This window comes from Centipeda flueggei ATCC 43531 (assembly GCF_000160695.1).
Lineage (GTDB): Bacteria > Bacillota > Negativicutes > Selenomonadales > Selenomonadaceae > Centipeda > Centipeda flueggei.
Map to the genome: position 1 here is coordinate 234,245 of NZ_GG694008.1, position 114,640 is coordinate 348,884.

The 114,640-nt window shown below is 58.0% G+C and carries 115 protein-coding genes and 2 tRNA genes (2 of these 117 cut by a window edge); 15 read left to right on the forward strand and 102 right to left on the reverse strand.

The annotated features are described in order from the left end of the window. On the forward strand, positions 1 to 229 hold the 3' end of the coding sequence (locus tag HMPREF0908_RS08620; RefSeq protein WP_006691109.1) for a hypothetical protein. Its footprint begins 374 nt before the window's first position; only the last 229 of its 603 coding nucleotides appear in the window; the start codon falls outside the window, past its left edge; its stop codon occupies positions 227 to 229. 67 nt (positions 230 to 296) lie between these two features. Here the strand turns inward: HMPREF0908_RS08620 and HMPREF0908_RS08625 are convergent, their stop codons facing one another. The 17 genes from HMPREF0908_RS08625 to ilvB form a co-directional block, all read right to left on the reverse strand. Further along, positions 297 to 1,922, reverse strand: a complete 1,626-nt coding sequence (locus HMPREF0908_RS08625) for a peptide chain release factor 3 (RefSeq protein ID WP_006691110.1) — start codon at positions 1,920 to 1,922, stop codon at positions 297 to 299. Between the two features lie 9 nt (positions 1,923 to 1,931). Continuing rightward, positions 1,932 to 2,684: an exodeoxyribonuclease III gene (locus HMPREF0908_RS08630; RefSeq protein ID WP_006691111.1), complete on the reverse strand. Its 753-nt coding sequence runs from the start codon at positions 2,682 to 2,684 to the stop codon at positions 1,932 to 1,934. Between the two features lie 14 nt (positions 2,685 to 2,698). Next, on the reverse strand, positions 2,699 to 3,226 hold the full coding sequence (gene lepB / locus HMPREF0908_RS08635; RefSeq protein WP_006691112.1) for a signal peptidase I: 528 nt from the start codon (positions 3,224 to 3,226) through the stop codon (positions 2,699 to 2,701). Positions 3,227 to 3,312: 86 nt separating this feature from the next. Continuing rightward, positions 3,313 to 3,654, reverse strand: coding sequence for a 50S ribosomal protein L19 (gene rplS / locus HMPREF0908_RS08640; RefSeq protein ID WP_006691113.1), 342 nt, complete (start codon positions 3,652 to 3,654; stop codon positions 3,313 to 3,315). Between the two features lie 112 nt (positions 3,655 to 3,766). Beyond that, positions 3,767 to 5,569 (reverse strand): GGDEF domain-containing protein, encoded by a 1,803-nt coding sequence (locus HMPREF0908_RS08645; RefSeq protein ID WP_006691114.1) that lies wholly within the window; start codon positions 5,567 to 5,569, stop codon positions 3,767 to 3,769. Positions 5,570 to 5,624: 55 nt separating this feature from the next. Next, a complete protein-coding gene (gene aroB, locus HMPREF0908_RS08650) occupies positions 5,625 to 6,713 on the reverse strand; it encodes a 3-dehydroquinate synthase (RefSeq protein WP_006691115.1) in 1,089 nt (362 codons plus the stop codon). A gap of 1 nt (position 6,714) precedes the next feature. Next, positions 6,715 to 7,236, reverse strand: coding sequence for a shikimate kinase (locus tag HMPREF0908_RS08655; RefSeq protein WP_006691116.1), 522 nt, complete (start codon positions 7,234 to 7,236; stop codon positions 6,715 to 6,717). Further along, positions 7,233 to 8,402, reverse strand: a complete 1,170-nt coding sequence (gene aroC / locus HMPREF0908_RS08660) for a chorismate synthase (protein WP_006691117.1) — start codon at positions 8,400 to 8,402, stop codon at positions 7,233 to 7,235. Before aroC ends, HMPREF0908_RS08655 begins: the two co-directional genes overlap by 4 nt. A gap of 220 nt (positions 8,403 to 8,622) precedes the next feature. Beyond that, positions 8,623 to 9,162 (reverse strand): type 4a pilus biogenesis protein PilO, encoded by a 540-nt coding sequence (gene pilO / locus HMPREF0908_RS08665; protein ID WP_006691118.1) that lies wholly within the window; start codon positions 9,160 to 9,162, stop codon positions 8,623 to 8,625. After that, the gene (locus HMPREF0908_RS08670; protein ID WP_040572697.1) at positions 9,159 to 10,316 is read right to left on the reverse strand and encodes a PilN domain-containing protein; all 1,158 of its coding nucleotides are present in this window, start codon (positions 10,314 to 10,316) and stop codon (positions 9,159 to 9,161) included. The genes pilO and HMPREF0908_RS08670 overlap by 4 nt, the downstream gene beginning before the upstream one ends. Positions 10,317 to 10,329: 13 nt before the next feature. Then, positions 10,330 to 10,794, reverse strand: coding sequence for a hypothetical protein (locus tag HMPREF0908_RS08675; protein ID WP_006691120.1), 465 nt, complete (start codon positions 10,792 to 10,794; stop codon positions 10,330 to 10,332). After that, positions 10,784 to 11,305: a PulJ/GspJ family protein gene (locus HMPREF0908_RS08680; RefSeq protein WP_006691121.1), complete on the reverse strand. Its 522-nt coding sequence runs from the start codon at positions 11,303 to 11,305 to the stop codon at positions 10,784 to 10,786. The genes HMPREF0908_RS08675 and HMPREF0908_RS08680 overlap by 11 nt, the downstream gene beginning before the upstream one ends. Further along, positions 11,283 to 11,663: a hypothetical protein gene (locus tag HMPREF0908_RS08685; protein WP_006691122.1), complete on the reverse strand. Its 381-nt coding sequence runs from the start codon at positions 11,661 to 11,663 to the stop codon at positions 11,283 to 11,285. The genes HMPREF0908_RS08680 and HMPREF0908_RS08685 overlap by 23 nt, the downstream gene beginning before the upstream one ends. Further along, complete coding sequence (locus HMPREF0908_RS08690) at positions 11,653 to 12,153, reverse strand: hypothetical protein (protein ID WP_006691123.1); 501 nt, start codon at positions 12,151 to 12,153, stop codon at positions 11,653 to 11,655. The genes HMPREF0908_RS08685 and HMPREF0908_RS08690 overlap by 11 nt, the downstream gene beginning before the upstream one ends. After that, on the reverse strand, positions 12,153 to 12,713 hold the full coding sequence (locus HMPREF0908_RS08695; RefSeq protein ID WP_040572660.1) for a prepilin peptidase: 561 nt from the start codon (positions 12,711 to 12,713) through the stop codon (positions 12,153 to 12,155). Before HMPREF0908_RS08695 ends, HMPREF0908_RS08690 begins: the two co-directional genes overlap by 1 nt. Positions 12,714 to 12,756: 43 nt before the next feature. Then, positions 12,757 to 13,167, reverse strand: coding sequence for a competence type IV pilus major pilin ComGC (locus HMPREF0908_RS08700; protein WP_006691125.1), 411 nt, complete (start codon positions 13,165 to 13,167; stop codon positions 12,757 to 12,759). A 26-nt stretch (positions 13,168 to 13,193) separates the two neighbouring features. Next, complete coding sequence (gene ilvB / locus HMPREF0908_RS08705) at positions 13,194 to 14,807, reverse strand: biosynthetic-type acetolactate synthase large subunit (RefSeq protein WP_006691126.1); 1,614 nt, start codon at positions 14,805 to 14,807, stop codon at positions 13,194 to 13,196. A 375-nt stretch (positions 14,808 to 15,182) separates the two neighbouring features. Between ilvB and HMPREF0908_RS08710 the strand changes: the two genes are divergently transcribed. Beyond that, positions 15,183 to 17,345: a PTS sugar transporter subunit IIABC gene (locus tag HMPREF0908_RS08710; RefSeq protein ID WP_040572698.1), complete on the forward strand. Its 2,163-nt coding sequence runs from the start codon at positions 15,183 to 15,185 to the stop codon at positions 17,343 to 17,345. 137 nt (positions 17,346 to 17,482) lie between these two features. Continuing rightward, on the forward strand, positions 17,483 to 18,601 hold the full coding sequence (locus HMPREF0908_RS08715) for a 5-methyltetrahydropteroyltriglutamate--homocysteine S-methyltransferase (protein WP_040572661.1): 1,119 nt from the start codon (positions 17,483 to 17,485) through the stop codon (positions 18,599 to 18,601). A gap of 69 nt (positions 18,602 to 18,670) precedes the next feature. Here HMPREF0908_RS08715 and ttdB read toward each other — a convergent pair whose 3' ends face one another. The 3 genes from ttdB to HMPREF0908_RS08730 are packed head-to-tail and all read right to left on the reverse strand — an operon-like array spanning position 18,671 to position 21,617. Next, positions 18,671 to 19,282 carry a L(+)-tartrate dehydratase subunit beta gene (ttdB, locus tag HMPREF0908_RS08720; protein WP_006691129.1) on the reverse strand — a complete coding sequence of 204 codons (612 nt, stop codon included), beginning with the start codon at positions 19,280 to 19,282 and terminating at the stop codon, positions 18,671 to 18,673. Continuing rightward, entirely contained in the window at positions 19,282 to 20,181 is a 900-nt protein-coding gene (gene ttdA, locus HMPREF0908_RS08725; RefSeq protein ID WP_006691130.1) for a L(+)-tartrate dehydratase subunit alpha, read from the reverse strand. Before ttdA ends, ttdB begins: the two co-directional genes overlap by 1 nt. Before the next feature lie 35 nt (positions 20,182 to 20,216). Next, positions 20,217 to 21,617 carry an anion permease gene (locus HMPREF0908_RS08730; protein WP_040572662.1) on the reverse strand — a complete coding sequence of 467 codons (1,401 nt, stop codon included), beginning with the start codon at positions 21,615 to 21,617 and terminating at the stop codon, positions 20,217 to 20,219. 175 nt (positions 21,618 to 21,792) lie between these two features. Here HMPREF0908_RS08730 and HMPREF0908_RS08735 point away from each other — a divergent pair, with 175 nt between their 5' ends. Beyond that, a complete protein-coding gene (locus HMPREF0908_RS08735; RefSeq protein ID WP_006691132.1) occupies positions 21,793 to 22,710 on the forward strand; it encodes a LysR family transcriptional regulator in 918 nt (305 codons plus the stop codon). A 227-nt stretch (positions 22,711 to 22,937) separates the two neighbouring features. On the opposite strand, the gene HMPREF0908_RS08740 is transcribed toward HMPREF0908_RS08735, so the two are convergent. Beyond that, on the reverse strand, positions 22,938 to 23,357 hold the full coding sequence (locus HMPREF0908_RS08740; RefSeq protein ID WP_006691133.1) for a rhodanese-like domain-containing protein: 420 nt from the start codon (positions 23,355 to 23,357) through the stop codon (positions 22,938 to 22,940). Positions 23,358 to 23,616: 259 nt separating this feature from the next. Between HMPREF0908_RS08740 and HMPREF0908_RS11340 the strand changes: the two genes are divergently transcribed. Together HMPREF0908_RS11340 and HMPREF0908_RS08745 are read left to right on the forward strand one after the other, a co-directional pair. After that, entirely contained in the window at positions 23,617 to 23,712 is a 96-nt protein-coding gene (locus HMPREF0908_RS11340) for a type II toxin-antitoxin system HicA family toxin (RefSeq protein WP_245522945.1), read from the forward strand. Between the two features lie 16 nt (positions 23,713 to 23,728). Further along, positions 23,729 to 24,082, forward strand: coding sequence for a type II toxin-antitoxin system HicB family antitoxin (locus tag HMPREF0908_RS08745; RefSeq protein ID WP_006691134.1), 354 nt, complete (start codon positions 23,729 to 23,731; stop codon positions 24,080 to 24,082). 127 nt (positions 24,083 to 24,209) lie between these two features. Here HMPREF0908_RS08745 and HMPREF0908_RS08750 read toward each other — a convergent pair whose 3' ends face one another. The 5 genes from HMPREF0908_RS08750 to dhaL form a co-directional block, all read right to left on the reverse strand. Then, the gene (locus HMPREF0908_RS08750; RefSeq protein ID WP_006691135.1) at positions 24,210 to 24,968 is read right to left on the reverse strand and encodes a sulfite exporter TauE/SafE family protein; all 759 of its coding nucleotides are present in this window, start codon (positions 24,966 to 24,968) and stop codon (positions 24,210 to 24,212) included. 74 nt (positions 24,969 to 25,042) lie between these two features. After that, a tRNA-Glu gene (locus tag HMPREF0908_RS08755) sits at positions 25,043 to 25,117 on the reverse strand. 5 nt (positions 25,118 to 25,122) lie between these two features. Next, positions 25,123 to 25,197 (reverse strand) — tRNA-Glu (locus HMPREF0908_RS08760). 57 nt (positions 25,198 to 25,254) lie between these two features. Further along, positions 25,255 to 26,781 carry a glutamate--tRNA ligase gene (gltX, locus tag HMPREF0908_RS08765; RefSeq protein WP_006691136.1) on the reverse strand — a complete coding sequence of 509 codons (1,527 nt, stop codon included), beginning with the start codon at positions 26,779 to 26,781 and terminating at the stop codon, positions 25,255 to 25,257. 239 nt (positions 26,782 to 27,020) lie between these two features. Continuing rightward, positions 27,021 to 27,644 carry a dihydroxyacetone kinase subunit DhaL gene (gene dhaL, locus HMPREF0908_RS08770; protein WP_050755869.1) on the reverse strand — a complete coding sequence of 208 codons (624 nt, stop codon included), beginning with the start codon at positions 27,642 to 27,644 and terminating at the stop codon, positions 27,021 to 27,023. 559 nt (positions 27,645 to 28,203) lie between these two features. Here dhaL and HMPREF0908_RS08775 point away from each other — a divergent pair. Then, entirely contained in the window at positions 28,204 to 30,723 is a 2,520-nt protein-coding gene (locus tag HMPREF0908_RS08775) for a cell division FtsA domain-containing protein (RefSeq protein WP_040572665.1), read from the forward strand. Between the two features lie 58 nt (positions 30,724 to 30,781). On the opposite strand, the gene HMPREF0908_RS08780 is transcribed toward HMPREF0908_RS08775, so the two are convergent. The 52 genes from HMPREF0908_RS08780 to HMPREF0908_RS09035 form a co-directional block, all read right to left on the reverse strand. Next, a complete protein-coding gene (locus tag HMPREF0908_RS08780; RefSeq protein WP_040572666.1) occupies positions 30,782 to 31,648 on the reverse strand; it encodes a lysophospholipid acyltransferase family protein in 867 nt (288 codons plus the stop codon). Between the two features lies 1 nt (position 31,649). Then, on the reverse strand, positions 31,650 to 32,672 hold the full coding sequence (gene lpxD, locus HMPREF0908_RS08785; protein WP_006691141.1) for a UDP-3-O-(3-hydroxymyristoyl)glucosamine N-acyltransferase: 1,023 nt from the start codon (positions 32,670 to 32,672) through the stop codon (positions 31,650 to 31,652). Between the two features lie 12 nt (positions 32,673 to 32,684). After that, on the reverse strand, positions 32,685 to 33,116 hold the full coding sequence (locus tag HMPREF0908_RS08790) for an OmpH family outer membrane protein (RefSeq protein ID WP_006691142.1): 432 nt from the start codon (positions 33,114 to 33,116) through the stop codon (positions 32,685 to 32,687). 192 nt (positions 33,117 to 33,308) lie between these two features. Next, positions 33,309 to 34,349 (reverse strand): hypothetical protein, encoded by a 1,041-nt coding sequence (locus tag HMPREF0908_RS08795; protein ID WP_006691143.1) that lies wholly within the window; start codon positions 34,347 to 34,349, stop codon positions 33,309 to 33,311. 249 nt (positions 34,350 to 34,598) lie between these two features. Continuing rightward, a complete protein-coding gene (locus HMPREF0908_RS08800) occupies positions 34,599 to 35,069 on the reverse strand; it encodes an OmpH/Skp family outer membrane protein (RefSeq protein WP_006691144.1) in 471 nt (156 codons plus the stop codon). A 126-nt stretch (positions 35,070 to 35,195) separates the two neighbouring features. Then, complete coding sequence (locus HMPREF0908_RS08805; protein ID WP_040572667.1) at positions 35,196 to 35,906, reverse strand: hypothetical protein; 711 nt, start codon at positions 35,904 to 35,906, stop codon at positions 35,196 to 35,198. An 80-nt stretch (positions 35,907 to 35,986) separates the two neighbouring features. Next, the gene (locus HMPREF0908_RS08810; RefSeq protein WP_006691146.1) at positions 35,987 to 37,438 is read right to left on the reverse strand and encodes an ArnT family glycosyltransferase; all 1,452 of its coding nucleotides are present in this window, start codon (positions 37,436 to 37,438) and stop codon (positions 35,987 to 35,989) included. Continuing rightward, positions 37,431 to 38,384, reverse strand: a complete 954-nt coding sequence (locus HMPREF0908_RS08815; RefSeq protein ID WP_006691147.1) for a glycosyltransferase family 2 protein — start codon at positions 38,382 to 38,384, stop codon at positions 37,431 to 37,433. Before HMPREF0908_RS08815 ends, HMPREF0908_RS08810 begins: the two co-directional genes overlap by 8 nt. 43 nt (positions 38,385 to 38,427) lie before the next feature. Further along, positions 38,428 to 39,747 carry a hypothetical protein gene (locus HMPREF0908_RS08820; RefSeq protein ID WP_006691148.1) on the reverse strand — a complete coding sequence of 440 codons (1,320 nt, stop codon included), beginning with the start codon at positions 39,745 to 39,747 and terminating at the stop codon, positions 38,428 to 38,430. Further along, entirely contained in the window at positions 39,747 to 41,690 is a 1,944-nt protein-coding gene (locus HMPREF0908_RS08825; RefSeq protein WP_006691149.1) for a BamA/OMP85 family outer membrane protein, read from the reverse strand. Before HMPREF0908_RS08825 ends, HMPREF0908_RS08820 begins: the two co-directional genes overlap by 1 nt. An 84-nt stretch (positions 41,691 to 41,774) precedes the next feature. Then, a complete protein-coding gene (locus HMPREF0908_RS08830) occupies positions 41,775 to 42,326 on the reverse strand; it encodes a flagellar biosynthesis protein FlhF (RefSeq protein ID WP_006691150.1) in 552 nt (183 codons plus the stop codon). A gap of 134 nt (positions 42,327 to 42,460) precedes the next feature. Further along, positions 42,461 to 43,087 carry a sigma-70 family RNA polymerase sigma factor gene (locus HMPREF0908_RS08835; protein ID WP_006691151.1) on the reverse strand — a complete coding sequence of 209 codons (627 nt, stop codon included), beginning with the start codon at positions 43,085 to 43,087 and terminating at the stop codon, positions 42,461 to 42,463. 48 nt (positions 43,088 to 43,135) lie between these two features. Beyond that, the gene (locus HMPREF0908_RS08840; RefSeq protein WP_006691152.1) at positions 43,136 to 47,470 is read right to left on the reverse strand and encodes a translocation/assembly module TamB domain-containing protein; all 4,335 of its coding nucleotides are present in this window, start codon (positions 47,468 to 47,470) and stop codon (positions 43,136 to 43,138) included. Positions 47,471 to 47,507: 37 nt separating this feature from the next. Then, a complete protein-coding gene (locus HMPREF0908_RS08845) occupies positions 47,508 to 49,034 on the reverse strand; it encodes a TolC family protein (protein ID WP_006691153.1) in 1,527 nt (508 codons plus the stop codon). 229 nt (positions 49,035 to 49,263) lie between these two features. Further along, positions 49,264 to 49,596, reverse strand: a complete 333-nt coding sequence (gene rplQ / locus HMPREF0908_RS08850; protein ID WP_006691154.1) for a 50S ribosomal protein L17 — start codon at positions 49,594 to 49,596, stop codon at positions 49,264 to 49,266. Between the two features lie 19 nt (positions 49,597 to 49,615). Further along, positions 49,616 to 50,575, reverse strand: coding sequence for a DNA-directed RNA polymerase subunit alpha (locus HMPREF0908_RS08855; RefSeq protein ID WP_006691155.1), 960 nt, complete (start codon positions 50,573 to 50,575; stop codon positions 49,616 to 49,618). A gap of 50 nt (positions 50,576 to 50,625) precedes the next feature. Beyond that, a complete protein-coding gene (rpsD, locus tag HMPREF0908_RS08860; protein ID WP_006691156.1) occupies positions 50,626 to 51,219 on the reverse strand; it encodes a 30S ribosomal protein S4 in 594 nt (197 codons plus the stop codon). Between the two features lie 20 nt (positions 51,220 to 51,239). Further along, a complete protein-coding gene (gene rpsK / locus HMPREF0908_RS08865; RefSeq protein WP_006307536.1) occupies positions 51,240 to 51,632 on the reverse strand; it encodes a 30S ribosomal protein S11 in 393 nt (130 codons plus the stop codon). Between the two features lie 15 nt (positions 51,633 to 51,647). Further along, a complete protein-coding gene (gene rpsM, locus HMPREF0908_RS08870; RefSeq protein ID WP_006691157.1) occupies positions 51,648 to 52,016 on the reverse strand; it encodes a 30S ribosomal protein S13 in 369 nt (122 codons plus the stop codon). A gap of 14 nt (positions 52,017 to 52,030) precedes the next feature. Further along, on the reverse strand, positions 52,031 to 52,144 hold the full coding sequence (rpmJ, locus tag HMPREF0908_RS08875) for a 50S ribosomal protein L36 (RefSeq protein ID WP_006307538.1): 114 nt from the start codon (positions 52,142 to 52,144) through the stop codon (positions 52,031 to 52,033). 160 nt (positions 52,145 to 52,304) lie between these two features. After that, positions 52,305 to 52,523: a translation initiation factor IF-1 gene (gene infA, locus HMPREF0908_RS08880; protein ID WP_006307539.1), complete on the reverse strand. Its 219-nt coding sequence runs from the start codon at positions 52,521 to 52,523 to the stop codon at positions 52,305 to 52,307. Positions 52,524 to 52,540: 17 nt separating this feature from the next. After that, positions 52,541 to 53,188 (reverse strand): adenylate kinase, encoded by a 648-nt coding sequence (locus HMPREF0908_RS08885; RefSeq protein WP_006691158.1) that lies wholly within the window; start codon positions 53,186 to 53,188, stop codon positions 52,541 to 52,543. Between the two features lie 18 nt (positions 53,189 to 53,206). After that, positions 53,207 to 54,463 carry a preprotein translocase subunit SecY gene (gene secY, locus HMPREF0908_RS08890; protein ID WP_006691159.1) on the reverse strand — a complete coding sequence of 419 codons (1,257 nt, stop codon included), beginning with the start codon at positions 54,461 to 54,463 and terminating at the stop codon, positions 53,207 to 53,209. Between the two features lies 1 nt (position 54,464). Continuing rightward, positions 54,465 to 54,908, reverse strand: a complete 444-nt coding sequence (gene rplO / locus HMPREF0908_RS08895; RefSeq protein WP_006691160.1) for a 50S ribosomal protein L15 — start codon at positions 54,906 to 54,908, stop codon at positions 54,465 to 54,467. 19 nt (positions 54,909 to 54,927) lie between these two features. Beyond that, a complete protein-coding gene (gene rpmD / locus HMPREF0908_RS08900) occupies positions 54,928 to 55,113 on the reverse strand; it encodes a 50S ribosomal protein L30 (protein WP_006691161.1) in 186 nt (61 codons plus the stop codon). Positions 55,114 to 55,128: 15 nt separating this feature from the next. Then, a complete protein-coding gene (gene rpsE / locus HMPREF0908_RS08905) occupies positions 55,129 to 55,635 on the reverse strand; it encodes a 30S ribosomal protein S5 (protein ID WP_006691162.1) in 507 nt (168 codons plus the stop codon). Between the two features lie 12 nt (positions 55,636 to 55,647). Beyond that, positions 55,648 to 56,007: a 50S ribosomal protein L18 gene (rplR, locus tag HMPREF0908_RS08910; protein WP_006691163.1), complete on the reverse strand. Its 360-nt coding sequence runs from the start codon at positions 56,005 to 56,007 to the stop codon at positions 55,648 to 55,650. 21 nt (positions 56,008 to 56,028) lie between these two features. Continuing rightward, positions 56,029 to 56,580: a 50S ribosomal protein L6 gene (gene rplF, locus HMPREF0908_RS08915; protein ID WP_006691164.1), complete on the reverse strand. Its 552-nt coding sequence runs from the start codon at positions 56,578 to 56,580 to the stop codon at positions 56,029 to 56,031. Between the two features lie 22 nt (positions 56,581 to 56,602). Further along, positions 56,603 to 57,001 carry a 30S ribosomal protein S8 gene (rpsH, locus tag HMPREF0908_RS08920; RefSeq protein ID WP_006691165.1) on the reverse strand — a complete coding sequence of 133 codons (399 nt, stop codon included), beginning with the start codon at positions 56,999 to 57,001 and terminating at the stop codon, positions 56,603 to 56,605. A gap of 20 nt (positions 57,002 to 57,021) precedes the next feature. Further along, complete coding sequence (locus HMPREF0908_RS08925; protein ID WP_040572668.1) at positions 57,022 to 57,207, reverse strand: type Z 30S ribosomal protein S14; 186 nt, start codon at positions 57,205 to 57,207, stop codon at positions 57,022 to 57,024. Positions 57,208 to 57,226: 19 nt separating this feature from the next. Further along, the gene (gene rplE / locus HMPREF0908_RS08930) at positions 57,227 to 57,766 is read right to left on the reverse strand and encodes a 50S ribosomal protein L5 (protein ID WP_006691167.1); all 540 of its coding nucleotides are present in this window, start codon (positions 57,764 to 57,766) and stop codon (positions 57,227 to 57,229) included. Between the two features lie 27 nt (positions 57,767 to 57,793). Further along, a complete protein-coding gene (gene rplX / locus HMPREF0908_RS08935) occupies positions 57,794 to 58,120 on the reverse strand; it encodes a 50S ribosomal protein L24 (protein ID WP_006691168.1) in 327 nt (108 codons plus the stop codon). A 15-nt stretch (positions 58,121 to 58,135) separates the two neighbouring features. Continuing rightward, the gene (rplN, locus tag HMPREF0908_RS08940) at positions 58,136 to 58,504 is read right to left on the reverse strand and encodes a 50S ribosomal protein L14 (protein ID WP_006691169.1); all 369 of its coding nucleotides are present in this window, start codon (positions 58,502 to 58,504) and stop codon (positions 58,136 to 58,138) included. A gap of 15 nt (positions 58,505 to 58,519) precedes the next feature. Next, positions 58,520 to 58,777, reverse strand: a complete 258-nt coding sequence (rpsQ, locus tag HMPREF0908_RS08945) for a 30S ribosomal protein S17 (RefSeq protein ID WP_006691170.1) — start codon at positions 58,775 to 58,777, stop codon at positions 58,520 to 58,522. A gap of 50 nt (positions 58,778 to 58,827) precedes the next feature. Beyond that, positions 58,828 to 59,019, reverse strand: a complete 192-nt coding sequence (gene rpmC / locus HMPREF0908_RS08950; protein ID WP_006691171.1) for a 50S ribosomal protein L29 — start codon at positions 59,017 to 59,019, stop codon at positions 58,828 to 58,830. Then, complete coding sequence (rplP, locus tag HMPREF0908_RS08955) at positions 59,009 to 59,446, reverse strand: 50S ribosomal protein L16 (RefSeq protein WP_006691172.1); 438 nt, start codon at positions 59,444 to 59,446, stop codon at positions 59,009 to 59,011. Before rplP ends, rpmC begins: the two co-directional genes overlap by 11 nt. Then, entirely contained in the window at positions 59,446 to 60,117 is a 672-nt protein-coding gene (rpsC, locus tag HMPREF0908_RS08960; protein WP_006691173.1) for a 30S ribosomal protein S3, read from the reverse strand. The genes rplP and rpsC overlap by 1 nt, the downstream gene beginning before the upstream one ends. 13 nt (positions 60,118 to 60,130) lie before the next feature. Continuing rightward, on the reverse strand, positions 60,131 to 60,472 hold the full coding sequence (gene rplV / locus HMPREF0908_RS08965; RefSeq protein ID WP_006691174.1) for a 50S ribosomal protein L22: 342 nt from the start codon (positions 60,470 to 60,472) through the stop codon (positions 60,131 to 60,133). 18 nt (positions 60,473 to 60,490) lie between these two features. After that, the gene (gene rpsS / locus HMPREF0908_RS08970; protein ID WP_006695832.1) at positions 60,491 to 60,772 is read right to left on the reverse strand and encodes a 30S ribosomal protein S19; all 282 of its coding nucleotides are present in this window, start codon (positions 60,770 to 60,772) and stop codon (positions 60,491 to 60,493) included. A gap of 118 nt (positions 60,773 to 60,890) precedes the next feature. Then, on the reverse strand, positions 60,891 to 61,718 hold the full coding sequence (rplB, locus tag HMPREF0908_RS08975) for a 50S ribosomal protein L2 (RefSeq protein ID WP_040572669.1): 828 nt from the start codon (positions 61,716 to 61,718) through the stop codon (positions 60,891 to 60,893). Positions 61,719 to 61,738: 20 nt separating this feature from the next. After that, a complete protein-coding gene (gene rplW / locus HMPREF0908_RS08980) occupies positions 61,739 to 62,020 on the reverse strand; it encodes a 50S ribosomal protein L23 (RefSeq protein ID WP_006691177.1) in 282 nt (93 codons plus the stop codon). After that, positions 62,020 to 62,643 (reverse strand): 50S ribosomal protein L4, encoded by a 624-nt coding sequence (gene rplD / locus HMPREF0908_RS08985; RefSeq protein ID WP_006691178.1) that lies wholly within the window; start codon positions 62,641 to 62,643, stop codon positions 62,020 to 62,022. The genes rplW and rplD overlap by 1 nt, the downstream gene beginning before the upstream one ends. Positions 62,644 to 62,661: 18 nt before the next feature. Further along, on the reverse strand, positions 62,662 to 63,315 hold the full coding sequence (gene rplC / locus HMPREF0908_RS08990) for a 50S ribosomal protein L3 (RefSeq protein ID WP_040572670.1): 654 nt from the start codon (positions 63,313 to 63,315) through the stop codon (positions 62,662 to 62,664). Positions 63,316 to 63,330: 15 nt separating this feature from the next. Beyond that, entirely contained in the window at positions 63,331 to 63,642 is a 312-nt protein-coding gene (rpsJ, locus tag HMPREF0908_RS08995) for a 30S ribosomal protein S10 (protein ID WP_006695835.1), read from the reverse strand. A gap of 261 nt (positions 63,643 to 63,903) precedes the next feature. Continuing rightward, positions 63,904 to 65,091 (reverse strand): elongation factor Tu, encoded by a 1,188-nt coding sequence (gene tuf, locus HMPREF0908_RS09000; protein ID WP_006691181.1) that lies wholly within the window; start codon positions 65,089 to 65,091, stop codon positions 63,904 to 63,906. Positions 65,092 to 65,106: 15 nt separating this feature from the next. Beyond that, positions 65,107 to 67,185, reverse strand: a complete 2,079-nt coding sequence (gene fusA / locus HMPREF0908_RS09005; protein ID WP_009753871.1) for an elongation factor G — start codon at positions 67,183 to 67,185, stop codon at positions 65,107 to 65,109. Positions 67,186 to 67,374: 189 nt separating this feature from the next. After that, positions 67,375 to 67,845, reverse strand: a complete 471-nt coding sequence (gene rpsG / locus HMPREF0908_RS09010; protein ID WP_006691183.1) for a 30S ribosomal protein S7 — start codon at positions 67,843 to 67,845, stop codon at positions 67,375 to 67,377. Between the two features lie 27 nt (positions 67,846 to 67,872). Continuing rightward, positions 67,873 to 68,250 carry a 30S ribosomal protein S12 gene (gene rpsL, locus HMPREF0908_RS09015; protein WP_006691184.1) on the reverse strand — a complete coding sequence of 126 codons (378 nt, stop codon included), beginning with the start codon at positions 68,248 to 68,250 and terminating at the stop codon, positions 67,873 to 67,875. A gap of 106 nt (positions 68,251 to 68,356) precedes the next feature. Then, complete coding sequence (locus tag HMPREF0908_RS09020) at positions 68,357 to 68,608, reverse strand: ribosomal L7Ae/L30e/S12e/Gadd45 family protein (protein WP_006691185.1); 252 nt, start codon at positions 68,606 to 68,608, stop codon at positions 68,357 to 68,359. Positions 68,609 to 68,802: 194 nt separating this feature from the next. Continuing rightward, positions 68,803 to 69,987: an FtsW/RodA/SpoVE family cell cycle protein gene (locus HMPREF0908_RS09025; protein ID WP_006691186.1), complete on the reverse strand. Its 1,185-nt coding sequence runs from the start codon at positions 69,985 to 69,987 to the stop codon at positions 68,803 to 68,805. Next, complete coding sequence (gene trmB / locus HMPREF0908_RS09030; protein WP_006691187.1) at positions 69,987 to 70,646, reverse strand: tRNA (guanosine(46)-N7)-methyltransferase TrmB; 660 nt, start codon at positions 70,644 to 70,646, stop codon at positions 69,987 to 69,989. Before trmB ends, HMPREF0908_RS09025 begins: the two co-directional genes overlap by 1 nt. Before the next feature lie 100 nt (positions 70,647 to 70,746). Then, a complete protein-coding gene (locus HMPREF0908_RS09035) occupies positions 70,747 to 72,408 on the reverse strand; it encodes a ShlB/FhaC/HecB family hemolysin secretion/activation protein (RefSeq protein ID WP_006691188.1) in 1,662 nt (553 codons plus the stop codon). Between the two features lie 294 nt (positions 72,409 to 72,702). Between HMPREF0908_RS09035 and HMPREF0908_RS09040 the strand changes: the two genes are divergently transcribed. Next, positions 72,703 to 73,161, forward strand: a complete 459-nt coding sequence (locus tag HMPREF0908_RS09040) for a low molecular weight protein-tyrosine-phosphatase (protein ID WP_040572671.1) — start codon at positions 72,703 to 72,705, stop codon at positions 73,159 to 73,161. Positions 73,162 to 73,229: 68 nt separating this feature from the next. On the opposite strand, the gene HMPREF0908_RS09045 is transcribed toward HMPREF0908_RS09040, so the two are convergent. The 10 genes from HMPREF0908_RS09045 to serS form a co-directional block, all read right to left on the reverse strand. Continuing rightward, positions 73,230 to 84,677, reverse strand: a complete 11,448-nt coding sequence (locus HMPREF0908_RS09045; protein ID WP_040572672.1) for a beta strand repeat-containing protein — start codon at positions 84,675 to 84,677, stop codon at positions 73,230 to 73,232. Between the two features lie 147 nt (positions 84,678 to 84,824). Then, on the reverse strand, positions 84,825 to 86,228 hold the full coding sequence (locus tag HMPREF0908_RS09050; protein WP_006691192.1) for a flagellin N-terminal helical domain-containing protein: 1,404 nt from the start codon (positions 86,226 to 86,228) through the stop codon (positions 84,825 to 84,827). 143 nt (positions 86,229 to 86,371) lie between these two features. Next, a complete protein-coding gene (locus HMPREF0908_RS10765; protein ID WP_006691193.1) occupies positions 86,372 to 86,581 on the reverse strand; it encodes a hypothetical protein in 210 nt (69 codons plus the stop codon). A 44-nt stretch (positions 86,582 to 86,625) separates the two neighbouring features. Beyond that, positions 86,626 to 87,906 carry an MlaD family protein gene (locus HMPREF0908_RS09055; protein WP_006691194.1) on the reverse strand — a complete coding sequence of 427 codons (1,281 nt, stop codon included), beginning with the start codon at positions 87,904 to 87,906 and terminating at the stop codon, positions 86,626 to 86,628. Continuing rightward, positions 87,903 to 88,649 (reverse strand): ABC transporter ATP-binding protein, encoded by a 747-nt coding sequence (locus tag HMPREF0908_RS09060; RefSeq protein ID WP_006691195.1) that lies wholly within the window; start codon positions 88,647 to 88,649, stop codon positions 87,903 to 87,905. Before HMPREF0908_RS09060 ends, HMPREF0908_RS09055 begins: the two co-directional genes overlap by 4 nt. Before the next feature lie 13 nt (positions 88,650 to 88,662). Then, positions 88,663 to 89,430: an MlaE family ABC transporter permease gene (locus tag HMPREF0908_RS09065; protein WP_006691196.1), complete on the reverse strand. Its 768-nt coding sequence runs from the start codon at positions 89,428 to 89,430 to the stop codon at positions 88,663 to 88,665. 163 nt (positions 89,431 to 89,593) lie between these two features. Continuing rightward, positions 89,594 to 90,247: a ribonuclease HI gene (gene rnhA / locus HMPREF0908_RS09070; protein ID WP_006691197.1), complete on the reverse strand. Its 654-nt coding sequence runs from the start codon at positions 90,245 to 90,247 to the stop codon at positions 89,594 to 89,596. Beyond that, positions 90,247 to 90,882, reverse strand: coding sequence for an acyloxyacyl hydrolase (locus HMPREF0908_RS09075; RefSeq protein ID WP_006691198.1), 636 nt, complete (start codon positions 90,880 to 90,882; stop codon positions 90,247 to 90,249). The genes rnhA and HMPREF0908_RS09075 overlap by 1 nt, the downstream gene beginning before the upstream one ends. A 4-nt stretch (positions 90,883 to 90,886) precedes the next feature. Continuing rightward, the gene (locus HMPREF0908_RS09080) at positions 90,887 to 91,441 is read right to left on the reverse strand and encodes a UbiX family flavin prenyltransferase (RefSeq protein WP_006691199.1); all 555 of its coding nucleotides are present in this window, start codon (positions 91,439 to 91,441) and stop codon (positions 90,887 to 90,889) included. Continuing rightward, entirely contained in the window at positions 91,438 to 92,709 is a 1,272-nt protein-coding gene (gene serS, locus HMPREF0908_RS09085; RefSeq protein ID WP_006691200.1) for a serine--tRNA ligase, read from the reverse strand. Before serS ends, HMPREF0908_RS09080 begins: the two co-directional genes overlap by 4 nt. A 225-nt stretch (positions 92,710 to 92,934) precedes the next feature. On the opposite strand from serS, the gene mutY reads away from it, so the two are divergent. Further along, the gene (gene mutY, locus HMPREF0908_RS09090) at positions 92,935 to 94,044 is read left to right on the forward strand and encodes an A/G-specific adenine glycosylase (RefSeq protein ID WP_006691201.1); all 1,110 of its coding nucleotides are present in this window, start codon (positions 92,935 to 92,937) and stop codon (positions 94,042 to 94,044) included. Between the two features lie 50 nt (positions 94,045 to 94,094). Here mutY and hutW read toward each other — a convergent pair whose 3' ends face one another. Together hutW and HMPREF0908_RS09100 are read right to left on the reverse strand one after the other, a co-directional pair. Beyond that, the gene (gene hutW, locus HMPREF0908_RS09095; RefSeq protein ID WP_006691202.1) at positions 94,095 to 95,744 is read right to left on the reverse strand and encodes a heme anaerobic degradation radical SAM methyltransferase ChuW/HutW; all 1,650 of its coding nucleotides are present in this window, start codon (positions 95,742 to 95,744) and stop codon (positions 94,095 to 94,097) included. Next, the gene (locus HMPREF0908_RS09100; RefSeq protein ID WP_006691203.1) at positions 95,741 to 96,241 is read right to left on the reverse strand and encodes a flavodoxin family protein; all 501 of its coding nucleotides are present in this window, start codon (positions 96,239 to 96,241) and stop codon (positions 95,741 to 95,743) included. Before HMPREF0908_RS09100 ends, hutW begins: the two co-directional genes overlap by 4 nt. Positions 96,242 to 96,593: 352 nt before the next feature. On the opposite strand from HMPREF0908_RS09100, the gene HMPREF0908_RS09105 reads away from it, so the two are divergent. Next, a complete protein-coding gene (locus tag HMPREF0908_RS09105; protein WP_040572673.1) occupies positions 96,594 to 96,830 on the forward strand; it encodes a hypothetical protein in 237 nt (78 codons plus the stop codon). A gap of 84 nt (positions 96,831 to 96,914) precedes the next feature. Here HMPREF0908_RS09105 and HMPREF0908_RS09110 read toward each other — a convergent pair whose 3' ends face one another. Beyond that, positions 96,915 to 98,156: a class I SAM-dependent methyltransferase gene (locus HMPREF0908_RS09110; protein ID WP_040572674.1), complete on the reverse strand. Its 1,242-nt coding sequence runs from the start codon at positions 98,154 to 98,156 to the stop codon at positions 96,915 to 96,917. A 166-nt stretch (positions 98,157 to 98,322) separates the two neighbouring features. On the opposite strand from HMPREF0908_RS09110, the gene HMPREF0908_RS09115 reads away from it, so the two are divergent. Genes HMPREF0908_RS09115 through HMPREF0908_RS09125 form a run of 3 tightly spaced genes read left to right on the forward strand, consistent with a single transcriptional unit; the run spans position 98,323 to position 99,982 of the window. Beyond that, positions 98,323 to 99,174 carry a hypothetical protein gene (locus HMPREF0908_RS09115; RefSeq protein WP_245522940.1) on the forward strand — a complete coding sequence of 284 codons (852 nt, stop codon included), beginning with the start codon at positions 98,323 to 98,325 and terminating at the stop codon, positions 99,172 to 99,174. Next, a complete protein-coding gene (locus HMPREF0908_RS09120; RefSeq protein WP_006691208.1) occupies positions 99,167 to 99,553 on the forward strand; it encodes a hypothetical protein in 387 nt (128 codons plus the stop codon). The genes HMPREF0908_RS09115 and HMPREF0908_RS09120 overlap by 8 nt, the downstream gene beginning before the upstream one ends. A 57-nt stretch (positions 99,554 to 99,610) precedes the next feature. Further along, a complete protein-coding gene (locus HMPREF0908_RS09125; RefSeq protein WP_006691209.1) occupies positions 99,611 to 99,982 on the forward strand; it encodes a cupin domain-containing protein in 372 nt (123 codons plus the stop codon). A 91-nt stretch (positions 99,983 to 100,073) separates the two neighbouring features. Here the strand turns inward: HMPREF0908_RS09125 and HMPREF0908_RS09130 are convergent, their stop codons facing one another. The 5 genes from HMPREF0908_RS09130 to HMPREF0908_RS09150 are packed head-to-tail and all read right to left on the reverse strand — an operon-like array spanning position 100,074 to position 104,201. Then, the gene (locus tag HMPREF0908_RS09130) at positions 100,074 to 100,838 is read right to left on the reverse strand and encodes an amino acid ABC transporter ATP-binding protein (protein WP_006691210.1); all 765 of its coding nucleotides are present in this window, start codon (positions 100,836 to 100,838) and stop codon (positions 100,074 to 100,076) included. A gap of 10 nt (positions 100,839 to 100,848) precedes the next feature. Then, positions 100,849 to 101,547: an amino acid ABC transporter permease gene (locus HMPREF0908_RS09135; RefSeq protein ID WP_040572675.1), complete on the reverse strand. Its 699-nt coding sequence runs from the start codon at positions 101,545 to 101,547 to the stop codon at positions 100,849 to 100,851. After that, a complete protein-coding gene (locus HMPREF0908_RS09140) occupies positions 101,531 to 102,295 on the reverse strand; it encodes an amino acid ABC transporter permease (protein ID WP_006691212.1) in 765 nt (254 codons plus the stop codon). Before HMPREF0908_RS09140 ends, HMPREF0908_RS09135 begins: the two co-directional genes overlap by 17 nt. A 23-nt stretch (positions 102,296 to 102,318) precedes the next feature. Continuing rightward, positions 102,319 to 103,179, reverse strand: a complete 861-nt coding sequence (locus HMPREF0908_RS09145; protein WP_006691213.1) for a transporter substrate-binding domain-containing protein — start codon at positions 103,177 to 103,179, stop codon at positions 102,319 to 102,321. 14 nt (positions 103,180 to 103,193) lie between these two features. Next, a complete protein-coding gene (locus HMPREF0908_RS09150) occupies positions 103,194 to 104,201 on the reverse strand; it encodes a uroporphyrinogen decarboxylase family protein (protein WP_006691214.1) in 1,008 nt (335 codons plus the stop codon). 237 nt (positions 104,202 to 104,438) lie between these two features. On the opposite strand from HMPREF0908_RS09150, the gene HMPREF0908_RS09155 reads away from it, so the two are divergent. Both HMPREF0908_RS09155 and HMPREF0908_RS09160 read left to right on the forward strand, forming a co-directional pair. Beyond that, positions 104,439 to 105,590, forward strand: coding sequence for a trans-sulfuration enzyme family protein (locus tag HMPREF0908_RS09155; protein WP_006691215.1), 1,152 nt, complete (start codon positions 104,439 to 104,441; stop codon positions 105,588 to 105,590). Between the two features lie 80 nt (positions 105,591 to 105,670). After that, a complete protein-coding gene (locus HMPREF0908_RS09160) occupies positions 105,671 to 106,840 on the forward strand; it encodes a MalY/PatB family protein (protein ID WP_006691216.1) in 1,170 nt (389 codons plus the stop codon). A 110-nt stretch (positions 106,841 to 106,950) separates the two neighbouring features. Here HMPREF0908_RS09160 and cysK read toward each other — a convergent pair whose 3' ends face one another. From cysK to fdnG, 6 genes are all read right to left on the reverse strand, one after another. Next, positions 106,951 to 107,886, reverse strand: a complete 936-nt coding sequence (gene cysK, locus HMPREF0908_RS09165; RefSeq protein ID WP_040572676.1) for a cysteine synthase A — start codon at positions 107,884 to 107,886, stop codon at positions 106,951 to 106,953. Between the two features lie 133 nt (positions 107,887 to 108,019). Next, entirely contained in the window at positions 108,020 to 110,017 is a 1,998-nt protein-coding gene (locus HMPREF0908_RS09170) for a penicillin-binding protein (protein WP_006691218.1), read from the reverse strand. A gap of 191 nt (positions 110,018 to 110,208) precedes the next feature. Further along, a complete protein-coding gene (locus HMPREF0908_RS09175; protein WP_006691219.1) occupies positions 110,209 to 110,904 on the reverse strand; it encodes a formate dehydrogenase subunit gamma in 696 nt (231 codons plus the stop codon). A 5-nt stretch (positions 110,905 to 110,909) separates the two neighbouring features. Next, the gene (locus HMPREF0908_RS09180) at positions 110,910 to 111,725 is read right to left on the reverse strand and encodes a 4Fe-4S dicluster domain-containing protein (RefSeq protein ID WP_006691220.1); all 816 of its coding nucleotides are present in this window, start codon (positions 111,723 to 111,725) and stop codon (positions 110,910 to 110,912) included. A gap of 31 nt (positions 111,726 to 111,756) precedes the next feature. Next, positions 111,757 to 112,629 carry a formate dehydrogenase accessory protein FdhE gene (locus HMPREF0908_RS09185; RefSeq protein ID WP_040572677.1) on the reverse strand — a complete coding sequence of 291 codons (873 nt, stop codon included), beginning with the start codon at positions 112,627 to 112,629 and terminating at the stop codon, positions 111,757 to 111,759. Positions 112,630 to 112,720: 91 nt separating this feature from the next. Then, on the reverse strand, positions 112,721 to 114,640 hold the 3' portion of the coding sequence (gene fdnG / locus HMPREF0908_RS09190; RefSeq protein ID WP_006691222.1) for a formate dehydrogenase-N subunit alpha. Its footprint extends 1,101 nt past the window's final position; 1,920 of the gene's 3,021 nt are visible here — the last part of the coding sequence; its start codon lies off the right edge, out of view; its stop codon occupies positions 112,721 to 112,723.

A 114,640-nucleotide genomic window follows, 5' to 3' on the forward strand; every position in this document is an offset into this window, starting at 1 on the left:
CGAAGCAGACTTTCGTGCGCTGCTCGGCGCGCACAATCTCGCCGCGGAGAACGACTATGGTGCACGTGCGGAGACGGTGACGAATCCCGCCTACAACATCGTTATCGCCTATCATAGCGGACGCAGCCTGCACATCACCTCGGAAGGACAGACGCTGAACGAGCATGAGAAGGGTGTCGAGGATGCCATCCTGACATGGGCGGATGACGCGTTTGCGGGGAAAAAATAAGGACACACTAAAACACAGGAGATCACAGCGCGCATTGACGTGATCTCCTGTGTTTTGTTGTTCCTATTCATGCCTCTTTACGGTCGAACGGTACTTGTCCAAGCTCAAGGTCGGGATTGTTCTCGCGGATCCAGCCGAGCGCCCACTCGTTATTCACGAGAAGGACGGGGTTGCCGTTGCGGTCGTGGACGAACATGCCGCGGTCCGCGCCGCGCAGATCGGCAGGCTTGATCTCGTGTCCGTCGGGAAACGCAAGCCAGCGTGCCGTCTCGAACGGCTGCATCTGCATCGTGATCTCCGTGTTGTACTCGTTCTTTAGGCGATACTCGAGTACCTCGAACTGCAGCGTGCCGACCGTGCCGACGATGTAGCTGTCAAGCCCCGCGCCGACCTGCTCAAAGAGCTGGATCGCGCCCTCCTGCGTCAGCTGCTCGATGCCCTTGACGAACTGCTTGCGCTTCATCGTATCCTTTGCCGCGACGCGCGCGAAACGCTCGGGCGGGAACACGGGGAAGTCCTCGAACTTGAACTTGTGCGCAGGGTCGCAGAGCGTATCCCCGATGCCGAATACGCCGGGGTCGAAGAGCCCGACGATATCACCCGGGTACGCCGTGTCGATGATCTGACGATCCTGCGCGAGAAACTGCTGCGGCTGTGCGAGCTTGATGAGCTTGCCGCTCGGCGCATGCCAAACGCTCATGTTGCGGTCGAATTTGCCCGAGGTGATGCGGATAAAGGCGAGGCGGTCGCGGTGCGCGGGGTTCATGTTCGCCTGGATCTTGAACACGAAGCCCGAGAACTGCTCGTCGTCCGGCTCGATCACGCCGTCCGAAGACATGCGCGGTGCGGGCGTCGGCGCGAGACGGATGTACTCCTCAAGGAAGTTCTGTACGCCGAAATTCGTCATCGCAGAACCGAAGAACATCGGTGTCAGCTCGCCCGCGTCAATCGCCGCACGGTCAAATACCTCGCCCGCGTCGCGCAGCAGCTCGATGTCGTCCGCAAGGGCGGCGGCGGCATCCGCTCCGACACGCTCCTTCCACGCGGAATCATCCATCTCGAACACCTCGGAGACACGCGTCTCCTGTCCGTGACTCGTATCCTCGGCAAAGAGCTCGATGCGGTTCTTCTGGCGGTCATAGACGCCGCGGTACGTACCGTCCGTTCCGATCGGCCAGTTCATCGGGTAGGAGTGGATGCCGAGTACGTTCTCGAGCTCATCCATCAGGTCGAGCGGTGCCTTGCCAAAGCGGTCAAGCTTGTTGACAAAGGTGAAGATGGGAATGCCGCGCTGACGGCAGACGCGGAACAGTTTGCGTGTCTGTGCCTCGACGCCCTTTGCCGCATCGATGATCATGACGGCGCTGTCCACCGCCATCAGCGTGCGGTACGTATCCTCACTGAAGTCTTGATGGCCCGGTGTATCGAGGATGTTGATGCGATAGCCGTCATAGTCGAACTGCAGGACGGAGGAGGTGACGGAGATGCCGCGCTGCTTTTCGATCTCCATCCAGTCAGAGACGGCATGACGCTGCGTCTTGCGCGACTTGATCGATCCCGCAAGATGGATTGCCCCGCCGTAGAGCAGCAGCTTCTCAGTGAGCGTGGTCTTGCCCGCATCCGGATGCGAGATGATGGCAAAAGTGCGCCGCTTCTGGATCTCGCGGTCAAGTTCTTCTTTCAGAGCCCCCATAAATCTCCTCTACTTTAGTGTCAGTGATACGGGGCAATGGTCGCTCCCGAATATATCCGCATGAATCTCTGCTGCCGCAATGCGGTCACGCAGTTCCGCGGAGACGAGGAAGTAGTCGATGCGCCACCCTGCATTCGTCTCACGCGCATGGCGCAGGTATGACCACCACGTATATGCCCCTGTACGGTCGGGATAGAGCGCGCGGAACGTATCGATAAAACCTGCCTGGAGCAGTTCCGTGAACTTGCCTCGCTCCTCATCCGTAAAGCCCGCGTTGCGGCGGTTGCTCTTCGGATTCTTGAGATCGATCTCCGTATGCGCAACGTTGAGATCGCCGCAGACGACGACGGGTTTTTTCGCGCGCAGCCCAAGAAGGAACGCACGGAACGCATCCTCCCACATCATGCGGTAGTCGAGCCGCTCGAGCGCACGCTTCGCGTTCGGCGTGTAGACGGTGACAAGATAGACATCATCAAACTCCATCGTGATGACACGTCCCTCATTGTCGTGCGCGGAGATACCGATGCCGTACGCCACGGAGAGCGGCTTCACGCGCGTAAAAATTGCCGTCCCTGAGTAGCCCTTTTTCTCCGCACTGTAAAAATACTGCTCATAGCCGGGCAGATCAAGGATCGCCTGCCCCTCCTGCATCTTCGTCTCCTGCAGACAGAACGCATCGGCATCGAGCTCCCGGAACGACTCCATGAACCCCTTCTTGAGGGCGGCGCGCAGGCCGTTGACATTCCATGATACAAAGCGCATCGCGTCGTCCTCCGTCAGAGCGTCTTATACGCTGAAATCGGCCAGAATACGAGCATTGCCTTTCCCTTGATGAGATCGTACGGAACGAATCCCACATCGGCAAAGCGGCTGTCCTCGGAGTTGTTGCGGTTATCCCCCATGACGAAGATATGTCCCTCGGGCACGGTTGCCTTCGGATACTCGCTCCGCGTCTTTTCGAGAATATAGTCCTCTGTGAGGAGCTGATCATTGACGAGGACGCGCCCCTCGCGAATCTCGACCGTATCCCCCGGCACGGCAATCACGCGCTTGATGAAGTCGCGGCTTGGGTCGCGCGGGTACTGAAAGACAAGCACGTCCCCCTTCTCGGGCGGATGGAACCGGTAGATGAACTTATTGACGACAAGGCGCTGCTCCGATTCAAGCGTCGGGCGCATGGACGGCCCATCGACAACGTAGAGCTCGACGATAAAGGTGCGAATGAACATCGCAAGAGCAACGGCGACGACAATGGAGACAATCCAGTCCTTGATCTCGGACGCCGTTGATGTTTCCTGTTCCATAGAGGCCTCCTCTCAGCCATAAGAAGTAAGATGGAGAATACACGCGAAAAATAGGGACTGCCGCAGCAGTCCCCATCTTCCATCGATCAGCGTTTTTCCCGAATACGAGCTGCCTTGCCCGTGAGACCGCGCAGATAGTAGAGCTTCGCACGGCGGACGATGCCGCGGCGCGTCACCTCGATCTTTGCGATGCGCGGGGAGTGCACGGGGAAGAGACGCTCGACGCCGACGCCCGATGCGATGCGGCGCACGGTAAAGGTCTCACGGACACCCGTGCCCTGGCGGGCGATGACAACGCCCTCGAACACCTGGATACGCTCACGCGTGCCTTCGACGATACGGGCATGGACGCGTACCGTGTCACCGGGCGTGAACTGCGGGATATCCGAGCGGAGCTGTTCCTTCTCCAGGACTTCGATGATGTTCATACGTTTTCCTCCTTCGATCGGGCGTTCATACGCGACCCTCTGCCGCCCAGCGGACCACCCATACACATACTCAGTGACTATATCATAAGATGGATTTCTGTGCAAGCGTTTTTTAGCGCCACTGCAAATTCATTATATTGCTCTTTGTACGTTCCCCCTGCTTCTCTTTTGCCGTGGCGTGTTCCTGTGGGCTGGGCGGCGGCATGCGGGTCTTCCCATCCTTCGGCTCGCAGCTGATGCGGTTGCGCCCCCCCTCCTTCGATGCATAGAGAGCGGTATCCGCACGCTTGACGAGCGCCGTCGCATCGTCGTCCGGACCATGCCAGACACCGATGCCGCCGCTGCATGTCACCTGCTGCGCCGTCAGCAGCCATGCCTTGGCGACCCCCTCACGGATCTGATTGGCAAATGCCTGTGCCTTTGCACCATCATAGTGCAGGCAGAGCAAGATGAATTCCTCACCGCCCCAACGAATGAGTATGTGCCGCCGATCGAGGAAGGAACGGATGGTCTGTGCAAAGCCGAAGAGCACCTCATCGCCGGCATCGTGCCCATAAGTGTCATTGATCGACTTAAAGTGGTCGATATCAAACATGACGAGAGAGAGCGGCGCACCTGTATTCTGCGCAATCCTCGTAAAATCACTGATGGCCGACGGGAATCTGTTCCGATTGTAAACCCCCGTAAGCGGATCGATCTCCATGCGCTTCTTAACTGCCTGCACCTCTCCCTCAAGGGTGTTGGAGCGCTCCATGAGCCGGCGCTCGGACTCCGCACGGTCGAGGATGAGCTGGATGACAAAGAAACAGATCGTATAGATACTGAACGGCGTAAATGAGGTCTGTGCCTCATACAGCCGATACTGGAATGCGAGCGCATCGATGATGCCAAGCGGTACAATGATGAGCAGGGCAATCAAGAGCGCCGCAGCATGCTTGTTGCCCGCCTTGCCGGACTTCCAGAGTGCATAGGCGACACAGCCGCACCAGACACTGAGGGCCGGAATATAGGGGAACTGTATCATGTAGAGCCCAAACTGCCCCATCATCTCGGCGATAACGCCGACCACGAAAAGCACAACAAAGACGTTGTTCAGGCGCACGATCCAGTTGCGGTACTGCCGATCCACCACCTCATAAAGGAGAATGTTGCCCGTGATGGGAAGCAGGAAGGATGAGACCTGCTCTGTACGCCACCAGAACTCCGGCCAATCGAACCACAGGAAGATGACGTTCGAGGAACTGAACATCCATATGAAGAACACGGTCAGGAGAAGCATAAGGCGAAGATAGATCCCCCGTCGTGCCCGGTCGGCGACGAAGTAGACGGCAATGACCATCATAAAGACGGCGATGGCCGTCAAGCCCGCGGCATAGGAAAAATCATGGATAAAAAGCTGCTTCACAAGTTCGGTTTCCCGATCGACATGCACGCGGTTGAGCTGACCAATGACCCATGGATTATCTGTCGTCACGCGGATGATGAGTTCCTGCCCCGCCGCCCATGCAGGCAGCCCGACGAGATGCCACTTGCGCCCATACCCCCTCAGCTTTGGATCGCTGCTGCCATAGCGGTAGATGGATACTCCATCCAAATAAACCCGTACGGACTGATCGATCGTCGTGAAAAAAAGACTGTCACCACCCCGCAGATCTGAAGGAACATGGACGCGCAGCCACGCATTTCGCGTGCCCTGAGGAACAGCAATGCCTTCGCATGGGTCAAACGGCACCCACGTCCCCTCGTACGGAACGAAAGCGGGAGGCATCTTCATTGCCTTGATATTGGTATCCGGTACATTCTCCTGCCAGTATTCCCATACCAGTGATTCATCCTTTGCGGACGCTCTGTGCTCCATCCCAAGGAAGAAAACCAGCAGTGCAATGGACAAAAAAAATATCATCTCCCGCTTCATGCATCCATCACCTCCTGATTATAGTTTCGTCCATAGGATATTTTTCTTAAGAGGTTTAGGTTAAAAGTCCCTTTATTGCACAGCGTACGATTTCCTCCGACACATCACTGCGCACGCACACTCTGCCGATCTCTTCGGCGAGTACCCAGTGAATCCGCCCGCCCACGGTCTTTTTGTCATGAAAGAGATCGGCGTACATTGCATCCGGCGACACGCCCTCAACGGTGCAGGGCAGCCCCATCGCGGCAATCAGCCGCTCGATGCGTGCACACGCCTCATCAGAAAGGAGTCCCATCGCACGGCTGATGCGTGCCGCGCCAATCATGCCGATCGCTACGGCTTCCCCGTGGCGGTAACGCACATAGCCCGTCTCCTTCTCGATGGCGTGGGCGAGGGTATGTCCAAAGTTCAGGATGCGGCGCAGACCGCCCTCGCACTCATCCTGACGGACGACATCCGCCTTGATTTCACAGGAGCGTGCAATCATGTGTGCCCCTGCCGCAGGGGTGAGGGCGAGCACATCGTCATGATGCATCTCAAGCCACGCAAAGAACTCCGCATCCGCAATGATGCCGTACTTGATGATCTCGCCCAGTCCCGTCGCAATCTCACGCGCGGGCAGTGTCTGCAGGAGATCGAGATCCATAATGACCGCATCGGGCTGGTAGAACGCACCGATGAGGTTCTTGCCGCGTGCATGATTGACGGCGACCTTGCCGCCGACGCTCGAGTCCACCTGTGCCAAGAGGCTCGTCGGGAGCTGCACAAACGGAACGCCGCGCATATAAGTCGCAGCGATGAAGCCCGCGAGATCACCGACTACCCCGCCGCCAAGTGCAAAAATCGGCGAGCGGCGGTCCAGCCCCAGCGCAATGGCTCGTGTATAAAGATCGTCTGCCGCAGAGAGACTCTTCGATGCCTCTCCGGCAGGAATGGTCACAATTTCAGCAGCCACACCGCCGCGCGCAATCTGCGCTGCCGTGTGGGCGGCATAGAGCGGTCCGACATTCGTATCCGTGACAATCATGCCGTGTGCGGAGTACCCCGCATGGCGGACAAACGCGGCAAGCACCTCATCCATCCCGCTGCCGATCTCAATGACGTAGCTGCGTGCGCCGAGCGCGACCTCTACCTTGCGTCTCATATCACTTTCTCCATATCCGTGTCGCCTGCACGATATACTCTGCCACCTCAAGCGGAGAGCGGCAGCTCGTATCCACCGCAATGTCCGCCCCCTCGTAGAGTGCGCGGCGTTCCTCAAGCAGCCGGACAACAGCCGCACGCCGATCCCCTGCATCAGCACCGTCGAGCACAGGGCGCGCGCCACGTGCCGCTGTCCGGCAGAGGATGGTATCGACATCGGCGGTCAGTGCGACGAGGATACCGCTGCTGCGCAGCAGGGCAACGTTCTCCGCATCCTTGACCGTACCGCCGCCCGTTGCAATGACAAGCCCGCTTCGCGCGGCGGCGGCACGTACGGCCTCCTTTTCGCGTGCGCGAAAATATGGCTCACCATGCTGCGCAAACATCTGCGGGATGGAGATGCCGCATGTCTCTTCAATTTTTTTATCGAGATCGTGAAAGGCACAGCCAAGACGCATCGCAAGGAGGCGTCCGACGCTCGACTTTCCCGTCCCCATAAATCCGATCAGTACGACATTCTTCATGGTTTCTGCCACACCCGCTCCATACGGCTGCGATAGGCTGCAAGCGCTGCCTTGAGATCGGTCATGTTGTCCGCACTGAACTGCGAACATACGGCATCTGCAAGCACGAACGCCGTCATCGCCTCACCGACCACGGACGCAGCAGGGACGGCGCAGGTGTCGCTGCGCTCCTTGCTCGCCGAGACCGCCTCCCCCGTCGCGAGATCGATGGTCTGAAGCGGTGCCATCAATGTCGGAATGGGTTTCATCGCTGCACGTACGATGAGCGGCTCTCCATTCGTCATGCCGCCCTCCATGCCGCCCGCACGATTTGTCTTACGAAAGGGCTGACCGTCTGCGCCCATATAGAGTTCATCATGGATCTCACTGCCGGGCAGATGCGCACAGGCAAACCCCGCACCGATCTCCACGCCCTTGATCGCCTGAATGGACATGAGCGCTCCCGCAAGGCGTGCATCGAGCCGCCGATCCCACTGCGTATGTGTGCCGAGACCCGTGGGCAGGCCGCGCACGACGACCTCAAAAATACCGCCAAGCGTATCGCCCGCCTGTTTCGCCGTGTCAATACGCTCTTTCATCCGTGACTCTGCCGCAGAGTCACAGCAGTTCAGGTCATCGGAGTTGGTCACTCCGATATCGTCGGCGCGGATCACCGCTGCATCGACCGACACGCCGCCGATCTCGGTGACATGAGATGCGATGCTGATACCGAGCTGCGCGAGGAGCTGACGGCAGACCGCTCCGACGGCAACGCGCATTGTCGTCTCCCGTGCACTCGACCGCTCGAGAATATCACGCGCATCCCTGCGGTCATACTTCAGCACACCCGAGAGATCAGCATGTCCCGGACGGACAGCGGTGACCCGCCCGCCGTTCGGCGTGCCGAAGGGATCCATACGATCCGTCCAGTTCGCGAAGTCGCGGTTCACAACCTGCAGCGTGATCGGTGAGCCAATCGTCTCACCGAAGCGCAGCCCTGAGAGCACGAGCACGCGATCCGTCTCGATTTTCATGCGTCCGCCGCGCCCATAGCCGCGCTGACGGCGCGCGAGCTGTCCGTCAAGCTCTGCGCGTGAAAGACAGAGTCCTGCCGGCAGCCCGTCGATGATCGCCGTCAGTGCCGCACCGTGCGACTCTCCTCCCGTGACAAACCGCAGCTGCCCCATGTAAATCCCCCCAATCGTCTGATGACGAAAACGTTATATATCCTAAGGAATCACTGATCCATTCAGCGCACGTCTCTTGACACATCTTTTTTTCCGCACTTCGGCGGACAAAAATCCACGCCAATTCGACGGACTTCCTTGTATCAGTGATTTCCTAGACTAAATTTCGATGCGTTAAGGACTTTTCCTGCTAACAAACAATTCTTTTTACTGTCTGCTTCTACTCACCTGCTGCCAATGCCGCTGTCTCCATCATGAGCGTTCCGTGCAGTACGCTGCCGTCCGCCGTAAGATCAATCGCTGCAAAAGACACGGCACGATCCCCTGCCTCGACATCACGCATAAAGGAAAGGATGGCGAAGTAGCCGCCGTACAGCCGAATCTCAACCGTCTGTCGGATGACCGCCCCCGTGGACTCGGAACGATGCGGAACAATACGCTCAAGCGTTACCCCCGCACGGCGGGCACTGCGTTCCACCGACGGAAGAAACCGCCCTTGTTCCTGTTCCTCGGGCAGAAGCGTACAGAGATGTGCCTCGCGCAGGCGCAGCTTATCCTCTGCCTGTGCATCCGCCGAACTCATGCGCTGATACTGTTCCGTCCGCGCAAGAAGTGTGCGTGCCGCATCCCGCTCCGCCAGAGCCGCCTCCCGCGCGGCAGAGAAGTACGGTGCAGCCACGGCAAAGTAGAAGAGTGCGAGAGCGAGCCCCCAAATGAGTGCTGCCATGATGCGCTGACGCTCCGTATACCGCTCCATCATACGCCCTTCCAATCCGCACGCAGGACAAAGCGAACGCCTTCCTCATCCCGCGAAACCTCTGCCAAGACGACATGTCCAGAAAAAAAGCCGCCCGCATCCACACGCTCCACGAGGGCGTGGAGTGCATCATAATCCGCTGCCTCGCCCTCGATCTCCACCGTCTCATCTGCCCGCAGTGCCGTGAGATGAACTCCATCTGCCGTCACAGTGCCGAGAAATACGAGGAATGCACGCAGGGGATGGGCCGACGCCTGAAATTCCGCCAAAATTTGCTCACGGCGCGTTACATCAGCACGTTGCGCAGCATATATCTCCATGCGGTGCACATCCGCATCCGCATGACCCAGCTCCTCCCGCACCGCATCTGCCGCCGCGCGGTCTGCAATGAGTACCGCTGCATCCATTGACACCGCCATGAGGAAACACGCCGCTGCAGCCGCTGCCATCACCCCTGCGGCATGGGAGCGAATCCGCTGAACGATATTACGCTCCTCACACCAAGACAGGGAAGATGACCGCATGGACACAAGCAGGCCCGCATAGACCGCCTCCGACAAGTCCGCCCCCATCTCCTGACATTCCCACGACATCTGCGGTCTGCACGCCGCCGCGATCAGCGGGGCAAGCGTACCGCCGGCAGGCGGGCAGACCGTCAGGCGCCGCAGGCGCATCCCCTCATGGGAAAAGGCCGCAAAGTACGCCCGTACGCGAGCATCCTCCATCACCGCCGACCAATAGCGATACGGCTCTGTATCCGTGCGCGCACAGCAGCACAGACGCAGAGCCGCAGGCAGTGTTCTCCCCTCTGCATCTGCCTCTGCACGCATTGCCCAGAGAAGTGCCGCCCGCAGATCCTCCCCCGTGAGTGCAGCGGGCAGTTCCCGCTCTGCCGTCACGGCAACCCCCGCGGGAAGAGCAAGGCCGAGCGGCAGACGCTCCCATCCCTGCGAAGAAAGCGCCGCGCGCACGGCGGCTGCGAGTGACGAAGCATCTGTGGGGGCACAGGCACATGCTGCTGTATGCGAGGCGGTAACCATCCAGCCGCCATCCGCATCGTCGGAAGCAGAAAGTCGGGCGAGCACAGCTCCATCCTCCGTCATGCCGATGCCCACCGCCTCGCGCGGGCGCAGAGGATGGAGACTTATTTTCGCCAAAAGGTGTGCGTCCTTAAAACCATCGACGCCAAACATAGTGCCCGTCCTTCTTTTCCATCAAGGCACGGACAATCTTTGCCCGTGTCCAGCCCTCACCGTCCGATACGTACGTATCATGCCGCTGATCTACGGCGGCCGCTGTGACCCAGATTGTCCCGTCCGTCTGCGGCTCGAGCACGACGTGCAGGCCGATGTCCGACGCCATGGGAACATCATGCACGGCAATATTTCTGCGCTCTCCTGCAGGCAGTACACCATAGGCAGCCGCTGTGTGTTCAAGTGCAGCCGCCGCCGTCAGCACACCGCTCTCTGCCGCAAGGCGCAGCTGCATCTCATGCTCATACTCTACCGCAATGCTCCCGCCGCTGCGCGTGAAGGAGGCGGCGGCCATGGCGATGAGGAGAAGCAGTGCAAGAAGACACAGCCCGAGCGCCGAGGCGAAGCCATCCTGCCCGTACCGAAAATTTTTATCGTCCACCCTGATCCTCCCGCAGATAGACAGAGGCCGCGGCGGTGCAGCGCCTGCCCGTTGCCGCACTCTCGCCCGTCATCTCGATGTGATAGAGACGCGGACAGTACGCATCCGGCCGTATGGAAAACGACGAAATGTGCACCCCTGCGCCCGCATATCCACCCGTCAGCGGCGCAGCGGCAGTCTGATACACCAGTCTGCCGCCTGCGAGCCAATAGGAATCCAGTGCCGTCTCTTTCCCTTTCCCCTCCATACTTTGCCGCATCCGACAGATGCCCTGCGCGTCCTGCGCAACGTACGACGAGGAAAGGACAGACTCTGTGACACGCGCCATGGCGATCTGCATTTCCTGCCGCAGTTCAGCATCAGCGACCGTGCGCTGATAGCTGCGCCAGCCCCATACGAGGGCAAAGACGAGGAAGGTCAGCAGGAGGCCAAAAATCGGCAGACTGACGGCAAGCTCCGTCAGCACGACGCCGCGCTCCCCACACGCTCTACGGTGCCGCCTGCGTATCATATCGCTTCATCCTCCGCACGTAGTCCGCCGTCTCCGCGCGCGCCAAAATGTGCCACGAGAGGTGCAGCGTCACATCATAAAAATCTCCCTGCTGCACAACATCTGCACGCAGGGCATAGGTCACATCATTCACGCGAACCGAGGGCGCGCTGACCGTCGGGAACGCTCCATGCTCAAGTCCCGCCTCCATCACCGAGAACTCCTGCCGCGCCAAGAATGCCGCATCCATACGCGCGGCGGACTGCTCCGCGAGCAGCGCACTGCGGGCAAAGATCCCGAGCACGGCAGCGGCAGCAAGCACAAGGCAGCCGAGAATCACCGCCTCCATGAGTACCCAGCCGCGCGCATCAGTCCTCATCACGACCTCCGCGCTGAAGGCGAATGCGTGCCGCGCTGTCGATGATGACACGCAGAGCATCCCGTTCAGCTCCCTCTGCATAGATGCGGATCGTCATATTGCTGCTCTCCTGCCCGATGCCTCCGTTTCGGTCAAACGACACAGGCTTCCCTCCTGCCGTATCCTGTGCCATCCGCACGAGCGGAAGCATCCGATGGACACGCCCCGCCCCGCCGTGCGGTGCGATCTCATAGCTGCCGTCCCGCACATAAAGCTGCGGCTCACGCGCCCACGATGCGCGGCCGCCCAATACATAGAGCGGCATCGCCGTCGTCCGGCTGATCCCCTGGAGGCGGCGCAGCTCACCGATGAGATGCACCGCCTCATACTCCACCGCTGCACGCACATAGAGGGCACGTGCGCGCGGGAGGGCGGCGGCAGCGAGCACCGCCATGATCGACACGGCGAGCAGGACGTGCAGGAGCAGCATGCCGCGCGCATCTGCCCGCATTATGGCTGCCCCCAGTACAGCTGCCAGAGCTGCCGTCCGACGAGAAAGCCCACATAGCCGCCAACAGCGAGAAACGGGCCAAATGGGATGCCGTCATGCCGCCCCCTGCGCCCCGTGAGGAGAAGAAACGCCGCTGCCGCACCGCCAAGCAGGAATGCCGCCCAGACAGCGATAATCGCCGCCTCCCAGCCGAGCCAGAGGCCAAGCCCGACGGCAAATTTTACATCACCGCCGCCAAGCCCGCCGCGCGCGGCGATATACAGGCAATAAAATAAGACGCCGCAAAGCGCCCCGCCCAAAAGGGCATCTGAAATTGAGCCCACCCCCGAAGCCATCAGACCGAGAAGGGCAAACGGCAGTGTGATGCAGTCATAGAGCATCCCATCCCGCAGGTCGAGGTAAGAGAGCCAGAGCAGTACTGCCGTAAAGAGCATGCCGCATACACTGCGCATTCCCACACCGAAAACGCAGAAAATGCCGAGACTGCCCGCACACCAGAGCAGGGTGAGGACAGGCGCGGCACGGCGCGACGGACAAAACGTGTGCGCCGGCTCCTGCATCGCGCCAACCTCCTCCAAGGAATCATGGCAATCCCACGATGTCCTAATTTCGCGTATGGTACTCCTCCGCCGTGCGGCCTGCGCAAGTCGCACGCCAGACACCATCCTTCTTCTCCACCTGATAGGAGACGTTCTCCATGGAGAGTTCCTGCGCCCCCGCATGAACGGTCCCCGCAGGCGGCTTCAGATGCTTCAGATCCGTCACATAGTCCTTCAGATCATCAATGCCCTCAGGATTCTTCCCTTTTGCCGTCTGATAGAGCACAATTGCCGTATCGAGCGCCGTGAGATCCGCCTGCACTTTCACCGTGTTTGCCGTTGCAAGTGCCGAAGAAAAACGCGGCACAGCAATCGCAAGGATCACCGCCAGGATCATCACGGCAAGGAGGGTCGAGAGCAGGGAAAAGCCACGCTCGCTGCGCGTCCGCCGTCCATTTGTGATCGACAATTCCATCGCACACACCGTCCCTTCGCCATGGGCTACACGAAACTGCGGCACACATCCATTACAATCACACGCGGGTGCATCCGATCATCGAGCGCCTTCTGCAGTGCCGCCGCAAATTCCTCCTGCGTTGACACACGCACTGCCTTGATGCCGAAGCTTTCCGCATACTTCACATAATCCATCTCATGATCCAGCTCGCAGGCGATGTAATGCTCCTTGTAGAGCCCCTTCTGCAGCTGGCGAATCATCCCCAGTGCGTGGTTGTTCGCGATGATCGAGATCACGGGGAGCCCCAAACGTGCAATCGTATAGAACTCATTTCCCGTCATCTTAATGCTGCCGTCACCGGTAATGTGAATCACGCGGCGCTGATCGCCCCACGCGATCTGTGCGCCCATCGCTGCCGGCAGGCCATAGCCCATGGTTCCGAGACCGCCCGAGGTCAGCCACGTCCGCGGTGTCTCCACGCGCAGGTGAAGTGCCGCCCACATCTGATGCTGTCCCACATCCGTTGCGTAGGCGCAGGCCTTCCCCGCCGTCATGCGCGCCACCTGATTCAGTGCCCACGGCACGGAGAGCGCGTCGCTGTGGTAATCGTACGCGAACTCCTCCTGCCACGTATGGAGCTGCTGCCACCATGCGGCATAATCGCTCTTGGGCGCCTGCCGCATGAGAAGGTTCAGTATGACGCACATATCGCCCGCCAGCCCGATGCTGCTGCCGACAATCTTATCAATTTCAGCAGGATCGATGTCGATATGGATGAACTTGCGATTCGCCGTAAACTTGCTCAGATTTCCCGTCTGACGGTCAGCGAACCGGCTGCCAAGCGCAATCACGAGATCGGCCGCACCGACGGCATAGTTCGCCGTCTTGGCTCCGTGCATCCCGATAAATCCGAGCATCTGCGGATGTGTACTCGGAATGCCTCCCATGCCCATCAAGGTATGAACGACCGGGAGTTTATATTTCTCAATGAATGCAATGGTCTGCGCAGATGCGCCTGCCGAGATCACGCCGCCGCCCACAATCACGAGCGGACGCTCGGCATTCACAATCTCCGCCGCCGCCTCCGCTGCACAGATCGCGAAGTCTGCGTCGGGCTTCCCGGGCCGGCGCTCCTCCCGTTTCTGCTCCGCATAGGCAACCTCCTCGAAAAAAAGATTGCGCGGTACATCGATGAGCACGGGACCCGGCCGCCCGCTGCGTGCGAGTGCAAACGCCTCACGGATCGTCGGCACGAGATCGGCGGCGTTCTTGATCTTGTAGTTGTGCTTCGTCACGGGCATCGTCACATCGAGGATGTCTGTCTCCTGGAACGCATCACGGCCGAGCATTTCCAAATCGACCTGCCCCGTGATCGCCACCATCGGGATCGAGTCCATATACGCCGTTGCAATGCCTGTTACGAGATTCGTCGCACCCGGCCCCGAGGTCGCAATGCAGACGCCGACACGTCCCGTTGCACGCGCGTAGCCGTCGGCGGCATGCGCGGCATTCTGCTCATGCGTCACGAGGATCTGACGAATTTCCGTCTGCCCATAGAGCGCATCGTAAAGCGGCAGAATCATGCCGCCGGGATATCCGAATACCGTATCTACGTCCTGCTCACGCAGACACGCAAGAACCGCCTCCGCGCCTCTCATTTCATCCGACACCCCTTTGTTGACAGATTAGTCACACATATTATAACATACACGGTATTTGCAGAGCAAGTGGTGCGCCCTCCCGATCTCATGAATTTTTTCGAGCGACATCTCCGAAAGGTGCATGATCATCTATAGTATAGCATAACTTCGCCACAGAGCAAACTGCCGCCGGCACTGTTCGCTGCTGACAAAAATCAAATTTTCCCTTTGCAGTTCTTTCTCTGCTACAGTATAATTGTCATGTATCATTTCATCGGTTCTGTTCTCATCGCAGGCAGCCATCACGGCAGCTCGCACACGCCGTCCCTTTGGACTTGGTATTGCCCAAAGAGGAGGCATACGTGGACAGAATTGGAGGGAAAGGAGTTCGTTATGAAAGATGAAATCTTTAGTGTGCTTCAGCGCGTCGGGCGCAGCTTTATGCTGCCGGTCGCGATTCTGCCGATCGCGGGCATTCTGCTCGGCATCGGCGCGTCGTTCACGAACCCGACGACCATTGCGACATACGGTCTCAGTGGAGTGCTCGGCACAGGAACACCGCTGCATATGCTGCTCTCGATCATGTCGAGCGCAGGCAGCACGATCTTCGGCAATCTGCCGATCATCTTCGCGGTCGGCGTCGCCATCGGCATGACAAAGGAGGAAAGAGAGGTAGCCGCACTCTCGGCGATGATTGCCTTCTTCGTCATGCATACGTCCTGCAACGCCATGCTGAAAATCGGCGGGCAGATCCTCGCCGACGGCACGGTCGCACCGGGTGTCCTCGACGGCACGATCGCCCCCTCCTGCGGCATCATGTCATTCCAGATGGGCGTCTTCGGCGGCATCATCGTCGGTATCGGCGTGGCCCTGCTGCACAACAGGTATCATAAAATCATTCTGCCGAATGCGCTCTCCTTCTTCGGCGGTTCGCGCTTCATCCCCATCATCTCGACGATCGTCTTTCTCTTCGTCGGGATCGCCATGTACTTTGTCTGGCCGCTTGCACAGCAGGGCATCTTCGCCCTCGGCGGCCTTGTCACGGGCACGGGCTACATCGGCACGCTGATCTTCGGCATCATCAAGCGCGCACTCATCCCCTTCGGACTGCACCATGTCTTCTATCTGCCGTTTTGGCAGACGGGCGTCGGCGGCTCAATGATGATCGACGGACAGCTCATCCAGGGCGGTCAGAACATCTTCTTCGCACAGCTCGCCTCGCCAGATGTCGCACATTTCAGTGCAGACGCCACACGTTACTTCTCCGGTGAGTTCATCTTTATGATCTTTGGTCTGCCGGGTGCGGCTCTCGCAATGTACCACTGCGCACGCCCCGAAAAGAAAAAGGTCGCAGGCGGACTGCTCCTCTCGGCGGCACTCACCTGTATGCTCACGGGCATCACGGAGCCGATCGAGTTCTCGTTCCTCTTCGTCGCTCCTGCCCTCTTCGCCGTGCAGGTCGTACTCGCGGGTGCAGCATACATGATTGCACACATGCTGAACATCGCCGTGGGTCTCACCTTTTCGGGCGGACTTCTCGACTTCTTCATCTTCGGTATCCTTCAGGGCGAGGCAAAGACGAGCTGGATGTACGTCATTCCCGTCGGCATTGTCTACTTCTTCCTCTACTACTTCATCTTCCGCTGGATGATCCAGCACTTTGGCTTCAAGACGCCGGGGCGCGAGGACGATGACGAGGAAACGAAACTCTATACCAAGGCGGACTACAAGGCGCGCGAGAGAGCCGGCAGCTCTGCTGACGGTGATGCAGGTTTTGATGCCAAGAGCGCGGCGATTGCCAAGGGACTCGGCAGCAAGCGCAACATCACGTCCGTGGACTGCTGTGCGACACGCCTGCGGTGCTCGGTCGCAGATTCCTCTCTTGTAAATGAAAAACTGCTCAAGGCGACGGGCGCGGTCGGCGTGATTGTGAAGGGCACGGGCGTGCAGGTCATCTACGGCCCGCAGGTCGCCGTCATCAAATCGAACCTTGAGACCTATCTCGAGACAGCACCCGAGGTCGAGCCGGAGGACGATGCCCCTGCCGCAGCTCCCGTCGAGGAACATCCCGCCGCTGCAGAAACAGCGGCAGCGGCCCCCGCAGGTGAGCATCACACCCTTTGCAGCCCCGTCACGGGCACGGTGCATCCGATCACGGAGGCACCCGACGAGGCGTTTGCGAGCAAGATGATGGGTGATGGATTCTTCATCTACCCGAGCAAAGGAGAGGTGCTTGCACCCGCCGACGGCGAGGTGGTCTTTGTCTTTGACACGAAGCACGCCATCGGCATGAAGAGCGCGGACGGCACGGAGTATCTGCTCCACATCGGCGTCGACACCGTCGCACTCGGCGGCAAGGGCTTCAACGTCTTTGTCAAGGCAGGACAGCAGGTAAAGAAAGGCGACAAGCTGATGGAGTTCGACATCGACTACATCCGCGCCAACGCGACATCGGACGCCTGCCTTGTGATCTTCACAGGACTGCCCGAGGGAACAAGCGTCGAAATGACTGCCACGGGCGAGGTCAAGGCCCTTGATCCCGTTGCCAGAATCTGACCCCCGTGTCATAGAAAAAGCAGTTTGTCGATGAGCAGACTGCTTTTTCTGTATCATTTGTTACTCACATAGATATGAATGTCTGTGGTATAATAACATTGTTTCAATCGTACATCGTACATCAGGGGGAAATGACAATGAACCATACAAAAACAAAAGCACCATTTCGCTATGACATTGTGGGGAGCTTTCTGCGCCCCGCCGCACTCATGAAGACGCGTGAGGCATACGCCGCAGGAAATGCAGGCGCAGAGGAACTGCGTGCAGCGGAGGATGCGGCAATCCGTGACCTCGTCGCAAAGGAGAAGGAGGTTGGGCTGCGCGCGGTCACGGACGGCGAGTTCCGCCGCCGTTACTGGCATCTGGACTTTCTTGCAACACTGGGCGGCGTCGAAGAGGTCGGTGCATCGCATTGGTCGGTCGCGTTCAAGGGCGCACAGCCAAAGGCGGCGACGGTAAAAATTGTGGACAAGGTGGACTTCGGAGCGCATCCGTTCCTCGACCACTTCCGATTTTTGAACGGTCTCGCAGGGGATGCCGTCGCAAAGATGACCATCCCCTCGCCCAGCATGCTGCACCTCATCTGCTGCGTGCGTGCGACGGACTACGCGCCGATTCCGCGCTACGAGAACGAGGATGCGCTCTTTGAGGACATCGCACTCGCCTATCAGAAGGCCATCCGTGCATTCTATGAGGCAGGCTGCCGCTATCTGCAGCTCGACGATACGTCCTGGGGCGAGTTCTGCGATCCCGAGAAACGTGCCGCATACAAGGCACGCGGCTTCGACCTCGACCGCATCGAGCGTGCCTACGTCGCGATGATCAACCGTGCATTGGAGGCAAAGCCTGCGGACATGACGATTACCATGCACATCTGCCGCGGGAATTTCCGCTCAACATGGTTCTCCTCGGGCGGCTATGAGCCCGTCGCGGAGATTCTCTTCGGCGGCTGCCATGTCGACGGCTTCTTCCTCGAATATGATTCCGACCGTGCAGGCGGGTTTGCCCCCCTCGACTATATCAAGGATCAGCGCGTCGTCCTCGGACTGGTCACCTCAAAATCGGGCGCGCTCGAAAAGGAGGAGGATATTGTCGCCCGCATCCACGAGGCGGCGAAGCACGTCCCGCTCGATCAGCTCTGCCTCAGCCCGCAGTGCGGCTTCTCCTCGACCGAAGAGGGAAACCTCCTGACGGAGGAGGAGCAGTGGAACAAACTGCGCTTTATTAAGGAGATCGCGGAATCCGTCTGGAAGTGAGCACGTGTGATACAGCAGCGGCGGCACATCAGTCATTCGTACCGATGTGCCGCCGTTTTCTTTGCATGTTTATTTGATAAACCCAACTTGCTTACAAATTTCTTCGCACGCCTTTTCCTTACGTTCGTTGAAGATCACCTTGTTTTCCTCAAATAGATTGCGCCCGTGGCTGTCGATGGAGACGATGAGCGGACCAAACTCCTTCACCTTGCATGTCCAGAGCGTTTCGGGCATCCCAAGGTCGAGCCAGTTCGCGTCCACGATCTCCTCGACACAGGTTGCGGCGACGACGGCGCAGCCAGCCGGAAAGACGCAGTGGAGCGCCTTATGGTCACGACAGCCACGCATTGTGCCGTCCTTCATGCCGCCCTTGCCGATGATGAGCCGTACCCCCGTCTCAGCAATAAACGCCTCCTCGAATTTCTCCATGCGCATACTGGTTGTTGGTCCGACCGTGACCATCTCATATTTTCCCTCACCGCGTTTACGGATGATGGGGCCTGCATGGAGAATGGCACCGTTCTTCACATCGACGGGAAGCTTCCTCCCCTCCTCGATGACGCGGCGATGCGCCACGTCACGGCAGGTTGTGAGATACCCGGTGAGGTAGATCACATCACCAACGTTGATGTCCGCGAGATCTTCGGGCTGAATCGGGGTCGTCAGAACTTTCTTCTCCATCAGAAATCCACCTCCGCATGCGAGAGAATCTTATAGTCAAGATTCTTGTCAAAGATGATGTGTCCGCGCCGATGCGACCAGCAGCCGACGTTTACGGCGACGCCGATTACGGACGGATGGCGCGCGCTGTTCTCGATATTCACGCCGAGCACGGAGTGTTTGCCCATGAGTCCCTGCGGACCAAGCCCGATGGCGTTGATGCCGTCCTCGAGCAGCTGCTCCATCTTAGCGGCACGCGGATTTGGATTGTGTGACCCAATGGGGCGCATGAGTGCCTTCTTTGAGTGGAGCGCCGCAACCTCGACCGACGTGCCGACACCAACGCCAACGAGCAGCGGCGGGCAGGCATTCAGCCCATAGCTCGTCATAACATCGAGCACAAAACGTGTCACGCCCTCGTAGCCCTCGCCCGGCATCAGCACCATTGCCTTGCCCGGCAGCGTGCAGCCGCCGCCCGCCATATAGGTATGGATCTCGATATCGTCACGGTCAGGCACGATCTCCCAAAAAATCGACGGAATCTCTTTGCCGACGTTCTTGCCCGTGTTAAACTCGTCAAACGTCTCCACGGCGTTGTGTCTGAGAGGCGCGTCCGCCGTCGCCTGTACGACAGCCGCGTGCAGGATCTCCTCCATCTCAGCCATGTACGGGAAGTTCGACCCGCATTTGAGAAAGAACTGCGCCGCACCCGTATCCTGACAGCTCGGACGGTTCAGCTTTACCGCAAGGTCCTGATTCTTCTCCATCGTCTCATAGATGGACTTCGCCAGTGGTGCATCCTCCTCGGCGGCAAGTTCCGCAATCTTTGCACGCACATCGTCCGGCAGACGCTTGCCCGTGTACGCCACGAACTTTGCGAGCACATCCGTCATGCGCGCAGAGGCTTCCACTTTCGTCATAGAAATCTCTCCTTTATCCTAATATCAATACACAGTTACCAAATTCCGAGGATCTTCCACCAGACGGAGCCGATGCCGATCCATATAATGATGTTAATGACAGAGCAGACGAAGCCCAGCTTCCACCACTGCCCCTGTGTCACATAGCCCGCACCGAAGTAGATGGGTGCCGAACCCGTAGAGTAGTGTGTCAGCCCCGCCATGAGGTTCGAGAGGAAGGCGAGCCCAAGTGCCGCAAGATAGGGAGGTGCGCCCGCCGCGACGGCAACGGCGAGAAATGCCGCGTACATCGCCGTCGCATGCCCCGACAAGCTCGCAAAGCCATAGTGACTGTAGAGATAGACAAGGAAGAGGATGCCGAGGGTCAGCCCCCATGAGACACCCGTCATCGCCCCCGTAACGCTTGCAGCGAACCACGGGATGAATCCGATCTTGTTCAGTGCACCTGCGAGGCTCACAATGCCGCCCATCCACATCATACCGTCCCACGCGCCCTTTTCCCGCAGCACATCCTCCCAGGTGAGGACGCCCGTGAGAAGCATCGCCGTCACACCGAGGAGGGCGGCAATGGTCGCGTTCACGCCCGTGTAGCCCGACGTGCTCCAGAGGAGGAGCGCACCGACAAAGATGCCGCAGATGATTTTCTCATCCCGCGTCATTGCGCCCATCTCCGTGAGTTTTTCGCGCGCAAGTGACTGTGCCTCGGGCGTCCTCTGAATCTCGGGCGGATAGAGCTTGTAGAGCACATAGGGCAGAACAACCATCGAGAGCAGGACGGGCACGATGCCAGCCATCGCCCAGAGCCCCCACGAGATCTCAAGCCCTGCCGTGTCTCGTGCCAGCTCCGCCATCAGAGGATTCGGGGCGCACGCCGTCAAAAAGGCGGCGGCGATCGGTGCATCCACCTGAAACGACACGACCAGCAGGAATGCACCAATCTTGCGTGCCGTCGCCCCCGGCTCCGAGCCGAAGACCGAAGCGAGGCTGCGCACAATGGGAAAGAGAATCCCGCCCGAACGTGCCGTGTTCGACGGCGTTGCAGGCGCGATAATAAAATCACTCAGAACGAGGGTATAGGCAAGTTTCAGGCTGCTCGACCCGAATTTCAAAATGAGATAATATGCAATCCGTCGCCCCAGCCCCGTCTTGATAAAGCCCTGCGCGAACAAAAACGCCGACACGATCAGCCAGATCACCGTATTGCTGAAGCCCGCCAGCGCCTCTGCCGGCTTGATCGTATTCGTCAGTGCTGCAAATGTGATTGCTGCGAGCGCGACCGTCCCGAGCGGGAACGGCTGCAAAATGAACCCCAGAATCGTACCCGCGAAGATCGCAAACAGATGCCATGCCGCAGGAGTCAGCCCATCGGGTATCGGCATGAACCAGAGGACGGCAATCAGTCCTGCCGTCAGAAAGCATCGTACTCCCTTACTCAAAAGAGTTCCCTCCCTTAATGATATATAATACACAGTGGACGGTTGTTCGCCCATTCCTCCGAGAGCATCTGCACAGACTCTTTACTTATATTTGATTATACGTTATTCTTTCCTATAAGTCGAATACGTAAAATCCTATTTTATTGATAAGAAAAATCTTATATCGAGGTGCATCATGGAGTTCCGACAGTTCCGCTATATCTTAAAAATTGCCGAGGAGGGCACACTCTCAAGTGCAGCGAAAAAACTCTACGTCTCACAGCCATCGCTCTCACAGATGCTTGCCGCCCAGGAAAAGAAGATCGGGGCACCGCTTTTCGACCGCGGCGGCACATGCCTCACACCAACCGCCGTCGGCAGGCTGTATCTTGAAACAGCGCGCAGCATCATCGCACTCGACGAAGCGTTCCATCAGCAGGTGGACGACTGCATGCGCGGCGCAGCAGGTAATGTGACGGTTGGGCTGACGCAGTTTCGCAGTACACATCTTCTCGCGCCCATGTTGCCCGCCTTTCGTGCAAAATATCCAAAGATCATGCTGCATCTTCGCGAGGACACGACCTACCGACTCGAGGAGCTTGCCGAGGCGGGGGAGACGGACTGCATCATTTCGCTGCTGCCCGTAAGCGAGCATCGTTTCGACTACGATGTGCTCTTCAAGGAGCGGCTTCTGCTCGCACTGCCTCCCGTGCATCCCATAAGCACGGCTCTCGGACTGTTGCCCGGTGACCGTACAGCACCGCCAATCGTCCCGCTTGCCGCACTTCGCGACACACCGTTCCTCCTGATGCACCGCGAGCAGAAACTCCATGATACGCTCTTCATGTTCTGTAAGGCGGCAGGCTTCCTCCCGCAGGTTACGCTTGAGACGCGCAGCATGAACACGGCACATGCGCTTGCGGGCGCAGGACTCGGTGCCGCGATTCTCCCCGAAACACTCATTGTCGCTGCACCGCCCGCCAATCCGCCCTGCTACGCTGCCATCGAGGGCGACCCGCACCGCACAATCATCCTTGCCCGTGCAAAGAACCGCTACCTCCCCCGCGCCGTTGATATTTTTCGAAAGGAACTGCAGGCGTTTTGTGCAAAGTGAGGATAAAAAAACTGCTGTACGAAGCTAAAAGATCTTCATACAGCAGCCTGCTTTAATTTTCCAGGAATCCATCACCAACAAGAGAAGCCTTCAGACCCGGCGTGATTTTTTCGTCCGATCATGGTGAAAAACCGGACACGCGGCAAAGTCTATGTGGGGAATTTCCCACTGAGATGCGGGAAAAAAGATGCGTCAAGACAGCGTGGCTGAATTTATCAGTGCTTCCCTTACTTCACGACATCCCCATGCCAGTTATTGATCCCGCCCATCTCCACAATATGCGTATAACCCATATTCGCAAGCTTCTGCGCCGCCTGCTGACTGCGTGCACCGCTGCGGCAGTAGACAAAGATCATCTGATCCTTGTCGGGCAGCTCCTTTGGCGGCACCGTAGTGATGGATTCGTTCGGCACATTGATGGCATGCGGAATATGTCCGCCTGCATATTCCCCCGCGGTCCGCACGTCCAAAATAATATAGTTCGTATTCTCCGCCATCATCCGCTGCGCCTCATCGGATGCGACGCGCTGAAATGCTGCCATCGCCTCTTCCTTTCCCTCCGATGCCGCTGACGACTGTGCTCCGCCGCAGCCGGAGACAGACAACATCAGCATAACGACGAACATCAATACCATCCATATTCTCATCGTATCACTCCTTCAAAATAGATTTGTTCTTTCATTGTAACAGTTATCCAGATTTTTTGCAACGGTATACGAAAAAACCGCCGCACCAGAATGATGCAGCGGCTCTGCGATAACAAACTAACTGTAAAATATATACAAATACATATATCATACTCTTATGAGGTGAGGATATGACAACGGCGGAACTGCTAAAACTTCTAAAGAAGAAGGCTGCACCTGCGTCCGAAACGGTGGTCGCCGCGACATATCCCGCAGCCCCATAACGGGAAAACAATTTCCCGTCGGTCGGCACAGCAAAGAAGAAGTTCCAAACGGCACCCTGCAAAATATTCTCAAATGCGCCGGGCTCAAATAATTTGGAGGTGTATCCTATGCAGTATATATACCCTGCACTCTTCAAAACAGAAGATGACGGCGTCATCGTTACATTCCCGGACCTGGAAGATACGTTTACAGACGGTGAAACGATGCAGGAGGCGTTCGAGAATGCCGAAGATGTGCTGAACTTGATGCTGTGGAATCGTGAAGAAGAAAACGCGGCGATTCCTCCGCCGTCAACTCAGGAGAAAATTCTAGTGCCGCGGGGAGCTGTTCCGGCGATGATTAAGGAAGATACTCTCGGCTATCGCAAGCGCCACGATCAAAAGACCATTCGTCGAAGTGTGACACTTCCACGTTGGCTGGACAGCATAGCACGTGAGCACATATCAACTTTTCCCAATTGATGCAAAACGCCATTCGCAGAGAATGCGGCATCAGCAGATAAAGAATGCCGTACTGCGGAGCACTAACGCTTCGCAGTACGGCATTTTTAGCAGTTTCTTTATTCTTCTAACCGCCGGACAGACACTGTCAGTGAAACAGAATCATAATCGTACCGCCGATGGTCGGCAGGGCAACAATCCAAAAGCGCAAAACAGGCAGAGGTGCGAGATGCGTCAGCTTTGCCCCAACATACGAGCCGAGCGAGAGCGCGACGAGCGTCTGGATGAAAAGCCACGGCTCCAGCTGCCCGTAAAGGAGATAGCCGATGCCGCCGCTGACGGAGATCGGCACGATGATCATCATCGTCGTCCCGATCGCCTGCAGAAGCGGCACTCCGAACACAACCATGAGGGCGATCTGTATGTACGCTGCAGCGCCGATACCGAACGCGCCCGAGAGCACGCCGCAGAGAAAGCCAACCGGCAGTCCGCAGAGGCAGAGCCGCCGCCCCGTCAAGAGTTCCTCCCGCACATGGATGTGCGCCGAGAGCCACACGGCACGATAGATGCGCAGATAGAGGAGAACCGCACTCGATAGAAGCATCACCCCCGTAAACAGGCTGAGGTTCGGTGCCTCCATGTGATTTGAGATCACCGCACCGAGAAGTGCTCCGAGAAGTCCGCCCGCGCCGAGCACAGCACCGGTCAGAGGAATGACCTCGTGCTCCCGGTAGTGACTGACCGCTCCTGAGAGCGTCGTGAACGCCATCGAGCCAAGTGCAACGGCAAGGGCCTGATGGATCGGCACCCCAAAGCCAACCACGAGGAGTGTGATGATCACGCCGCTGCCGCCCGCCCCGACAAAGCCAATAATACCGCCCATAAGAAGCATCGATAAGAAGAGCATTCTCCGGCCTCCGCAATCTGTACATCATGGCAGAAAACAAAAAAGGAGCCGCAATCAGCTCCTATCCATTCCGATGGTGACGCCTATGGGATTCGAACCCATGAACCCGCCGTGAGAGGGCGGTGTCTTAACCACTTGACGAAGGCGCCGAATTTGGTGACGCCTATGGGATTCGAACCCATGAACCCGCCGTGAGAGGGCGGTGTCTTAACCACTTGACGAAGGCGCCACATATGTGAACAGGTGATACTATATCATAGGGTATGAGAAAAAGCAAGCAAATTTTTCAGTGTGCTGTGACCGCAGCCAGATGCCGCTCTGCCTCGCGCAGACGGCGCAGGCTCTCCTCTTTGCCGAGGATGGCGAGAATCTCGGTCGCACCCCCCGGTGTAACCTTCTGCCCGGCTGCAGCGATGCGCAGGATCCACATGACGGCGCCCTTTTTCCAGCCCTCGCGCTCAATACACGCTTCGAGAAGTGCATAGAGCAGGTCATTTTCCCAGCGCTCTGCGGCAAGGGCATCGAGGATGATGATCAGTTCCGGCAGGAGTTCCGCCGCTGCCGCAGGTGTGACCTTGTTGCGCTTGTTCTCGTAAAGAGACGCATCAAAAGGCGGCAGTGTCACGAAGAACGCGATCTCCGCGCGCACATCACTGAGCCGTGTAATACGTGTACGCAGGAGATGTGCAATCGCATTCCACTGTTCTTCGAGGGGTGCCGGGAGTTCCCCCGCATACGCGCGCGCCGCCTCGGCGAATGCCGCATCCGTCATTGCCTTGAAGTACTCGCCGCTCATCCAGCCGAGCTTGTCATAGTCGAACACAGCGGGAGACTTCGACAGACCTTCAAGGGAGAATGCCTCAATCAGTTCGTCCATGGAAAAGACTTCCTGATTCGTTGTCTTCGGGCTCCATCCGAGAAGGGCGACATAGTTCACAATCGCAGCGGCAGGATAGCCCATCTTCACAAGGTCATCAAAGCTCGTCGCCCCATGCCGCTTGGAGAGTTTGCTTGTCTTTCCCGTTGCATCGTCCCGTCCCATGACGGGGGCAAGATGCACGAACACGGGCGGCTCCCAGCCGAATGCCTCATAGAGAAGGACGTGCTTCGGCGTGGAGGTGATGAACTCCGTCCCACGGATGATATGCGACACCCGCATCAGATGATCGTCGATGACATTGGCGAAGTTATACGTCGGCATGCCGTCGCGCTTGAGAAGCACCTGATCTTCAAGCTCTGTGTTTGGGATCGTCACACTCCCGTGCAGAACATCGTAAAACGTCGTCTCCCCCACGAGCGGCATCTTCTGCCGAATGACGTACGGGTCGCCGTGGTCGAGATGCGCCTGCACCTCCTCAGGCGTGAGATCGCGGCAGGTACGGGGATAGCCGCCGTAGGACTTGCCGTCCTCTGCCGGCTCCGCCTCCTCCGTCTGCTGACAGAAGCAGCGATAGGCATGCCCGCTCGCGACAAGCTGCTCTGCATACTGCTTGTAGATTGGCATGCGCTCACTCTGCACGTATGGACCATAGTCCCCGCCGATCTCGTCTGGTCCTTCGTCGGGAATGATGCCTGCCGCGTCGAGCGTGCGGCGGATAAAGTCCACCGCATCCGCCACATAACGATTGCGGTCGGTGTCCTCAATGCGCAGAATAAACGTTCCGTTATTCGCGCGCGCAAACAAATAGGCGTAAAGTGCTGTGCGCAGATTCCCGATGTGCATATAGCCCGTCGGGCTGGGTGCGAAACGCGTACGAATTTCCGTCTGTGTCAAATGTTTTCCCTCCAAAAAATAAAGGGCAGCTGCCCCCATCGCTCCTCTGAAGGGGCAGCCCCTGGATGTAGGGAAAGCGGCTTCAGAGAAAGTCCACAGCCTCCCCCGTATGACCGGTCGATCCGAAAAGCATGCCGCAGGGCTTAGGCCGTCGGGCAGCAGGTCCGATGGGAAAATGTCCCAAGAACACACGCGTCAGCAATGTGTAATCGGCAGGCACTGACCGCTGTGGGAAAGGGAACTGCGAAGCGGTGAAAGGAGCCCCCTCACTATTTCGTCTACCCCCGCAGATAGCCGCAGAGCGCGCGGAACATGATAAGAGAGCTCATCGCGCCCGGATCCTCGATGCCGATGCTGCGTGCGCCGATGAGTGCGGCACGCCCGCGCCGCGCGGCAATCGTCTTTGTGTACTCTGCCCCCGTGCGCCCTGCCTCGAGCGCGTCCTCAATGCACTCGCGCAGGCTCTTCCCCTCAGCATTCTCAGGAAGAAAAGCGTCACGGATTGGGATCAGCGTATCGAGCATGGTCTTATCTCCGCGCACGGCTTTCCCGCGCCGCTGGATTGCATCGATGCCGGCAGTAAAGAGCTTCTCGAAACTCGCCACGTCGAGCCGCGTCTTCCCGCTGACAGCCTCTCCTGCGCGCACAAACGCAATCCCATAGAGAGGTCCTGCCGCACCGCCGACATTCTCGATGAACGCGCGCCCAATATGGTGAAGCACCTCTGCAAGCGGCGCATCCGGCGGCAGTTCGGCAAGGCGCTCCTCCGCCGCCGCAAAACCGCGTGCCATGTTGAGTCCGTGATCGCCGTCCCCAGTCTTTGCGTCCACCGCCGTGAGATAGTCTTTCTGCGCCATGACCGCAGCGATGACCGCATCCACTGCATCACGTATGTTTGCCATTGTCTGCACCATCTTTCCCTGGTTTAAAATCCACCGAACAAATCCACACTTTCTTCAATAAATTCCCATATTCTCATCAATATTATAACACGGTATCACGTACAGGAAAAGAGGGACAGACAGATTTCGGCATTGTCTTTGGAAAAGGCAGATTACAATGTATTCATTAAATTGATATTCATCTGTTTGTCAAGTCTTGCGGCGTATTTTTTTTTATGCTATCATAATGAACAAGAAGGTGCGCCTTAGATGTGCGTATGCCTTATCCATGTCTAACCTACAGATTTTTTAGGGAATCCGACTTGATTCCGGTCAACGCGATACACTTCGGTGAACGCAGCAGCCGGACTTAGGGTACCCACCTGCTTGACGCAGGTATAGACATATAAGTCATACGGCATTTCAGACCCCTCTCTTCCGGTCAGAGCGAAACTGCCGTACGGCAGCTTGGTTCTGACCTTTTTGTTGTATACATCACCCCCGAAAAATGGCAGGAATTTTCCAAAATAACACGAATACAACTATAGATAAAACTATCTGTTGGACAAGGGAGATCGAAATGTCGGATCTGGATACAACGAACGAAGATATCGCCGTGGAATCCGCTCCCGCAAAGCGGCGCGGACGTCCCAAAAAGCGCATACAGGAGACATCTGACACAGCAGCGAAAAAACGCGGGCGTCCGAAAAAGGAGGCACGCACGACATCAGCAGTGCGCCGTGAACGGCCCAAGGAACTCGTTTTTGCCCTTGATATCGGAACACGCAGTGTCATCGGCATAGTCGCTGAGCAGCGCGGCGGCGTGCTCCACATTCTTGCGACCGAACGTTTGGAGCATCGGACACGCGCCATGCTCGACGGCCAAATCCACGATGTTCCGCAGGTCGCTGCCATCATCCGCGAGGTCAAACATCGTCTCATGGAGCGCACAGGTCCTTTGAACAGTGCCGCCGTAGCTGCTGCCGGACGCGCGCTCTATACGATGACGGCAGATGCCGAGCAGGACGTTGCGGGGATCATTACTCCCGCACAGCAGCGTGATCTGGATTTTGCCGGCGTACAGGAAGCGCAGAAGAAACTCGCTCACTCCCACACGGTTGACGACCCGACACGCTATTACTGTGTCGGGTACAGTACAATACGCTATACCCTCGACGGAAACGAGCTAAAGACTCTCGTCGGTCAGCGCGGACGCAAGGCAGCGGCAACCGTCATTGCCACGTTTCTCCCACGGCAGGTGGTCGACTCCATGCAGTCCGCCCTGCGCGAGACGCACCTCGAGATGCGCGCGCTCACACTGGAGCCGATTGCGGGCATCAATGTCCTTATCCCACCGACAATGCGCCATCTGAACCTCGTTCTCGTGGATATCGGCGCGGGCACATCGGACGTCGCCATTACGCGCGGCGGCTCGGTCATTGCCTACGGTATGGTGCCAATGGCGGGAGATGAGATCACCGAGGCCATTTCGCGGGAGTATCTCCTCGACTTCAACATTGCCGAGGAGATCAAACGAAAATCAGCGGACGGGCAGGATGTCTCCTTTACCGACATCCTCGGTATGAAGCTCTCACTCACTGCCGAGCAGGTGCTTGCTGCGATAAAACCGGGCGTCGCGAACTTGGCAAATGCCATTGCCAAGCAAATTCTTGAACTCAACGGTGAACCGCCGCAGGCAGTGATGCTCGTCGGCGGCGGTGCACGTACCCCGATGATCACGGAGCTCGTCGCAGAGGCACTTGGCATTCCTGCCGGCCGCGTTGCCGTTCGCCAGCCGGAGGCGGTGGACGGCGTGGCAGAACTTCCGGATGAACTGCGTGCACCGGATGCAGTTACCCCGCTCGGCATCCTGAAGATCGCCTCAATCAATACCCTGCATTTCCTCGCCGTATGGATCAACGACATCGAGTACAGCCTCTTCAACTTCCGTGAGCTCAATGTCTCCGATGCTCTCCTCGCGGCGGGCATCAGCCTGCGCAAGTACAATGGGCGCCCCGGCATGGGGCTGATGCTGACGGTGAACGGCGAGCGGCGAAGCTTCCCCGGGACGATGGGGACACTCGCCCAGATTACGATTGACGGCAAAAGTGCAAGTCTTGATTCCCCCATTCACGATGACTGCCGCATCAAACTCGTCGCAGGGGAGAACGGAACCCAGCCGACAGTACGTCTCAGCGATGTGATCGGCAGCATGAGCGGCTACCATGTCGTCCTCAACGGAGAGGAAACGCCGGTTGCCGCCAGCATTCTTGTCAACGATGCCGTCCCCGAAGGCGATCCTATCCTGCGCGACGGCGATACCATCGTCTCGCGCCGTGAACGGACTCTCGGCGAGGTTCTGCGCGCATCGCATCTCCCGCCGACGGGACGCCGCATTTCCTACACTCTGAACGGTGAGGCGCGCCGCTTTTCTTCCCTGCCGAAAATCACTTTAAACGACGCCCCGGCCGCACTCTCCACCGTTCTCCGCGAAGGTGATGTCATTTCGTATGAGGACACTGCCGTTCCGACACTGGAAGCGGTACTCGAGCTTTCCGCTGCGGCATCCTATGCGACCATTACCTACGAGGGAAAGGAGCACAATATCCCTGCCACAGGGCAGGTGCTCACGGTCAACGGGAAGGAGGCATCGCCTGATACCATCGTCGAGGACGGCGCTGTTATCATCTACCAAAAGGGGACGGGAACGGCCAATGTCAGCGAGGCGCTGCTTGCCGTTAATTTTACCCCTCCGCCGGCGACCAGCCGCGTCACCTTCAGCATTCTCGTCAATGGGAAACGCGCAGATTTCACCAGTCCCATACGTTCCGGTGATACATTGGAGGTCGCCCTTACGCCGATCGGTGCGCCGAACGCAGCCGCGGACACAAAAGTCTCCTCCCCCTCTGAGGATCACTCCGCTCCTGCGGCAAGTACAATCCTATCCGGCATCGCGGCGCGCAGCGCACGGGGAGACGGCGGAGAAGCACTCCCTGCCAGTCCGTCGGGGGAGCCTCAGAATACGGCAGTCCCGCCATCCGCTTCTGCTGTGAAAACGGACGGTACCGTCTCCATCGAATCTCTGATGCGCTACGATTGAATCGATAAAAAGGGCATTGATGCGAATTTTTCTCGTATCAATGCCTTCTTTTATTTTATCATTGTCTCATGGATTTCCAGCGATCATGCAGCCAGAACCACTCCTCAGGATACCTGCGGATCCACGCCTCAATGCGCTGATTCACCGTCTGTGTCACACGCAGAACATCGGCATGGCGGTCATCCGTCTTTTCAACATAGATGGGAGGCTCTATGGTAAGGGTATGATGCCCATCCGCTTCACGGTGGATAAACACGGGAAAGATGGGTACATCACAGCGGCGTGCGATGGCCGCTGCGCCCGTAAACGCATTCGTCTGCTGTCCAAAGAACTCAATGATCACGCCGTCGCGCAAAAACGGATCCTGATCGCTGAGCAGTCCGATGATCCACCCCATGTCGATCATGCGGAACATCTCACGCACACCTGAGCGATAGGTGATGTGCATCCCGACGAGTGCACGATACTCATTGATGAAACGATCCATCCCTGCCGCACTCTGCCGCTTTGCCACGCCAACAAGCGGGAACCCCGCGCAGGCGAATGCCCCGCCCATGAGTTCCCAGTTGCCGCTGTGTGAGGTAGCAAAGATCGCACCTTTCCCCTCAGCGATGGCGGTGCGCACCTCATCCGCTGCCCCTGTGATTGTCACAAAGTCACCCATGTGCGGGCGCATGACGGGAAAGCGCAGGACCTCCATCAGCATGGGACCGAAACGCAGGGTGCTCTCCCGCGCGATGCGCGCGGCCTCCTGTGCTGAGACATGAAGACAGCGCGCGGCCTGCGCACACGCAAGCCGCTTGCGCCGCGCGGGGACAAGGGGCCAAAGGAGCCACGCCAAACCTGCGCCGATCCTCATGGCGACACCGTGCGGCAGGAGACAGACGATGCGGCTGAGGAGTTTTACCGCATAGTAGGACAGCATTTCAGCTCTTCCCATGCAGGCATTCGATTTCCTTTTCGAGTGCCTTGAGTTTCTTCACCATCTCAGGCAGCCGACGCACGGCGGCCTGCACACGCAGCCACTCGGTATGCGGCTGTACAGGAAAGCCTGCGCAGAATACTCCCTCAGGCATATCGCCGATGATGCCCGAGCGTGCAGCATAGACAGAGTTTGCCCCGATCGAGATATGTCCAACTGTCCCAACCTGCCCGCCGAAGGTAACATTATGCCCAACCTTTGTCGAACCGGAGATGCCGGTCTGGGCGACGATAAGGCAGTTTGCCCCGATGCGGCAGTTGTGTCCAATGTGGACAAGGTTGTCGATTTTCGTCCCTTTTCCGATCACTGTCGACCCGAGTGTTGCACGGTCGATGCCGACATGTGCGCCGATCTCCACGTCGTCCTCCACGACAACGCCGCCAACCTGCGGTACCTTCGTATGTACCCCCGCCTCGGTCGTAAAACCGAATCCGTCCGCGCCGATCACGGCACTGCTGTGGATCGTACAGCGCGCACCAATACGGCAGTGTTCGCGCACGACGGCATTCGGATAAAGCACGGTATGATCGCCGATCTCGCTGTACTGTCCCACATAGGCATGCGGATAGATCGTCACCCCATCACCGAGCACTGCATGATCGTCAACGTAGGCAAAGGGGAGCACCGTCACTCCTGTCCCAATCCGCACATCCGCACCGATGTATGCCTCATCGCTGACACCGACAGCGTGTTCAATCGCAGGCGTAAAGATCGTGAGAAGACATGCAAATGCCGCCTTTGGATCATCGACGAAAATATGCGGACAAGAAAAGCCCTCTGTCCCCGTTGGCAGCAGGAGTGCCGCCGCCGACGCACTGCGTGCCTCATCGATGTGCGGCGGAACGGCAAAGGCAAGATCTCCTGCCCCTGCCTCGTCGAGTGCAGCAAGCCTGTAAACGATACAGCTGCCGTCGCCGCCGACCGTCCCGCCGACAAGCTGCGCAATCTCATTGACTGTCTTTTCCATGCCTGGCTCCTTTTACTGGAGTTTATTGATCACTTCATCTGTGACGTCCACGCCGCCCGAGAGTACACTCGGGTACTTTTTGGAGCTGTCCATCACGGCATCCAATTTCTTTTCCTTCGCAACATCCTGCAGGGCGACGTTCAGCTTCTGTTCAAGCTGAATACTGTACATCTGCTGAAGCCCCGCCATCTTGCGCTGCGTGTCCATCTGAACCTGCTGGGACTCCTCCGCGGTCATCTGCGGGTTTGCGGCAAATTTGTTCTGCGCTTCCTGCTGCGCTTCCATGAGTTTCGTATTTGCCTCATCGACCACACTTTTCAGCTGCGGTGCCTCCTCCTGCACACGTGCACGATCTATCGTTCCAACGTGAACCTGCCCGCAGCCCGCCAGTGCTGTGCTCCCCGCAAGTAGAACAACGGCGGCTGCTTTACTGAAATATTTCATCGGTCAATATCCTTTCATTCCCGTATGGTCTGCTCTAAGGCCTCACGGATCAATTCAGCACGCATCTCTTGACGCATCTGTCTTGTCCGCCTTCGGCAGAAAAGTCTCTGCGGAGCACCACTCTGCGTCCGGCTTTTCACCTCATTCGGACGAAAAGCATGCGTCAATCTGATCATGTTATCAGTGATTCCCTCACTCTATCCTCTGCATTTCCCGCACCATATCTGCTGTCACATCCGTCGCTGCCGCCGCGGTGATCGGCGGCATGTACCGGTGCAGGACAAACGGCTGTGCCGGCACGATATGTGCGGCATCATCCGCCTGCGGCGAGGTGAGGATGAGAGAAAAGTGATGCATCAGGGCAATCTTTGCCGCACGGCTGCGTATATCCCGCCAAATTGCCGCTTCGAGTGCATCTGCATCACGACGTACCTGTGCAAGGCGCATGGCACGCTGGGCAGCAGCAGACTGTGCATTCCGTGCGCTTTCAGCACGCTCCATCGCGGCGGCATTGCGCTCCTCTGCTTCCGTTTTCTGCCGCTCTGCCTCCGCCTTCTGTGCCTCGATGGCGGCCTTCGTCTGTGCCGTCCATATCGCCTGCTGCGGCTCGATCCGTGCCGCAACGCGGGCGCGGATCTCCTCCTGCCATGTGCGGTACAGTGCGTCCTGCCGCTCCTGCCGCTCCTGCCGCAGTGTCTCACGCTGCTCTTCAAGACGGGTTCGCTCCTGCGCCAACTCCTCCTCAGAAACCCGCGGACCATGCATCGAGCGCTGATTGTCAAGTTTCAGGTTGATGTTCAAAATAGCATTCTGATACTCGTCATCAATCACCTTTTTTCGCCGCTCATAGTCCGACTCGGACTCTTTGCGGTAGGCCTCGGTCAAACGCTTGCGCTCACGATCGAGGGCGACGCGCGCCCCGATCACGGTCTGCGCATTCTTCTGCCAGACCGAGTCCTGAAACGGTGCATCATCCGCCTCCGGCGGCGTTATTGCAAACACGTCCGGGATGTTCTGTACCTCCAGGGCAAGGCTCTGCTCCTCGGCACGCAGCTCCATCAGCCGCGCATAGGAAGGATGTGCCGCAAGAACTTCTGCGATGCGCATGACGGCAATATCCGATGCCTCTCTGCGCTGCTCCCCTCGATGCAGGAAAAGAAACACTGCGATCAGCAGCAGCAGACATACGGCTCCCGCCATGATTTCCCGACGACGCGTTTTCCAGAGTTCCATGCATCTCCCTCCGTGATGGAAGTGCTAAGGAAGCACGGATACATGCCGCGTGCGTCTCTTAGCGCATCTTTTTCGCCCTGTCATGGCCGACAAATTCTCCGCATCGTTCACTGTGCGCCTGTTTGTCTCCTTGACAAGGCAAAAATCTGCCCCCGCTGACGGACTTCATTATATCAGCGATTCCATATAAAATGTACCGAGCAGTGCTCTGCCCGGTACATTTGCGCATCTCCATCCGCGCATGACGGCTTACTTGCTGTTGCCCAGCTCCTTAATGACATCCTGCGTAACATCCTGTCCGCCGTAAACGACAGCGCCCTTCTCAATGACGACCGAAAGGCCCTTCTTCTCAGCGACCTTCTTGACGGCATCCTGGATGCTGTTCTCGATCGGCTCCATCAGTTCCTCATTCTTCTGCTGAAGACGCTGCATCGTCTGCTGATAATAGTCCGACTTCTCCTGATCGTTCATCGATGCAGACTTTGTCTCGAAATCGGCCTGTGCCTCCTGCGATGCCTTCTGCATCTCAGCATTGGCAGCGGCGAGCTGCGGATGTTGACTGCCGACCTGGCGATAGTCCACCACACCGACAGCGGAGGATGCCGCCGAGGCGATCCCCGACCCGCTCTGGGTTAGTGCAAGTGCAACCACGGAACCGACAAAGACAACGGCGATGAGAATGCTGATAATCTTAACCTGCTTCTGCTCAAGTTTGATCATGAATAAATTCTCCTTTTCTCCCAAGAACGTCCAATCTTCCGATCGAACGCCCTCATTATAGCAAAGAGTGTCAGATAGTTCAATAAGGCGCAGATAAAATGCCGTACCCCTATCTCACAAATTGTCTCACTTTACGATGCGATAGCCCGGCAGCGTCGTATCCAATCGTACCTCTGAGAGTGCGGGAGCCATCGCCACCAGAGTGATGCCGGTATTGAGATTGACATCGACCAGGACATCATCTTGGAAGGTAAGACGTGCGACATAGCCGTCGCGAATCGGCCACCCATAGGTCACCGTCTCCTGTCCCGGCATAACATCGCAGCCGAGCTGTTCTCCTGCACCGCCAAAAACAGCCTGTGCATCCGCGAGGCTCATTCCGTAGCTAAGTGCACGGCAAGCCTCTTTCGTCACGGGGCTTGTGACTGAGCCTTCGGCAAGGGCATCCGATGCACGCAATTCCTTGCGTGTGAGGGAAAGGCCGCGGAACGGGTCGTTCAGACGGTTGTTCTCCGTGAAGGTGCAGTCGACGACCTTATAGGGACCATCCTGCCAACGGTAGGTATACGTATAGATCCCGTTAATGATGCTCTGATGCACGAGTTTTCCTTCCTTGCCGTAGAGTGCAGCAACATCGGAGACACTTGCTCCCGGAGCAATCGATTCGAAATTCGATGCCGTAATGACATCCTGCATATCACGTCCGCTCTGCAGCGTACCGTGATCTCCGGCACGATGTGCATCGAATGATGCCTGGCTGCCGCCGCATCCCGCGACGAGCACTGCCGACGCGGCGACTGCCGCCGCTATAAGTCCGATCTTCTTGACCTTCAGCATAATAAGCTCCCTCTTTCTCCACATTCCGCCCTCCGGCGATACAGCAACACAGTCTATCATACACCAATTTTCGCTCATATTCAAGGCATGCGCCGATAGACGCGCAGCTTTTCGCGCCCCTCCGACGGCATCGTGCCGAGCAGTTCCCACCGCCCGTCCTGCATCGACTCCTCGAACGCAGCAAAAGCATGCCGCTCCACCACGAGATAGACCGTTTTATCCTGCGGCAGTTCGTCAATGGGGAGGAACGGCATGACGTTCTTGCTGCTCCAGCTCATCGCTTTCGGCGCACGCGCGGCGATCTCCTCGCGTGCGGCAAGTGCGTACATCGGATGCCCCGTATAGTAAGGCACCGTTGCCGTATAGTCGCCGCAGGAGACGAGGAGATCCTCCTCCTGCATCGTCTCCATGAGGAGCATCGCTGCCTGTTTTCCGCTGAAATGTCCGTCGCGCGGCGCGTAGTGCACGCCAGCGAGCACCACGACGAGATAGAGGGCACCGCCAACGACTGCCCCAATGCGCAGAGCACGCGTGTTTTTGCGCAAAAGGTGCGCTGTCAAAATCGCCGTCGGCAAAAAGGCAGGAAAGCTGTACGTCGGGTACTTCGTCGCCATGAGCTGAAAGAATAAGGGCACAACGATGGCCCAAACGAGGAGAAACTGCGTTCCTGCATCGAGAACGGGACGAACGCGCCACGCGCGAAAAAACGCGAGCGGCAGAGCAAAACTCCACGGGAACATTCCGAGGAAGTAGATACCAAGATAGAAGTACCAGACATTCCACTGTGCGTGCTCCGAGACCGTCGCACGCAGGACATTGTGAATCCCGAGGAAGGTGTTCACAAAGTCCGCGCCATGCACCAAATACATATAGATGTACCACGGCGCGCAGACCGCTGCAAAGATGAGAAGCCCCGTCGGCAGGGCGATGTGTCCGAGCGCACGCAGATCACGCCGTACGGCAAGGTAGACGAGGATCACGAGCCCCGGCAGAAGGAATCCGACGGGGCCTTTCGTCAGCACGCTCAGCCCCGCACATGCATAGGCCAGATAGAAAAATTTCTTTCGCTGCTCACCGTACCCCAGAAAGAATGTCCCTAACGTAGCACCAAAAAATACGAAGAGACTCATATCCGTGAGGATAAGCTTTGCAAGCAGCCCATAGAGGACGCATGAGCCGAGGATGACCACCGACCAGAACGCTGTCCGTGCATCGTAGATCCGCCGCGCAAGAGCGTAGGTGAGCAGCAGCCCGGCCGCCGCAAAGAGCGCAGGGAAAAACCTTGCGGCAAAATCTGTCACACCGAAGCACGAGAACGCAGCGATCAGCTCCCAGTAGAAGAAGATCGGTTTATCGTACCAGTAGTTTCCATAAATCTGCGGCGAAAAATAGTTTCCTGCCGCCAGCATCTCCTTTGCCGTCTGTGCATAATTCACCTCGACGGGTGCCGTCACAGGGAGCGCGGCATTTCCCCAGAAAAAAAGGGCAGTGAAAAAAAGCAGCACCGCCCCCAGCTGCATCCGCTCAGTCATCGCACTGCTCCTTCGCAGCCGTCCGCGCAGGATTCTCACACGCAACGAGGTAGAGCGGCCGATTTTTCACTTCCTGCAGGATACGCGCAATATACTCCCCGCATACGCCGAGCATCATCATCTGCATTCCGCCGAAGAACAGACTGCACACAACGATCGTCGACCACCCTGGCACCGTCTCCCCACGCAGGGTCTCAACGAGGACGTGGAGGAAGAGCACGACCGCAAGCAGTGCCGATACGATGCCCGCATAGAGTGCCGTTCGCAAAGGCTTTATGGAATAGGCAAAAATACCGTCAAGCGCGAATGAAATCATCCGACGCAGTGAGAACTTAGAACTCCCGGCATAGCGCGCCTGTGCCACAAAGTCCACGGTCGTCCGTCGAAAGCCGAGTGCACCGACCATGCCGCGGATAAAGCGTGCATGTTCCCGATAGCGGCGCAGGGCAAGCACCGCCTTGCGGTCCATCAGGCGGAAATCCGAGCCGCCTTCCTGTATCTCCACATCGGTCAGCAGATTGAGAAGACGATAATAATACTTTGACGTCGCCCGTTTAAAAAAGGAAACCCCCTCCGTCGTCAGGCGCACAGTCTGGACAATCTCAAAGCCCTCCTCCCAGCGCGCAATAAGCTGCGGCAGGAGTTCGGGCGGATGCTGCATGTCGCCGTCCATCGTGATGACCGCATCTCCGTCCGCATGATCTATGCCGCAGGTCAGCGCGAGCTGATGTCCATAGTTGCGTGCGAGAAAAATCGAGCCAATATATGCATCCTGCGCCCCCAATGTGCGCAAAATCTCACGGCTGCGGTCAGATGAGCCGTCATCAATAAAGAGCAGCTCGTAGTGATAGGGCAGGCGCTCCATCACGTCTGCCACGGCACGCGCAAAATGCGCAATATTCTCCTCCTCGTTGTAAACCGGAACGACAATTGAAATCCGTTTCACGATGCCCTCTCACGTCCCTCTGAAAAATATTCCCTGCACATCTCTAAAAGTTCCCGATCAAGCGCAGCCATGCATCATCTCTGTCAATCAGCCCTGCTATACTGAGGAAATCATGCAGCTTGTAGCGCAGCTCCCATTCTCCCGTTCCCACATCTGTCCAATGTTCGTAGCGGAGCAGCCAGCGCGGATGGAATGCATAGCTGCCCGCCGCCGAGAATCTCCCCCCTGACACATCCCAACGGAGTTCCCCCGTGAGCCCCGGCAGAAGCGTGCGCGCATAGCCGGTACGCCATGAAAATCGTACATCCTCCGGCGCAGCGTCTGTCTCCACATAGAGTTCGTCGCGTGGACTGAACATGCGTCCGACATGCAGACGCGCATGGAGATCACGGCGATCCTCCCCGCGCCCCTTGGACGCACGTCCGATATCAAGCCAGCCTGTGAGACGCAGGCGATAACGCTCTGTATCGCTGCGGCTCATGACCGCCGTATGCTCTCCGGGTGTAATGGTCACATGCGAGGTGATGTGCAGGCTGCGCAGTGCCGGCACCGCGTCAAGATGGGCTCCCAGCTGATTCTCAAGTGCCGTGCGGTGGCGCGCAGCAAAAGCAACAGGTACACCGACAAGCCGATTGACCTCCGTCTCCATCGCCGTGCGCTGTGTAAGCAGTGCAGCATTGGGAACGGTGTCCGAGCGCATCGAAAGGTCGATCGTCCGCACGACCGGCAGACGCGGATAGACGGTAAGATGCACGGTCGCCGTGGAGGAAACGTCTATATCATAGTCCGCACGGAACTCCGGCAGATGATTTTCCATATAGGCAGAAAGCTGCCGCTTCAGTGCTCCCGCTGCCCAGTCCGTCGCCGCAACAGGCAGACCGATGAGCGCATCCGAAAAGACCTGATCTGCCCCGCTGAGATCAGCACGCACCATTTCCTCGATCATGGGCGGCATGCCCTCCACCTGCGTCTCAACCGTGACGCGTTGAATCGTATCCGCCCATGGCGCAAGGTGGATCTCCACGGTTGTATGCGGTGCAGGGCGAACCGTCACGCCCGTCACCGCATAGCCGACAAGCAGACGGTCAAAAACCGCCCCGATAACCTCCTCTTCCTCCGATGTCACGATATCCGCCGTGTGCCGCCCCTCCATACGTTCCGCGGCAATCGCAGCAACCGTGCGCTCCATACGCGTCCGCACGATGGGGGGAATCGGCCGATCCCCTACGACAATAGCCGCAGTGTCCTCCACGCGGGGAGTCTCTGCGGCATTGACAGGAGAAACAAAACCTACGGAAAAAAGAGCAAGGAAAATGAGCGGCAGCAATATACTGCCGCCCGGCAGGGGTCTCCCCTGCCCCATCAGAACGTGCCGCCGACGCGGAAGTGCACGCGGCCGCCCTGCGACCCACGTCCATAGTCAAGGCGCAGCGGCCCGATCGGCGTATTGAGACCGAGACCGACGCCGACACTGCCGTGCATATGCTCCGGTGTAAGCCCGCGGTCCCACGCCCCGCCGTAATCCGTGAAGATCGCTCCCGTCACCTTGGAAACGATGGGGAAGCGATACTCGATGGAAGCGAGAGCCATGCGATTGCCGCGGAACTGATCTTCACGATAGCCGCGGATGGAATCCTGTCCGCCAAGACGGAACTGATTATACTCAGAAATCGAACCATTGCCCAGCCCATATTGTCCGCGCACAGCAAAAACCTGCGAGCGTCCCACCTTGAAATACTGCGTATCGCTGATCATGTATTTCTGGAAGCTGAAATCGCCGCCAAATCCTGCGAACTCTGCAGAAAGCGAGGCACGGGAGCCCGTCGTCGGCTCATAGACATTGTCGCGCGTATCGGTGACGTGCTCTATCGTGATGCTGCGCGTTGTACCGAAATTCTTATGGAGCCATGGTATATTGGTGCTGCGGTTGCCGGCGGTTCCATTTTCTGTATGCTTGACATACTTATCCTTACGGTTTTTCAACGTGACAAAATTCGTCGAATACTCGCTCATGGGACGGCTCAGCGTGAGCTCTTCACCCGAATACTTGCGCATAAATGACTCAAGGTGATCGCCGTTCGAATTGTAGTCATCGTATTCATAGGTACGGTTATAAAGACGCACAGTCCCCGCCGTTTCCTTCTTATCGAGCCACGGACGGCGGTACATAAAGCTGTAGCCGCGCGCATCCGTATCGTTGCCGCTCATCTCGTAACTGAGGCTGATCGTGTCGCCCATGCCGCGGAAATTGGAGTCGCTGATGCTCACCATGCCGACCATACCGTCCGCGCTTGAGTACCCCGCACCAATACCAAACGAGCCTGTGCGCTTCTCCTTGACATCGATCTCCATGATGACCGCGTTTGGTTCGATGCCCGGGTTCATCTTGACGTTGACATCCTCGAAGAAACCGAGGTTGTAGACACGCTGCATACTGCGGCGTGCCTGATTGGCATTGAACGGTTCGCCGGGTTTCTGGCGCATTTCGCGGAGAATGACGTGCTCCTTGGTCTTCTTGTTGCCTTTTACCTTATAGCCTTCGAGAATCCCCTCACTGATCTTGATGGTGAGCGTTCCATCCTGTGCAATGTTGAGATCACTGATCTTGGCAAGAATGTAGCCGTCCGCACGGTACTTCTCCTGAATCGCCTGCACATTCTCCTGCAGGATACGCCCATTGAGCATTTTCCCTTTCTGCACCGTAACAAGATCCATAAGATCCTTTGTCTTTTCGACCGTGTTGCCCTCGATACGAACTTCCTTCAGGACAGGATTCTCGAGCACATGATAGGTCAGGACGACCCCCTCGGGTACCTGTTCAAAAACAGGGTAAAGATCATAGAAATATCCCGTCGCATAGATCGCATCGCGATCCTTGACAAGGGCTTCCTCCGTCAGCGCATCCCCAACGTGCATCGCAAGCGCTTCACGCGCCGCCTTCTCCGTCTCCTCGGATGCCCCTGTGATGTTGATCTCGACAACCGTCTTCCCCGTCTGCGCAACAAGCCCCTGCTCCACAGCATCCTCACTGGGACGCGTGCTTGCCCACGCATCTGCGCGCGCATCTGCCGAGGCAGCCGGCGCCGCGCTCGTCAGAGCAGGCCCCTGCTCTGACGGCGCAGATTCCGCCGCGTCCTTGGAATCATCATTCCGTGCGGATCCATCCACACCAGCCATCTCTGCCGCCGCTTTGGCGGCATCATGATCCATCTGCTCCGCAGCAGAGCCCTGCGGCAGGGCAGATGCGGATACGCCGACGCCAAGGGCAATGGCAAGGGCAAGTCTACGGTACTTTTTGCTGTTCAAAGGTGAAACCTCCTAGACGATACGCGCTGCGGTATGCGCTTTCTTTATGATCGTGCACGCAGGTGCACGAAGGAATACCTGTCTTTACTCTCTCAATATCTTTCCGCCGACCTGCATCAGACGCTGCATGTCGGAGTTCGGCATCTGCCTGACCGACGCAGGGGGGGGCGGCGGCGTTCGCTCCGCCGTCGGCACACGATCCGCCGCAGGCGGAATGTCCGGCTCTGCCGTCCGGGCGGGGGGAGCGGCCAGGGGTTCCGACAGCGGTGCAGCTGCTCCCGTATACGGTGCCTGAATCACCGAGGATGCCTGTACCGTGTCCTCGGCATTCGTTTCTGTCGGCTGCTCCGCACGCTCCGGGAGAGCCGGAGCATGCGGCATTGGATCTGCAGAAGGCGGCTCCCACAAGACCCATGCCAATGCAGCGGCACTGACGAGCAGCGGCACAAAAAAGCGAATCCAGCGACGCAGGCGCGTCCGCTGCTGTGCCGCCATACAGGCAAGTTCAGCACGGGCAAGCATCAGTTTCAGATCCCCGGCTACATCATCTGCTCCTGCCAGAGAATTCTCCGCTCCTGTCAGCCAGTCGCGTGCCGCCCGAATGGATCGTTTTCGCGCCTCACGTTCGCTGTCCATCGTTCTCCCTCCCAACAATTATACTACACACTGCCGATGATATTCAATAAGTGCAAAATAAAATGACAGTTTCGCTGAAACACAGAGAAAACAAAGCCCATCCGATGATGGTCTGAATTTAGCCATGCGTTGATCTACCAATGCTGCATAAATCGCGAAAGCATTCCGCGAATGCGCCGTATCCCATTCTTTTGGAGTCGATAAATGTGCGCGGGTGTAACACCGAGAGCATCCGCCATGGTTCCGGCGCCTGCACCTCCGATGGTCACCCCTTCGAGCACCATGCGCTCGCGTGCAGGCAAGCGCTCCATCGCATCCCCGAGCACCCCAACAAGAGCATGACGTTCGGCAACCTCTGCGACCGACGGACATTCATCGACCAGCCTCTCTTTCGCTGTCTCATGTGCCTCCGTCTCTGCCTCCAAGCAGGGCAGATCGACCTGTCCCTCACGCCGCAGAAAGTCATGGATACGCCCGCGTACACGATGCACGGCATAGAGGCTGAAGGCTGCCCCATGATGCGGGTCGTAGCGTTCCACTGCTTCAATCAGCCCGATCGTTCCCTCCTGCACGGCATCCATCGCTGCAGAAAGACTGCGGTATGGGTACACCTCACGAAAGACAAGCGGCTGATACGCCTCGATGATGCGGCGGCGCGCTGCTGCGTCGCCCTGATCCTTATAGGCACGCCACAGCTTCTTCTCTTCCTCCGGCGTGAGTTTCTTCACGGCAGAGAGCTTTTTCATGTATGTCGAAAACATGGGCACACCTCCTTTTTATACTGCTGCGGCCCCTCCGGCAAATGCTTGCTAGAAGCGTATCCGAGCCTCCATGCCAACGATCTGGTTGCCCCCTTCGCGGTCATAAGAGATGCCAAATGTATCATTGAAGTCATACTGTATGCCATAGCGGCTCTTATCCGATGCGCCGCCGAGTCCCTGCACATAGCGCACGAGCACATGGTCGCCGAGATACTTGCCGATCTCAACATTGTATTCATTTTCCCGCTGCGTCAGCGGCGTCTCTTCCTTCGATTCAAACAGTGAGCCGCTTCCGCTGGAGAGGCGGAGCACATCCAGGTGCAGAAGATTTTTCATCGAATCCTCCACCTCGGAGAGAATACTCATTTGCAGACCGATAGCAAGAGCATCTGCCGCACTGAACTTCCCTTCTCCGCTCTGATACGCACTGCGCAGCGTCAGTACACGGAGAATCTCCTCCTCCGACATCTCGGGCGAAGAGCCAAGACGGAAATCCATGTGGTCGAGCGGTCCGTGCGCACTCAGATAGACGCGCATGTTGGTCAGACGCGTCTCGGCATAGAAATCGATCTCCGGCAGGAACGATTCCATCTGGTTAAACGTTGCCGTCCCTTCACGGATCTTGAATACCGTCCGCAGATAGCTGACTGTATCGCCGCGCCGCACGCCGATGGTGCCGGTGGTGTGCGGATGATGTGTTGTTCCGCCAAAATGGACAGCGCCCGACGGATGCATATCATAGAGATTTGGACTGAAGAAGTGTACATGACGGCCAACCGTAAGGTCAATATCCAGGATGAGATTCGGAAGCTCATCCCCCGTCTCCGGAATCGAAGGAATGGAAACGAGGACACGGTCCACGTCGATATTTCCCGAAATCTTCGGCAGCTTCTCCCCCCAGTATTCTCCCTCGGTCAGCTTCAGTGAACCGCTCAGCGGACCATCATAGAACGAGCTCTTGACCGTGAGCGCATTCATCACCAGCGTAAAATCGTATGCCGACGGATGAGCGCTGCCCAGGGCGGCCTTTCCCGTCAGCATATAGCCCCCTGCCCCCATGCGTCCCGTACACGTACGTACGGCAATTGTATCGCCAAGGGCGTCAATCTGCACCTGCATATCTGTAATCGGCGTCTCAATCCCCTTGATCTTCACTGCACCATCCTTGATGTTCAGTGTCCCATCCACGCGTGGTGCTGCAAGCGAGCCGCGTATGGTCAAGTTGCCCTCCGTATGCCCAAGTGCCCACTCAACGTTTTTGGAGAACACAGGAAGCAGAGAAAGATCGGCATGGTCAAGGGAAAGGACGAGATCGATCTGGTCAGCATCACTGAGCGCCTCATCTTCCCTCGCCGTGAGCGCACGCAGCGGGAGCGTCCCATGAATACTCGCCGTATAGGCGACACCGTCAATATATTTGCTCACCGTCAGCGGATTGATGCGAACGACGCTGCCGCGCACCTGAATCTTCCCGCTGAGCTCATCAAATGAACCGCCGCGAACGCCTCCATTTTTCACGGCAAGGGTTACATCAGCAACAGGGCTATGCGGTGTCCCGCCAATGTGTGCCGCGGCAGATGCCGTGCCCGTCACGGGCTCATCAATGCCCGCAAGACCCGTAAACAGTCCGAGAGCAATCTCGTTTGCCGTCACATCGACATCCATCATGCCATTGAAATCCACCGTTCCTGTCGCGGAGAATGAGCCATCTCCCTGCTTTCCTGCAAGACGGTCGATCGTCAGCACATGATTGGAGAGCGACACATCCACTGCTGCCTCCGTGACGGGATAACCCGCGACCGTGCCCGCAGCAACCTCGCCCGTCAGACCAATGGTTGGATTATCGCGCGTTCCGCCGATCTGAATGCGGCTCGTGATCTCCCCGCCAATGCGGTCTTCTCTCTGATTGGCGAGTGCAAGGAGCGCTCCCACATCGAAACGCTGCACATCCATCACACCGCGCAGTACCTCCGACTGCGTATCATAGTGCAGGTGTGCCGAGACCACGCCGTCCTTCCCTTGGCGCAGTCCTGTACGCTCCATCGTGACGACGCCGTTCTCGTAGTGGACGAAACTGTGCACATCCGTCAGCGTCACGCCGTTCATCGTCACCGCGTCCGCCTTCAGATCGCCGCGAAAAATCGGATACGAAATCGTTCCGCCGACCTGCCCGTGAAATATTCCATGCCCAGCAACGGGATAGGGAAATTTATGTTCAAACCGCTTGAAATCGAGGTCGCGCACTTCGGCATCGAGATCGAGCATCCCCTGTGCGCTGATCGTTCCGTTCAGCACCATATCCACCATCGGCGAGTAAATATGGAATACCTGCAGACGGATGACGCCGTTATCGAGGTAATAGTCACCGTCCATGCCCGAGAGCAGTGCCCCCGCATAGCTGCCGCGATAGAAATGCACGTAGCCGACGGCATGGGGATGATCCAGTGTTCCTGTAAATTTGATGATATTGTCGATGTTGCCTGTAATCGGCTGATCAGGTGCGACGAGTGCCGCGACATCCTCCATGCGCGCCCCCATCGTATCGATCTGCAGATTGATACGCCGTTCCCCCGTAAACCCGATCGTGCCGTTGACCAGCCAGACCTCGCGCCCGTTGCGCTCCATCGAAAAATCGTGAATGCCGATGCCCGAGAGCGAGCCCTCCGCACGGAAGAGGAGGCTGTCAAACGGCTGGTACATCAGCTGTCCGTGCGTCGCTGAGACCTTCATGTCGACGTGCGGATCCGCAATATTCCCATGCACCTCGCCGCTGATGTCCGAAAGCCCCGCAAAGCTGAGGCGGTCATCCAGATGGTTCAGCAGAGAGAGATCGACATGCCCGCCGTAAAAGCGCAGATCGAGCTGCTCTCCCCCCGTCACCGTGCCCTCAAGACCGAGATCGGTATCATTGGGCAGGTTCAGGCTGAGAAAATCCAGGGTCAGATCCGTACCGTGCAGGAAGAATGACGCATTTGCACGATCGATCGGCACAGAACGGTACATCCCATCCAGCACCTCTGCACTGCCGAACACCGAGAGCCCCGTGCGCTCCGCCCCCCGTCCCTCGATGCCAAGATCAGCAGAGAGTGTGCCGCTGAGCGCCGCGGGAAGGGGGAGATCCGCATCCGTCCGCAGGCGGTCGAGGGGCAGCCCCTCCACCTTCAGATGTGCCGCATAGGAAAGATCCGCTCTCTGCAGAGAGCCCTCCCCTGTGATGTTCCCGCCAAACGCCTCCGCCGTAAGATTTTGAAACGAGAATGTGTTGTCCGCATATGCGACATTGGCGGCGGCGTGGGTTACAGGCACCCCATCGACCGCGCCGCCCTCTGCCGTCACATACCCCGCAGCAGCGGGAGCAGCGAGTGTCCCCGTCACGCGGACATCCGCAGAGACTGTGCCGGTATAAGGACAGTCAGGATAGACCTCTGCCACGGCAAAGTCATTTGCACGCACGCGGAGATCGAGATAGGGCGCATCTGTATCCATCTGAACCGTACCATCCACACGCGCCGTCTGTTCCGCCGCCGTCGCCGTTGCCGCTACAAAGACAGTGCGCTCGTCAAAGCGCAGTGCAGCACTCGTCAGGGTCGTCTGGGTGCCGTAGAGATCGGCATCTGCCCGAACGCCATCGATCCGTCCCTCCATCGTGCGCGCTCCGTCCACGAGACGCAGCCTTGTACGCACGCGGTCGGCGTGCAGGGTGCTGATCTTCACGCGCTCAGGCAGCACAGTCTCGGGCAGGAGGGAGAGGAGCGGCGTCAGATCCGCATCATCTGCCGCAAACTGCACATCCTGCACATCGCTCGTTTTCTCCCCGCGTGCGCGCAGCGGAATCCCCATGAACTCTGCCGACGCATCATAAGAGAATGCACCGCGGTCGATGTCCGCCGCACCGCTCAGATCGGTCAGCACATAGCTGTGCCCATCCGCATCGACATCCGCCGCGCTGTCCGCGATGCGGATGCGCCCGACAAAGGTGCTCGGCTCCGCATCATCTGCCACGAGATCAGCATAGTTCCACGAGCCGTCCTCCCGCCGCACGAGATGCACATGTGCCCCCGTCAGCAAAACTTCATCCACCGACGTCTCGGGCGACAAAAGCAGCGAAAGCAGACGAAGCGTCACCCGCGCTCGGTCGGCGCGGAGGACTTCCTCCGTCTGCTTATCGTAAATCACAATATCATCAATGGTCAGTTCATGCAGAGAACGGATCTCCACCGCGCCGATATGCACATCTGTCCCGAGCCGCTGCGCCACGATGCGCTCCGCCGCCCGGCCGGCCTCTGCCATAAAGGCCTCCGCCCGTACGATGTGGACAGCGGCCGCCGCGCAGAGGAGCACTGCCGCCAGCACAATCGCGCAGGCATAGGTCCTCTGTCTCATAGAGCTCCCCTAAACGGGCGTCCACAGACGCCCGCAATCATTTTCCCATGCTCATCTCATACGCGGCATTTGCCGCGCGAACGCGCTCGATGGAGGCTGCCGCCTCCGCTGCCGTCGGAGCCGGTTCCGGCGGGCGCACCTGCGCCCCCTTCGGGGTCTCGAGAAGAGCCCCCTCATGCAGGACTGCCGCCTCACGTGCGGCGCGGGCACGCTTGCCCTTCTCCGTCACACTGCGGTAGCGCATCGCATCGAGATCGACGGGAACGCCCATCGCATTGTCGAGTGCTGCCTTGCCTGTATTGTAGCGGTAGAGTGCCGTCGCATAATTCGTCCGTGCCGTTGTCAGGTTGTCCGACGCACGCATGACCTCGAGGTTCGTTCCCACGCCCGCATTGTAACGTACGCGCGCGATGTTATAGTCCTCCTCCGCCTGCTTGACCGCCGTCTCCGTTGTCCCGATGTTCTGTTCGGCCGCACGCAGATTCAGGTACGCAGTGCGCACATCGAGACGAACGCGTTCATTTGTCTCTGCGAGAACCTCCTCGGCTTTGCGCAGCTTCGCCTTCGCTGCATGCACCTGCGCTGTCGTTGCCTCATTGTCGAAGATGCGCCACGTCGCACTCAGCCCCACGGTCCAGCTGTCCTTTGCCGGAGCACTGTTGTTAAAGGCATGCTCACCTGTGATTGAACGCGTCGCCGCTGCATTCACCGTCGGGTAGTGTCCGGCAGCAGCAGCTTCTACTCCCGCCTTTGCCTGCTCCACGGTGTATGCAGCCGCCGCACTGTCTGCGCGGTAAATGAGTCCGTAGTCCGTGCAGTCCGAAAGAGCAAGATCATACGCTGTATAACGCAGCTCATCGCTCGTCTCGAGTTCCGTATCCGTCGGCAAACCAATCACATTGTTCAGCGTCGCAACGGCGACGGCATAATCATTCTTTGCCGAAGTTAATGCCTGCTGCGCATTCGCAAGCTCCACCTCGGATGCGAGCACATCCGCACGCGCTACCGTTCCCGCACGGAACTGTGCGTTCACATCGTCAAGATGTTTCGTGAGCGTCGCGACTGCCTCCTCGCGCACCTGCACCATGTTGCGGGCCTGCAAAATATTGAAATAGTCCGTTGTCGCCGTCAGACGGACGGACTGCTTCGTCTGCTCAAGTGTAAGGTCTGCCGCACTTAGACCTTGGCGTGCGGCCTTGCGCTGGGCATTCTTTCCCGCATCAAAGACGGTGATCCCAACCGTCCCCGTATTGCTGAAGCTGTACTTATACGGCCAGTGCTGTGCTGCTACGGCTTTCCCGCCGGCACGTGCCCCCGTCCAGTCCCACGTCAAGTACGGTCCCATGCTGCGATTCGCCTGATGCAGCGTCTCATGCGCAAGATCCACATCCGCAAGAGACTCCTTAATCGTACGGTTGTTTGCAAGCGCCATCTGTACACTGTCCGCAAGGCTGACCTTCACCGTCTCCGCTGACACCGATGCGGAAAAGAATCCGATCGCTGTGCTGAGTGCAAGCGTCCACAGGAGGCATCCTGCAAAATATCCCTTTTTCTTCAAATCCATTTCCTCCTCATTCGCTCCGTGGAAATGTATCCATGCCGTGACGAAAGAAATCCTGCTTACAGATTCTATTATTTTACCAGTTCCCCCTCTTTTTTTCAAATAAATTTATCCTTAGGCAAACGTTCACACGTCACCGACATAACGAAACGTTCGCACAGAACAGACAAGATGCAGCGTCCAAAACACTTTCAGACAACAAAAGACCGCCTGCCGGCGGTCTTTTGTTGGTTTAAACCAGCTCGATAATGGCCATCGGGGCAGCGTCGCCGCGACGGGGACCGAGCTTCAAGATGCGGGTGTAGCCGCTCTTCTTGTCCGTGTACTTCTCTGCGATTTCGCCGAAGAGCTTACGCACAACATCCTCTTCCGCCAGAGCCGCAACGGCTTGACGACGTGCACTGAGATCGCCGCGCTTGGCAAGCGTGATGAGGCCGTCGGCGAGGGAGCGGAGCTCCTTTGCCTTTGCCTCGGTCGTCTCAATGCGTCCATACTTGAAGAAGGATGTGAGGATGCTCCTGAAGAGAGCCTTGCGGGCCGCGGAATTGCGTCCGAGCTTTCTCATGTGTTTCCCACTCCTATCGTTATTCGTTGTCCTGTCTCAAGGAGAGTCCAAGCTCCTCAAGTTTTTTCTTCACTTCATCCAGAGATTTGCGTCCCAGATTGCGAACCTTCATCATATCGTCCTCTGTCTTCTGTGCGAGATCGGCAACCGTATTGATGCCGGCGCGCTTGAGACAGTTAAAGGAACGAACCGAAAGATCCAGATCGTCGATGGTCATCTCGAGCACCTTCGCGCTGTCGTCAACCTCCTCGGGCGGGAAGTTTGGAACTTCCTCCTCTTCCTCGGCAGCGCTGCCGTCCATGTTCTGGAACAGGCGCAGATGCATCACAAGGATTGCTGCCGCCTTGCTCACCGCTTCCTCCGGACGGATGGAGCCATTCGTCCACACGTCGAGGATGAGACGGTCATAGTCCGTGACGTTGCCGACACGCGTGTCCTCTACGGTATAGTTGACACGCTGCACCGGCGAGAAGATGGAGTCGATAGGGATGACGCCGATGACATCATCCGGCTTTTTGTTTCGGTCCGCCGGAACGTAGCCGCGGCCGCGCTCGACAGTCATGTCGATCTTGAGCTTCCCCGTGTCCCCCAGCGTTGCAATGTGCAGATCCGGGTTGAGAATCTCAATGTCGCTGCCGCATTCAATGTCAGCGGCAGTAACTTCACACGCACCCGCTGCATCAATACGGATGGTGCGCGGCTCGCTGTCCTGCATACGGATGCAGAGTTGTTTGAGCGCCAGCACGATGCTCGTCACATCATCCCGCACACCGGGAATCGTGGAGAACTCGTGGAGAACACCATCGATTTGGATGGAGGTGACCGCCGCTCCGTCCAAGGATGAGAGCAGCATACGCCGCAGGCTGTTGCCGAACGTCGTGCCATACCCCGGCTCGAGCGGTTCGCAGATAAAGCGGCCATAACGTCCGTCTTCGCTGATCTCTGCGATCTCGATCTTCGGTTTCTCGATATCTGTCATCTATGTGCCTCCTCCATAATAAACGCGTAATGCAGACACATTCACATTCATTATTTGGAGTAAAGTTCGACGATGGCCTGTTCGTTGACCGGAACGTCAATCTCCTCACGATGGGGGAAACGTGTCACTGTACCTGTCAGGTTTGCCTGATCGGCAGTGAGCCATGCAGGCGCAGAGAGTGCATTGCTGCTCTCCTTGAGTTCCTTGAAGAACGCACCGCTGCGGCTCTTCTCGGCAACTTCGATCACATCGCCCTCACGGACGAGTGCAGAGGGGATGTCGACGCGCTTGCCGTTCACGGTGAAATGGCCGTGACGGACGAGCTGGCGTGCCTGGCGGCGCGTATTGGCGAGGCCGAGGCGGAACACGACATTGTCCATGCGGCGCTCAAGGAGGCACAGGAGGTTTTCACCGGTAACACCGGACATCTTCTTTGCCTTCTCATAGTAGCCGCGGAACTGACGCTCAAGGACACCGTAGATGAACTTTGCCTTCTGCTTTTCCTTGAGCTGAAGTCCGTACTCGGACACCTTGCGGTTCGTGCGGCGGAGCTGACGCGTCGACTGGCGCGAACGACCGAGGGTCGCCGGCTCAAGACCGAGGGCACGGCAGCGCTTTAAGACTGGTACTCTATCAATTGCCATGTTGTTTCATCCACCTCCTGTTAGACGCGGCGACGCTTCGGCGGACGGCACCCGTTGTGCGGGATGGGCGTCACGTCTTTAATCATGTTGACTTCGAGGCCCGTTGCCTGCAGCGAGCGGATGGCAGCCTCACGGCCGGCACCCGGCCCCTTGACATAGACCTCGACGGACTTGAGTCCATGCTCCATCGCAGCCTTTGCCGCTGTCTCCGCTGCCATCTGTGCAGCGAACGGCGTGCTCTTGCGCGAGCCGCGGAAGCCGAGACCGCCCGCACTCGCCCACGAGAGGGCATTGCCGCTCTTGTCGGTGAGCGTGACGATCGTATTATTGAACGTCGAGCTGATGTGTGCAACGCCCGACTCTATGTTCTTGCGAACTTTTTTCTTGGAACGTGTTGTTTTCTTAACAGCCACCTCTACGAGCCTCCTTTACTTTTTCTTGCCTGCGACGGCCTTCTTCGGACCCTTGCGCGTGCGCGCATTGTTCTTCGTGTTCTGTCCGCGGACAGGCAGGCCGAGACGGTGGCGGCGGCCACGGTAGCAGCCGATATCAACGAGACGCTTGATGTTCATCTGAATTTCGCGGCGAAGGTCGCCCTCCACCACGGCGTTCTTGTCGATGGCATCACGAAGTCTGACGACTTCATCCTCCGTGAGGTCGCGCGTACGCGTATCGGGGTTCACGTTTGCAGCTGCGAGCAGCTTCTTCGCGGTCGTGAGACCAATGCCGAAGATATACGTCAGCGCAATTTCAATTCTCTTGTCACGGGGCAAATCTACACCGGCAATACGTGCCATAAGTGCACCTCCTTTTATCCTTGTCTTTGTTTATGCTTCGGATTCTCGCAAATGACCATGACACGGCCTTTGCGCTTAATGATCTTGCATTTCTCACAAATCTTCTTGACAGACGGTCTTACCTTCACTGCGCTTGCCTCCTTCCGTCTCCCTACGTGCGCCGGGCATCGGCGGCTGTGCCGCACACCCGAAAACGTCGATCTTATCTATTTTAGCATAAAAACTGTGTCATGACCAGTTTTTCCTGCTTGATCAGCCGAACGCCCTATAATCGGTGCTTCCTTTGTATTACTTAAAGCGATAGGTGATGCGTCCACGGGTCAGATCGTACGGGGTGAGCTCGATGGTCACTTTGTCGCCCGGGAGGATACGGATGAAGTTCATGCGTATTTTTCCGGAAACATGAGCCAGGACAACATGTCCATTCTCAAGTTCGACCTGGAACATCGCATTGGGAAGCTTCTCAACGACTCTTCCCTCTACCTCGATGACATCCTGCTTTGACATACTTCCCTTTCGCTCCTTTACGCATCAAGGACAGCGGCAAGATCTGCCTCAACCTTTGCGATCTCCTGTCTGCCGTCGATCTCCTTGTAGACGCCCGCCTTCTTGTAGTAGTCGATCAGCGGACGCGTCGAGGACTCATAGACGGAAAGACGGTTCTTCATCGTCTCCTCGCTGTCGTCGGCACGCTGATATGTCTCGCCGCCGCAGTCGTCGCAGACTCCCGGGACCTTCGTTGGGTTGAACTTCACATGGTAGGAATGTCCGCAGCTCTTGCAGATGCGGCGTCCGACAGCGCGCTCGATCAGGTCGGCGGCGGGAACGCTGATGTTGAGAACAGCCGTGAGTGCCATCCCGTTGTCCTTCAAAATCTCTGCGAGTGCATCCGCCTGCTCAACGGTGCGCGGGAATCCATCGAGGATGAACCCCTTCTCCTTGCAGTCCGGCTTGCTGAGCCGCTCGCGGACAATGCCGACGGTGACGGAGTCGGGAACAAGCTTCCCGGCATCCATGTAGGACTTTGCCTCTTTGCCGAGGGGAGTTCCCTCTTTCACGGCTTCACGAAACATATCGCCCGTGGAGATGTGAAGAACATTGTAGCGTTTTACAAGGTTCACCGCCTGTGTGCCCTTGCCGGCACCCGGGGGACCCATCAAAATGATCTGCATAGATATCTCCTCTGCACGTTATTTCATAAAGCCTTCGTAATGGCGCATAACGATCATCGACTCAATCTGCTTCATCGTCTGAAGGGCAACGCCCACGACGATGAGGAGTGCCGTACCGCCAAAGTACACGCCCTGGATGTGCGTCGCCTCCGCGATCAAATTCGGCAAAACCGCAATGAACGCGAGGAAGAACGCCCCCGCAAGTGTGATGCGCGTCAGCACATAGTCGAGGTAATCCGCCGTCACCTGACCGGGGCGAAGTCCAGGAACAAAGCCGCCGTATTTTTTGAGGTTATCTGCCATGTCCTGAATCTTCACCGTGACCGATGTGTAGAAATAGGTAAAGAAGATAATCATGAGGACGTAGAGCGTCGTCTGGAGGGGTTTGCCCCACTCGAGATAGGACGCTGCTGTCTTGACCCACGGGATATCGACAAACTGCGCCACAGTAATCGGGAACATGAGCACCGACGAGGCGAAGATGATCGGGATAACGCCCGCCTGATTCACCTTGAACGGAATGTGGCTCGAATGCCCCATCGCCGTACGCCCGCCGACAACGCGCTTGGCATACGTGATCGGGATACGGCGGAAACCGGTCTCAATGTGAATGACGAAGACGATCATCGCCAATGCAATCACGCCAAATGCAAACACGCTGAAGTAGCTGATCGTGCCTGCCTTGACATAGGCGAGGATTGTGCCGATGTTCTTCGGCAGAGCCGCAACGATACCCGCGAAGATGATGAGCGAGATGCCGTTGCCGACACCGTTCGCTGTAATTTGTTCCCCGAGCCACATGAGGAACACCGTCCCTGCCGTCAATGTGATGGCAATGATGAGGATGTTCACGGGGTTCGGGTTGAGAATCGCGGTCTTGAGGCCGATCGACATGCCGATCGCCTGAAAGAAAGCGAGCACTACCGTCAGATACCGTGTGACCTTTGTCGTCTTCTTGTGCCCCTCCGCGCCTTCCTTCGACCACTGCTCGAGCGTCGGTACAACGACATTCAGGAGCTGAATGATGATGGCCGCGTTGATGTAGGGCGTAATGCTCATCGCAAAGACGGAGAACTTGCTGAACGCACCGCCCGAAAAGAGATCGAGCAGGCCGAACAGGGTTCCCTGCGAAAAGAGCTGCTCGATCGCCGTCGGGTCAACCCCCGGCACGGGAATGTGCGTCCCCATGCGGAACACGGCGAACATGATGAGGGTGAATACAATCTTCTGCCGCAGCTCGGGAATCTGAAAGATGTTGCCAAGGGCACTGAGCACCTCAGACCACCTCTACTTTGCCGCCCGCTGCTGCAATTTTCTCCGCGGCGGACTGGGTAAAGCCCTGTGCACGCACGGTGAGGTTCTTGACCGTCAGTTCACCGCCGCCGAGAATACGTACACCGTCACGGACGTTCTTCAGAATCCCCGCCTCGATGAGCGCCACGGGATCCACCGTTGCGCCCTCCTCAAAGCAGTTCAGGCTGCCGACGTTCACCTCGGCAAACGTCTTTGCCCAGACATTCTTAAAGCCGCGCTTCGGCAGACGGCGATAGAGAGGCATCTGGCCGCCCTCAAAGCCGCTGCGGACACCGCCGCCGGAACGGGACTTCTGCCCTTTCATGCCGCGGCAGGACGTCTTGCCCATGCCGGAGCCGATGCCGCGTCCAACGCGCTTGCGTACGGCGCGCGATCCTCCAGCGGGCTGTAATTCATGCAGTTTCATAGATTCTTGCCTCCCCTCTTCAGTCTCTTATCTCTTCCACCGTGATGAGGTGGGAGACTTTGTGAAGTTGTCCACGCACGGCCGGGGTGTCGGGAAGCTCAGTCACGGAATTGCGCTTGCGCAGTCCGAGCGATTTTACCGTTTTGCGCTGCGTCTCAGGACGACCGATCAAGCTGCGCGTCAGGGTAACTCTGACTTTTGCCATGTTCGTTCCTCCTTATCAGCCAAAAATCTCATGAACGGACTTGCCGCGAAGCGCTGCGACCTCTGCAGGGCTCTTCAGCCCGAGAAGTCCTTCCATCGTGGCACGAACCATGTTGTTCGGGTTCGACGAGCCAAGCGACTTCGTGAGAATATCGCGTACGCCCGCAAGTTCCAAAACAGCACGCACAGGGCCGCCGGCAATGACGCCGGTACCTTTTGTGGCAGGCTTCAGGAGGACGCGGCCGGCACCGAAGATGCCCGTAATCTCATGCGGAACCGTACGCTCTTCGCGCAGCGGCACCTCAATGAGGCTCTTCTTGGCATCCTCAACGCCCTTGCGGATCGCTTCGGGCACCTCGGCAGCCTTGCCAAGTCCGACACCGACTTTGCCCTTCTTGTTGCCGACAACAACAAGTGCGCTGAAGGAGGAGCGTCGGCCGCCCTTGACAACCTTCGATACGCGGTTGATGAATACGACACGCTCCTCGAACTCCGGTGTCTCGTTTTCGTTATGTCTAGCCATGCTTTCCCTCCTTTAGAATTTCAGTCCGGCTTCGCGTGCTGCCTCTGCGAGAGCAGCGACGCGGCCATGGTAGATGTAGCCGCCGCGGTCAAAGACGACCTCGGTGATGCCCTTCTCGAGCGCCTTCTTCGCAACAGCGGCACCGATGGCCTTTGCGGCCTCAACGTTGCCGCCGTACTGGGAGAAGCCCTTTTCTTTTGAGCTCGCGGAGACGAGCGTCACGCCCTTTTCATCATCGATGATCTGTGCGTAGATGTTCTTTAGGCTGCGAAATACATTGAGGCGCGGACGTTCTGCCGTCCCTGCAATGTGGTTGCGCACGCGCAGATGGCGCTTTTGGCGCGCCTGATTCTTATCCTGCTTGATAAGCACAGTGTGTCACTCCTCTCCTTCTTATTTCTTGCCCTTCGCGCCGGCTTTGCCTTCCTTGCGGCGGATGTGCTCTCCGGCGTACTTGATGCCCTTGCCCTTGTACGGCTCCGGCTCACGATGCGCGCGGATCTCAGCAGCGACCTGACCGACGGCTTCCTTGCTGATGCCGGAGACCGTGATCACCGTCGCTGAGGGGCACTCGAACGTGATGCCCTCGGGCGGCTCGACGATGACGGGGTGCGAGAAACCGAGCGAGAGGTTCAGATTCTTGCCCTGCTTTGCCGCACGATAGCCGACGCCGCTGATTTCAAGGGTCTTGGTGAAGCCTTCCGAGACGCCGACCACCATGTTGTGGATGAGTGCGCGGGAAAGGCCATGAAGCGACCTGTGCATTTTATCGTCCGAAGGACGGGCGACGGTTACGACGCCGTCCTCGACGGTTATTTTCATATCCGGATGGATCACCCGCGAAAGCTCGCCCTTCGGGCCCTTGACTTTCACGAGATTTTCCGCACCGACCGTGACGGTAACACCGGACGGAATGTGAATCGGTGCTCTTCCAATTCGTGACATTGTTACACCTCCTGTCTGTGCGTTACCATACGAATGCGAGGACTTCGCCGCCGAGTCCGGCTCTGCGGGCATCCTTGTCGCTCATGATCCCCTTCGATGTGGAGATCACGGAGATGCCGAGACCGCCGTAGACGCGCGGAAGCGCATCGTGCTTGGCGTACTGACGAAGTCCGGGCTTGGAGACACGCTTCAGACCGGAAATGACATGCTCACGCTTTGCTCCATACTTCAGCGTGACGGTGAGGACGCCCTGCTTGCCGTCCTCCTGGAAGGTGTAATCCTCGATGAAGCCTTCCTTTTTCAAGACTTCGGCGATTGCCGTCTTGACCTTTGAGCCCGGGATCGCGACACTCTCGTGGTAGACCGAGTTCGCGTTGCGGATGCGGGTCAGCATATCTGCAATAGGATCAGTCATTGCCATGAATCGATATCCTCCTTAAATTACCAGCTTGCCTTCGTTACGCCAGGGATGGCGCCCTTGTAACTCTGCTCACGGAAGCAGATACGGCACATTTCAAACTTGCGGATGTAGCCATGCGGACGTCCGCAGATCTTGCAGCGGTTGTACTTGCGTGTCGAGAACTTCGGCTCTTTGCTCCACTTCTCGATCATTGACTTCTTTGCCACAGTTGTTCCTCCTTGCCCGTCATGCGCGGAACGGCATACCCATGAGACGGAGGAGCTCCTTTGCCTCTTCGTCCGTATGCGCACTCGTAACGATGACGATGTTCATGCCGCGGATCTTGTCGATCTTATCGTAGTCAATCTCGGGGAAAATAAGCTGCTCGCGCAGACCCACGGCGTAGTTGCCGCGCCCGTCGAAAGCCTTCTCGCTGACGCCGCGGAAATCGCGGACACGCGGAAGTGCGACGTTCATGAATTTATCGAGGAACTGATACATGCGCGTACCGCGCAGCGTGACCTTGCAGCCAATCGGCATACCCTCACGAAGCTTCCACGCAGCCAGCGACTTCTTCGCACGCGTGAGCTGGGGCTTCTGTCCCGCGATGGCGGTGAGATCCGTCACGGCGGCGTCAAGTGCCTTCGGATTTCCGACGGCTTCGCCGACGCCCATGTTGATGATGATCTTCTCCACTTTCGGGAGCTGCATAACGTTCTTGTAGCCGAACTTTTCCGTCAGTGCCGGCGCAACTTCCTTCTGATACTTCTCTTTGAGTCTATCCACTTTGCGTATTCCTCCTTTCCTCGAAAATTACTGTTCGATGGGCTCGCCGCACTTCTTGCAGGCACGCACCTTGCGCTCACCGACAATGCGGTGTGCAACGCGCGTTGCCTTGCCGCACGCGGGGCACACGAGCTGCACCTTCGATGCGAAGAGCGGTGCTTCCTTCGTGATGATACCGCCCTGCGGTGCGCTCTGGCTTGGCTTTGTGTGACGTTTTACCTTGTTCACGCCCTCCACGATGACCTTGCCCTTTTTCGGCTGAGCCGCGATGACCTTGCCCTGCTTGCCCTTATCCTTACCGGAAAGAACGACGACCGTATCGCCCTTCTTGACGTTCAGTTTTGCCAGCGACAAAATAACACCTCCTCCTTAAAGAACTTCGGGCGCGAGCGAGACAATCTTCATGAAGTCCTTCTCGCGCAGCTCACGTGCGACCGGTCCAAAAATACGTGTCCCGCGCGGCGTGTGGTCGTCCTTGATGAGAACAGCCGCATTCTCGTCGAAGCGGATATAGGAGCCGTCCGGGCGGCGGAGCCCCTTGACGCTGCGGACGACGACAGCCTTGACAACATCGCCCTTCTTCACCGTACCGCCCGGCGATGCCGCCTTGACGGAGGCGACGATAACATCGCCGATGTTGGCATATTTACGGTATGATCCGCCCAGTACGCGAATGCAGAGGATTTCCTTCGCTCCTGTGTTATCGCCGACATTCAGGATTGTTTCCTGCTGTATCATTGATCTGTTTCCTCCTTACTTCGCGCGCTCGACGATCTCAACCACGCGCCAGCGCTTCGTCTTCGAGAGCGGGCGCGTTTCCATGATGGATACGCGGTCACCGATGTGTGCGTCGTTCTTCTCGTCATGCGCGTGGAACTTCACCGTCTTCTTGACCGGCTTCTTATACATCTTGTGCTGTTCGAGCTCCTCGACAGCCACGACAACGGTCTTGTCCATCTTGTCGGACACGACCTTGCCGACTCTCACTTTGCGTACGTTTCTATCGCTCATGTGTGTATGAGCCTCCTTCCTGCGTATCAATAGAATGTCCGTAACTGATCTTAGGCGTTTGCCTGCTCGCGCTGAATGGTCTTGATGCGGGCAATCGTCTTCTTTACGTCCTTGATACGCATCGGGTTGTCGAGCTGTCCGGTGGCGTGCTGAAAACGGAGGCCAAAGAGCTCTTCCTTGAGCGACGCGAGTTTTTCCGTGAGCTCATCGGCACTCATGCCGCGGATCTCATCAACCTTCATTCACTTCACCGCCCTCTACTTCTTCACGTACGACGAACTTCGTCTTAATCGGGAGTTTGTGTCCTGCGAGGCGCATGGCCTCTGCTGCAACGTCGCGCGACACGCCGTCCATCTCGAAGAGGACGCGGCCCGGCTTGACGACGGCAACCCAGTACTCGGGAGAGCCCTTGCCGGATCCCATGCGGGTCTCTGCCGGCTTCGCTGTAACGGGCTTATCCGGGAAAATCTTGATCCAGACCTTTCCGCCGCGCTTGATGTAACGCGTCATCGCGATACGGGCAGCCTCGATCTGGCGATTTGTAATCCATGCCGGCTCCAGAGCAACGAGGCCGTACTGACCATGGCTGACCGTGTTGCCGCGCTGTGCCTTGCCCTTCATGCGTCCGCGAAACTGCTTGCGGTACTTTACGCGCTTTGGGAGTAACATTACGCCTCGCTCCTTTCCTTACCGTTTTTCGGCTGATTCTTCTTGTCAGGGAGAACTTCCCCCTTGAAGATCCAGACCTTGATTCCGATACGGCCGTAGGTCGTGTGCGCCTCGGCCGTGCCGTAGTCAATGTCTGCACGCAGCGTGTGCAGAGGAATACTCCCCTCGCGATAGGACTCGCGGCGGGCGATTTCCGCACCGCCGAGACGGCCGCTGACGGCGATCTTGATGCCCTTCGCGCCGAGGCGCATCGTGCGTCCGACTGCCTGCTTCATCGCACGGCGGAAGGCAATGCGGCGCTCAAGCTGTGCCGCAATGTTCTCGGCGACAAGCGTCGCGTCGAGATCCGGCTGCTTGATCTCTGCAATATTGATGTCAACGCGCTTATCCGTGAGGTTCTTGAGCCCCTCTTTGATCTGCTCGATGCCCGAGCCGCCGCGCCCGATGACCATGCCCGGCTTTGCCGTATGGATCGTGAGCTTCAGGCGATTCTTGCTGCGCTCCGTCTCCACGCGGGGAACACCTGCGGTCTGGAGGCTCTTCTTGAGGTAGTCGCGAATTTTGATGTCCTCATGCAGATTCTGCGCGAAGTTTTTGTCTGCGTACCAGCGGGCATCCCAGTCCTTGACGATGCCAAGGCGAATGCCATGGGGATTTACTTTCTGACCCAAACTGTTTCCCTCCCTATTCCTTTTCGTTTACGGCAACCGTGATGTGGGACGTGTGCTTCAAAATCTTGAACGCCTGTCCGCGCGAACGCGGATGAATACGCTTCAAGGTCGGCCCCTGGTCAACGAAAGCTGAGGAAATGAACAGTCGGTCCACATCCATGTCGAAGTTGTTCTCCGCGTTTGCCACAGCAGAGCGGAGTACCTTCTCCACGGCGTCCGCGCCGACCTTCGGCGTGAACTTCAGGATGGCAAGAGCGTCAGCAACGCTCTTGCCGCGCACGAGGTTCATCACAATGCGAACCTTGCGCGGTGCGATACGGATGTATTTGGCGGTAGCCTTTACTTCCTGTGCCACGAATCGTCCTCCTCTCTATCAGCGCAGCGAGGTCTTGCGCTCTTCGCCTGCGTGACCCTTGAATGTACGTGTCGGCGCAAATTCGCCGAGTTTATGTCCGACCATGTCCTCCGTCACGTAGACAGGAACGTGCTTGCGTCCGTCATGGACAGCGATCGTGTGCCCGACGAAATCCGGGAAGATCGTGGAGCTGCGCGACCATGTGCGCACAACCTTCTTCTCGTTCTTTTCGTTGAGCGCCTCGATCTTCTTCATCAGGCTCTCTGCGACGAAAGGCCCTTTCTTAATCGATCTTGACAAAGTTTTTCCTCCTTTCGTCGGACTGTAATCAATCCGACGAGGTTCTATCTGCAAGTTGCGGTGTTTAAGTTACCGATTCAGAGGGACGCCCCCCAAAGGGGGCTATCCACAGAGCCGATTACTTCCTACGATGCACAATGAGACGGTTCGACGCCTTCTTCTTACGGCGCGTCTTCTTGCCCATCGCAATCTTGCCCCACTTCGTCATCGGGCTCTTGCGTCCAACCGGCGAACGGCCCTCGCCGCCGCCGTGCGGATGGTCGTTCGGGTTCATCGCGATACCGCGTGTCTCCGGACGGCGTCCGAGCCAGCGGCTGCGGCCTGCCTTTCCGATGGTGATGTTCTCATGCTCGAGGTTGCCGACCTCACCGATCGTCGCACGGCAGTTGACGTGCACGCGGCGAATCTCACCGGACGGCATGCGCAGGAGTGCGTAGTCGCCTTCCTTCGCCATGAGCTGTGCCGACGTGCCCGCACTGCGGACGAGCTGTGCGCCTTTGCCGATCTTCAGCTCAACGGCATGAATGACCGTACCGAGCGGGATGTTCTTCAGCGGGAGTGCGTTGCCCGGCTTGATGTCCGCCTCGGCACCCGACTCCACCACATCGCCGACCTTCAGGCCGTTCGGCGCGAGGATGTAGCGCTTCTCGCCGTCTGCGTAGTTCAGCAGCGCGATGCGTGCACTGCGGTTCGGATCGTACTCGATCGTCGCCACACGGGCGGGGATCCCGTCCTTCATGCGCTTGAAATCAATGATGCGGTAGAGACGCTTGTGTCCGCCGCCGCGATGGCGTACGGTCAGCTTCCCCTGCTGGTTGCGGCCGCCCGTCTTCGTGAGGCGGACAGTCAGGGACTTCTCCGGCTTGTCCGTCGTGATCTCATCGAAGGAAGAGACCGTCATGAAGCGTCTGCCGGCAGAATACGGCTTAAAACTCTTTACTGCCACGTTCATACCTTCCTTTCGTCTCAGCCTTCAAAGAACTCGATGGTCTCACCCGGAGCGAGTTTCACGATGGCCTTCTTGTAGTCGGGGCGCTTGCCCTCGGTACGTCCCATGCGCTTCTTCTTGCCGATGACGTTGACCGTGTTGACCTTTGCGACCTTCACCTTGAAAATCTCCGAGACCGCCTTGGCAATCTCAATTTTATTGGCAGCCTTCGCAACGACGAAGACGTATTTGCCTTCAGCCATGAGCTGCGTTGTCCGCTCCGTGATCAGCGGGCGAACGAGAATATCACGTGCTTCCATTATGCGAATACCTCCTCGATACGGGTGATGGCATCCTTCGTAATGAAGAGCTTGTCGTGATGGAGAATGTCAAAGACATTGATTCCACTTGCTGTGATGGCTTTCACACCCGGAATATTGCTCGTCGAGCGCTCTACGTTCACCGCTTCGTCCGCCGTGATGAAGAGGCTCTTTGCATTCACGCCGAAATCGCTCAGGAGCTTGACCGCTGCCTTCGTCTTCGGTGCACCAAAGTCAAGCTGATCGAGGACGATGAAATCGCCCGTGCGGACCTTGTCCGAGAGCGCACACTTCAAGGCCAGACGGCGCTGCTTGCGCGGCATCGTAAAGCCATACTTCCTCGGGTGCGGTCCAAAGACCGTGCCGCCGCCGACCCACAGCGGGCTGCGCGTCGAACCTGCGCGGGCACGGCCCGTGCCCTTCTGGCGCCATGGCTTGCGTCCGCCGCCGCGCACGAGACCGCGCGTCTTTGTGGCATGGGTGCCGAGGCGCTGCGATGCGAGCTGGAGGACAACCGCCTGATGAAGGAGTCCGGCATTCATTTCGACATTGAAGAACTCGTCGCTGAGGCTGATCTCGCCAACCTGGTTGTGCGACATATCATATACTGCTACATTCGCCATGCTGCGATTCCTCCTTCCTTATTCTTTCGCTGCCTTTGCAGGCTTTACGGTATCTTTAATCACAACGAATCCCTTCTTCGGGCCCGGAATCGCGCCCTTGATGAGAATGAGGTTGCGGTCGGCGTCCACACGGACCACCGTCAGACGCTGCACGGTGACGCGTTCGCCGCCCATACGGCCCGGGAGCTTCTTGCCCTTGAGGACACGTCCGCCGGGACCGGAGATCATTGCACCCGTCGAGCCCGGCTCGCGGTGCGACTTCGAACCGTGGCCCATGGGGCCGCGTGCAAAGTTGTGGCGCTTGATGCCGCCCGCGAAGCCTTTGCCCTTCGACGTGCCGACCACATCGACGAGATCGCCTGCTGCGAAGATGTCGACGCCGATCGTATCGCCTACATTATATTCCGAAGGAGCCGAGAGGCGCATTTCACGAATGAAGCGCACTGCCTTCACGCCCGCCTTCTCAAACTGACCCTTGAGCGGCTTCGTGACGTTCTTCTCCTTGATGTCGCCAAACCCGATCTGCACAGCGTTGTAGCCGTCCGACTCCACCGTCTTGCTGCGGAGCACGAAGTTGTTGCCGGACTCCACGACCGTCACGGGGACGACGCGGCCTTCCTCTGTGAAGATCTGAGTCATGCCCAGTTTTCTTCCTAAAATAGCCTTAGCCAAGGCATCCACCTCCTATTAGAGCTTAATCTCGATGTCAACGCCGGCCGGCAGGTCAAGACGCATGAGTGAATCGACCGTCTTGTTCGTCGGCTGCAGAATGTCGATGAGGCGCTTGTGCGTGCGCATCTCGAACTGCTCACGCGAGTCCTTGTTGACATGCGGAGAACGGAGAATTGTGTAGACATTCTTCTCCGTTGGAAGTGGAATAGGCCCGGAGACCATAGCACCCGTCTTCTTTGCCGTGTCGACGATCTTCGCCGCGCTCTGGTCAAGAGCCTTGTGGTCATAGGCCTTCAAACGAATTCTGATTTTCTGCTGTTTCGCCAAAGTAGTTTTCCTCCTTCGTCCGGGGTCCCGCCCCAAACATTTCTCCATAGCAGTTCCCTCTGCCCCGCCGGGGCATAGCCATCTGCCATGTCATCGCATGGAGTACGTCGTTTGTCGTATGATTCCAAAAGATGAAAAGAAGTTTATATTATACTCCCTACGGGGAAATTCCGGTCATATTCCATCGCACCGTCATTTCCCTCGAAAAGGAGCGACGCGAGCGCCGCTCCTCCTCTTTGGGAATATCAATCAGCTATTTTATTAGCCCTCAATCGCCGTAACACGACCCGCGCCGACCGTATGGCCGCCCTCGCGGATAGCGAAGCGGAGCCCCTGCTCGATCGCGATCGGGGTGATGAGCTCGACTTCCATCTCGACGTTATCGCCGGGCATGACCATCTCCGTGCCCTCAGGGAGACGGACAACACCCGTCACGTCCGTCGTACGGAAGTAGAACTGCGGACGATAGTTCGTGAAGAACGGCGTATGACGGCCGCCCTCTTCCTTCGTCAGGACGTAGACCTGCGCCTTGAACTTCGTGTGCGGATTGATGGAACCCGGCTTTGCGAGAACCTGGCCGCGCTCGATGTCCTTACGGTCCACACCGCGGAGCAGTGCACCGATGTTGTCACCGGCAACCGCACTGTCGAGCAGCTTGCGGAACATCTCGATGCCCGTAACAACCGTGCTGCGTGCCTGATCCTGAAGGCCGACGATCTCAACCGTATCGTTCAGCTTCAGCTCGCCGCGCTCCACACGCCCCGTCGCGACTGTGCCGCGGCCCGTGATCGTGAAGACATCCTCAACCGGCATGAGGAACGGCTTGTCCGTGTCGCGCGTCGGCGTCGGGATGTAGTCGTCAACAGCATCCATGAGCTCCATGATCTTTGCCTTCATTGCCTCATCGCCTTCGAGTGCCTTCAGCGCAGAGCCTGCGATCACAGGAATCTCATCGCCAGGGAAGTCATAGCTCGAGAGGAGCTCGCGGACTTCCATCTCGACGAGCTCGAGGAGCTCGGGATCGTCGACCTGGTCGACCTTGTTGAGGAAGACAACGATAGCGGGAACGCCGACCTGGCGGGCGAGCAGGATGTGCTCACGCGTCTGGGGCATCGGGCCGTCTGCTGCGGAAACAACGAGGATCGCGCCGTCCATCTGTGCAGCACCCGTGATCATGTTCTTAACATAGTCCGCATGGCCCGGGCAGTCCACGTGTGCATAGTGACGCTTGTCCGTCTCGTACTCCACGTGTGCCGTGTTGATCGTAATGCCGCGCTCACGCTCCTCCGGTGCCTTGTCGATGTCCGCATAGTCCTCGAACTTCGCATAGCCCTTCTCGGAGAGAACCTTCGTGATCGCCGCCGTCAGCGTCGTCTTGCCGTGGTCAACGTGACCGATCGTGCCGATGTTGACATGGGGCTTGCTGCGGTTAAACTTTTCCTTTGCCATTCTAAAATTGCCTCCTTATTCGCCTTTGTTCTTGGCGACAACAGCGTCAGCTATATTCTTAGGAACTTCGTCGTAGAAGGAAACCTCCATCGAGTAGTTCCCGCGGCCCTGGGTCTTGGAACGGAGATCCGTCGAGTAGCCGAACATCTCCGAGAGCGGAACGTATGCATTGATGACCTGTACGCCGTTGCGCGGCTCCATGCCGTCGATGCGTCCGCGGCGCGAGTTCAGATCGCCGATCACGTCGCCCATGTACTCCTCAGGCACTGTGACCTCAACCTTAACGTACGGCTCGAGGAGAACGGGGTTTGCCTTCTCCGCACCCGCCTTGAATGCCATCGAGCCGGCGACCTTGAACGCCGCCTCGGAGGAGTCAACCTCGTGGAACGAACCGTCGTAGACGATGACCTTGATGTCGACCATCGGATAGCCGGCGACCACGCCGCTCTCCATCGCCTGGCGGACACCAGCCTCGATTGGGTTGATGAATTCCTTCGGAATCACGCCGCCGACGACCTTGTTCTCGAAGCTGAAGCCCTCACCCGCTTCCTGCGGAATGAGCTCGAGCCAGCAGTGTCCGTACTGACCATGACCGCCGGACTGACGGACGAACTTGCCTTCCGCCTTGACCTGTTTGCGGATCGTCTCGCGGTATGCGACCTGCGGCTCGCCGACCTTGCAGTCGACCTTGAACTCACGGAGCATACGGTCGACGATGATCTGCAGATGCAGCTCACCCATACCCGAGATGATGACCTGTCCCGTCTCCGCATCCGTATGAACGCGGAACGTCGGATCCTCCTCGGCGAGCTTCTGGAGCGCGATGCCCATCTTCTCCTGATCGTTCTTCGTCGCAGGTTCCACCGCAACGGAGATAACGGGATCCGGGAACTCCATCGACTCGAGGATAATCGGGTTGTTCTCGTCGCAGAGCGTATCGCCCGTCGTCGTGTTCTTCAGGCCGACCGCCGCTGCGATATCGCCGCTGTAGACGATATCGATCTCCTTGCGGTTGTTCGCATGCATCTGGAGAATACGGCCGATGCGCTCCTTGCTGTCCTTCGTCGCATTGTAGACATACGAGCCGGAGTTCAGTGTGCCGGAGTAAACGCGGAAGAACGCGAGCTTTCCGACGAACGGATCTGTCATGATCTTAAACGCGAGTGCCGAGAACGGTGCGCTGTCCGATGCCGGACGGTGATCCTCTTCGCCTGTGTCGGGGTTCACGCCCGCGATCGGCGGGATATCCGTCGGTGCGGGCATGTAGTCGACGATCGCATCGAGCAGGGGCTGAACCCCCTTGTTGCGGTACGACGTGCCGCACGTCACCGGCGTCATCTCACAGGCGATGGTCGCCTTGCGGATGGCACCGCGGATCTCGTCCTCGGTCAGCTCCTCGCCGCCGAGGTACTTCTCCATCAGCTCATCGTCCGTCTCAGCGCATGCCTCAAGGAGCTTGTCGCGGTACTCTGCTGCCTGCTCCTTGTACTCGGCGGGAATCTCGACCTCATCGGTCACCTTGCCGAGATCGTCCTCGTAGACGATGGCATCCATCTTCACGAGGTCGATGATGCCCTTGAACTCATCCTCTGCGCCGATCGGCAGCTGAATCGCCACCGGGTTCGCATTGAGGCGCTCGCGCATCATCTTCATGACGTTGAAGAAATCCGCGCCCGTAATGTCCATCTTGTTGACATACGCCATACGCGGAACATTGTAGCGCTCCGCCTGGCGCCAGACCGTCTCCGTCTGCGGCTCAACGCCGCCGCGGGCGGTCAGCACGGCGACCGTGCCGTCCAGCACGCGCAGCGAGCGCTCTACCTCGACCGTAAAGTCAACGTGACCCGGCGTATCAATGATATTGATGCGATGGTCTTTCCAGTGGCAGGTCGTCGCCGCCGACGTAATCGTAATGCCGCGTTCCTGTTCCTGAACCATCCAGTCCATGGTGGCAGCGCCCTCATGAACCTCGCCGATCTTGTGCGTTACGCCCGTGTAGAAGAGAATGCGCTCGGTGGTCGTCGTCTTGCCGGCATCGATGTGCGCCATGATGCCGATATTCCGCGTTTTTTCAAGGGAATATTCTCTTGCCACTGTTTCCTATCGCTCCTTACACTGCTGATATTACGTAACCTCTGATAAATCCGGCACCATCATCTTGGCGAATCTTTTCCGCCCTCTCATCGTCGACAAATCCTCCACAGAGCGCATTCTGCGTCCGGTTTGTCTCCTTGATAGGACGAAAAATCTATGCCAATCTGACAAGCTTCGCATCAGCGATTCTTACCAGCGATAATGTGCGAATGCCTTGTTGGCCTCCGCCATCTTGTGCGTATCTTCCTTCTTCTTGATTGCCGCTCCCGTATTGTTCGCAGCGTCCATCAGCTCTGCCGAGAGGCGTGCATCCATCGTCTTCTCGCCGCGCAGACGCGCATAACCGACAAGCCAGCGGATGCCGAGCGTCATGCGGCGGTCCGCACGAACCTCGACCGGAACCTGATAGTTGGCACCGCCGACGCGGCGTGCCTTGACCTCGAGCACGGGCATGACATTGCGCAGTGCCGTCTCGAACACCTCGAGCGGATCCTGCCCCGTCTTCTCGCGAATCGTCTCGAACGCATCATAAACGACGCGCTGTGCAACGCTCTTCTTGCCCGAGAGCATAACCTTGTTGATGAATTTTGTCACCGTCTTGGAATGATATACCGGATCCGGCAGAACATCCCGCTTCGGCACAGGGCCCTTACGTGGCATAGCCCAACCTCCTAACGATATACTGCCTTACTTCTTCTTCGCGCGCTTCGCGCCGTACTTTGAACGCGCCTGTGCGCGATCCTGCACACCGGCGGTATCGAGCGAGCCGCGAATGATATGATAGCGGACACCCGGCAGATCCTTCACACGGCCGCCGCGAATGAGGACGACGCTGTGCTCCTGCAGATTGTGCCCAATGCCCGGGATATATGCGGTCACCTCGATGCTGTTCGTCAGGCGAACACGAGCAACCTTTCTAAGAGCAGAGTTCGGCTTCTTCGGCGTGGACGTGTAGACACGCGTGCAGACGCCGCGCTTCTGCGGGCTGTTCTTCAGTGCTGGTGCTTTCGATTTCTCCTCAAGGCTCTTCCGGCTCTTGCGAATGAGCTGATTGATCGTTGGCATACTGCACCTCCTTCCTTTGTCGTCATTCCAATTCTTTTTGTATGAAAACGCAGTGCCTGCGTTTTTACCGTATGGAATCGCTGATGCGATGAACGCGTTGAATGTATCAGTGCTTCCGCAAAATCGCCACCGCTGCGGCACTCACGTCAAGGCGGGCATATTCACCCAACTCTGCCCGTGTCGCCGTACGGTTCGGCTCAAGTCCCGCCTCCGCACACGCCGCCAGCAGTGCGCCGAGTACGCGGTGATCCGCGTCCGCTGCAATGAACACCGTCTCCGCCGTGCCGCTCTTTACGGCTTTGCACACCTGATGAACACCGGCAATACAGCGTGCCGTGCGCAGTTTTTCCAGAGACATAGTCCACCTCCAAAAAGGGACTTTCACATAATATCATCCACAAAAACCCTTGTCAACGCATATTTTACAAAGTTTTACATTTACACTTCTCCTAGCGTATCTTTCTGTCCCGAAAAACAAAAATATATGCGTACTTATACAAAAAGAGATGGGCTCTGTCCCCATCTCTCCTGATCTTTGCGCGGCGTATCCTCTCATCGCACCACATGCATTTTACGCCGCCGCACTTCGGGCGGTTCCTTCTTTTTTTTCTGTCCCTGCGGCGGATCAAGACTGCGGTCGGCAATGCCGAGCAGCATCCCCATCCCCGCCATTGTCACGATCAGCGACGACCCTCCGTAGCTGATGAACGGAAGCGGTACACCGACCACGGGAAGGAGCCCCGCGACCATCGCGAGATTGGCAAGTGCCTGCCCGAGGACAAGAAACACAATGCCGAGAGCCAGCACCTGTCCAAATGTATCCTTTGCCCGTATCGACACGCGGATACACGCGATCAGCATAACGGCGAACAGGAAGAAGATCAGTGCCACACCGAAGAATCCATGCTCCTGGCTGAAGATCGCAAAGGCAAAGTCTGTATGTGCCTCGGGCAAATACTCGTACTTGCTCACGCCGTCACCGAACCCCATGCCGAAGACGCCGCCTGAACCGATCGTCGAGAGGGACTGCACCATCTGATAGCCTGCATTTCGTGCATCCGACCACGGATCGAACCACACCTCCATGCGCTTCATGCGATAGGGCTGCAGCGTGCCGATGGCAAGGGCTGCCAATCCCACAGGCAGCAGAATCAACACCCAGCGGCTTGGCGGAACGAGCAGTACAAGTGCCATCAGAAGCGGCACGCCGAAAACGATACACGCCGTGCCGAAATCCGGCTCACGATAGACGAGGAACGCCATGAGAAAAATCGCACCGAACGGAATGACAACGCGCGGCCAGTCCCGCTCCATGCGGAAGCGTTCTTTACTGAGCACAGACGAAATCGAGAACGCTCCCAGGAGCACGCCCATCAGCTTTGCGAACTCCGCCGGCTGGAAGCTGAACGGACCAAGGGCAATCCACCGCTGTGCACCGTTGACCGTCGTCCCGACAAAGAGCACGGCAACGAGGAGAAAAAGCGTAACGGCAAGCCCGATGAACATCAGTCCGCGCAGCCGCTGATAATTGATCCGCCGGCAGATCCAACAGGACAATCCGCCGATCACAAGCCATTGAAGATGCCGCTGCAGGAAATAATACGGATTCTCATAATCCATCGCCGCAAGGACATAACTCGAGCTGAAGACATTGATTGTCCCCGTCACGAGCAGAATCACCATGATGATGACGATCGGCTCTGTCTCACTCTTAAAGAGCGTATAGCGCGTACGCATTACATATCCCCGGCGGGACGATGTGCAACGAGGCGTCCGATCTTTGCGCCGCGCGCGCTGAACTTTCGCTCATACTCCGTCATGATGTTATCCGCTTCCCCCAGTGCATGGAGATCATGAGTCACATCCGTCAGACGCCACCCTTCGCGCTCCATCATTTCAAGCGAGTAGGCAAACAGCCCCATATTATCCGTCTTAAAGCGGATCTCACCGCCTTCCGCGAGCACCGTACGATAGCGTGTGAGAAACACCTCACTCGTCAGGCGGCGTTTGGCATGACGTTTTTTCGGCCATGGGTCGGAAAAATTCAAATAGATACGATCTGCCTCTTGCGGTGCAAAAAGCTCCGTCAGATGCGCCGCATCAAAAACCAGCAGGCGGATATTCTTCAGCTTCCGCTCCGCGGCCTTGCGTGCCGCAAAGTAGAGCACGCCCTGCTGCGCCTCGAGTCCGACATAGTTCACATCGGGATGGCGCGATGCCAACTCCGTAATGAAGTCGCCCTTTCCCACACCGATCTCGATGTGAAGCGGTGCCCTGCGTCCAAACGTTTCAGCCCACGCGCCTGCAAAACGCTGCCAATCCCCGCCAAGCGGCGTCACAAAATCTGCATAGTCCAAAATTGCCGCGTCAATCCACGGCTTTCGCCTAAGTCTCATCGGTCGATCCGTCCATCCCCATGCGTTCCATCCAAAAATGACTTATGGACGTACGATAAACGCTGCACCGATTTGGCCCAGCGCATGGATCAGCACATCCTTACCAAATTTTGCCCAGCTGGAACCACACGCGTCCGCGCGCATTGTTCTGCGGAGCCACTGACGCATCCGTCCCAAGCCGCCGTGCATAATCGAGGCGCGCAAACCAGTCGCCCGGCTCACTGTACGCGGCACCAACCCCCCAGCCATGCAGCGTCACCCTGTTATGACTGCCGACAGCTGTCTTATTCACGCGAACTGTTCCGGCATCGTAGAACGTGCTGAGCGTCAGCCCTCGCACAGGCGTATGCCAGCGAAGCTCTGCCGTACCGAGCACTCCCTCGTCGCCCGAGCCTTCCCCCTGCGCATAGGCACGCACGCCGTTCGGGCCGCCGAGATAGAACTCCTCCGAGTTGTCAAGGTTGCAGCTTGCCTTCTGCCCCGAGACCTTTGCGAGGAAATCCGTCGCATGCCCGAGATTCTGCACCGCTGTCGCCTCTGCCTCAAGCTTCGCGTATGTCCCCTCATTGATGTGGTTGACTGCCCCGAGAACTGCACTGTAATAGGAGTCAAAATCCAGCCAGCCGAACGTCACATTGGCACTGTAATCAAGGGCAAACCCAGGCGAGCGCTGCATTCCGACCAATCCAGCATAGATGCTGTTCGTATGCTTGCGCCCCTTGAGATTGAAGGCCGTAATATCATCATTCAGGTCGCGGTAGTTATAACCGTAGCGCAGCGCGAGGCTGCGGTCCGTCTGATGGAAGATCGGCACCCGCCCGAACAGCGTCACCGTCAGCGACTCTCCCTCTGCACCGAGGGGGGCCAATGAGTTTTTGACCTTATAGTTCATGCGCGAAGCACCAATGCCGAGCGTTGAGCCGCCGCGCCCCACCACAGTCTCATAGTTTGCATAGAAATTCCGCAGGCTCCCGTTCGAGATCAGCCCGCCGACACTCACTTTGTCCCCTGTCCCCGACGGATCGTAGAGCGTCTCCTGCAGCCCGTAGCGATAGCGCCCCGTGCTTGGGCTGCCATAGTTCTCCACGTAGAAAATCGTATTGGACTCCTTCGAGTCCTCGATACGCACCGTCAGCTTGCTCGTGCCGAATGTCCTGCCGGGACTGAGCACACCGACGGCACGCGCCCCTGTCGCATCCGACACCGAGTAAAGCGCCGTCTCGAGCTTATCGGTCGTAATGATGTCGTCCGCCTTCAGTCCTGCAATAATGCGCTGTGCCACAGGCGTTTTGAGTCGGCTGTTGTTGTCAATCGAAATCTCATCGTAGCGTCCCGGGATGATGCGCAGAACGACCATCCCATCGGGGCTGTCCTGCGGCGGGAGATATGCGGCAGCGGCAGGATAGCCATGCGTACGGCAGTATGTCGTCAGCGCATCCACCGTACGGCGCAGGTCGGCAATCGTCTTTCTGTCCCCCATCCCCTCCTGCAGGAGCTCGACAAGCGGCTCCTTGTCGAGATTCAGATCGGGTGCCTCCAGGATGAAGTTCTCCACGGTGAACGTTGCATCATAGTTATCCTGCTGATACGTCGGTGTCTGATCCTCCACCCCAATCTCCGGCATCGCTAGCTGCCCCGCAATGTCCGCCTCCGGGCGTTCGAGCGACGGGGCGGCATGCCCTGCCGTTCCCGTACAGATGGCAGCGCCGCACAGCAGTGCGGCCGCACCGATGCGCCCAGCCTTTTGGTTCCGATGACTCATCTTGTTATGCACGATCCAATTCAACTCCTAAATGATGCAGACGAATATTCCTCTTATCCCATGCGTCCCTGCACATGCATACAAATCCATTTGTATTCTAACATTTTCATAAATACATTTCAATGTTTTGACAGCATCCATGTTGCGATTCTCCCCCTTTTTCGTTACACTTAAGGAAGCACGGATACATTCCATATCATCCTCGCAATTACCTTTTCTGTTTCGTTCGAACGAAGTATCTGCGCCGATCTGACGGCCTCATTCTGCCGGCAATTTCTGAAAAGGAGGAGTACAATGAACCGCATCCTATTCGTCTGCCACGGCAATATCTGCCGCTCACCGATGGCAGAGTTCGTCATGAAGCACCTCGTTCGCGAGGCGGGACTGACGGACAGCATCAGCATCACATCCAAGGCACTCCATACCGATGAGATCGGCAGTGACACCCACCAGGGCACACGCGCCGTTTTGGACGCACACGGCATCCCGTACGAAACACGGCACGCAGCGCTCATGACCCATGCCGACTACGATGCCTGCAATATGATCATCGGCATGGACGAGGAGAATATGCGCGATCTCTCTCGACTCACAGGCGGCGATCCGAACGGCAAAGTACATAAACTGCTCTCGTATATGGGCACGACACGCGATGTCGCCGACCCGTGGTACACGGGCGACTTCAACGCTACCTACCGCGATGTGGAGGCAGGATGCCGCGCACTCCTGCAGGTGCTGACGAAAAGGAAATAAATACAACAGAGCGCCCCATCGACGATAGAGCCGTTGATGGGGCGCTCTGTTTTTCTTCTGCCCAAGTCTCAGCTGAATACATCATCGACGATGGTGTAGACCGTATCGTCAAGGACGTTGATATCGCTCCGCGTGATATCCTTTCCATCCTTCATCACATTGACGGAGGGCGGAACCGAATTCACCTGTGCCGTCGGTTTGCGGCTGTAGTGATTCGTGCGGTCGAGCGAAGCATTTTCATAGGCGTATTCGTCCGGCGTCATCTTGCTCACCTGCGTCATTGCCTTATAGTACTCATAGTCGGGGATATAGGGTCCGACATGGAGCGCCGTTGCATTCGCGGGATCCTGCACAAAGCGGTAGTTGCGCGACACAGCGTCGCCGTCCGTGCCGCCCGGTGCATGATACGTGCCGTTGATGGCATAGTCGCCGACGCGCAGGCGCGCATTCGGGGCGTCATAGTCGATCGTTCCCGGGAGCACCTCGCCCTGCAGAACCGCCGGAATGTCGTCATGGCCGAGGTTCGACCCGGACGGCGTTCCCGTGTAGCTTGAGGGAAGGCCCTCGTTGATCCAACGGCTCTGCGGATCTGCCTTCAGCACGATGTCCTTCGGCGTAATTTTGCCCTTGCCGACATACGGGTTCGCGAGGTTCACGGCATTGCCGTTCGCATCGACAATCTCATAGTTATTGGCGCCCGTGCCGCTGATCGCAAGGCTGTAGTTGACGTTCTTATCGCCGACCGTGCCGCGTCCCTGATTCCAGACGTTGCCCTGCCATTTGACATTGGGATCATCGTATACTGCCGTCGTGTCATTGCTGACATTGCCGTCATTCCGGAACACGGTATCGAGGCCGTCGTCACCGTTCGTCGCCCCATTCTTGTAGTGATGGAACTTGACGAGGTTATCCCCGCCCGCCGTAATGAGATCACCATGCCCATTGCGTGCCTTGCCGATAATGTCTGAAGTCCCGTCGTACTCCTTTGTCAGGTAGTTCGTCGGGTCGGCGATCAGCCTGCGCTTTGTGATCTGTCCTGCACCGTCCTTGTCCACGATGCCGTCCCACGAACCGAGGTTAAAGTTCCGATTGTCGATTTTCACCCGATAGTCCACACGCGGATTGCCGGCATTCTTATCGCGATACGTGCCCGTCACCGACGCAACATTCTCATCAGGCAGTGTGCGTGCGACGCCGCCGATGGTAACGGTGCTGGCGGGCAGGAGATTGCCCCTCGGATTGTCAACCGCCGTCGTGCCGTCATACTCCTTCTTCGCCAAGCCAAAGTGAAGATCGAAGTTGGCCGCCGTCACATTCGCCTTATCAATCGACCCCTTTCCGTAGTAGTTCTCCTTAAAGTCGTAGTTGCCCGCATTCGTGCCGAGCTGCGAACGAAGCGCCGCGCCGACATTGCGGTACTGCACATCTTTCTCGCCTGCGTTCGCATCTGCTCTAAAGGTCGCATCCGTGCTGTTGTACCCGTAGTCACTGTCGACATTCGTGGTCGTGAGGGTCGTAATGCGCCCGTTGATCACACCGACGCCATCGTTCAGGAGCGTGCGTCCCGCCGCGGCATCGACGCGTGCCGTGACCTGCGTATTATTCGTCGACGTCGTATCGTAGGTCTTAGAGGCACGATCAAACGTGATATTCAGCAGACGCTTCTTGATCGTATTGTCAGTCGTGGTCAGGCCGCCCGCAGGAATCGCATTCCCAAGCACATCCACCAGACGGTAGTTCGCGGCATCTGCCCCGGTAAGCTGCGGATTGTAGATCACGGTCTTGCCCGTGCCCGCATTCTTATCGGCATATTCTGCCGTCGATGCGTTCTGCACATCATCGCCCGCAATCAGGCCGCCATTCTCCAGCTCAACGACGCTGTCCCCGTCCGTGACCTGCGTCCCATGACGTTTGGTCACAGTCTCGGGATGCGCCGCATCATAGACGTAAGACGTCCCGTCATACGTCTTGATGAGCTGACCAAGTCCGGCGACACGGACATCCTTCGGTGTAATCTCACCGACGTCATCCTTGGTAAAGTCGGTAATGTTGAAGTTATTGCCCGTGTACTTCAACCCATAGGTGACAGTCTTGCCCGTACCCGCATTCTTATTGTCATAGTGCGAAGCATTCGGGTCAACGGCAAGATCGTCCTTGATATTGACCGTCTGCGAGCCGACTTGAACTGTCGCGCTCGTGAGATAGTTCCTGAGCGCATCAGCGGTGTTCTTCCCGTTGTACTTGACCGCACGCGTGCCATCATAGATTTTCCTGGCACCCGCCGTGTCAAATATCGTATTGATATTTCCCGGCGTGATCGTCAGCGGATTGATGCGGCCCTTCCCAGCGGCAGCGGTATAGTTCTTGGTGCCGCCGTCCACGCGATAGTTCGCGGCAGTCGTATCGCGCGTCGCAAGATCCGCGAGAGCGGCATCCAGCCCCGTGTAGCTGACCGCCTTATCCGTTACGTTGCGGTTCGCATCGCGGCTGACATTGGCATCCGCATTCCCGTTCGAGTCGAGGTACTGCCCCTGCACCTTGTTCAGTGCCCCACTGTCGAGTGACAGTGTCTCACTGCCCACGAGCCCGCTGAACGTGATATCACCTGCAGCGAGGTTGTTGACCGCCGCCGTGCCGTCGTAATCTTTTTCCTTGCGCGCGACATCGACCGAGAGCGTCTTCTTGTAGATATCTGCCGCAAGTGTCGTCGGCGAGGTCCCAATCGTGTAGTTGGCGGTTGCCGCAGCGGGCCCCGAGAGGGTCAGCGAGTAGGTGACCGTACGTCCTGCCGTCGCAGAAGTACGTGCCTCCGCATCCGCCTTTGTCTCTGCCGAGGCGTTTTTGCTGTTATACGTCCCCGTCACATTCAGTACGATCCCCTTGTTGCGGTCTGCGGCAACAATTCCCTCCAGATGCTCGCGCGCCATCGCATTGACAAAGTCGCGGTTCGTCTGATCGAATGTCGCCGTACCGTCGTATTCCTTGATGAGATGCTGCGGAAGCAGTGTCGCAAGGTCACGTCTGGTGATGGTGTCGCCCATGTGATGGATGTTCTTGTTGCGCGTTCCCGAGAAATCGAAATTCGTCGTGTTGATGGTCACGTTGTAGTCAACGCTGTTCGCAAGCGCCACGTTCGCATCGTTGTACTGCGCACTGTTCAGGCTGATATCGTCAAGGTTGATTGGCACCGTATTCCCGCCGCCAAGATCCAAGGTACTGGTTTGGAAATGCTTCTTGACATGAGCCATGTCCTTGTAGGACTTGCGGGTTACAGGGTCTGTCCATACGACATCTCGTGTGCCGTCGTACATCTTCGTAGCGGGGTCGATACTGAAGCTGAAGTCGTTCGCGGTGACCGTACGCTTGCGGATTGTCCCCTTGCCGTAGGCGGTATCCGCCACTTCATAGTTGCCCGCATACGGCTGAGCCGCAAGGGTATTGGCGAGATTCGAGTACTGCACATCCTTGCCGTTCGTGATGACGTTTCCGTTTGCATCCGTCACAACGTTGGGATTCTGCACGAACGTTCCGTCGGTATTGCCCGCACCGTAGAAACTCTGAACACCTGCCGTATTGAACGACGCGCTTGTGATGCCGTCCGCCGCAAGCGCTGCCGCACCGCGTCCGTCGCTGTTGCCCGCCGTCACGGAGGTAATGTTCTTCGTATTGTTGACTGCGGTCGTATCATACGGCTTCGACACATTGGCAAACCCGAGTGTGATCTTGCGCGGGGAGATCGTACCCGCCGCGTCCATATTGAGACCGTCCTCGGCGTTGGCCGTCGTCATGCCGTCGGAGAGCTGATAGTTGCGCCCGCCGTTCGCGGAATCGATCTTGACATTGTAGGCAATATCCTTCGCTGTCACATTGCCGCCGCCGTCGCGCACGACGTTCTTGTCCGCCGTACGGTTCGTGAGATTATCGACGTAGTTCGCCGTAATCGTCATCTTTGCGCCGTCGTTCACCGCCGCGCCGTTCGACGTCCGCACGAGCTTGTTGTCGTTGGTCGTCCCCGCCGCATAGACGACATTGCCGCGCGCGTCGTCATCGACAAATTTATCATAGTGACGCGATGCCGTATCGATGAGCTTCGCGTTCCCGTCATAGATCTTGTCGATGCCCGAATTCTGTGCAAGCCCCACATTCAGCACACGGCGGTCAATCGTGCCCTGTGCATCCTTGGTAAAGTCGTTCGTTCCATTGACCGTGATATTATTGTTGTTCAGATGGAACTTATACGTCACCGTATCGGGCGTGCCGTTCGTCGCATTGGGGCTGGAGTAACGCGTTCCCCCAAGATCCATCACAACGTCACTGCTGAGATCAACCCAGTTTCCATTCAGCATGACACCGATGGTTGTGATGTAGTTCTTCACATCATTCGATGCCGCAGATCCGTTGTACTTCACGGCACGCGTGCCGTCGTAGACCTTCGAGGCATTCCCCGCCGTAAAGGTCACATCGCTTGCATTGATGATTGCCTTGCCGATCGAGCCCTTGCCGTAGCCGTCCGTATCAAAGACGTAGTTCGCCGCATCACTGCCGAGGGTTGTCCCCATCGCTGCAGCGAGGCCTGCGTACTGTACATCCTTGTTCGTGCCCGCATTTGCATCGGGGGTAAACGTGCCGCCCGTCCGCCGTCCATAGTTGCTGACGATGCCGCCCAGATTGGTCAGCTTGTTCGAGCCGTTGACGAGTCCCGCGCTGTCGCGGTTCAGCACTGCTGCATCGGCAGCCGAAACAGACGGATCAATCGTCGTATTCGTCGATGTTCCGTCAAAGCTCTTGCTGACATTGCCGAAGGTGACGTTCACCCTGCGTGCCGTGATCGTATTGTTCGTTGTTGTAATCGGTGCTGTGATGGCTGTCCCCATCGCGTCGACGAGGCGGTAGTTCCCGGCATTCATCGGATCGATCTTCACATCGTAGGTGATGGACTTGCTGCCCGCGCCAACATTCTTATCATCATAGGAAGCCGTCGACTGATTCGTCGCACCGTCCCCTGCGATGAGTCCCGTGAGGGAAACCATGTCGTTCGCCGTGCGTATCGTCCCGAGCGAGTTGCGCGCCGCACCGATCACATCGGTCGTTCCATCATAGACCTTCGTCATCGGTCCCTGAATCGCCGCCTTGACATCCTTCGGCGTGATGGTGCCGTCGCCCAATGCGTCAAATGTCGATGCGCCGGGAGCAAGCGCAAAGTTCCCGCTCGTTCCCGTATAGCGCATGTGATAGGTCACGCGGCCGACCGAGGCACCACCTGCCACATTCTTCGTATCATATTCCGCCGACTGCAGGCTGACATCGCCCAGGACACTCAGCGTGTTCCCGCCCACCGTCACCTGCGCATCAGTAATGTAGTTCTTTACATCATTGACGGCCGCCGACCCGTTCGTCCACTTGACCGTCCTCGTGCCGTCATAGACCTTCGTCGCAGGTCCCGTTGTCAGGAGCGTCACCGTCGAGGGGTTCAATTGGAGCGGCGTGATTTCGCCCAGCCCCTTTGCCGTCGCACTGATGGTATAGTTATCCGCATCCGCACCGCCGAGCGAGAGCCCTGAATAGTTGATCCAGTTTTTCTGCACCGCTCCGTCGATGACCGTCGTCGTCCCATCACCGCGCACATTCGGGCTCTGGAACGCCTCCGCATGCCCCGCGAGGCTGACCGAGTCTCCGCTCAGCACGGCGCCTGACGTGAATCCAACAGCGGTCGGATCAACATTTGTCGTGCCGTCATACACCTTCGTGATCTTTGTGAACGCATTGGAAAGGTCCTTCGGCGTAATCTTGCCCGTCGCCGAAAGTTTAAGTCCGTTCTCCGCATCGATCGGTGTGCCGCCGTTGGCAAACGCATAGTTGCGTGCATCACCGCCCGAAATGTGAATATCGTACTGTATATCTTTGTCGATGACCGTGCCCGCCGACTTCGCGACATTCTTGTCATTCGCCGTGTTTCCGCTGTTGCGGTAGTTTGACTCAATATGGAAGGACGAGCCGTCATTGACGAGCTCCTTCGATCCCGCCGCGTACTTCACATTGCCGCGCGCATCCGTCTTCGTAAGCGCGTTCCAGTGCTTCGACGCCGTATCGATGAGTCCCGTCTGGCCGTCATAGACCTTGTCAATGCCCGTGTTCTGCACAAGGGCGAGATCGATGGTCCGGCGCGTGATCGTGCCGTCGCCGTAGACCTTCCCGCGGCCTTCTTCGAGTTTCTGCCCGCCGAGGGTATAGTTCTTGATCTTGATTGGGTCTCCGCTCGCCGCGACGTTGTACATGACCTTCGCCGCTTCGAATGCATTTGCCGTCGGGTTTTTCGCCGCCGTGGTGAACTTTGCGCCGCCGCTCGTAAGGCTGAACGTCACATTGTCGCCCGCGACGACACCCGTCCCGGGACCGCCGCTCGGCACAATCGACCAGCCGGCAGGGACATTGTAGACATCCGTCCCGTCATACTCCTTTGCTGCATTCGCCACGGTGCCAAAGGCATCAACGACGTGGAAGTCGTCCGGGTTAAGGTCACGGCGGTTGATTGTCCCCTTGCCGTAGGCATCCGTGTCCACGGTGTAGTTGCCCGCCGTGGGTGTCCCAAACTCTGTGCCGAACGCATTCTTCATGTTCGTGTACTGCACATCATGCTGTACGCCGTTGCTCGCGTTGGGATTCGGCGTAAACGTCGTCCCCGCGAGGCGGCCGTAATCGCTGTGATAGTTCCCCGGTGATGCACTCATCTGCGTGTTGTACTGTGCGGTGAGGCGCGATGCCGTCACATTGTCGTCGCCCAGGATGGCGCCGATCACGGAGCTGTTCACCGTATCGGTGATCTCTGCTACGGTCGCGGACGTATTGCGCGTATCCCCATCATAGGTCTTTGACACATCCGCCATCTTGATCTTCAGCGCACGCGGCGTAATCGTCCCGGCATTGGCAACGGTCAGCGGCGCATTCAGCGTCACGGTCGTTCCCGCGCCTGTGCCCGCCGCTGAACTGATCACCGTATTCGCCGCATCCACGATCTGATAGTCGTCGGCATACTGTCCCGAAAGCTGCGCCGTGTAGTTGACCGTCTGCGTCGTGATGTTGTGCGAAGGATCATAGGCGACGTTTTTCGAGGCGTACGCCGCCGTCGAGGTGTTCGTGCGCTTCTCCTGCTGTCCGGCATCGTTCGTCTGCCAGCCCGTAAAGGTGACGACAGAATCTCCCTTGACGATATTGCGGCTGCCGTCCGTATGCTCGGCCATGGCATCGTAGACCTTCGTGATATTGTGCGTCGTCGCCGTCAGATTGGCAGGGGTAATAGTCCCCGACGCCGTAACATGGGCGGGGTTCGCGTTCGTGATATTTTCGAGATTCTTCAGCGTCCCGGCGGCCTCTGCCGCCGCCGAACCGAAGGTATAGTTCGACAGCGGATTGGTCGTCCCGTTGCTTGTACGGGCGATGACATCATAGGCAACGTACTGTGCCTCGGAGACATGCGAGGTGAGGTTGTTCCCATCCGGGTCGCTTGCGAAATGCCCCGCCGATCCGCTCTTCAGATCAAAAGTGATCTTCCCGTAGTCGCGCGTGACAAGGCCCGTCGTTGGAGACGGTGCGACAGGTGTCGTCAGATAGGCACCCGAGGGGAGGGTATAGCGGTCATTGCCGTCGTAGACCTTCGTCGCATTGGCGATCGTTCCATCCGACTTGCGCACCTGAAAGCCCGTCGGATCGATGCGGCGGCGCGTGATCGTTCCTGTGCCGTACTGCGTATCGACAATCTTATAGTTGTTGTCCGACAGTGTTCCTGCAAGCCCCGTATACTCCACCGTACGGCTGCCTGCGTTGACGTTCGAGGCAAACGATGCCCCCGTACCGCTGCCATAGCGGCTGGTCACGCCCGTCATATTGAAGTTCGTCGTGGTGATCCCGTCCGCTGTGACGACAGCGCCGCCGGCACCGTCGTTCAGCGTAGCGAGTTCCTTGTCCGTATTGGTATCCGTGCCGTCATAGATCTTCGTCACGGGGGTAAACGTCATCGTGAGGCTGCGCGGGGTGATGACGCCCGTATAGCTCCCCGCAATTGCCGCGCTGTTTGACACCGTCGTCCCCGTCGGATCGAGCGTATAGTTATCCGACTCCGCCCCCGCAGGGCGCACGAAGGACGCGGTGTAGTCCACCGCTTGTGTCGTGGGGCTGCCAAATGCGTCCAGGACAACATTCTTGGTCGCATACATCGCCGTCGACGTATTCGTACGCGACTCGCCCGTCACAAAGCCCGAGAGCGTGACCAGCGGATTCCCCTTGATGATATGGCGGTTGCCGTCGGTCTGCTCGCGCATGGCATCGTAGACCTTCGTAATATTGCTGTTCACGACAGTCGCCGTGAGAACCTTCGGCGTGATCTTGCCGTCGCCCGTTGCGTCAAACGCACTGCTGAGCGAATGCTTCGTCACACCATCTGCCCCAAGGACATAGTAATCGGACAGCTCGTGTCCGCCGTATGCATCCGTATGGGTATCTGCTACACCATGGACATTGTAGGCAAGCTTCGTCGCCTCGGCAACGTTCTTCGTATCATTTCCGCTGCCGTCCTGGAACCGTCCCCGTCCGCCCGTCAGGGCGAACGTGATGTGCCCATGATCGCGCGCAACGATGCCCGTCGTGCTGCTCGCCGGTGCATTGACCGAGAGATAGGTATTGGGATCCGGGGTATAGAACACGTTCCCGTCGTAGACCTTCTCCGCACTGACCTCAAGCCCTGTCACGCGGTTGTAGACCTTGAAGCTGTCGCGCGTGATCTCACGCCGGACAATATCGCCGTCGAGATAGAGCTTGCTGTTTGTCACAGCGGTCTTTGTCCCGCTCAAAGGGAGTTTGTAGAACAGCTCATAGTTCCCCGCATCAGCACCCGTCAAGCCAACGTTGGTATATTCCAGCTTGTGGCTGCCGACATGAACCTGCTCATTGCCCGACGTATCGGTGTACTTCGGATCGGTGACGGACGTGAGATCAATATCGTCGACCGCATTGTTGTCATTGCGCATGATCTCACCGTCATGGTGGACGGGAGATGCCGCCGAAGACGGCGGTGCCGTATACGTCTTGTCGAGTGTGACATTCGGCGTAGCACCCGTCTGCTTCATTGCGGCATCGAGCACATTTGATTCGCCGTTGTAGATCTTGTCGTCCGCCTTATACTTATTGATATGGAGATAGACCGGTGCCTTGGTGATGGTCGCACTGCCCGTCAGGTTGCTGAGCGACGTGTTGTCGAAGGTGTAGTTTACCGCATCTGGGCCGGTAAAACCGATCGATCCGCTGAACTTGACAGGCTTGTTCGTGCCGACGTTCTTGTCGAGATTCGCCCCTGTGGCAGCGAGTGCCGGATTGTACACCATCTGTGCCTTGAAGCCGCCCGTGGTGAAATCAAGGCTGACCGTACCCGCTGCAATATCCTCCGCGGTAAAGCCCGAGGAGGTGATACTTCCGCTCGTGAGTGCGGCGATAAATGCATCCGTGACGTCGCTCTTGCCGTTATACATGCGGTTCGGGTTGATCGTCCCGTTGTCGAGGCGAACCTGGCGCGGCTTGACCGTGACATTGACCCCGCGCAGATTCGGCCCCTCCTGATCGTCCGTCCAAAGGATCGCCTTCGTCCCCTTGTTGCGGATGCCGTCCGTCGTGTTCAGATCCTGCCCGCTCACGTAGCCCTTTACCTTCGCGGGATCAACATTTCCGCTGAACGTCACATTCGATACTCCGCCGACGGCATTCGGCGTGTTCTTGTCGACAATCTTCAGATAGTAGCTGTTGTACTCGGGGCTGATGTCCGCCCCGCTGTGCGGAACAATATTCCCACCCACTAGGGTGCCGTTCGTCTTGACCGTATTCCCGGCTGCGGCAGAGGGCGTGCCGTCCGCCTTAAAGTAGCGGTAGTTGTACGTCGCTGTCGCCGTGCCGTCCATAAACGCCGTCAGCATGGGGAGCGTACGTCCCTCATAGACGCGCCACTTCGCCCCGGGGGCACCGTCATTGTTGATGCTCCAGTTTGTATAGGTGGCAGATGTCTTGGCATTGGCTGCCGGAGGAGGCGTCGTCAGGCCGTAAAGCGTCGCCTCTCCTGTACTCTTATTGATCGTATAGGTATCGTTGATCGGCGGAGCCGTTGACGAGGAGACAAACGGTGCTGCTGTCGAATAGGCTCTGTTCACAATGAAGCCCGGTGCGAACACGGACGGATTCTGGATAAAGTAAGCCAATCCTGCAACATTCGCGCTGGGCGTTGCCGTAACATCGCCATATACGTCATTAAACACAGTGCCGTTGCCAAATGCACCGCCAAGAATACCGCCGCTGTTGGTCGTCACCTTGCTGTACGACTCCGAGACTGTGGTGTGGTCTGCCCCCCCAATGATGCCGCCGGCATATCCGGGTCTTCCTGTCACAGTAGAGTCCGTCACGGACACACCGCGCAGTACCGTATTGCCTGTCGTATACCCGACAAGTGCTCCTCCATAGTGCATCAGACTTGTTGGCAGCGCAATATTTACGCCCTTGATTCCGATGTTGTCAAAGCGCGCGCCGCTCGCACGTCCGAAAAGGCCGTTTTCCGTCCATCCGCCAGCAGACAGAACGGTATAGTTCTTTACCTTATAGAAGTTGCCGTCGATCTTCCCCGTAAACGGAGCCGCGCCGTTGCCGCCGAGCGGCGTCACCGCTTTCGGCGCAAGAGTCACAGGGTCGGTAAAGTCGATGTCATTCGCGAGCATATAGTTGCCCGCGAGGTTGCTGCTGATGTTCTGGAACTCGGTCGTATTGTGGACGAGCTTATAGTAGTTGTCCGCCGCCGTTGCCGCTGTGCCGTTCACCGTATAGGCAGAGGCCGCGGGGGGCGTCGCTGTCTGGTAGCCGATATGCGCATAGCCATCGTTTGCCGCATCGGTGTGGAGGATGACAGGGCGTGTTGCCGCACTGACCGTGCCTGCGTCAAGAATACGGATGTTCTTGCCGTAGACCTCGACCTTATTCGCCGACACGCTGCCCATATTGACGACATCCGCCTTGCCGACTGCCGTGGTGCTGAGCGGAGCGGTGCCGCTCGTCTCGAAGGCTCCCGCACCAACCGTCGACGTCTCCTGCGTGGAGACGTAGAGATTGCCGACGTTCACGGATGCCGTCTTGCCCATGAGTACGCCGTTCGGGTTGACAAGATAGATATCGCCGCCGGCGTTGTTGATCGTACCGTTGATGGCAGAGGAACTGCCGCCCGTCACGATGTTCAGGTAATTCCTTCCATCATAATTGACCGTCTCACCGGCCTTGACGGAGTAATCGTTCCATTTGATGACGTTGTTCGGTGTGGTGCCGGTGATGCTCGTCGTCACCGCATTCGGGCGTCCAACATTGACCCCTGCAGTCATATCGTGCTCGCCCATCGGCGCGGCGGATGCCATCTGTGGAATCAGGAAGGCTCCTGCCAGTCCTGCCGCCAGCGCATAGCACACACGCCATGACAGTTTACGTGTCCGATTCGTTCTCATGATTCCATGCTCCCATCCATCGCTTTATCCATCCTCGTATTATCTATGTTATCGTATTTTTACTCCACTACATAATAGCATGGATACGATAGGAAAACAAGAAAATCCCCTCCAATTGTCCTAGGACTATCGGAGGGGCTTCACTGTTTACTTCAACAGGCTGAGTACCGTGCTCGAGTTCTGGTTCGCCTGCGCAAGCATCGCCTGCGCCGCCTGTGTGAGCACGTTATTCTTTGTATACGCCGTCATTTCCTTCGCCATATCCGCGTCGCGAATGGTCGACTCCGATGCCTGCACGTTCTCCGCCGCAACGATCAGATTATTGCTCGTATACTGGAGACGGTTCTGCACCGCGCCGATATTGACCGCCTCATCCGTCGCCTTGATCAGTGCATTGTCAAATACGTTGATCGCCGCATTTGCCGCCTCACGCGTCGTCAGCTGAACCTTCGGTCCCATACCGACAACCTGCGTATCCGTAAAGTTCGGCGGCAGCGGGCTCATCGGAGGCGGGAGCGGCTGATGATCCCAACCGTTTCCGCTCTGGGACTGAAGTCCGAGTGCCGCGGAACGCATATCGGTAAAGCCGACCTTGATCTCCTGATTCGCACGCGTTCCCGTCTGGAGAACCAGGGAATTGTCCTCGGACGGGTTCTGCCCGCGGATCGTCTCCTTGAATGCATCGAGGGTGGCGTTGACATCGTTGCGCATCTTCCCCTCGCTGTCGGTCACACAGAAGGTAAGGCCCGCAATCTGTCCATCGACGCCCGGCTTATTTGCCTGCACCGTGATGCCGGGCTTGTTGTCCGGCGTATAGACCGGACGTCCATAGGCATCCGTACCGATCAATTCGTTCGTCGGACCAAGCCCCGCATGGGACTCTGTCACAAGGCGAATCGCGCCAGCAAGATCCATGGTGTCCCCAATGGGGCTGACCGAGCGCGTATAGGTGACGCCGTCCTTTACCCACGACGCCGTGAGCGTATCGGACGGGAGGATGCCGAGATCATTCCCATCGCGGCGCTTCAGCTCCGTCAGGAAGGTCAAGCCTGTCGTATCCGTAGAGAGGCTCGTATTCGTAAAGCAGGTAAACGTCCCCTGCCCCCCCGGGCCGCCGACGAAGCCGTTGCGCGAGCCGTCGATAAGGTACTTTCCGTTATATGTCGTCAGCGCATTCTCATCGATCTGGTCGATCAGCTTATCGACCTCTTTCTGGATGAGTCTGCGGTCCTCGTCCGTATTCGTATCGTTCGCAGCGTTGATCGCCTTTTCCTTCAGCGTCTTCAGAACTTCCACCGTGGACTGCACCGCCCCCTCTGCCGTACGCAGGAGGGCCGTGCCGTTCTTTGTATTCTTGTCGTCCTGATCGAGCGAGCGCACCTGAACGCGCATCCGCTCGGAGATCGCCATCCCCGAGGCATCATCACCGGCGCTGTTGATCTTCATCCCTGAGGAAACCTTTTGCAGGCTCTGTGACAATGCGCTCTGATTCTTGTTCAGGACATTGAGCGTATTCACCGCCGACATGTTATTTTTGACCACCATCGCCATAAAGACTGCCTCCCTGACTGTTATCTATGGTTTATTTATTGCATGTTATTCATCACATAAACAGACGAATCCGCCGTCTTAAAAAATATATCGGCAAAAGATACACAAGACTTAAATTCGTTCTGCAAAATTTTCATTTGATTTTATTGCTGCGGCATTGTCAGCTTTCGTCCACGCGCCATGCAGTCGGACAAATACAAATTGATCCGTGCCCGACAGGGAATACCGCCTTCCTTGGACGGTTTCTTAAAGTGCACCATCGTCTCATGATCGATGTCAGCAGTGCTTTGTTCTTTCAGCTTCTGCCGATTGATGCGGTTTTTCTCCTCATCCCAAGCAAAGTGTATTTCCACACTTATATTATACCCATATTTGACTGCCCGTCAATCCGCGTGCCTCAAAACTCCTGTCGGATGCCCGTATAGAAGGCACGGTGTTTGCGGTCATTCACGTCATTCCACTCACCGAAGAGATAGGTGCCGCCGCTCAGCTGATACTGGCTGCGCAGGCGGACGGTGAAATCGTTCGGGTCATAGGCGTCGGCGGAGAATTTGAATCGGTCCCCCGCGTAGGCATCGACGCCGACCCCGGCTGCGCCGCCGATTACGCCCGCACGCGCGCCGAACGAACTGCCGCGCTTGCCGAGCTGTGCGCTCACCTTGTCCCCGCCGCCGATGTCGTCCACGCCGAAGGTGGCATACATGCCCTGCTGCTCACCGACGTCGAGGTTGAAGTTCGTCCGCCAGTCGTCCGTCTTTCCGCTGTACATGATGTCCACTTTCGGCGTGACCTTGATGCTGCTGAGCCGCCCCATCAGGCCGCCCGCCTTGTCCGTCATCGTGCGTGCGTTGTGAATGAGTGTGCGTGCGTCCTCCTGCGTCTGCGGATCGCCCGCCACCGCCTCAATGCCTGCAGCGATGTGTGCGATGCGTCCCGAGGCATCCGTGATGTTCGCGAGGGTCTGGCGGAGGTTCTCCGCCGTCGCAGGGTCAGCACCAACCGTTTCCAGGTTCGCCATGATGCGCTCAACGCTCGCCGTACTCTGCGCAAGGTTTGCCGCCATGGTGTTCATGTTCATAAGGATGCCGTGCAGGTCGCCGCGATTCTCCGCCGCCATCTGCTCCAGCGTCGCCGTGAGCCCGTCGAGGTTTGCCGTCACACGTTCCATGTTGACGGCAAGCTGCACGACCGAGGTCTGGAACCCCGGCGCCCCCACAATGGCGTTGACGGAGGTGAGCATATCCTGCACGAGGACGATCATCTTGTTCAGCTCGACGAACATTGTGTCCATCCCCATCTCATCCGTGCCGTAGAGATAGTCGCCGCTCACGTAGGCATCACTGTTCCCGTTTGGTGTGATGATGATGAATTTATCCCCCATGATGCCGGGCTGTCCAATGGTGACGGCAGAGCCGCGCGGAATCTTCACCCCATGCTGAATGACCATGGAGACGGTGACCCCTGCACCGTCGCTCACAACGTCCTGCACGCGGCCGACGGGCACACCCGAGAGAAGCACCTGTGCCTCGGGGTTCAGCCCCACGGCACGGTGAAAGCCCGCGTACAGCGTATAGTCCCCGCCGCCGCTCAGGCGCAGTCCGCCGAAGAACACGACGACGGCGATGAGCAGCGCTGCGCCGCCGAGGGTAAACGCCCCTACCTTTGCCTCTGCACTCATACTTCTTTCTCCTTGCGGTGATGCAGCGTACGGAAAAATGCCTGTACGCGTTCATCGTCGATGTCTTGAAAGCGTTCTGCCGTATCCACGGCGATCAGCGCTCCGTCATAGATCATGGCGATGCGGTCGGCGATGCGGCTTGCGCTCGCCATATCGTGCGTAACGACGACGGAGGTTACACCGAGTTTCTTCTGCATATCAATGATGAGTTCGTCGATCTTCGCCGTCATGATGGGGTCAAGCCCCGAACTTGGCTCATCATAAAAGATAATGGACGGATCGGTGGCAATCGCGCGCGCCAGCCCCACGCGCTTTTTCATGCCGCCCGAGAGTTCCTGCGGCATCATCTCCGCCGCATCGGGCAGTCCAACGAGAGCGAGTTTCTCCGCAACGATGCTTCGGATCTCTGCGTCACTCTTGTCCGTGTGCTCACGCAGTCCGAAGGCGACGTTCTCACCGACGCTCATCGAGTCAAAGAGGGCGGAGTACTGAAAGACCATCCCCATGCGCAGGCGCACGTGGTCGAGCTCCGCCTCATCCATCGCCGCGATGTTGTCCGCACCGATGCAGATTGCCCCGCTCGTCGGCCGGTCGAGACCAATCATCAGACGAAGGAGCGTCGATTTGCCCGAACCGGAGCCGCCGATAACGGCAAGCGTCTCCCCCTCGTTAATCGTCAGCGTAATATCCCTTAGTGCTTCCTTTGTCCCAAAACGCTTGGTGACATGTTCGAGTCGTATCATGGCAGCCGCCTTGTCAAAAGAGGAAGAACGTCAGCACGGCGTTCAGAATAAAGATCACGATGATGGAGGTGACGACGGTCTGCATGGTCGCCGTACCGACCCCCTCCGCGCCCCCCGGCGCATTCAGCCCGTAATGACAGCCAAGCACGGCGATGACGTTGCCGAAGAAAATCGCCTTGATGAGGCCGCCCGTCATGTCGTAAATCTCCGCGTACTGCGTGATGGAGTGAAGGAAGGTGTAGCCCGAGATGCCCGAGTAGTACACCGCCGTGAAGTAGCCGCCGAGGACGCCGATTACGTCGCCGAAGACGGTGAGAATCGGCACGACGACCATGCATGCGAGCATGCGCGGGACGATGAGGTAGTTCACAGGGCTGACCGCCATGACGCGCAGCGCGTCGATCTGCTCTGTGACCTTCATCGTCGAGACCTCCGCCGTGATCGCCGCACCAACGCGCCCCGCGCAGACAACACCGACGAGAACGGGGCCAAGTTCACGCCCGATGCCGATGGCAATGACCGCGCCGATGGTACTCTGCGCACCGTAGCGGATGAACTCATGGGCGATCTGGAGGGTGAGCACGATACCGGTAAAAAGGAGGGTCAGCCCCACGATGAGGAGGGAGTCCGCGCCGAGATGCGCCATCTGGTAAATGATGCTCCGCACGCGCAGACGACGCGTGACCTGCCGCATGGTCTCCCCATAGAGGAGCACGACGCGCCCGATGTTCGCAAGATGCGTGAGGACGAACGCCCCGACGGATTCCAATACGTGCTGCACAGCGTTCCTCCTCTCATGTCAATATTGCTGTTCTCCTCCGCCACAAAGGACGGCGGCACAATGTCCCTAAGCGAACCCCAGCGGCACAAGCGCACGTCCGCTTGCAAACACGGCGTTCGCGCGGAACATTGCACAGAGTCACAGATCTATATGCACCACTGTCCTAGAACCTCTCCGCCTCCGCGCGCGCGAGCGCATCGCACCGCTCGTTGCGCGGGTCGCCCGCATGTCCCTTCACCCAATGGAACTGCACATGCCGCGCGGCAAATGCCACATCGAGCTGTACCCAGAGGTCCTGATTCAGCACGGGCTCCCCATCCGCTTTTTTCCAGCCGCGCTTTTTCCACGCGGGCAGCCAAAACTTCGTAAAAGCGTTCTTCAGATACTGACTGTCCGTATAGAGTGCAACACGCGCGCCCTCCGGCACGGCGCTGAGCGCCATCAGTGCCGCTGTCAGCTCCATGCGGTTGTTCGTTGTCTCGGGAGCGCCGCCGCTCCGCTCCTCGACGGCCCCTGTCGCCGCGGTCTCAATGACGGCAGCCCAGCCGCCCGCACCGCCCGGATTGCGGAGGCACGAGCCATCCGTATGGATGATATAGTCGGCATCGGGAACAGCGGTCTCCGCCGTCTCCGCAGCCGCACGTGTATGCTCCGTCCGTGCTTCCGCAGCGCCGAGCCACGCCCGCGCCTCCTTCTCCGTCATAAAGCCCTTGTAGACGGCCCCCTGAACCCCCTTCACCTGCGCCGCACACTCCGACCAGACGGTATAGAGCCCTGGTTTTCGCCCACATTTTACGGCGTAGAACTTCTTTGCCATCAGTAGGTGTACCGATAGCCGATCGAGACGCCGACGCCGTTGTAGCCGGGGTTCTTCGTCCGCTGTCCGTTGGACACATGATGCCCCAGGTAGGCGACGCTGAGTGCATTCCGATCGTTGAAGTTGTACGTGAGGCGCGGTCCGATGCGCCACATAAAGTCATAGCTGCGCGTGTGTGCGGGATGCACCTTGTTGTAGACCATAAGCCCGCCCGTGACATCGAGGGACACTTCCCACTTCTGCCCGAGGGGCTTCGTCCAGCGCACCATGTAGGAGGGGCCGACTCCGACAGCACCGGAGTCCAGCCGCACGGTTGGTGCGCTTTTCTCTGCCCACGAACCAACGGGACGTGTGACGGTCAGTCCCCAGTGGAGCGACATCCCGTGCATCTCCTTGTACTGGCGGAATACATGCAGATTATAGAGATTGATATAGCGGCGCTCACCGCGATGCTGAAAGTAGTCTGCCTGTATCTCTGCCTTGCGGGTTTTTTCTGTGGTCTCGCCCATGTGCATCTGCTGCAGCGGCGTTTTTACCGTCTCCTGCGATGCCGTCTGTGTCGGCGCAGCATTTACTGCGCCCGTCATGCCGAGCATTCCTGCCATCAAAAGGGCAGCTGCATGCGTCTTTTTCATTGCATTACCTCCAGCGCGTATATAGCTCTGCCTCGATGCCGAGGCGGTCGAGAATCTTCCCTGCCATCATATCGACAAGATCATCGAGCGTCTTGGGGCGATGATAAAACCCCGGCGCGGCGGGCATGACGATGACCCCTGCCCGTGCCAGACGAAGCAGGTTCTCAAGATGGATCTCATGCATCGGCGTTTCCCGCGGCACGAGAAGGAGCCGCCGCCCCTCCTTCAGTGTCACGTCCGCCGCGCGCGAGAGAAGATCGTCCGTCACGCCGTGTGCGATCGCCCCTGCCGTCTTCATCGAGCAGGGCACAACAATCATCGCATCCATGCGGAACGACCCGCTCGCAATCGCCGCGCCCACGTCCGCATTGGGATAGAGAACGGTCACGCGCCGTGCCAGTTCCTCCGCCGTGATGCCGCATTCGTAATCCAGTACGCGCAGCCCGCTCTCCGTGACGACGGCGTGCACCTCGATGCCGCGCTCCAAAAGCACCTCAATGAGACGAATTGCATAGCAGCTGCCGCTCGCCCCTGTGATGCCGACGATGATCTTTTTCATCGGATGACCGTGACCCCATTCATATACGGAACAAGTGCCTTCGGCACGATGACCGAGCCGTCCTCCTGCTGATTGTTCTCGAGGATCGCCGCCACCGTACGCCCAACGGCAAGCCCCGAACCGTTCAGCGTGTGCAGGAACACAGGCTTTGCCCCGCGTGCGGGACGGTATTTGATATTCGCGCGGCGCGCCTGATAGTCCGTGCAGTTTGAGCAGGACGAGATCTCGCGGTACTTGTCCTGTGCAGGCATCCAGACCTCGATGTCGTAGGTCTTCGCCGAGGTAAAGCTCATGTCGCCCGTGCAAAGCTGAATGACACGGTACGGCAGTTCGAGGATCTTCAGCACATCCTCCGCCGCCGCCACCATGCTCTCAAGCTCGTCCCAGCTCGTCTCCGGCGTGACAAATTTGATCAGCTCCACCTTGTTGAACTGGTGCTGACGGATGAGCCCGCGCGTATCGCGCCCCGCACTCCCCGCCTCTGCGCGGAAGCATGCCGTATAGGACGTGTAGTACTCCGGCAGCTGCTCCGCATCGAGGATCTCATCACGATGGTAGTTTGTCGTCGGCACCTCCGCCGTCGGTACGAGGTAGTAGTCGAGTCCCTCCAGCTTGAACATATCCTCGGCAAATTTCGGCAGCTGTCCCGTCCCGATCATGCTCGCCTCGTTCACAATATAGGGCGCGAGCATCTCCGTGTAGCCGTGCTTCTCCGCATGGAGATCCATCATGAAGTTGATGCAGGCACGTTCAAGCCGTGCGCCGAGCCCCTTGTAGAACGTAAAGCGTGCCCCCGTGACCTTGGCTGCGCGCTCTGCATCGAGGATGCCGAGTGCATCGCCGATGTCCCAGTGTGCCTTCGGTGTAAAATCAAACGTACGCGGCGTTCCGCAGCGGCGCACTTCGGGATTCTCTGTCTCATCCCTGCCGATCGGCACATCCGCCTTCGGCATATTCGGAACCTGAAGCAGGAGTTCACGCAGGCGCAGCTCCACGTCGCGCAGATCTTCATCGAGGGCCGCAATCTCATCGCCGAGCGTACGCATCTCTGCGATGATCTCATCTGCGTTCTCCCCCGCCTTCCTGCGCGCGCCGACTTCCTTCGATACGGCGTTGCGGCGCGCCTTTTTCTCCTCCACATCCTGCAGGATCCTGCGGCGGTGCTCCTCGAGCTCCGTGAACGGTGAGAGATCGAGCGTATTGCAGCGATGTTTCAGCATCTCCTGCACAGCGGGCAGATTCTCACGCACAAACTTCATGTCCAACATTGACAATCACTCCATCATATTGCAATCAGCATTTATTTCCTGCTATTTTAGCATACACAGGACGCAAAAGCAAAAGCTGCCCCTTTGGGTGATTTTTCATCATTACAGAGTCAAAAACCCGCTCCATTTGTAAAGAGTGAAACATCCGTGATAAGATATAGGAATCACAAATAAAACTTGACGGAATTTATCCGTATGTCCCTAACACGAAATGGAGAACCATCTATGAATATACAGCCCTGGGCGGGCGCAGACGTCTTTCCCGCCCTCTGCCGCGCCCTGCTCACATGGCACAAGTCCGCGCCCGACACGCGCGATCTGCCGTGGCGCGACGAACCGACACCGTATCACGTCTGGATCTCGGAAATCATGCTCCAGCAGACACGTGCCGCCGTCGTACGCGCCTACTACCTGCGTTTCCTCACGGCACTGCCGAGCATCCATGACCTCGCTGCCGTGAACGACGATGCCCTCATGAAGCTGTGGCAGGGGCTCGGCTACTACAGCCGTGCGCGCAATCTCAAGCGCGCGGCGCAGGTGATCGTCAAAGAGCACGGCGGCGACCTCCCGAACGACTTCAACGCCCTTCTCACGCTGCCCGGCATTGGGCGCTACACGGCAAGTGCCATCGCGTCCTTTGCCTACGGACAGCCGCACCCCGCCGTTGACGGCAACTTTCTCCGCGTCGCGGCACGCATCACGGCGAATCCCATCGACATTGGAAAGGACAGCACAAAGCGTTCTCTTGAAGCCGCGCTCTCCGTCTCCTACCCCGAGGGGCGTGATGCAGGTCTCTTGAACGAGGCATTCATGGATCTCGGCGCAACGATATGCCTGCCGCACGGCGCGCCGCTCTGTCACAGCTGCCCCGCCGCGCAGCTCTGCCTTGCCCATGATCGCGGCACAGAGCAGGACTATCCCGTAAAGTCCGCCGCCAAGGCACGGCGCAAGGAAAAACACACCGTCCTCATCCTATCCTGCGGTGACCGCATCGCCATACGAAAAAGGCCCACGAAGGGACTCCTCGCAGGTCTCTGGGAATATCCGCATCTCGACGGAAAGCAGTCAAAGCGTGCCGTGCGTGCACATCTCGAGGACGAGGGTTTTCGCATCCTCTCCATCGACCCACTCCCGCCCGCACGTCACATCTTCAGCCATATCGAATGGGAGCTCACGGGCTGGGCGGTCACGGTCGCGGAAAAGAACGAGCCGCCGCTCATGGCCGCCGAGACCGCATCGGACGCGCCGTCCAGCCTCCTCTGGGTGCGCCGCGCGGAACTCGCCGAGACGTACAGCATCCCTGCGGCGTTTGGATATTTTACGCCGTATATGTAAATGAAAATACATAGCATAAAGCCCCGCCAGTCGACGGGGCTTTGCTTTCGTTATACCGCTTTGCCAAGGTCGCGTGACTGGGTGCGCATGACCGTATTGAGGTCATGATCTGCCCCCGCGGCGCGTTCCTTTTCACGCTCTTTGCGAATGAGCTCCTTCAGCATCTGCATGTGCGGATGGTTCTCCATCTCCGGTGACGGTTTTCCTGCGAGTGCTGCCGCCATCTGTGCGGGCATCCCATCGGGGAACATCGCCTCGAGCATGGAGCGCACGGATTTCGGTATCATGTCCTGCACAGCGACGTTTTCCTTGCGGAGCTTCACCGTATCCTCCTGTGTGAGGGCATACGCCTCGAGGAATCCCTGAATGAGGTTGTCATGCCAGAACTCGCCCGCACGCGTCAGGCGGAATCCCGTCTCCGTGCGCGTGACCAGCCCGTTCTCCGCCCATGCGGCGAGAAGCGGCTCCATCTCGGTGAGGAGATCGACACCGTATTTTTTCGTGAAAAACGGCGCATAGAGATAGCCGTGCTCGATCTGGTCGCCGATCTCGCTCTGCATGCGGTGTGCATCTGCCTGTTCGCCCATGAACTGGAAGGGCTTCGCCCCCTCCTCGACCATCTTCTCATACGGCGCGAGTGCACCGTGATTGCGCCACATCATCTGACCGATGAAGCCGCCCGCGCCCGAGCCGAAAGCGAGGACGTCACAGCCGCGCTTGGCGAGCGTATTATAGATGCTGCGCTCACGGTGATCCGTCGCCCAGTGGGTTGTGTCGATGCGGCGCACCATCGGGTACTCCATGACGATGTCAATGCCGCGCCGGAAATACTCTGCCTGCTCCTCCGTCGTCGGCAGCATCGGCAGATCGCCCGATGCGACGCGCCGTGCCAGTTCGCTCGACGGGAACACATTGAGCTGATAGAGGTCGCCGCCCGCGATGCCGATCTCGAACTGCGTGCGCACATCGTTTTCCCAGACCTCCATCGACTGGTAGGGCAGCCCGTAGATGAGGTCGGCGATGACGACAGCGCCCTGCCGCTCCACCATGCGGCGCAGTGTCGCGATGACCGTTTCGCCGTCGTCAATACGTCCAATCGCCTGACGGACGCGCGTGTCAAAGGACTGCACGCCGAGGGAGAACCGATTGATGCCCGCGTTCATTGCCGCCTCAACCTTGCTCTCCGTGAGATCGTGGATACGCCCCTCAAGTGTGATCTCGCAGTCACTCGTGAGCGGCAGACGTGCACGCACCGCCTGTACGAGGCGCGCGATATCCGCATCGCTCAGCGCCGTCGGCGTACCGCCGCCGAAGAACACCGCCTGAAAGGGTGCGCCCTGCACGTAGGGCGTATCCGCCGCGGCATCCAGCTCATCGAGGAGTACATCGACGTAGTGATGTGCCGCTTCTTCCCGCGTGAAGTTCTGAAAAAAACCGCAGTAGCTGCATTTTTTGTCACAGAACGGAATATGGATGTAGACCGCTCGCTCGTCGGCAGGATTCGGCGTCTGCGCCATCAGCTCCGCCCAGATCTGCACCTGCTCCGCCTTCTCCGCCACCATGCGCTTGCCGCCCGCACCGGGATGCACGACGCGCTTTTTTGCAAAGGCACAGCCGAGCGGATTGTCCGTCCTCGTGCCGAGCAGCCACGCGCGTTCCTCGACGGGGAGCGCGTTAATTCTCTCCAGCAGTGTACTCATGTCAACGCCTCCCTCGCCGCCGCAATCACGCGGGCAAAATCCGCCGCATCGGGGTGATGCGCCGCCGCCGCATAGCGCGCCGCACTCTCCTCCGTAAAGGCATGCACATTATCCTTCGGCATACTCTTGAACATCTCGATCAGCATCGGATCGATTGCCCCCTGCACGAGAATCGCACCGAGGATCTCATTCGACGCGTCGCAGAGTGCACGGATGTTCGCGATGCACTTCGCTGCGTGCTCCGAGTCCGGCTCTGCGCCGAGCGTGCCGAAGAAAAAGATGCGGCGTCCGCGCAGTCCCTCAATGTACTTTCGTGCCGCTGCATCCGCCGTACCGCGGTCAATCCACGTACCGATGCAGAGCGTCGCCTGCTCCGATGCGGCAGATGCATCCACAATGCTGCGGCAAGCCGCACCAAGCGCCTCCGCCAGATGCTCTGCCACTCGCTTCGTATTCCCCGTGCGTGAGGAATATATGACCTCTATTTCATTCTTCATCCTGTATTCCTTTATGTGAATATGTTTTTTCCTGATTCATTTATATCATATCGTAACTCCGTGCAAAAATCAATAGATATTTTACATAATCATAAGTTTTAATTATGAATTATATTCATAATTCCTGCTAAATACCTGCTTTATAATTTATATATATATTCTTTCTCAATTAAAACACTGTTTTTATAGACTAATTTTATACTATTTCTTTCTCCCTCCATATAGAAAAATAAACGAGTATACATCATTTTATCTTCATATATCAATTTATCCATATTTTTTATTTATATAAAAGCATCTCTGCTATTGACATGCGTGCTATACTATATAAAAGTCGAGAGGAGGAATGTCAATGAAAAAGATACTGATGGGACTGATGGCGGGAATGATCCTTGCCACGGGCGCACAGGCTCTTGCCTACGTCTGCGACGGCGATACGTGCACCCTCCCGGAGCGCGAGAACCAGTCGTACTGCTACGGCGGGAACAACAGCAGCGCATACTGCGGTGACCGTGCCAACTGCTATGACGGCGGCGCGTACTGCAACAACAGCCGTGCGTCACGTGCACGCGGCTGCGGCTGCTACTGATAAGAGAACTGCATATAAAGAACGGTTCTGTTCGGAGAGATTATCTTTCCGAACAGAACCGTTCTTTATATACACCTGCAAAAATCAACGTTTGATCAAGATCACACTGCCCTTTGTGATCGAAACGAGTTCCGTCTCCATGCCGATCCGATTGATGCTGTCGGCATAGATACTGTCATCGTCCGGCACTTTACGCGCCGCAATACGTGCGATCCGCGCACACACCTCATAAGCATCCAATGGGCAGTCACGATACATATCCTCAAACAGTTCCGGATTCAGCGACGTTTCCAAATCCTCCAGTATGTAGACACCGCCGCGCGGCAATACATCAAATAGGGTAAAGAGCGCCAGTAGCTGGTGGCTCACGATATGGGACGCATCATCGACGATGATCCGGGGGTGAATCTCTCTCAGCATTGATACCTGAGCGGCATCCGAAAGATCTGCCTGGATAATGTGGATGCGTTCATCCTCATACTGTCTGCACGATGCCTCAATATCTACCCCAAAGATCTCTGCACGCGGGAAATACTCCTGCCACATCCGTACACTGGAGCCGTTGAACACCCCGAGTTCAAGAAGGCGAATCGGTTGGGTACGGAATTTCTCCAGAAAAAATGCGTACTTATCCAGATAGTTATGCATCATACTGCATTTATCCGTACGATATTTGATTCCGATGGCATCCAAAACTGAGGATGGGTTGAAATACCCCTGCGGCACGTTGTCTCCGACTTCGATGCGCTTGCCTTCCCTCGTATGAAATAAGAAACTCTTCGACGCTGCTGCCTGCTCCACGCGCGTCAAAAGTGCACAGACGATGCCATATGCCTCATCGACAGCGCTCATTTCAACAGCACAGCGGTCAAACAGCCCCGTCAGTGAATCTGCTTCATAACGCCATATATCCTCATATGCATTCAAGCTCACCCGAGAGGAGACATCATGTGGGGTTCGTGCCGTCACGAGTATTTTCCCGCCCACATGACAGATCTCCTGCAGCTGTCGAACGCCCTCACGAATATCCCGCGTTGTTTCCATCCCGCTGAGGACAATAATTAGGTCGTAGGTCAATGAACCAACGGCTTCTTTCACATCCGTGAGATCACAGTACGAATCTGAGATGCCGGGGTTAAACAAAACAACATGATCGCATTGTGCCGCCCCCGCATGCATGAGCCGATCCTTGAGTTTCATGGCGTAAGCAGCTCCGTCGGAGTAAATCTCTCCGATAGTGAGGCAGTTTTTACCCACGATATCCTGTTCTTGAAATACCCCTTGCCCCCATAAGTATTCCACAAATATTTCTTCACGTGACGGCATAACCAATCGCTCCCTTATATAGAGAAATCTCTGATCAATTAATTGTACCGTAGAAAATAGATCCTGACAAGTGTCTTCCAAAACTGAGAGCTCCCCAGATGGCATCATCTATGTTATAATACTCTCAAACGATTACAGCAACTCACACAGCAACAGGAGCTTGCCCATGGCACATAGACTCTCCCGCATGCTCGCCGCTTTGCTGACGGCGTGCACATCCCTCCTCTCAGGCTGTTCGTTCCTCGTAACGACGGAGCACGGCGCGCCCTATACACCGGATGATGTCATCGGATTGCTGGAGGAGAAATTCGCCGACTACGGGCCGCACATCGTTCTGCAGTCGGCGGAGACAGAGAAGCCCGCCCCCATGCAGCGGAACACATACGTGCTGTATGACGAGGCGAATGACTTCACCTTTTCCTGCACGGCCTATGTCCGCCACTGTACCCTCCCCGTTCCGCAGCCGTTCGCACAGCGCGCCGCAGATGCCGACCACGCCTATGCCGCAGCGTACGCCATTCATCTGAATCCACGCATCGGAGAAGTCGCTGCGCAGCACGGACTGTATGCAGCGACAACGGAGGAGGCCGCAGCACTGAGGGACAGCAAGGTGAAACGCCCGGCAGGAACGAATGACGAAGTGTCTCTCTTCAGGGGCGGAGATTTTATCTTTGCCGACGAGGATACGAGACCGGAGGAGATGGTCTATGCGCTCCGCGAGATTCACCATCTCTACGCTCCGAAGGGAAAGGGCGCCGTGCCGTCCGCACTCCACGGCCGGGATATTACATTCTACTACCTGCCGAAGGCAGAGACGGATCGGACCAAGGCGATTGAGCTGACCTTCTTCACGCTGTGGAGCGACGACTGGAAGGGTACGCTGGCCAACAAGCTCCATCATCAGGGTGACAAGTACGACACGGCCGCCATGGAGAAAGAGCTCGCGAATAATTTTTCCTCCATGCTGCACTCTGCGCGCGCAGACGCGCGATGGAAGAAGGTGAAGAAAGATGCCTGACGCACCGAAAAATACCGTACCGCGTCAATCGCAAAAAACGCTGTCATGGTGGCAGAAAATCCTGCTTGCCGTCTTTGGCGCATATCTCGCCGAAAAACTCTTCGGCATCCTCATCCCATCTCTGCCCCATGCCAGTATCCCGTCCACGCCGCGCGATACGACATCGACGGGCGACACCTATGACAACGAGCTGCCGTACCGCCGCGAATACGAAGAGGATGAGGAGGATCAGAGGGACACACCGGACGAGGATGCGTATGCCGATACCTACGGCGGCAGCGCCCCGTACGGCGGGCAATACGGCGAGGACGAGGACATCCTCCACAATGACTGGCACGACTACGGCGAGGGGTATGACGACGATTATTTCGACGACTGAGACGCTCAGCCGCGTCAGATGTGTAGCTGCCAGTGCGTATGCGAAAGGAGTATTTTTATGCCCACAGAGGTAACAAATGATTTTGAGACGCGTCGCTATCGTCTCTCCGACATCATGACATCGGGCGATACGGCAACGCGCACACCGATCTACGGGACAGCATCGACAAGCGGCGTCGTCTGGGTGCTGAAGCCCGGGCAGGAGATCAAGCCGCACGGGCACGCGAAAGCGGACGATATATGGATCTGCATCCAAGGAGAAGGTGTCTTTTATCCTGCGCCCGGAGAGGAACGCCCCATCACAGTGGGCGACGTCATTGTCTCAGCGAAGGGGATGTGCCACGGCATGAAGAATACGGGAACGGAGGACTTCATCTTCGTCGGTATCCTCGCCCCTGTTCCCGCGGACTTCTTCGCGATTGAGCCATAAGGAACTGCCGCGCAGCAGTACGTTTGCTGCTGCGCAAAAATCACACGAGAAAAGCAGTCAACAAGACATCCATCTTGCTGACTGCTTTTTCCTATATCAGTGCTGCCGGCTCATACTCCTCGGGCAGAATGCGGCGGAGGAAGCGGCGCGTGCGCTCCTCGCGCGGCGCGGTAAAGATCGACTTTGCACTCCCCTCCTCGACGATCACGCCGTCCGACATAAAGACGACGTGGGTCGCAACATCCTGTGCAAACTTCATCTCATGCGTCACGACGATCATCGTCGTGCCCTCCTCGGCAAGCTGCTTCATCACGGAGAGCACCTCGCCGACGAGCTCGGGATCAAGCGCAGAGGTTGGTTCGTCAAAGAGGATCACATCGGGCTTTGCGGCAACGGCGCGGGCGATGCCGACGCGCTGCTGCTGTCCGCCCGAGAGCTGTGCAGGATAGTAGTCGGCGCGCTCCGCCATCCCCACGCGCCGCAGAGCATCCATGCCGATCTCCTTTGCCTCTGCCGCCGCCATGCCGCGCCCGACAGTGAGCCCGAGGGTCACATTCTCGAGGGCGGTCTTATTCGCGAAGAGGTTGTAGTTCTGAAAGACAAAGCCCGTCTTTTTCCGCACAGCGGCAATCTCGCTCTTGGAGGCATCCACGAGGGAAAGCTGCGTCCCATGGAAGTCCATCGTCCCGCCATCGGCACGCTCGAGGAAGTTGAGACAGCGCAGGAATGTTGTCTTACCCGAGCCGCTCGGCCCGAGGATGACAACCACATCCCCCTTGTCCACGTTGAGGCTCACATCCTTCAGAACCTCGGTCTCTGCGAAACTCTTGCGTACGTTCTGTACTCCGAATAACATACTGCACCTCCTAGCGGAACGCTCCGACACGCCGCTCCGCCGCCGCAAAGAGCAGCTGGACGATCGTGCAGAGGATGAGATAGACGATGAATACGTCGAGATACGCCTCGATGTAGTTATAGCCATAGGACGCGGCGACCTTGCCGACCGCCATGATATCCTTGACTGTCATGAGGAAGGCGAGCGACGTTCCCTTGATGAGGTTGACCGTGATGTTCGCGATGCTCGGCAGTGCCACGACAAGGGCCTGCGGGAGAATCACGTGCAGGTAGGTCTCTGCCTCGCTCAGCCCGCACACGGCTCCCGCTTCGAGCTGCCCCTTGGGGATGGCGAGCAGTGCCGAGCGAAATACCTCCGTGAGGAGAGCGACGGTGTTGAGCGTAAAGATAAAGACGGCATACCAGAACGGATCGACCGCCTCGAATACGTTGAAGCTGCTCCCCGCTGCCTTGACGAGCAGATTCAGCAGGCTCGGCAGAAGACTGTAGAGGAGAAGAATCTGGAGGACGAGCGGCGTGCCGCGCACAAAGGAAACGTATAAGCGCGCGATCGTCCCGCCCACACGATGCCCGCGCACGCGCAGGACGGCAAAGCAGAATGCAGGGGGCGCCGCGAGAACGAGCGAGAGCGCTGTGAGCGAGAGGGTCACGCCCGCGCCCTGCCAGATGAGCAGGAAGGTTTCCTGCATAAAGTCAAGATCCAGTTCCAACGGCGTTCCCTCCCTTCAGTCCATTTCGCAGTGTCTTAGGCGCAGTGCGCAGCCCCGTGCCTTGGTCGAGACGATGCTCTGCCCACGCGAAGCCCTGCTCGATGAGCAGGACGAGCACCCAGTAGATCAGCATGGCGCTGAGATAGACCTCAACGCCGTACGCGCCGTAGTTCTGCGCGATGATGAGGCTGCCGCGCCCGATGAGGTCGATCAGCCCAATGGTATAAGCGAGCGACGCCTCCTTCAGGAGATTGATGGTCGAATTGCCGAAGTTTGGCAGGGCGATGAGCGCCGCCTGTCCGAGCATGACATGGCAGAATGCCTGCCACGGCGAGAGCCCAGCACTCACCGCCGCCTCATACTGCCCGCGCGGAACCGCCGTATAGGCAGCGCGGAACACCTCCGAAATGTATGCGCCGAACAGCAGCGTAAAGGTGACGACGGCAAAAACGGCGCGGTGCATCGCATTCATATCATAGTCAAAAAGCGCAAAGACGAGCTTCGGCGCACCGTAGAAGACGATGAACAGCAGAACGATGGGCGGCGTACAGCGCATCACATACACATAGGCGAGAGAACATACGCGCAGCACGCGGCTGCCGCTGAGATTCGCCCATGCCAGCAGTCCGCCGAGCAGGGATCCGATGACGATGCTGAGGCCGGCAACGAGCAATGTAACGTCAAGATAGGAGAGGAGATCGGGCAGAAACTGAACGATCTGCCCGAAGTCAAAGACACGTGTTTCCATCGAATGCCGTCCTCCTCATTGGCTTACTTCAGGTAATCGGAAAGGCTCTCACCGAAGTACTTCTGCTCGAGCTCCGCGATTTTTCCCTCGGCGCGCAGCTCCTCAATCGCCTTGTCGTAGTCGTCCGCAAACGCCTGCTCCTTCTTGTTGAAGATCGGATAGGTCGGGATGCCCTTGTAGCGGACGTATGCCATCTTATCATCGAACTGATGATACGGCGCGTCTTCCTTCGCGATGTTGTTCTTGTAGCTCAGCTCAACATCGAGGTAGCCGTCATAGCGCCCCTCGAGCACCCAGCTGTACGCATCCGCCACCTGGAATGCCTCCGAGGACGTCAGCTTGATCTGGTTATCGGGGTTCTCCTTGTTGTACTCGTCGATGACCATATAGCGCGCATCCTGCGGAGCGATCGGGACGAGCTTGCCGCTGAACTGGGCAAAGGTCTTTAGATCCTTGATCTTGTCTGCCGTATCCTTGCGGATCGCAAGGCCGATCACGCTCGCGCCGATGTTGTTCTTCGGGAACACATACTTCTTCTTGCGCGCATCCGTGATCCAGATGCCCTTGGTGCCGACGGTGTACTTCCCGGACTCAACGCCGATTAGAAGATCGTCGTCCGAGGTCGGAACGAATTTGAACTCATATTGCGGCAGCTTCTTCGCCACTTCCTTCATGACGGCAACTTCGAATCCGTCGGATTCCCCCTGCTCGTTTACATAGTCGTAGGGGACGTAATAATTCGTATGGGCGACGGTGACGATCTTCTTGCCGTCTACCGACTTCGCGCTGTCCGCTCCGCTCTTGCCGCAGCCTGCCAGCCCTGCCGCAAGTGCTGCGGCGAGAAGCCCCGCGAGCGCCGTCTTCGTGATTTTCTTCAGATTCATGTCATGCTCTCCTTTTATCGCGAGCCTGCCGCATCGCGTACCCAGTCAAAATGCTTCCAGTCAATGTCGCGCGGCACGGTGCAGTCCGCCCCGAGCAGGATTCCTGTGCGCCCTGCCGCATCGAGAATGCGCTGCGTCTCCGACGTAATCTCCTCCTGCGTGCCGCGATAGAGCACATCCGATGCGAGATTACCGAATCCGCCGAGCAGAGCGTGCTGCGGGAAAATCTTTCGGCCCTCCTCAAGGGGTACTCCCTCGACGACCGCCGCCCAGTTGATCGTCTTGACATCGTAGTCACGATACCAGTCCAGCGCGTTGCGGTGTCCCGCATAGCCGCAGATATGGAGGATGTTGTAGCTGCTCGCGGCGTTTGCCGCGCGCAGAATCTCCTTTTCTCCGGGGGCGAATACCTCCTCGTAGACCGCACGGCTCGCCCCCTCGCCGATGAGGTTCTGCAGGCTGAAGTAGATGCCCGTCACCCCCGCCTCGGCGATGATGCGGCGCGCCAGCTTCGCGAGATCGCCGGAGATGACATCGAACGCCGCGCGCACCGCTGCGGCGTCCTCGCGGACGAGCTGCGCGAGGAATGCCTCATCCTCAGCAAGTGTCCCGGGCTGCATGAATTTCACCGTTGTGCCCGCACAGAAGAGATTGTAGAATGTGGCGACCTCGTTCCCGTACCGCTTCGTGATCTCCTTCGCATAGGCGATCTGCCGCGTAAAGAAGGGGTGGTCGTCGGGCAGCGGCTGCACCTTTGCCAGTTCCTTTGCCGTGCGTGCGGTCTGCACGACGGGATTCGGATAGGAGAAGAACCCGTCCGTCATGATCTTTACGAAGTCCGGCTGAAAGCCATCGATATAGCGCAGTTCCCCATCCAAAAGCGTCTGCTCGAGACGCGGGTCAGCATAGGCATCGGCGTGAATCTCATCCGCGAGAAAGTGGAACCAGAACCCTGACGGGACGCGTTCCACTTCCCTGCGGTCCATTGCGCTGAGGACGAGTTCCTTTTTTGACTGTGCCATTGTATTTCCTCCATAACTATGTTTGCATATATGTTTTCCTGTTCGATGCTGCTATCTTACACGCAAGTATCATAGTTGTCAAGTATGTTTTATATATTTTTTGATTGACAAAGTATCCTGGCGATGTTTATAATGAAACGACCACAACGGTTCTGCGATGCAGCGGGCTGGGCGTGACTGTCCATGCCCCGTCTGCGCAGGACATAAACGATACAGGGAACTATGGGAGGAAATACAATGAAGGATTACACTGCTGAGGTGCATGGCTGTCACGAGTTCGACGCGACGGGCGCACTCACCACGCCCGTCTATCTCTCGGCGACATTTCGCCATCCCGCATTCCGTCAGAGCACGGGCTACGACTACAGCCGCGTTGCGAATCCGACCCGCAGCGACTTTGAGAAGGCAATTGCCCTCCTTGAGGGCGGCAAACGCGCATGGGCGCTCTCCTCGGGCATGGCAGCGATCAATCTCGTCTTTGCCCTCTGCGCTCCCGGTGACCACGTGCTCCTGCCCGAGGATCTCTACGGCGGGACGGTACGTCTCGCGAACGACATCTACAGCCGCTACGGCATCGACTTTGAGTACATCGATATGCGCGATACGTCGCTGGTCGAGGCCAAGATGCGTGATACGACGAAAATGATCTTCATTGAGACGCCCTCCAACCCGATGATGTTCATCACGGACATCCGCGCATTCGCCGCTGTCGCTCATGAGCACGGCTCACTCCTCGTCGCGGACAATACATTCCTCTCACCGCACGCACAGAAGCCGCTTGCGCTCGGTGCAGACATCGTCGTCGAGAGCGCGACCAAGTATCTCTGCGGGCACAACGACGTGATCTGCGGCACACTCGCAGTGAGGGACGCGGACTCCGACCTCGCACAGCGGATTGAGCTGCTCGTGAAGTCCGAGGGTCCGAATCTCTCCCCCATGGATTCATGGCTCATGCTGCGCAGCCTCAAGACACTCGGCGTGCGCGTCGAACGCCATGCGGAGAATGCGCGTGCCATCGCAGCGTGGCTGCTCACCCGCCCCGAGGTCACGGAGGTCTACTACCCGGGGCTCGCAGACCATCCCGGACGCGCCCTGCATGAGAGTCAGAGCACGGGCTATGGCGGCATGATTTCGTTCAAGGTCAAGACCTCCGCCATCGCACAGAATGTCCTCGCACATCTGCGCCTGATCGCGTTTGCCGAGAGTCTCGGCGGCGTCGAGAGTCTGCTGACCTACCCGCTCGTGCAGACGCACGCAGAGATGCCCCGCGAACTCATCGCGCGCACAGGGCTCGACGACCGCCTCCTGCGCCTCTCCGTCGGCCTGGAGGACGTGGAGGATCTGAAGGAAGATCTGGCGCAGGCACTGGAGAAGGCAGCACGGGCGTAGCAGCAGGGTTTGGTTTTGGAAGGCACTATCCTCCCCACACCGTTCCCCTGTCTGCCCCAAAGAGGAAGGAAAAAAACATTATGTCCATCAATTTTGACGAAATCATCGACCGCCGCGGCACGTCCTGTCTGAAATACGACTTTGCTGTTGAGCGCGGCTACCCCAAGGATGTCCTCCCGTTCTGGGTCGCGGATATGGACTTTCGCGCGCCCGTACCCGTCATTGACGCCCTGGCGGCACGCACGGCGCACGGCATCTTTGGCTATACGCAGATCAAGGACGACTACTTCAACGTCCTGCGCGACTGGTTCCGTACGCATCACGCGTGGACGGTGCAGCGCGGCGAGCTCGTCATCACGCCCGGCGTCGTCTTTGCCGTCGCCACCGCCATCCGCGCCTATACCGCACCGGGTGAGGCCGTCATCATTCAGCAGCCCGTCTACTATCCCTTTGCGAGCATGATCCGCCAGAACGGGCGCACGCTCATCGACAGCCCCCTGCAGTTCGCTGACGGACGCTACAGCATCGACTTCGCGGATTTCGAGCAGAAGATCATCGACCACAAGGTAAAGCTGTTCATCCTCTGCAGCCCGCACAACCCCGTCGGGCGCGTATGGACGCGCGCAGAGCTCGAGCAGCTTGCCGCCATCTGCCTGCGCCGTCACGTCATTGTCGTCGCGGACGAGATTCACGAGGAGTTCGTGCGCCCCGGCTTCCGCCACATCCCCTTTGCCTCTCTCTCTGCGGACGCCGCCGCCATCACCGTCACCTGCACTTCCCCGAGCAAGACGTTCAACCTTGCGGGACTGCAGATTTCCAATATCTTCATCAGTAACGAATCCCTGCGCCGCCGCTTCAAGGAAGAACTGAGCCGTACCGGCTACGATGAGCCGAACACGCTCGGGCTCACAGGCGCAAAAGCGGCATACGAACACGGCGCTCCGTGGCTGAAGGAACTGCTCGCCTACATCGAGGAGAACTACGCCTTTACGAAGGAATACCTCGCTGCGCATCTGCCGAAGGTAAAACTCATCGAACCTGAGGGAACCTACCTGATCTGGATGGACTTCTCCGCCTACGGTCTCTCGGACAAGGCACTCAACGAGAAGGTCATCCGCGAGGCAAACCTCTGGCTCGACGACGGACCGATCTTCGGTGCGGGCGGCAGCGGCTTCCAGCGCATGAACCTCGCCTGCCCGCGCAGTACTCTCCAAATAGGACTGGAGTGCCTCGCAAAAGCATTCGCCTGAAGACACACCGAATGCCCTCGTGCTTCCCCAATGGAAAAGAGCTGTTGAACCAAGTTCAACAGCTCTTTCATTATGCCTGCTGTGCCATACAGCCACCATGTCAGGATGCTTTACTTCGCCGCAAAGAGATCCGTCGATAGATAACGGTCACCGCCGTCGGGCAGGAGGGCAACAATCGTCTTGCCCTCATACTCCGGACGCTTTGCCAGCTCCACCGCCGCCGCAAGTGCCGCCCCCGAGGAGATGCCGACGAGTGCACCCTCGCGCCGAGCGAACTCGCGCCCATAGGCAAAGGCGTTGTCATTCGACACGCGGATCACCTCATCATAGATCTTCGTGTCAAGCGTGTCGGGAACGAAGCCCGCGCCGAGTCCCTGAAGCTTGTGCGGGCCGGGCTTGCCGCCCGAGAGCACGGGCGAGTCCGTCGGCTCCACTGCGACGACATGCACGGCGGGATTCTGCTGCTTCAGATAGCGCCCCGTGCCCGTCACTGTGCCGCCCGTGCCGACCCCGGCGACGAAGACATCTACCTTGCCGTCCGTGTCCGCCCAGATCTCGGGCCCCGTCGTCCGCTCATGTGCGGCAGGATTTGCGAGATTCTCGAACTGCGAGGGAATGAACGAATTCGGGATCTCCTGCTGCAGCTGTTCTGCACGTGCAATTGCGCCCTTCATCCCCTGTGCGCCCTCCGTGAGGACGATCTCCGCACCGTATGCCTTCAGCAGGTTGCGGCGCTCCACACTCATCGTCTCCGGCATCGTGAGAATCGCACGATAGCCGCGTGCTGCTGCCACCGAGGCGATGCCGATGCCCGTGTTGCCGCTCGTCGGCTCAATCAGCGTCGCGCCCGGCGCGATCCTGCCGTCCTTCTCCGCCTGCTCGACCATCGCAATCGCAATGCGATCCTTCACTGAGCCCGACGGATTGAAATACTCCAGCTTCACGAGGAGATTCGCCTTGAGATCATGCGCCTTCGCGAACGACTTTGCCGCGAGAAGCGGCGTGCGCCCAATGATCTCCGTCACGCTCTGATATACCTTCCCCATGTTCATCGTCTCCTTTATTTTGTATTTTAGTAAACATATCAAAAAACTATGTTTATAGTCTACATGATTTTGAATACGATGTCAAGAAAAAAGAATGCGCCCCCATGAATGCACATTCTTTTCGAAGAATTTTCTATGTCGGCTGAAAGTACACCTTGACACGTTCCCCTTGATCGACAATGTCATTGACGCCGAGATTCTGGCTGACAGCAGCACCCGTACCCTCACTTTCGAAGGTGAGCCCGCGCAGCTCGGCAAGACGTGCCGCCTCACGCAGGGAGAGTCCTGTAAAGTCTGGTACGACGGCCTTTCCCTCGGGCGGTGTGGCGACTGCCTCCATACGTTTTTCTTCATCGTCACTGCGTCTCTTCTCCGTATTCCCCGTCGTCTCGGCAAAAGTATTGCTCGACGGCTCGACATGGGCGTAGCGCAGAAGCTGGGAGAAAATGCGTGAGGCGACCGGTGCGGCAATCTGCCCGCCGTAGAAGTCACCGCCGCGCGGATCGTCAATCATGACGAGAACGGTGAAAAGTGGATCCTCGACAGGTGCGAAACCGCAGAAGGAAGCAATGTAGCGCCCCTCGAGGTAGCCTGCCGTCTCGCGGCGAATCTTCTGTGCCGTGCCGGTCTTGCCCGCGATGCGGTATCCCTTGACCCCCGCCTTCATACCGCCGCCGCTCGCAACGACCTGCTCAAGGAGTCCGATCAGCGTGCGGTCGACGGTCAGTTCGAGCGTGCGCCGAATCTCACGCGGCACACGCTCCTCGTAGACAGAGCCGTCAGGGTTTCGAATCTCGCGCACGATATAGGGGTGCATGAGCGTGCCGCCGTTCGCAATGGCAGACATTGCCGTGACGAGCTGCAGCGGGGTCACAGCGATACTCTGACCGATCGCCGTCGTAGCGATATCTGAGTCGCGCATATCGTCGGCGTTGAAGAGGATGCCCTCCTCCTCACCGGGGAGATCGATCCCTGTGCGCTTGCCGAAGCCAAAGACGCGCGTGTAGTGCATCATCTTCTCTGCGCCGAGAGAGAGCCCCACCTGGGCAAATCCCGTGTTGAGGGACTTCTTTACGATGTCGGTGAAGGTAACAGCACCGTAACTCTCGTTGCTCCAGTTCTGGATACGGCGTCCCGAGACCATGACATAGCCGGGGTCAAAGAACACCTGATTCGGCGTAACGATGCCCTCCTGCAGTGCCGCCCCCGCAATGACGGCCTTAAACGTCGAGCCAGGCTCATAGATAAAGGCAACGGCGCGATTCTTCCAGTTCTCCTGCGGATACTCCCAGAAGCGGTTGGGGTTGTAGGAGGGACGCGATGCCATAGCAAGCACCTCACCGGTCTTCGGATCCATGACAATCGCCGTGATGGAGTCGGGGTTTGTCTCCGCCATGGCACGGTCGATCTCCTGCTCCACCATGAACTGTATTGTGCTGTCAATCGTCAGCACGGCAGTCTTGCAGTAGTCGCCGCCGTAAACGCGCCGTCCCGCAAAGATGGAGTCGAGGATCGGACGGCGCTGTCCGTCCACCGTCAGCCGTTCCTCTCGGATCTCGCCCTTCAGCAGCGGATCAAGAGCCTGCTCCACGCCGTCGAGTCCCTCGTCGTCCGTGCCGACGAAGCCGATGACATTCGCTGCAAGCGCATCATTCGGATAGTAACGTTTTGCCTCGTTCTGAAAACCTAGGCAGTCGCTGTAGCCCTTCTCTCGAATAACATTTCGCACTGCCTCGTACTCCGTGTGCTCGAGCCGCCGCTTGACCCAGACAAAGCCGCCGCCGCGTGCAATATCGTCAAGGATGTCCTGTTCCTTGAGGCCGATGAGCGGTGCGATGTCGGCAGCGATCTCCTCAGGGGTATGCGCGTCAAAGACGTGCTTCGGATCAACGAAGAGGGATTTCGTCATGCTGCTGACGGCGAGTTCCTTTCCGCTGCGGTCGAGAATGGCACCGCGCAGCGATTGGATGCGGAACTCATAACCGCTCTGATCGCGCATCCGCTGAGCAAGCGCATCCCCCTGCACAATCTGCAGGTAGGCATAGCGGAACACCAGTACAAAGAGAACGGCGAACATCACGAGCGCAACATAGCCGATGCGCCCCTGCACGGTCGACCGAATATTTTTCATCTGTTCATCTCCCACTCAAGGCACTATGACATGCAGCACGGACAGCAGAGGCTGCGATCCCCCCAAGCAAACTTTCTGCATATTTCCTCTGCCATGATACCATAAACTCACATGAAAAAAAAGGATACGGCTCTGCGCACGCAAAGCCGTATCCTTGATTCGTATATGTCGCGGAAATGGGGTGAAACGCCTCAGTGACGCTCTGCCTTCTCCGCCTCATTGATCTCCGCGCGCGTAACGACGCCCTCGGAGATGAGCTCGTTGACCCATGCACCATGGTGATGGTCGGCATACGATGCCTTGATCGTGCCGTCCGTCATGCCGTGCAGGGAGTCAGGGTTGACGCCCGCTGCGAGGTAGATATGCCCAAGCGCTGCGGCAAAGCAGACTGCTGCCGCAATGCTGTGGACGGGGATGGCATACGCCGTAATCGTCGCGGGCAGGATACTGTCGCCCATCCAGAGGATGAGACCGGTGACGACGATGACGACCGACAGCGCAAGCTGCAGGGCGATGTTCATCTTCTCGCCGCCGTTGTAGAACCCCTGCGGGGGCATGTGGGGATCTTTGCCCATCAGCTCAAGGGGGAATTTCTGCATGAATTCCATGTCCTTCTTGCCGAAGCTGAAGATCTCCTTCAGCATGATGATGTAGCCCTTGCGCGCGATGATGAACCCGATGATCGGGGTCAGGATGAACATGACGCCGAACACACGGTGCGCATACATGAGCGTCTTATCGCCGAAGATGTTGTAAAGGAAGCGGAACGTGTCCGTGTAAAGCGGGAGTGCCGTGAGGAACAGCATGAAGAACGCAAATGCGTTGAGCCAGTGGCACATGGCAAATGCCTTTTCATGGCGCGGAACGTACTTTTTGTCGATCAACATTGTGCTCACTCCTTCCCCTGCTGGTCATTCTTGCTGCCGCTTGCCATCTTGCGGAGCACCATTGCACCGACGATGCCGGCAGCCGCGCCGCCGATGGCGATCTTCGTGAGGGTGCGCCCCACCTTCCAGACATCGATCGATGCCGGGGTCACGGGGTTCGCCGGGAGGCCGAACACCTCGGGCTTCTCCGGCAGGACATAGATCATGTGCGTGCCGCCGACGCCCGATGGGCTGTAGATGTTCGCATCGGGATGCGATGCGCGTGCAAGATCCACGCGTTCCGCCGCGAGCTGCTTCATCTCCTCCAGCGTGCCGAACTCAAGCGCATGCGCGGTACAGGTCTTGGCGCAGGCAGGCTTCAGCACCTCGCCCGTCGTCTCATAGCCATGCGCAATGCGGTCATAGCAGAGATCGCATTTGTACGACTTATGCTTCACATCGTCGATCTTTGGAATGTGCCATGGGCAGTTGTGCTCGCAGTAGTGGCAGCCGACGCATTTGTCCTGATTGATGACGACGGTGCCGTTCTCGTTGCGGTCAATGGCGTTCTCCGGGCAGCCCTTCGCGCAGGCGGGGTCGCCGCAGTGGAAGCAGTTCTTCTTGAAAAAGTCCCAGTGGAACTTCCCCTTGTCGTCAACGCGCTCTTTCATCTCAATGAGCGTGTAGACGGTTGAGGTCAGATCTTTGTGCGACTGGTACTGTCCCTCGAAGGGCGTACTCATATCGGGCGGCAGATCATGCCACTGTTTGCAGGCAACCATGCAGCCGCGACACGCTGTGCAGCGCGTCATATCATGCAGCATTGCGATTTCCTGTGTCATGACGCTTTCTCCTCTCTTTTATCTGATGGTTCTATTCCAGAATCGGATTGCCCTTTTTCTGAAGTCCCTGTTCCTCCGCGAGGAGGTCGAGGTGCACCGTTGCCCAATCCTGCCGATAGATGAAGTCGCTCGTATCGTCGTCGACAGGACCTCGATAGGTCTTGATGTAGTGATGGCAGGCATCACAGACGTCAAGGCGCATGATATCGCTGCCTTCCGGCTCGAGCGTGTGCATCTTCTGGAGATCCGTGTTGCCGCAGTAGACACAGCCAACGCGCGTGTAGTGCCAGCGCGTGCCGCAGCCGCCGCAGACGAGGTCGCGTGCGCGCCCCTGACGGTACTTCCTGAGATCGGCGATGACGGGCTGCCGTCCGCAGACGGGACAGTAGTTCTCACTGAAACGCGGACGGTCGCGGTCGGGATTCCACATGTCGGGATCCTTCATCTCCGCAGGAACGAGCGCGGCAATGATGCGCCAGATCGTGCTGCGGATAAAGCCCTCGTTCAGGTCATAGCGCTGGCAGAGTGCTGCAAACGCCTCTTTGTCCTGTGTGAGCACGGCGATGATGAATTCTTCCTTTGCCGCCTTGCGCAGGGGCTTCAGTACGGCGAGATAGCCGCGCGCCGACTCCTGCATGAGGGGCGGCACATCCGCTTCGGCGATGCGGGCAAAGACGTCCTCCTGCATAAGGTAGACCGCACGCACCATGCGTTTTAGATAGGTCTCCTGCTGCAGGATCGGCAGCTTCTCCGCGACCGTCTTCGTGACGGCACGCGCGGGGAGCTGTATGGGCTCCGGCGTACCGACCGCCGCGTCGACGAGGCGATGGACACGCTCAGTCTCGGCGAGGAACGGATGCTTCTTCAGGAAGCGCTTCATCGGATCGGTGTTCTTCGATTTCATAAAAAGGGGTTCTCCTCGTCTTTTCAGACGTTCGTTGTTGTGAATGTTCGTTCGGCGGTCAGCCTCCATACGCGGCGCAGCCGCAGGGAACTCATACGCGTTCGACGTTCGCGAGGCAGGCCTTGAACTCCTGCTCCTGCACGTTCGGATCGAGTGCGTCGATGGTCAGATAGTTGCCGGAAGGACCCGTCGAGAGCCCCTTGAAGCCCCAGTTGTAGGGCATCCAGATCATGTGCGTCTCCACGCCGTTGATCATGAGCGGCTGAGCACGCTTCGTGACCATCGCCTTGACCTCAATCGCAGCGCGCGTCGTGCTGACGCGGACGAGATCGCCCGGGCGAACGCCGAGTTTTGCAGCGAGCTGCTCCGAGATCTCGACGAACGGTTCCTTGACCAGCTCGTTGAGGTACGGGATGTTGCGCGTGATCGTGCCCGAGCACCAGTGCTCCGTCAGGCTCGATACGCAGAGGACGTACGGATACTGATCCGGCGTGCCGATCTTCTGCAGTTCGGGGACACGCGGATAGATAACGCAGGGGTTGAACTGCGCCTTCTGTCCCTCGTTCATCATATTCTTCGTCGGGCTCTCAACCGGCTCATAGAACTCGGGCAGCGGGCCGTCTACGGGGACGTAGGAGTGATCGCGCGTCTCGCCGTTCTCCACGTCGCTGTACTCAGCGGCGAAGAGGCGGCCGATGCCCTCGCCGTTCATGCGGAACGGCTTCTGTCCGCCCGGAGTGTTGGGGCCCTGCGTGCGGTCGCCGACGTCAGGAACATCGTAGCCGTCCCACATTCCCTTGGCCTCATCCCACCAGACAAGTGCCTGATCGGGGCGGGTCGGCTTGCCGTTCTCGTCGCAGGACGCGCGGTTGTAGAGCATGTGAATGTTGTCGGGCCACGTCCATGCGTAGTTCGGGAAGATGCCCATGTTGCCGTTGTCTTCCTGTCCTCGGCGCTTTGCCATGTGGACACCGTCACCGTAGATGCCCGTAAAGATCCACATGCCCGCCATCGTCGTGCCGTCGTCGCGGATCTCGCGGATGCCGCGCAGGAGATGTCCGTCCTTCAGATCGTAGCCGTTGCACTCCTTCATGATGTTCTCGACATACGCCTCGCCGTTCGCCTCGGGATCGCCGTAGTTCCATGTGAGGAGCTTGATCGTGTTGTCCTTCGGGTCGGTCGAGTCCTTGTAGAGCTCCACGATGCGCTTCCAGAGCTTGTCGCAGATCCAGTAGTCCGGACGCGAGTCGTACGTGGGATCGGGGCCCTTCATGCGCCACTGGATCATGCGCATGGAGTTCGTCATTGTGCCGCAGCGCTCGAGGTAGGAGGCCGCCGGCATGAAGATGACCTCGGTCTGGATGTCGGCAGGGTTGTCGCCCGGACGCTCCCAGAACGCCGCCGTTTCGTTGACGAAGACATCCTGCACGATGAGCGTACGGACGCCCTTGAGCCCCTTGTTGACGATCGTGAGGTTCGCGTTCGTCATCTGCGGGTTCTGTCCGCAGACGTACAGGCACTTGATCTGCCCCTCGATCGCCTTCTCGAACATGACGTACATGGAGTCGTTGTGCGTGCCGTTGCGGATCGGCAGTGCATTGAACAGGTAGTCATTTCCTGCATTTGCCGCATCGCCGAACCACGCCTTGAGAAGGTTCTTGAGGAACTTCGCACGGAACGTACCGTTGTGGTGTGTCCACTTTGCAAGTGTATCGTCCGTATGCGTCGGATACGAGAGGTAGGCGGGGTAGTACTGGAACATGATGCCGTAGTCCGTCGAGGACTGGACGTTCGGCTGCCCGCGCAGAGCGTCAATGCCGCCGCCTGAGACACCGACGTTGCCCATGAGCAGCTGGATGATCGTAAAGCAGCGGATGTTCTCCACGCCGATCGTGTGCTGCGTCATGCCGAGGGCGTACATCATGACCGTCGGCGTAATGCTCGAGAAGAGCTCTGCCGCCTTCTTGATGTCCGCGACGGGCATGCCCGTGATCGCCGAGGCCTTCTCGAA

Coding starts and splice junctions, on each gene's coding strand:
- HMPREF0908_RS09170 (WP_006691218.1), bottom strand. CDS start 110,017: ATGAAAAATATTCGGTCGACCGTGCAGGGGCGCATCGGCTATGTTGCG.
- HMPREF0908_RS09130 (WP_006691210.1), bottom strand. CDS start 100,838: ATGTTATTCGGAGTACAGAACGTACGCAAGAGTTTCGCAGAGACCGAG.
- rplO (WP_006691160.1), bottom strand. CDS start 54,908: ATGAAACTGCATGAATTACAGCCCGCTGGAGGATCGCGCGCCGTACGC.
- HMPREF0908_RS08715 (WP_040572661.1), top strand. CDS start 17,483: ATGAACCATACAAAAACAAAAGCACCATTTCGCTATGACATTGTGGGG.
- HMPREF0908_RS08795 (WP_006691143.1), bottom strand. CDS start 34,349: ATGGAACTCTGGAAAACGCGTCGTCGGGAAATCATGGCGGGAGCCGTA.
- rplP (WP_006691172.1), bottom strand. CDS start 59,446: ATGTTACTCCCAAAGCGCGTAAAGTACCGCAAGCAGTTTCGCGGACGC.
- HMPREF0908_RS09125 (WP_006691209.1), top strand. CDS start 99,611: ATGCCCACAGAGGTAACAAATGATTTTGAGACGCGTCGCTATCGTCTC.
- pilO (WP_006691118.1), bottom strand. CDS start 9,162: ATGATGGAGCGGTATACGGAGCGTCAGCGCATCATGGCAGCACTCATT.
- aroB (WP_006691115.1), bottom strand. CDS start 6,713: ATGAGACGCAAGGTAGAGGTCGCGCTCGGCGCACGCAGCTACGTCATT.
- HMPREF0908_RS08845 (WP_006691153.1), bottom strand. CDS start 49,034: ATGGATTTGAAGAAAAAGGGATATTTTGCAGGATGCCTCCTGTGGACG.
- rpmD (WP_006691161.1), bottom strand. CDS start 55,113: ATGGCAAAAGTCAGAGTTACCCTGACGCGCAGCTTGATCGGTCGTCCT.
- HMPREF0908_RS08645 (WP_006691114.1), bottom strand. CDS start 5,569: ATGAAGCGGGAGATGATATTTTTTTTGTCCATTGCACTGCTGGTTTTC.
- HMPREF0908_RS09150 (WP_006691214.1), bottom strand. CDS start 104,201: ATGGCACAGTCAAAAAAGGAACTCGTCCTCAGCGCAATGGACCGCAGG.
- mutY (WP_006691201.1), top strand. CDS start 92,935: ATGAATATACAGCCCTGGGCGGGCGCAGACGTCTTTCCCGCCCTCTGC.
- rplS (WP_006691113.1), bottom strand. CDS start 3,654: ATGAACATCATCGAAGTCCTGGAGAAGGAACAGCTCCGCTCGGATATC.
- HMPREF0908_RS08700 (WP_006691125.1), bottom strand. CDS start 13,167: ATGGAATTGTCGATCACAAATGGACGGCGGACGCGCAGCGAGCGTGGC.
- HMPREF0908_RS08745 (WP_006691134.1), top strand. CDS start 23,729: ATGCAGTATATATACCCTGCACTCTTCAAAACAGAAGATGACGGCGTC.
- HMPREF0908_RS09055 (WP_006691194.1), bottom strand. CDS start 87,906: ATGAGTGCAGAGGCAAAGGTAGGGGCGTTTACCCTCGGCGGCGCAGCG.
- HMPREF0908_RS09155 (WP_006691215.1), top strand. CDS start 104,439: ATGAAGGATTACACTGCTGAGGTGCATGGCTGTCACGAGTTCGACGCG.
- trmB (WP_006691187.1), bottom strand. CDS start 70,646: ATGAGACTTAGGCGAAAGCCGTGGATTGACGCGGCAATTTTGGACTAT.
- HMPREF0908_RS09105 (WP_040572673.1), top strand. CDS start 96,594: ATGAAAAAGATACTGATGGGACTGATGGCGGGAATGATCCTTGCCACG.
- rpsE (WP_006691162.1), bottom strand. CDS start 55,635: ATGGCTAGACATAACGAAAACGAGACACCGGAGTTCGAGGAGCGTGTC.
- tuf (WP_006691181.1), bottom strand. CDS start 65,091: ATGGCAAAGGAAAAGTTTAACCGCAGCAAGCCCCATGTCAACATCGGC.
- HMPREF0908_RS08690 (WP_006691123.1), bottom strand. CDS start 12,153: ATGCGGGCAGATGCGCGCGGCATGCTGCTCCTGCACGTCCTGCTCGCC.
- HMPREF0908_RS08710 (WP_040572698.1), top strand. CDS start 15,183: ATGAAAGATGAAATCTTTAGTGTGCTTCAGCGCGTCGGGCGCAGCTTT.
- serS (WP_006691200.1), bottom strand. CDS start 92,709: ATGTTGGACATGAAGTTTGTGCGTGAGAATCTGCCCGCTGTGCAGGAG.
- HMPREF0908_RS09175 (WP_006691219.1), bottom strand. CDS start 110,904: ATGTTGATCGACAAAAAGTACGTTCCGCGCCATGAAAAGGCATTTGCC.
- dhaL (WP_050755869.1), bottom strand. CDS start 27,644: ATGGCAAACATACGTGATGCAGTGGATGCGGTCATCGCTGCGGTCATG.
- HMPREF0908_RS09115 (WP_245522940.1), top strand. CDS start 98,323: ATGGCACATAGACTCTCCCGCATGCTCGCCGCTTTGCTGACGGCGTGC.
- gltX (WP_006691136.1), bottom strand. CDS start 26,781: ATGGGGGCAGCTGCCCTTTATTTTTTGGAGGGAAAACATTTGACACAG.
- HMPREF0908_RS08810 (WP_006691146.1), bottom strand. CDS start 37,438: ATGACTGAGCGGATGCAGCTGGGGGCGGTGCTGCTTTTTTTCACTGCC.
- HMPREF0908_RS09145 (WP_006691213.1), bottom strand. CDS start 103,179: ATGAATCTGAAGAAAATCACGAAGACGGCGCTCGCGGGGCTTCTCGCC.
- HMPREF0908_RS08790 (WP_006691142.1), bottom strand. CDS start 33,116: ATGAAATATTTCAGTAAAGCAGCCGCCGTTGTTCTACTTGCGGGGAGC.
- HMPREF0908_RS08840 (WP_006691152.1), bottom strand. CDS start 47,470: ATGAGACAGAGGACCTATGCCTGCGCGATTGTGCTGGCGGCAGTGCTC.
- HMPREF0908_RS09140 (WP_006691212.1), bottom strand. CDS start 102,295: ATGGAAACACGTGTCTTTGACTTCGGGCAGATCGTTCAGTTTCTGCCC.
- rpsH (WP_006691165.1), bottom strand. CDS start 57,001: ATGGCAATGACTGATCCTATTGCAGATATGCTGACCCGCATCCGCAAC.
- rplW (WP_006691177.1), bottom strand. CDS start 62,020: ATGGAAGCACGTGATATTCTCGTTCGCCCGCTGATCACGGAGCGGACA.
- ttdA (WP_006691130.1), bottom strand. CDS start 20,181: ATGACGAAAGTGGAAGCCTCTGCGCGCATGACGGATGTGCTCGCAAAG.
- HMPREF0908_RS09045 (WP_040572672.1), bottom strand. CDS start 84,677: ATGAGAACGAATCGGACACGTAAACTGTCATGGCGTGTGTGCTATGCG.
- HMPREF0908_RS08625 (WP_006691110.1), bottom strand. CDS start 1,922: ATGGGGGCTCTGAAAGAAGAACTTGACCGCGAGATCCAGAAGCGGCGC.
- HMPREF0908_RS09040 (WP_040572671.1), top strand. CDS start 72,703: ATGAACCGCATCCTATTCGTCTGCCACGGCAATATCTGCCGCTCACCG.
- HMPREF0908_RS09180 (WP_006691220.1), bottom strand. CDS start 111,725: ATGACACAGGAAATCGCAATGCTGCATGATATGACGCGCTGCACAGCG.
- rnhA (WP_006691197.1), bottom strand. CDS start 90,247: ATGGCAAAGAAGTTCTACGCCGTAAAATGTGGGCGAAAACCAGGGCTC.
- HMPREF0908_RS09160 (WP_006691216.1), top strand. CDS start 105,671: ATGTCCATCAATTTTGACGAAATCATCGACCGCCGCGGCACGTCCTGT.
- infA (WP_006307539.1), bottom strand. CDS start 52,523: ATGTCAAAGCAGGATGTCATCGAGGTAGAGGGAAGAGTCGTTGAGAAG.
- cysK (WP_040572676.1), bottom strand. CDS start 107,886: ATGGGGAAGGTATATCAGAGCGTGACGGAGATCATTGGGCGCACGCCG.
- lepB (WP_006691112.1), bottom strand. CDS start 3,226: ATGGAACAGGAAACATCAACGGCGTCCGAGATCAAGGACTGGATTGTC.
- HMPREF0908_RS09120 (WP_006691208.1), top strand. CDS start 99,167: ATGCCTGACGCACCGAAAAATACCGTACCGCGTCAATCGCAAAAAACG.
- rplQ (WP_006691154.1), bottom strand. CDS start 49,596: ATGAGAAAGCTCGGACGCAATTCCGCGGCCCGCAAGGCTCTCTTCAGG.
- hutW (WP_006691202.1), bottom strand. CDS start 95,744: ATGAGTACACTGCTGGAGAGAATTAACGCGCTCCCCGTCGAGGAACGC.
- HMPREF0908_RS09025 (WP_006691186.1), bottom strand. CDS start 69,987: ATGCGTACGCGCTATACGCTCTTTAAGAGTGAGACAGAGCCGATCGTC.
- rpsG (WP_006691183.1), bottom strand. CDS start 67,845: ATGCCACGTAAGGGCCCTGTGCCGAAGCGGGATGTTCTGCCGGATCCG.
- lpxD (WP_006691141.1), bottom strand. CDS start 32,672: ATGGAAAAGACAGTCAATGAGATTGCGCAGCTTGTCGGCGGGACGGTC.
- HMPREF0908_RS08750 (WP_006691135.1), bottom strand. CDS start 24,968: ATGCTCTTCTTATCGATGCTTCTTATGGGCGGTATTATTGGCTTTGTC.
- rplF (WP_006691164.1), bottom strand. CDS start 56,580: ATGTCACGAATTGGAAGAGCACCGATTCACATTCCGTCCGGTGTTACC.
- ttdB (WP_006691129.1), bottom strand. CDS start 19,282: ATGGAGAAGAAAGTTCTGACGACCCCGATTCAGCCCGAAGATCTCGCG.
- HMPREF0908_RS08740 (WP_006691133.1), bottom strand. CDS start 23,357: ATGAGAATATGGATGGTATTGATGTTCGTCGTTATGCTGATGTTGTCT.
- HMPREF0908_RS08680 (WP_006691121.1), bottom strand. CDS start 11,305: ATGATACGCAGGCGGCACCGTAGAGCGTGTGGGGAGCGCGGCGTCGTG.
- HMPREF0908_RS08735 (WP_006691132.1), top strand. CDS start 21,793: ATGGAGTTCCGACAGTTCCGCTATATCTTAAAAATTGCCGAGGAGGGC.
- HMPREF0908_RS08855 (WP_006691155.1), bottom strand. CDS start 50,575: ATGACAGATATCGAGAAACCGAAGATCGAGATCGCAGAGATCAGCGAA.
- HMPREF0908_RS09080 (WP_006691199.1), bottom strand. CDS start 91,441: ATGAAAAAGATCATCGTCGGCATCACAGGGGCGAGCGGCAGCTGCTAT.
- rpsD (WP_006691156.1), bottom strand. CDS start 51,219: ATGGCAATTGATAGAGTACCAGTCTTAAAGCGCTGCCGTGCCCTCGGT.
- HMPREF0908_RS08630 (WP_006691111.1), bottom strand. CDS start 2,684: ATGCGCTTTGTATCATGGAATGTCAACGGCCTGCGCGCCGCCCTCAAG.
- HMPREF0908_RS08685 (WP_006691122.1), bottom strand. CDS start 11,663: ATGAGGACTGATGCGCGCGGCTGGGTACTCATGGAGGCGGTGATTCTC.
- HMPREF0908_RS09185 (WP_040572677.1), bottom strand. CDS start 112,629: ATGAAATCGAAGAACACCGATCCGATGAAGCGCTTCCTGAAGAAGCAT.
- HMPREF0908_RS08805 (WP_040572667.1), bottom strand. CDS start 35,906: ATGCTGAAGGTCAAGAAGATCGGACTTATAGCGGCGGCAGTCGCCGCG.
- HMPREF0908_RS08885 (WP_006691158.1), bottom strand. CDS start 53,188: ATGCAGATCATTTTGATGGGTCCCCCGGGTGCCGGCAAGGGCACACAG.
- aroC (WP_006691117.1), bottom strand. CDS start 8,402: ATGGGGCAGCTGCGGTTTGTCACGGGAGGAGAGTCGCACGGTGCGGCA.
- rpmC (WP_006691171.1), bottom strand. CDS start 59,019: ATGAAGGTTGATGAGATCCGCGGCATGAGTGCCGATGAGCTCACGGAA.
- HMPREF0908_RS09050 (WP_006691192.1), bottom strand. CDS start 86,228: ATGGCGATGGTGGTCAAAAATAACATGTCGGCGGTGAATACGCTCAAT.
- HMPREF0908_RS08655 (WP_006691116.1), bottom strand. CDS start 7,236: ATGAAGAATGTCGTACTGATCGGATTTATGGGGACGGGAAAGTCGAGC.
- rplD (WP_006691178.1), bottom strand. CDS start 62,643: ATGGCGAATGTAGCAGTATATGATATGTCGCACAACCAGGTTGGCGAG.
- HMPREF0908_RS09060 (WP_006691195.1), bottom strand. CDS start 88,649: ATGATACGACTCGAACATGTCACCAAGCGTTTTGGGACAAAGGAAGCA.
- HMPREF0908_RS08695 (WP_040572660.1), bottom strand. CDS start 12,713: ATGCAGGAGCCGGCGCACACGTTTTGTCCGTCGCGCCGTGCCGCGCCT.
- ilvB (WP_006691126.1), bottom strand. CDS start 14,807: ATGAGAGGCGCGGAGGCGGTTCTTGCGTGTCTGCGTGAGCAGGACGTA.
- HMPREF0908_RS09075 (WP_006691198.1), bottom strand. CDS start 90,882: ATGAAAAAGACGCATGCAGCTGCCCTTTTGATGGCAGGAATGCTCGGC.
- HMPREF0908_RS09020 (WP_006691185.1), bottom strand. CDS start 68,608: ATGTCTCTGGAAAAACTGCGCACGGCACGCTGTATTGCCGGTGTTCAT.
- HMPREF0908_RS09035 (WP_006691188.1), bottom strand. CDS start 72,408: ATGAGTCATCGGAACCAAAAGGCTGGGCGCATCGGTGCGGCCGCACTG.
- HMPREF0908_RS08830 (WP_006691150.1), bottom strand. CDS start 42,326: ATGGACAGCGAACGTGAGGCGCGAAAACGATCCATTCGGGCGGCACGC.
- HMPREF0908_RS09100 (WP_006691203.1), bottom strand. CDS start 96,241: ATGAAGAATGAAATAGAGGTCATATATTCCTCACGCACGGGGAATACG.
- rplN (WP_006691169.1), bottom strand. CDS start 58,504: ATGATACAGCAGGAAACAATCCTGAATGTCGGCGATAACACAGGAGCG.
- HMPREF0908_RS08800 (WP_006691144.1), bottom strand. CDS start 35,069: ATGATCAAACTTGAGCAGAAGCAGGTTAAGATTATCAGCATTCTCATC.
- HMPREF0908_RS08820 (WP_006691148.1), bottom strand. CDS start 39,747: ATGGGGCAGGGGAGACCCCTGCCGGGCGGCAGTATATTGCTGCCGCTC.
- HMPREF0908_RS08775 (WP_040572665.1), top strand. CDS start 28,204: ATGTCGGATCTGGATACAACGAACGAAGATATCGCCGTGGAATCCGCT.
- rpsQ (WP_006691170.1), bottom strand. CDS start 58,777: ATGAGCGATAGAAACGTACGCAAAGTGAGAGTCGGCAAGGTCGTGTCC.
- HMPREF0908_RS09110 (WP_040572674.1), bottom strand. CDS start 98,156: ATGCCGTCACGTGAAGAAATATTTGTGGAATACTTATGGGGGCAAGGG.
- HMPREF0908_RS08780 (WP_040572666.1), bottom strand. CDS start 31,648: ATGCTGTCCTACTATGCGGTAAAACTCCTCAGCCGCATCGTCTGTCTC.
- rpsL (WP_006691184.1), bottom strand. CDS start 68,250: ATGCCAACGATCAATCAGCTCATTCGCAAGAGCCGGAAGAGCCTTGAG.
- HMPREF0908_RS08835 (WP_006691151.1), bottom strand. CDS start 43,087: ATGTTTTCGACATACATGAAAAAGCTCTCTGCCGTGAAGAAACTCACG.
- rpsM (WP_006691157.1), bottom strand. CDS start 52,016: ATGGCACGTATTGCCGGTGTAGATTTGCCCCGTGACAAGAGAATTGAA.